Here is a 115343-nt window from a genome sequence, read left to right as displayed (position 1 = left end):
TGATCGCCGCCACGACCGAGAACCCCTACTTCTCGGTCATCTCGCCCCTGCTCTCCCGCTCCCTCCTCCTCACCCTCGAACCGCTCACCGACGACGACGTCAGGGACCTGCTGCGCCGGGCCCTGACCGACGAGCGCGGCCTCAAGGAGGCCGTCACCCTCCCCGAGGACACCGAGGAGCACCTGCTGCGCATCGCCAGCGGCGACGCCCGCCGCGCGCTGACCGCCCTGGAGGCCGCGGCGGGGGCCGCGCTCGACAAGGGCGAGAGCGAGATCGCGCTGACCACGCTGGAGGAGACGGTCGACCGGGCGGCCGTGAAGTACGACCGCGACGGCGACCAGCACTACGACGTCGCCAGCGCCCTGATCAAGTCCATCCGGGGCTCCGACGTGGACGCCGCCCTGCACTACCTGGCCCGGATGATCGAGGCCGGCGAGGACCCCCGCTTCATCGCCCGCCGCCTGATGATCTCCGCCAGTGAGGACATCGGCCTCGCCGATCCGAACGCGCTGCCCATCGCCGTCGCCGCCGCCCAGGCCGTGGCCATGATCGGCTTCCCGGAGGCCGCCCTCACCCTCAGCCACGCCACCATCGCCCTGGCCCTCGCGCCCAAGTCCAACGCCGCGACCACCGCGATCGGCGCTGCCCTGGAGGACGTCCGCAAGGGACTCGCCGGTCCGGTCCCGGCCCACCTGCGCGACAGCCACTACAAGGGCGCGGGCAAGCTCGGCCACGGCCAGGGCTACGTGTACCCGCACGACCTGCCCGAGGGCATCGCCGCCCAGCAGTACGCCCCGGACGCCCTCAAGGAGCGGACCTACTACACGCCGACCCGGCACGGCGCCGAGGCGCGCTACGCCGACGCGGTCGAGTGGACCCGCAGGCACCTCGGTCGCAAGGGGCAGTGAGCAGCCTGTAGAATCGCCCGAAGTGCTGAGTCCCGTGCAGTCAGAACGGGACGCCCAGCCGGAACCCCCAGCGGGTTCCAGGAGCGTCGCGCACCGTCGAAGGTGTCGCGGGCAGCCCACCACCACCCGTACTCCGGGGACGGTCGGTGGGCCACTCGCGTGCTGCACGTATGTGCCCAGACCAGGGGAGCGGCTGCCCGGCGGGTCCCGAGCGGACCCGGTGGGATTCCCCGGCTGCGGATGCGACCTCCCTCAACCCTGACAAGCCGGAAACTAGGAAAGAGACACAGTGGCGAACCAGTCCCGCCCCAAGGTCAAGAAGTCGCGTGCCCTCGGCATCGCGCTGACGCCGAAGGCCGTCAAGTACTTCGAGGCCCGCCCCTACCCGCCGGGTGAGCACGGCCGCGGCCGCAAGCAGAACTCGGACTACAAGGTCCGTCTGCTCGAGAAGCAGCGTCTGCGCGCGCAGTACGACCTCAGCGAGCGCCAGCTCGTCCGCGCCTACGAGCGTGCCTCCAAGACCAACATGAAGACCGGCGAGGCCCTGGTCATCGAGCTCGAGCGCCGTCTCGACGCGCTGGTCCTGCGTTCGGGCATCGCCCGCACGATCTACCAGGCCCGCCAGATGGTCGTCCACGGCCACATCCAGGTCAACGGCCAGAAGGTCGACAAGCCGTCCTTCCGTGTCCGTCCGGACGACGTCGTGCAGGTCCGCGACCGCTCCAAGGACAAGACGCTCTTCCAGATCGCCCGTGAGGGCGGCTTCGCCCCCGAGGGCGAGACCCCGCGCTACCTCCAGGTGAACCTCAAGGCCCTGGCGTTCCGCCTGGACCGCGAGCCGAACCGCAAGGAGATCCCGGTGATCTGCGACGAGCAGCTCGTCGTCGAGTACTACGCCCGCTGATCCAGCCGGACGCCAGTACCGCAGCGGTACCGCAGCCCGCCGTCTCCCCGCCCCTTCGGGCGGGCGGGGCGGCGGGCTGCGGCATGTCCGCTCCCGCCGGTGCCGCGCCCGCACGCCCCCGGCCGCCCGGCCGTGCCCGCTCCGCCCCCGGCGCGGGCGGTAATCCGGTACGGAGCCCCGCGCCCGGCGCGATAGGCTCGGTGCACGACTTTTTCGATGTTCTCGATGTTCAGGCACGTTTTCAGGGAGCGGGTGCGCAGTGTCCGGTGGTGAGGTGGCCGGGATCCTGGTGGCCGTCTTCTGGGCGATCCTGGTCTCCTTCCTCGCCGTCGCGCTGGCGAGGCTGGCCCAGACGCTCAGGGCGACCACCAAGCTGGTGGCGGACGTGACCGACCAGGCCGTCCCGCTGCTGGCCGACGCCTCCTCCGCGGTGCGTTCCGCGCAGACCCAGATCGACCGGGTCGACGCGATCGCCTCCGACGTCCAGGAGGTCACGTCGAACGCCTCCGCGCTGTCGACCACCGTGGCCTCCACCTTCGGCGGCCCCCTGGTCAAGGTCGCGGCGTTCGGCTACGGCGTGCGCCGGGCACTCGGCGGTCGCAAGGAGGACCTGCCGGCCAAGGAGCCGCGGCGCACCGTGATCGTCGGCCGCACGATCCCGGCCGCGCGGCGGACGAAGCGGAAGAAGGACTGATCCAGCGATGTTCCGCCGTACGTTCTGGTTCGGCACCGGCGTGGCCGCCGGTGTCTGGGCCACCACCAAGGTCAACCGGAAGCTCAAGCAGCTCACCCCGGACAGCCTCGCCGCGACCGCGGCCAACAAGGCGCTCGACGCGGGCACCCGGATCAAGGACCGCGCGGTGGGCTTCGCCCTCGACGTCCGCGAGAACATGGCCCGGCGGGAGGCCGAACTGGACGACGCACTCGGGCTGAACGCCCCCGTCGACCGGGAACTTCCCGCACCCAGGCGGTACACCGCCATCGAGAACCGTAACGATCCGAGGTACGTCGACAGGACGACGTACTCGTACAACCGGAATGAGGACCACTGATGGAGTCGGCCGAGATCCGCCGCCGCTGGTTGAGCTTCTTCGAGGAGCGCGGTCACACCGTCGTCCCTTCGGCGTCGCTCATCGCGGACGACCCGACTCTGCTGCTGGTCAACGCCGGCATGGTGCCCTTCAAGCCGTACTTCCTCGGTGAGGTCAAGCCGCCGTACGACCGGGCCACCAGCGTCCAGAAGTGCGTGCGCACGCCGGACATCGAAGAGGTCGGCAAGACCACCCGGCACGGCACGTTCTTCCAGATGTGCGGCAACTTCTCCTTCGGCGACTACTTCAAGGAAGGCGCCGTCAAGCTCGCCTGGGAGCTGCTCACCAGCGCCCAGGACAAGGGCGGTTACGGCCTCGACCCCGAGCGCCTGTGGATCACCGTCTACGAGGACGACGACGAGGCCGAGCAGATCTGGCGCGACGTCGTCGGCGTCCCCGCCGAGCGCATCCAGCGCCTGGGCAAGAAGGACAACTTCTGGTCCATGGGCGTGCCCGGCCCCTGCGGCCCCTGCTCCGAGATCAACTACGACCGCGGCCCCGAGTTCGGCGTCGAGGGCGGCCCCGCCGTCAACGACGAGCGGTACGTGGAGATCTGGAACCTCGTCTTCATGCAGTACGAGCGGGGCGAGGGCACCGGCAAGGAGGACTTCGAGATCCTCGGGGACCTGCCGAGCAAGAACATCGACACCGGCCTCGGCCTGGAGCGCCTCGCCATGATTCTGCAGGGCGTGCAGAACATGTACGAGATCGACACCTCCATGGCCGTCATCAAGAAGGCCACCGAACTGACCGGCGTGGCCTACGGCGACGCCCACGAGTCGGACGTCTCCCTGCGCGTGGTCACCGACCACATCCGCACCGCCGTGATGCTCATCGGCGACGGCGTCACCCCCGGCAACGAGGGCCGCGGCTACGTGCTGCGCCGCATCATGCGCCGCGCCATCCGCAACATGCGCCTGCTCGGCGCCACCGGTCCGGTCGTCAAGGACCTGATCGACGTCGTGATCGGGATGATGGGGCAGCAGTACCCCGAGCTGATCACCGACCGCGAGCGGATCGAGAAGGTCGCCCTCGCCGAGGAGAACGCCTTCCTCAAGACGCTGAAGGCCGGCACCAACATCCTCGACACCGCCGTGAGCGACACCAAGGCCGCCGGCGGCACCGTGCTCGCCGGCGACAAGGCGTTCCTGCTCCACGACACCTGGGGCTTCCCGATCGACCTCACCCTGGAGATGGCCGCCGAGCAGGGCCTGTCCGTGGACGAGGACGGCTTCCGGCGCCTGATGAAGGAGCAGCGGGAGCGCGCCAAGGCCGACGCCCAGGCCAAGAAGACCGGCCACGCCGACCTCGGCGCCTACCGCGAGATCGCCGACCGCGCCGGTGCCACCGACTTCATCGGCTACACCGACACCGAGGGCGAGTCCACGATCGTCGGCATCCTCGTCGACGGCGTCTCCTCCCCGGCCGCCACCGAGGGCGACGAGGTCGAGATCGTCCTCGACCGCACCCCGTTCTACGCCGAGGGCGGCGGCCAGATCGGCGACACCGGCCGGATCAAGGCCGACTCCGGTGCCGTCATCGAGGTCCGCGACTGCCAGAAGCCGGTCCCGGGCGTCTACGTCCACAAGGGCGTCGTCCAGGTCGGCGAGATCACCGTCGGCGCGAAGGCCCACGCCGCCATCGACGACCGGCGCCGCCACGCGATCGCCCGTGCCCACTCGGCCACCCACCTCACCCACCAGGCGCTGCGCGACGCCCTCGGCCCGACGGCCGCCCAGGCCGGTTCCGAGAACCAGCCCGGCCGCTTCCGCTTCGACTTCGGTTCGCCCTCCGCCGTCCCGACGGCCGTGATGACCGACGTCGAGCAGAAGATCAACGAGGTGCTCGCCCGCGACCTCGACGTCCGCGCCGACGTCATGGGCATCGACGAGGCCAAGAAGCAGGGCGCCATCGCCGAGTTCGGCGAGAAGTACGGCGAGCGCGTGCGCGTCGTGACCATCGGCGACTTCTCCAAGGAGCTGTGCGGCGGCACCCACGTGCACAACACCGCCCAGCTCGGCCTGGTCAAGCTGCTCGGCGAGTCGTCCATCGGCTCCGGCGTGCGCCGTATCGAGGCCCTCGTCGGCATGGACGCCTACAACTTCCTCGCCCGGGAGCACACGGTCGTCGCCCAGCTCCAGGAGCTGATCAAGGGCCGCCCGGAGGAGCTCCCGGAGAAGGTCTCCGCCATGCTCGGCAAGCTCAAGGACGCCGAGAAGGAGATCGAGAAGTTCCGCGCCGAGAAGGTCCTCCAGGCCGCCGGCTCGCTCGCCGACTCCGCCCGGGACGTGCGGGGCGTCGCCCTGGTGACCGGTCAGGTCCCGGACGGCACCACGGCGGACGACCTGCGCAAGCTGGTCCTCGACGTGCGCGGCCGCATCCAGGGCGGACGGGCCGCGGTCGTGGCCCTGTTCACGACGGTCGGCGGCAAGCCGCTGACGGTCATCGCCACCAACGAGGCCGCCCGCGAGCGCGGTCTCAAGGCCGGTGACCTGGTGCGCACCGCCGCCAAGACCCTCGGCGGCGGCGGCGGCGGCAAGCCGGACGTCGCCCAGGGCGGCGGCCAGAACGCGGCCGCCGTCGGTGACGCCGTGGCCGCCGTCGAGCGCCTCGTCGCCGAGACGGCGAAGTAGGCCCGCGATGCGCAGAGGCCGACGGCTCGCCGTCGACGTCGGGGACGCCCGTATCGGGGTCGCCTCGTGCGACCCCGACGGGATCCTCGCCACCCCGGTGGAGACCGTCCCCGGACGCGACGTCCCGGCGGCGCACCGCCGCCTGCGGCAGCTCGCCGAGGAGTACGAGCCCATCGAGGTCGTCGTCGGCCTCCCTCGCTCCCTGAAGGGGGGCGAGGGCCCCGCCGCGGCCAAGGTCAGGGGCTTCGCCCAGGAGCTGGCCAAGGGCATCGCACCCGTGCCCGTACGGCTGGTCGACGAGCGGATGACGACCGTGACGGCGAGCCAGGGACTGCGCGCCTCGGGCGTGAAGTCCAAGAAGGGCAGGTCGGTCATCGACCAGGCCGCGGCCGTGATCATCCTTCAGCAGGCGCTGGAATCCGAACGAGTGTCAGGCGAGGCACCCGGCGAGGGCGTCGAAGTGGTCATCTGATCGCGATACGGTAACGTTCCGCGCGATGCGGCGGCGTTCGAACAGCCGCCGCACAGCAAAGAGGTGGAACGGAAGACGGCCCCCCACGATCGGCCGTGCGGTCCGCCGCCTCGCGGCTCTAGGGGATCGATGACTGAGTATGGCCGGGGCCAGGGCTCCGAACCGTGGCATCCGGAGGACCCGTTGTACGGGGACGGCGGATGGGGCGGACAGCAGGCCCAGGAGGGCCGCCCGTCCCCCTACGGAGGTCAGCCGCAGCAGTACCCGCAGCAGCCGCAGCAGCAGTACGGCGACTGGGGCGACGGCGGCCAGTCCGCCTACGGCCCGCAGCAGTACGACCAGTACGGCGGGCAGCAGCACCCCGAGCCCCAGTACGACCAGTACGGTCAGCCCTCCGGGCAGCAGCAGTACGGGCAGCAGCAGTACGACCAGCAGTACGCGGCCCAGGCTCAGCACCAGCACCACCAGCCGGGACAGGACTACGGCAACGGTGACTGGGGGAGCGGTGCGCACCCTCAGGCCCAGTACCCGCCCGACCCGTCGGACCCCTACGCCGGCCAGAACGCCGCCTACGGCGCGGAGCAGCCCGACTTCTACCCCACCCCCGAGGCGTACCCGCCCCCCGAGCCGCCCGCCCGCCGGCGCACCGAACCGGAACCGCGGGACACCGACTGGGACCCCGGTCCGGACGAGGGCGAGCACGCGTTCTTCGCGGGCGGGGACGGCGACGGCCCGGACGGCACCGACGGCGGTGACCGGGGGCGCGGCGACCGCAGGGGCAGGGGCGGCAAGCCCAAGAAGCGCCGCAACGGCGTCGCCTGCCTGGTGGTCTGCCTGGTGCTCGGCGGCGGCGTGGCCGGAGTCGGATATTTCGGCTACCAGTTCTACCAAAACCGCTTCGGCGCGGCGCCGGACTTCGCGGGCGACGGCAACGGCGAGGCGGTGACCGTCACCATCCCCAGGGGCGCCGGCGGCTCGGCCATCGGCCAGGAACTCAAGCGGAAGGGCGTCGTGAAGAGCGTCGACGCCTTCATCGCCGCGCAGGCGAGCAATCCCGACGGCAAGAGCATCCAGGACGGCGTGTACACGCTGCAGAAGGAGATGTCGGCCGCGAGCGCGGTCCAGCTCCTGCTCGACCCCAAGAGCCGCAGCAACCTGATCATCGCCGAGGGCAAGCGCAACGCCGACATCTACAAGCTGATCGACAAGCAGCTCGGCGTGTCCGAGGGCACCACCGCCAAGGTCGCCAAGGAGGAGTGGAAGAACCTCGGTCTGCCCGAGTGGGCGATGAACCACAAGGACGTCAAGGACCCGCTGGAGGGCTTCCTCTACCCGTCCAGCTACGGGGCCGCCAAGGGGCAGAAGCCCGAGGACGTGCTGAAGCAGATGGTGGCGCGGGCGACCGAGAAGTACGAGGAGTTCGGTCTCGAGCAGAAGGCCGACAGCCTCGGTCTCGAAGGCCCCTGGCAACTGCTGACCGTCGCGAGCCTGGCCCAGGCCGAGGGCACGAGCCACGACGACTTCCGCAGGATGGCCGAGGTCATCTACAACCGCCTCAAGCCGGGCAACGTGCAGACCAACGGAATGCTGGAGTTCGACTCCACGTACAACTACGTCAAGAACCAGAGCAAGCTCGACCTGTCGCTCAGCGAGCTGCGCAGCTACGACAACCCCTACAACACCTACTACCACAAGGGGCTGCCGCCCGGTCCGATCGGCAACCCGGGCGAGGAGGCGCTCAAGGGCGCGCTCGACCCGACCTCCGACGGCTGGTACTACTTCATCTCGCTCGACGGGAAGACGAGCGAGTTCACGAAGACCAACCAGGAACACCAGAAACTGGTCGACAAGTGGAACGCCTCGAGGAACAACTGATGCCCGTGCCCCGCCGAGCCGCCGTTCTCGGCTCCCCGATCGCCCACTCCCTCTCCCCGGTGCTGCACCGCGCCGCGTACGCGGAACTGGGCCTGGAGGGCTGGACGTACGACCGCTTCGAGGTGGACGAGGCGGCGCTGCCGGGCTTCTTCGAGAAGCTGGGCCCCGAGTGGGCGGGGCTGTCGCTGACCATGCCGCTCAAGCGGGCGGTCATCCCGCTGCTGGACGAGATCAGCGACACTGCGGCCTCCGTGGACGCCGTGAACACCGTCGTCCTCACCGGGGACGGCCGCAGAACCGGCGACAACACCGACATCCCCGGCATGGTCGCCGCCCTGCGCGAGCACGGCGTCGAGAAGGTCGACACCGCCGCCGTCCTCGGCGCCGGGGCCACCGCCTCCTCCGCCCTGGCCGCGCTGGCCCGCGTCTGCACCGGCGAGGTCACCGTGTACGTACGCAGCGAGGCCCGCGCCGCAGAGATGCGGGGCTGGGCGGAGCGCCTGGACGTCGAGGTGCGCATCGCCGACTGGGCGGACGCCGAGCAGGCGCTGCGCGCCCCGCTGGTCGTGGCCACCACCCCGGCGGGCGCCACGGACGCGCTGGCCTCCGCCGTGCCCGGGGCGCCCGCGACCCTCTTCGACGTGCTGTACGACCCGTGGCCGACCGCGCTCGCCGCCCGCTGGTCGGCGCTCGGCGGGGCCGTCGTCGGCGGCCTCGACCTGCTGCTGCACCAGGCGGTGCTCCAGGTCGAGCGGATGACGGGCCGCGCGCCCGCCCCCCTCGCCGCCATGCGAAAAGCGGGAGAGCGCGCCCTCGCCGACCGCTAGGATCCCTCCCGTTCCGCAGGGGGCGGAACGGGGAGGGAAGACGATCCATGTCCACAGGCGTGCCGCTGGCGTCCGTCAAGACCCAGATCTTCGATGCCGTGCTGGGCTTCCTGCCCGACTGGGTGCAGATCACGGTGCTCGCCCTGATCGTGCTAGCCCTCGTCGCGTCCTGGGTGATCAAGGCCAAGCGCGGCATCGCCCGCCGCCGCGCGGCCCGGTCGGGCACGCCCGTCCAGGCGCCGGTGCCGTCCGGGCAGAGCCGCGGCGCCGACTTCCTGGGCCCCTACGCGCCGCCGCGGGCCGACGGGGGCAGTGGAGCGGACCACCCGGGTGTCCACGCGCCCCGGCAGCAGAGCGGTCAGGGCAGCGGTGCCGATCACCTCGGGCCCTACGCGCCGCCCCGGCAGACGCAGCCGAGCGGTGCCGACTTCCTCGGGGCCTACGCTCCCCAGCGGGGTCCGGGCACCGGCTCCGCCTGATCCCGCCCGTCCGTCAGATGGACCGGCGGCCTGGCCGGGCGGCCGGGCGTGGGAGGATCGGAAGTGGCGGACCGGGGCCGCGCACCCGGAACCGCCGTCGCCGTACGCGGAGAAGACTCGTACACAAGGCATATCGGGGCGCGAGCACTGAGGAGCACCGTTGAGCAGGTTGCGCTGGCTGACCGCAGGGGAGTCCCACGGTCCCGCACTCGTCGCGACGCTGGAGGGTCTGCCCGCCGGCGTGCCGATCACCACCGACATGGTGGCGGACCACCTGGCGAGGCGGCGGCTCGGCTACGGGCGCGGTGCGCGGATGAAGTTCGAGCGCGACGAGGTCACCTTCCTCGGCGGCGTCCGCCACGGACTGACCCTCGGCTCCCCGGTCGCGATCATGGTGGGCAACACCGAGTGGCCCAAGTGGGAGCAGGTCATGGCGGCCGACCCGGTCGACCCCGAGGTCCTGGCCGGCCTCGCCCGCAACGCCCCGCTGACCCGGCCGCGCCCCGGTCACGCCGACCTCGCCGGCATGCAGAAGTACGGCTTCGACGAAGCCCGGCCGATCCTCGAGCGCGCCTCCGCCCGTGAGACGGCGGCCCGTGTCGCGCTGGGCGCGGTGGCCCGCTCGTACCTGAAGGAGACGACCGGCGTCGAGATCGTCAGCCATGTCGTCGAGCTGGCCTCGGCGAAGGCGCCGCACGGGGTGTACCCGACGCCGGCCGACGTCGAGAGGCTGGACGCCGACCCCGTGCGCTGCCTGGACGCGGACGCGTCGAAGGCGATGGTCGCCGAGATCGACCAGGCCCACAAGGACGGCGACACCCTCGGCGGCGTGGTCGAGATCCTCGCCTACGGCGTGCCGGTGGGCCTCGGCTCGCACGTCCACTGGGACCGCAAGCTCGACGCACGGCTCGCCGGCGCCCTCATGGGCATCCAGGCGATCAAGGGCGTCGAGATCGGCGACGGCTTCGAGCTGGCCCGGGTGCCCGGTTCCCAGGCCCACGACGAGATCGTGGGCACGCCCGACGGCATCCGGCGGGTCTCCGGCCGTTCCGGCGGCACCGAGGGCGGCCTCAGCACCGGTGAGCTGCTGAGGGTGCGCGCCGCCATGAAGCCGATCGCGACCGTGCCGCGCGCCCTGAAGACCGTGGACGTCGTCACCGGCGAGGCCGCGCAGGCGCACCACCAGCGCTCCGACGTGTCCGCCGTGCCGGCCGCCGGCATCGTCGCCGAGGCGATGGTCGCCCTGGTCCTCGCCGACGCGGTGGCGGAGAAGTTCGGCGGTGACAGCGTCGCCGAGACCCGCCGCAACGTCACCTCGTACCTCGACAACCTGGCCGTCCGATGACCACGGGCCCGCTGATCGTCCTCGTCGGCCCGATGGGCGTCGGCAAGTCCACCGTCGGCCGGCTCCTCGCCGAGCGGCTCGGTGTGGGCCACCGCGACACGGACGAGGACATCGTCACCGAGCAGGGCCGCGCCATCGCCGACATCTTCGTCGACGAGGGCGAAGCGGCCTTCCGGGCCCTGGAGAAGCAGGCCGTGCGCCGGGCGCTCACCGAGCACGCCGGTGTCCTCGCCCTCGGCGGCGGCGCCGTCCTGGACGACGGCACCCGCGGCCTGCTCGCCGGACGGCGCGTCGTCTACCTCTCGATGGACGTCGAGGAGGCGGTCAGGCGCACCGGCCTGAACGTCGCGCGCCCGCTGCTCGCGGTCAACCCGCGCAAGCAGTGGCGCGAGCTGATGGAGGCCCGCCGCCACCTGTACGAAGAGGTCGCCACGGTCGTCGTGGCCACCGACGGACGGACGCCGGAAGAAGTCACCCGGGCCGTCCTGGACGCACTGGAGTTGAAGGAAGCATGAGCGAGGCAGTCACCCGGATCCAGGTCGGCGGCACCGCGGGGACCGAGCCCTACGAGGTCCTGGTGGGCCGTCAGCTCCTGGGTGAACTCGCCGGTCTGATCGGCTCCCGGGCCAAGCGGGTCGCCGTGATCCACCCCGAGGCGCTCGCCGAGACCGGCGACGCGCTGCGCGCCGACCTGGCAGAGCAGGGCTACGAGGCGATCGCCGTCCAGGTGCCCAACGCCGAGGAGGCCAAGACCGCCGAGGTCGCCGCCTACTGCTGGAAGGCGCTCGGCCAGTCCGGGTTCACCCGCACCGACGTCATCGTCGGCGTCGGCGGCGGCGCCACCACCGACCTGGCGGGCTTCGTGGCCGCGACCTGGCTGCGCGGGGTGCGCTGGGTCGCCGTCCCGACCACCGTGCTCGCCATGGTCGACGCGGCCGTCGGCGGCAAGACCGGCATCAATACCGCCGAGGGCAAGAACCTCGTCGGCGCCTTCCACCCGCCGGCCGGTGTCCTGTGCGACCTCGCCGCGCTGGACTCCCTCCCCGTCCACGACTACGTCTCGGGCCTCGCCGAGATCATCAAGGCCGGCTTCATCGCCGACCCGGTGATCCTCGACCTGATCGAGTCCGACCCGCAGGCCGCGCGCACCCCGGCCGGCCCGCACACCGCCGAACTGATCGTGCGCTCGATCGAGGTCAAGGCGGAGGTCGTCTCCTCCGACCTGAAGGAGGCGGGCCGCAGGGAGATCCTCAACTACGGCCACACGCTCGGCCACGCCATCGAGAAGAACGAGCGCTACAAGTGGCGTCACGGCGCCGCCGTCGCCGTCGGCATGCACTTCGCCGCCGAGCTGGGCCGCCTCGCGGGCCGGCTGGACGACGCCACCGCCGACCGCCACCGCAGCATCCTCGAAGCGGTCGGCCTGCCGCTGCACTACCGCTACGACCAGTGGCCCAAGCTGGTCGAGAACATGAAGGTCGACAAGAAGTCCCGCGGCGACCTGCTGCGCTTCATCGTCCTGGACGGCCTGGCCAAGCCCACCGTCCTGGAGGGACCCGACCCGGCCGTCCTCCTCGCCGCCTACGGCGAAGTGGGCGAGTAGTCCCCGGGCACACCCTTCCGCCCGATTCGCCTCGGGGGACGGGCACTTCGTGCCGCCCCCGGCCGTTCCCCGAAGGACGGCCGGGGGCGGTACCGTTCCGTGGGGGTCCCTCCCACGCCCTTTAGTCTGTGGGGGAGAGCGGGTACCCCTCCCGCTGTCAGCGCCCATCGCCTGTACGAGACGGAGTGGCACCGGATGCAGCACGCAGTGGGTTCTCCGCTGCCGCCGCCCCCTCAGCCGGGGCACGGACCGGCCGTCGGCTGGTCCCCGGCCGCACACCACCCGGGTCCGCACCAGGGCCCCGCCCCCGTGCCGCCGCCCGCGGCGCCCGGCTACCCCGTGCAGTCCCCGCACGTCGGGGCCCCGCAGCACGCGCCCGTGCCGCCGCCCGTGCCGGACACCACGGGGCACGTCCAGCTGCCGCCCGGCGCTCCCGTCGCCGCGCCCAGCGCACCGCCCGCCGCGGCCGCCGCACCCGACCCGGGCACCACCACGCTCGCGGTCCTGCTGATCGGCCCCGCGGGCGCGGGCAAGACCAGCGTCGCCAAGTACTGGGCGGACCACCGCCGGGTGCCCACGGCCCACATCAGCCTCGACGACGTGCGCGAATGGGTCCGCTCGGGCTTCGCCGACCCCCAGTCCGGGTGGAACGAGAACTCCGAGGCCCAGTACCGCCTCGCCCGCCGCACCTGCGGCTTCTCCGCGCGCAACTTCCTCGCCAACGGCATCTCGTGCATCCTCGACGACGCCGTCTTCCCGGACCGCCCGGTCGTCGGACTCGGCGGCTGGAAGCGGCACGTCGGCCCCGGACTGCTCCCGGTCGTCCTGCTGCCCGGACTGGACATCGTCCTGGAGCGCAACGCCGAACGCAGCGGCAACCGGCGGCTCACCGACGAGGAGGTCGCCCGCATCCACGGCCGCATGGCCGGCTGGTACGGCTCGGGCCTGCCCATCATCGACAACTCCCAGCTCGACATACCGGAAACGGCTCGCGTCCTGGACGAGGTCCTGTCCCGCTCCATAGCCAGCCCCCCGAGCTGGTAACTCAGGGACCACTGGGGCGCCCGGTGAGGGGCGCGGGGAACCGCGCGACAAGCCCCCAGCGCCCCGCGGACACCGGACGACGCCCGGCCCCACCCGGGACCACGCACCCGGCGCACCCCACGGACCTCCCCACTCGGCCCTCTCGAGCGGCGCCCCCGGGGCGGAGCTCTTACGCTCGGCTCATGTCAGAGGTGTACGCGGCCCGCCGGACGCGCCTACGGGAACGCTGCAACGCGGGCGGCAGCGCGGCGGCGCTCGTCTCCCGGCCCGCCAACGTGCGCTATCTCGCGGGCGCCGCCCCGCACGGCGCCGTGCTGCTGCTGGGCAAGAGCGAGGATCTCCTGGTCTGCTCCGGCCCGCCGGACGACCGGCCCACCGAGGGAAGGCCCGACGAGGCACTGCCGCTGCGGGCCATGCCCGCCCCCGGCGGTGACCCGGCCGTCGCCGCCGCCCGCCTCGCCGAGGCCCAGGGCGCCGACACCCTCGCCACCGAGGACCACCACCTCACCGTCGCCCGGCACCGCGCCATGGGTGCGGTCGCGCCGCGGCTGCGCCTGAGCGACCTCGGACAAGCCGTCGAGCAGCTCCGGGTCGTCAAGGACGAGGAGGAGATCTCCTGCCTGCGCATCGGCGCCGAGATCGCCGACCAGGCCCTCGGCGAACTCCTGGAGTCCATCCTCGTCGGCCGCACCGAGCGGCACCTCGCCCTGGAGCTGGAGCGCCGCCTGGTCGACCACGGCGCGGACGGCCCCGCCTTCCCCACCTCGGTCGGCACCGGCCCCAACTCCGGCCGCCGCGGCCACCGGCCCACCGACCGGCGTGTGGAGGAGGGCGACTTCCTCTCCGTGTGCCTGGGCGCGACGTACCGCGGCTACCGCTGCGAGATCGGGCGCACGTTCGTCATCGGCACCTCTCCCGCGGACTGGCAGATCGAGCTGTACGACCTCGTCTTCGCCGCTCAGCGGGCCGGCCGGGAGGCCCTCGTACCCGGGGCGGCCTGCCGCGACGTGGACCGCGCGGCCCGTCAGACACTGGACTCCGCGGGGTACGCGGAGAACCTCCAGACGCTCACCGGTCACGGTGTCGGACTGGAAATCGACGAGGACCCGCAGTTGGCCCCCGCGGCCATGGGTAAACTGGACGCTTGTGTGCCGGTCACCGTCGAACCGGGAGTCCACCTCCCGGGCAGGGGCGGGGTCCGGATCGATGACACGCTCGTCGTGCGCCCCGAGGCGGACGGCGGACCCGAGCTACTCACCATCACGACCAAGGAGCTGCTCGCGCTCTAGCCTCGCGCTGTGCGCCCGCCCCGGGGTCGTCCACGTCAGTCCAGTCCAGGAGATTCCGCAACCGTGGCTTCCACGAACGACCTCAAGAACGGCATGGTGCTCAAGCTCGAAGGCGGCCAGCTCTGGTCCGTCGTCGAGTTCCAGCACGTCAAGCCCGGCAAGGGCCCGGCCTTCGTGCGCACCAAGCTCAAGAACGTGCTTTCCGGCAAGGTCGTCGACAAGACCTTCAACGCCGGCGTCAAGGTCGAGACGGCCACCGTCGACAAGCGTGACATGCAGTTCTCCTACATGGACGGCGACTACTTCGTCTTCATGGACATGGAGACCTACGACCAGCTCCACATCGACCGCAAGGTCGTCGGCGACGCCGCCAACTTCCTCATCGAGGGCTTCGAGGCCACCGTCGCGCAGCACGAGGGCGAGGTGCTCTTCGTCGAGCTGCCCGCCGCCGTGGAGCTGACCATCCAGGAGACCGAGCCCGGCGTCCAGGGCGACCGCTCCACCGGCGGCACCAAGCCCGCCACGCTGGAGACCGGCCACCAGATCCAGGTCCCGCTCTTCATCACCACCGGTGAGAAGATCAAGGTCGACACCCGTACGAGCGACTACCTCGGCCGGGTGAACAGCTAACCGTGGCTGCTCGCAACACGGCCCGCAAGCGCGCCTTCCAGATCCTCTTCGAGGGCGATCAGCGCGGCGCCGACGTCCTGACGGTCCTCGCGGACTGGGTCCGGCACTCCCGGTCCGACACCCGGCAGCCGCCGGTGAGCGAGTACACGATGGAGCTGGTCGAGGGCTACGCCGAGCGCGCCGAGCGCATCGACGAGCTGATCGCCCAGTACTCGGTCGGATGGACGCTCGACCGCATGCCGGTCGTCGACCGCAACATCCTGCGTCTGGGCGCCTACGAGCTGATCTGGGTCGACGCGACCCCGGACGCCGTCGTCCTCGACGAGATGGTGCAACTGGCGAAGGAGTTCTCCACGGACGAGTCGCCCGCGTTCATCAACGGTCTCCTCGGCCGGCTGAAGGAACTGAAGCCTTCGCTGCGCCGGGACCAGGCCTGACAGACACAGACGCCGAAGGGCCGGTGGTGACCACGTCACCACCGGCCCTTCGGCGTCCGCCCGCGGCCCCGAGCCGCCGGACGCGGCCGGGGTGGCCGGAAACCACAGGCTTCCGGCCACCCCGGCGGCACGTTTCTGCTGTTGTCCGGCGCGGAGCGCGCCGTCCGCTCAGGCGTCCTCGTGCGTGGCCACCGCACGGCGCGCGTCGGCGTCCAGAACGCCCCAGCTGATGAGCTGCTCGGTGAGGACCGACGGCGACTGGTCGTAGATGACGGCGAGTGTGCGCAGGTCGTCCTGGCGGATCGAGAGCACCTTGCCGTTGTAGTCGCCGCGCTGCGACTGGATCGTGGCCGCGTAGCGCTGCAGCGGACCCGCCTTCTCGGCCGGCACCGTGGCCAGCCGCTCCAGGTCCAGGACCAGCTTCGGCGGCGGCTCGGCGGCGCCGCCCGGGGTGGTGCCCGGCAGCAGCTCCTGCACGGGAACGCCGTAGAAGTCCGCCAGCTCGGCGAGGCGCTGCACGGTCACGGCACGGTCGCCACGCTCGTACGACCCGACCACGACCGCCTTCCAGCGGCCCTGGGACTTCTCCTCGACACCGTGGAGGGAAAGGCCCTGCTGGGTGCGGATGGCCCGGAGCTTGGCCCCGAGCTGTTTGGCGTATTCGCTGGACATATGGCTCCCGGGACAAGGTGTCGACGCGGCCGGCTGTGTTGTCTGCCGCGCGGCTGGTAACTCACTGTGAGGTTACGCAGCGTTACTCTTCTGCGTCAAGCCGAGTGGTCCGCATCGACGCTTCCGTGGTATCCGCACTCCGTTGCTGCGATCGGGTGACATCGGAGGGGCGCAGGAGTGACGGGGGAGTGTCGGGGGTCGATCGTGAGCCGTTCCGGGGGCCTGTTATCGTAGGTGGCGCAATTCAGACGTCCTTTAAGGTCCGTCCCGTGAGGCGGAGAAGGAGGTCCGTTTCATATGGACAAGCAGCAGGACGACGGGCGGCAGGACAAGCACTCCGACGCGCGGCCCGTTCTCGAAGGCCCCGACATCGCACGGGTCCTCACCCGCATCGCCCACGAGATCGTCGAACGCGCCAAGGGCGCCGACGACGTGGTGCTCCTCGGCATCCCCACCCGCGGCGTCTTCCTCGCCAGGCGGCTGGCCGACAAGCTGGAGCAGATCACCGAGCGCAAGATGCCGGTCGGCTCGCTCGACATCACCATGTACCGCGACGACCTGCGGCTCCAGCCCCCGCGCGCCCTCGCCCGCACCGAGATCCCCGGTGACGGCATCGACGGCCGCCTGGTCGTCCTCGTCGACGACGTGCTCTTCTCCGGCCGCACCATCCGCGCCGCCCTCGACGCGCTGAACGACATCGGCCGCCCGCGCGCGGTGCAGCTCGCGGTCCTCGTCGACCGGGGCCACCGCGAACTGCCGATCCGCGCCGACTACGTCGGCAAGAACCTCCCCACGTCGCTGCGGGAGACGGTCAAGGTCCAGCTCGCCGAGGAGGACGGTCGGGACACCGTACTGCTCGGTGCCAAGCCGGACACCCCGGGCGCCCACCCCTAGCTCCGCGTCCGCGCACACCGGTGCCGTACGCCGCCCCGGCGTGCCTCCGCGCGCACCCGGCCGCCCGAATTATCCCGCTCTTTCGCATGAATCGCCTTACGGAGCCTGACAGATGCAGCGTCATCTCATCTCGGCCGCCGACCTCACCCGCGACGACGCCGTCCTGATCCTCGACACCGCCGAGGAGATGGCCCGGGTCGCGGACCGGCCGATCAAGAAACTGCCGACCCTGCGCGGCCGGACCGTCGTCAACCTCTTCTTCGAGGACTCCACCCGGACCCGGATCTCCTTCGAGGCCGCCGAGAAGCGCCTGTCCGCGGACGTCATCAACTTCACCGCCAAGGGCTCCAGCGTCTCCAAGGGCGAGTCCCTCAAGGACACCGCGCAGACCCTGGAGGCCATGGGCGTCGACGCCGTCGTCATCCGGCACGGCGCCTCCGGCGCCCCCTACCGCCTGGCCACCTCCGGCTGGATCGACGCCCACGTCATCAACGCCGGCGACGGCACCCACCAGCACCCCACCCAGGCCCTGCTGGACGCCTTCACCATGCGCCGCCGGCTGATCGGCCGCGACGCCGGCCTCGGCAAGGACCTCGACGGCCGCCGCATCACGCTGGTCGGCGACGTCCTGCACAGCAGGGTCGCCCGCTCCAACGTCGACCTGCTGCACACCCTCGGCGCCGAGGTCACCCTCGTCGCCCCGCCCACCCTGCTGCCGGTCGGCGTCGAGACCTGGCCCTGCGAGGTCTCCTACGACCTCGACTCCACCCTGCCGAAGTCCGACGCGGTGATGATGCTGCGCGTGCAGCGCGAGCGCATGAACGCCGCGTTCTTCCCGACCGAGCGCGAGTACTCCCGCCGCTACGGCCTCGACGGCGACCGCATGGCGAAGATGCCCGAGCACGCCATCGTGATGCACCCCGGCCCGATGGTCCGCGGCATGGAGATCACCGCCGAGGTCGCCGACTCCGGCCGCTGCACCGCCGTCGAGCAGGTCACCAACGGCGTCTCCATCCGGATGGCCGTCCTCTACCTGCTGCTCGGCGGCAACGAGCCCGCCGTCACCCACGCCCGCACCACCGAGGAGAAGTAAGACAGATGAGCAAGACCCTGATCCGTGGTGCGAAGGTCCTCGGCGGCGAGCCGCAGGACGTGCTGATCGACGGCTCCGTGATCGAGGCGGTCGGCCAGGGCCTGTCCGCCGAGGGCGCCGAGGTCGTCGAGGCCGGCGGCAAGGTGCTGCTGCCCGGCCTGGTCGACCTGCACACCCACCTGCGCGAGCCCGGCCGCGAGGACTCCGAGACCGTCCTCACCGGCACCCGCGCCGCGGCGAGCGGCGGCTACACCAGCGTCTTCGCCATGGCCAACACCTTCCCGGTCGCCGACACCGCCGGCGTCGTCGAGCAGGTCTGGCGGCTCGGCCAGGAGTCCGGCTACTGCGACGTGCAGCCCATCGGCGCCGTCACCGTCGGCCTGGAGGGCGCCAAGCTCGCCGAACTGGGCGCGATGCACGAGTCCGCGGCCGGCGTCACCGTCTTCTCCGACGACGGCAAGTGCGTCCACGACGCCGTGATCATGCGCCGCGCCCTGGAGTACGTGAAGGCCTTCGGCGGTGTCGTCGCCCAGCACGCCCAGGAGCCCCGGCTGACCGAGGGCGCCCAGATGAACGAGGGCGTCGTCTCCGCCGAGCTGGGCCTCGGCGGCTGGCCCGCCGTCGCCGAGGAGTCGATCATCGCCCGGGACGTGCTGCTCGCCGAGCACGTCGGCTCCCGCGTCCACATCTGCCACCTGTCGACCGCCGGGTCCGTCGAGATCGTCCGCTGGGCCAAGTCCCGCGGCATCGACGTCACCGCCGAGGTCACGCCGCACCACCTCCTCCTCACCGACGAGCTGGTGCGGTCCTACAACCCGGTCTACAAGGTCAACCCGCCGCTGCGCACCGAGCGCGACGTGCTGGCCCTGCGCGAGGCGCTCGCCGACGGCACGATCGACATCGTCGCCACCGACCACGCCCCGCACCCGCACGAGGACAAGGACTGCGAGTGGGCCGCCGCCGCCATGGGCATGGTGGGCCTGGAGACCGCGCTGTCGGTCGTCCAGGAGACCATGGTGGACACGGGCCTGCTGGACTGGGCCGGCGTCGCCGACCGGATGTCTTTCACGCCCGCCAGGATCGGACGGGCCGCCGGACACGGACGTCCCGTCTCGGCTGGTGAGCCCGCCAACCTCACCCTCGTCGACACGGCATACCGTGGCCGGGTGGACCCCGCGGGCTTCGCCTCGCGCAGCCGCAACACCCCGTACGAGGGCCGCGAGCTGCCGGGCCGTGTGACGCACACGTGGCTGCGGGGCAAGGCGACGCTCGTCGACGGGAAGCTCACGTGACACCTGTAATCCTGCTGGCCGCCGAGAAGGAATCGGCGGAAGTGACCGACTGGGCCGCCCGCCTGGGGTGGGTGGTCGGACTCGTCCTGTTCGTCGCGCTCGTCTACTGGCTGATGCGCGAGGGCTGGAAGTGGCGCGGCACCCTCCAGGGCGACCTGCCCGAGCTGCCCGCCGCGCAGAACGAGCCCGGCCCGGCGAGACTGACGATGAGCGGCCGTTACCACGGCTCCACCACCGCCGGCCAGTGGCTCGACCGCATCGTGGCGCACGGCCTGGGCACCCGCAGCCGGGCCGAGCTCACGCTGACGGACGCGGGACTGGACGTCGTACGCCCCGGCGCGAACGACTTCTTCGTCCCCCTGACCGCACTGCGCGAGGCCCGGCTGGACAAGGGCATCGCCGGCAAGGTGCTCACCGAGGGCGGTCTGCTGATCGTCACCTGGGAGCACGGCGGCAAACTGATCGACTCCGGTTTCCGCTCCGACCACGCGGCCGAGCACAACGAGTGGGTCGAGACCCTGAACGACATGATCAACAAGACGGAAACGGAAGGCGCACGATGACGACCTCCACCAGGGGAGCCCACAGGACTCCCGCCGTACTCGTCCTGGAGGACGGCCGGATCTTCCGCGGCCGCGCCTACGGGGCCGTGGGGGCCACCTTCGGCGAAGCCGTGTTCTCCACCGGCATGACCGGCTACCAGGAGACCCTCACCGACCCGTCGTACCACCGCCAGGTCGTGGTGATGACGGCCCCGCACGTCGGGAACACGGGCGTCAACGACGAGGACATGGAGTCCAAGAAGATCTGGGTGTCCGGGTACGTCGTCCGCGACCCCGCCCGCGTGCCCTCCAACTGGCGCTCGACGCGCTCGCTGGACGAGGAGCTCGCCGCCCAGGGCGTCGTCGGCATCTCCGGCATCGACACCCGCGCCCTCACCCGCCACCTGCGCGAGCGCGGCGCCATGCGCGTCGGCATCTTCTCCGGCAACGCGCTGCCCGACGAGGGCACCATGCTCGCCGAGGTGCGCCAGGCCCCCGAGATGAGCGGCGCCGACCTCTCCGCCGAGGTCGCCACCACCGAGGCCTACGTCGTCCCGGCGATCGGCGAGAAGAAGTTCACCGTCGCCGCCGTCGACCTCGGCATCAAGGGCATGACCCCGCACCGCATGGCCGAGCGCGGCATCGAGGTGCACGTCCTGCCCGCCACCGCCACCGTCGAGGACGTCTACGCCGTCGACCCCGACGGCGTGTTCTTCTCCAACGGCCCCGGCGACCCGTCCACCGCCGACCACCCGGTCGCGGTCATGCGGGGCGTCCTGGAGCGCGGCACCCCCCTGTTCGGCATCTGCTTCGGCAACCAGATCCTGGGCCGCGCCCTCGGCTTCGGCACCTTCAAGCTGAAGTACGGCCACCGCGGCATCAACCAGCCGGTGCAGGACCGTACGACCGGCAAGGTCGAGGTGACCGCGCACAACCACGGCTTCGCCGTCGACGCCCCGCTCGACAAGGTCTCCGAGACCCCCTACGGCCGCGCCGAGGTCTCCCACGTCTGCCTCAACGACAACGTGGTGGAGGGCCTCCGTCTCCTCGACAAGCCGGCCTTCAGCGTCCAGTACCACCCCGAAGCGGCAGCCGGCCCGCACGACGCCGCCTACCTGTTCGACCGCTTCGTTTCCCTGATGGAGGGCCAGCGTGCCTAAGCGCACCGATATCCAGTCCGTCCTGGTCATCGGCTCCGGCCCGATCGTCATCGGCCAGGCCGCCGAGTTCGACTACTCCGGTACCCAGGCGTGCCGCGTCCTCAAGGCCGAGGGCCTGCGCGTCGTCCTGGTGAACTCCAACCCGGCGACGATCATGACCGACCCGGAGATCGCCGACGCCACCTACGTCGAGCCGATCACCCCCGAGTTCGTCGAGAAGATCATCGCCAAGGAGCGCCCTGACGCCCTGCTGCCCACCCTGGGCGGGCAGACGGCCCTCAACACGGCCATCTCGCTGCACGACAACGGCGTCCTCGACAAGTACGGCGTCGAGCTGATCGGCGCCAACGTCGAGGCCATCAACAAGGGCGAGGACCGCGACCTGTTCAAGGAGGTCGTGGAGGAGGTCCGCAAGAAGATCGGGCACGGCGAGTCCGCCCGGTCCGTGATCTGCCACTCCATGGACGAGGTGCTCGCCGGCGTCGACGAGCTCGGCGGCTACCCGGTCGTCGTCCGCCCCTCCTTCACCATGGGCGGCGCCGGCTCCGGCTTCGCGCACGACGAGGAGGAGCTGCGCCGCATCGCCGGCCAGGGTCTGACCCTCTCGCCGACCACCGAGGTGCTGCTGGAGGAGTCCATCCTCGGCTGGAAGGAGTACGAGCTGGAGCTGATGCGCGACAAGCACGACAACGTCGTGGTCGTCTGCTCCATCGAGAACTTCGACCCCATGGGCGTGCACACCGGCGACTCGATCACCGTCGCGCCGGCGATGACGCTGACCGACCGCGAGTACCAGATCCTGCGGGACATCGGCATCGCCGTGATCCGCGAGGTCGGCGTCGACACCGGCGGCTGCAACATCCAGTTCGCGGTGAACCCGGCCGACGGCCGCGTCATCGTGATCGAGATGAACCCGCGCGTCTCGCGCTCCTCCGCCCTCGCCTCCAAGGCGACCGGCTTCCCGATCGCCAAGATCGCCGCCAAGCTCGCCGTCGGCTACACCCTCGACGAGATCCCCAACGACATCACGCAGGAGACCCCGGCCTCCTTCGAGCCGACGCTCGACTACGTGGTCGTCAAGGCCCCGCGCTTCGCCTTCGAGAAGTTCCCCTCGGCGGACTCCACGCTGACGACCACCATGAAGTCCGTCGGCGAGGCCATGGCCATCGGCCGCAACTTCACCGAGGCCTTCCAGAAGGCCCTGCGCTCGCTGGAGAAGAAGGGCAGCCAGTTCGCCTTCACCGGCGAGCCCGGCGACAAGGCGGAGCTGCTGAGCGAGGCCGTGCGGCCGACCGACGGCCGCATCAACTCCGTCATGCAGGCCATCCGCGCGGGCGCCACGCCCGAGGAGGTCTTCGAGTACACGAAGATCGACCCCTGGTTCGTCGACCAGCTCTTCCTGATCAAGGAGATCGCCGACGAGATCGCCGCGGCACCCGAGCTGACCGCCGACGTGCTCGGCGAGGCCAAGCGGCACGGCTTCTCCGACCAGCAGATCGCCGAGATCCGCGGCCTGCGCGAGGACGTCGTCCGCGAGGTCAGGCACGCGCTCGGCCTGCGCCCGGTCTACAAGACGGTCGACACCTGCGCCGCCGAGTTCGCCGCGCGGACGCCGTACTTCTACTCCTCCTACGACGAGGAGACCGAGGTCGCGCCGCGCGAGAAGCCGGCCGTCATCATCCTGGGCTCCGGCCCGAACCGCATCGGCCAGGGCATCGAGTTCGACTACTCCTGCGTCCACGCCTCCTTCGCGCTCAGCGACGCCGGGTACGAGACCGTGATGGTCAACTGCAACCCGGAGACCGTCTCCACCGACTACGACACCTCCGACCGGCTCTACTTCGAGCCGCTCACCCTGGAGGACGTCCTGGAGATCGTCCACGCCGAGCAGCAGGCCGGTCCCGTCGCCGGCGTCATCGTCCAGCTCGGCGGCCAGACCCCGCTCGGCCTGTCGCAGGCGCTCAAGGACAACGGCGTGCCGATCGTCGGCACCTCCCCGGAGGCCATCCACGCCGCCGAGGACCGCGGCGCCTTCGGCCGGGTGCTCAAGGAGGCCGGCCTGCCCGCCCCCAAGCACGGCACCGCCACCACCTTCGCCGAGGCCAAGGCCATCGCCGACGAGATCGGCTACCCGGTCCTGGTGCGCCCCTCCTACGTCCTCGGCGGACGCGGCATGGAGATCGTCTACGACGAGGCCCGCCTGGAGACGTACATCGCCGAGTCGACCGAGATCAGCCCGTCCCGCCCGGTCCTGGTCGACCGGTTCCTGGACGACGCGATCGAGATCGACGTCGACGCCCTGTACGACGGCGAGGAGCTGTACCTCGGCGGCGTCATGGAACACATCGAGGAGGCCGGCATCCACTCCGGCGACTCGGCGTGCGCCCTGCCCCCGATCACGCTCGGCGGCTTCGACATCAAGCGGCTGCGCGCCTCCACCGAGGGCATCGCCAAGGGCGTCGGCGTGCGCGGCCTGATCAACATCCAGTTCGCGCTGGCCGGCGACATCCTCTACGTCCTGGAGGCCAACCCGCGCGCCTCGCGCACCGTCCCCTTCACCTCGAAGGCGACCGCGGTGCCGCTGGCCAAGGCCGCCGCCCGCATCTCGCTGGGCGCGACCATCGCCGAGCTGCGCGCCGAGGGCCTGCTCCCGGCGCAGGGCGACGGCGGCGAACTGCCGCTGGACGCGCCGATCTCCGTCAAGGAGGCCGTGATGCCCTGGTCCCGCTTCCGGGACATCCACGGCCGCGGCGTCGACACGGTCCTCGGCCCGGAGATGCGCTCCACCGGCGAGGTCATGGGCATCGACTCGGTCTTCGGCACGGCGTACGCCAAGTCGCAGGCCGGCGCCTACGGACCGCTGCCGACCAAGGGACGGGCGTTCATCTCCGTCGCCAACCGCGACAAGCGCTCGATGATCTTCCCGGCGCGCGAGCTGGTCGCCCACGGCTTCGAGCTGCTGGCCACCTCCGGCACCGCCGAGGTCCTCAAGCGCAACGGCATCAACGCCACGGTCGTGCGCAAGCAGTCCGAGGGCACCGGCCCGAACGGCGAGAAGACCATCGTCCAGCTCATCCACGACGGCGAGGTGGACCTCATCGTCAACACCCCGTACGGCACCGGCGGCCGCCTCGACGGCTACGACATCCGTACGGCCGCCGTGGCCCGCTCCGTGCCGTGCCTGACGACGGTCCAGGCGCTCGCCGCGGCCGTCCAGGGCATCGACGCCCTCAACCGCGGGGACGTGGGAGTGCGCTCACTGCAGGAACACGCCGAGTTCCTGACCGCCGCCCGCGACTAGCGGCCCCGAGGGGGACACCGGGAACGGTGTCCCCCTCTTCATGAGCCCCGCGACGGGCTCTGCCCGAGGCTTCACGAGGACACATGTACACGATCTTCTTCAAGCTCTTCTTCTCCCGCATGGACCCGGAGCGGGCGCACCACCTCGCCTTCCGGTGGATCCGTCTCGCCGCCCGCGTCCCCGTGCTGCGCACCTTCGCCGCCGCCGTGCTCGCGCCGCGCCACAAGGAACTGCGCACCGAGGCCCTCGGACTGCGCATGCACGGCCCCTTCGGGCTCGCCGCCGGCTTCGACAAGAACGCGGTCGCCATCGACGGCATGGCCATGCTCGGCTTCGACCACGTCGAGATCGGCACGGTGACGGGGGAGCCGCAGCCCGGCAACCCCAAGAAGCGGCTGTTCCGCCTGGTCGAGGACCGGGCGCTGATCAACCGCATGGGCTTCAACAACGACGGCTCCCGGACCGTCGCCGCCCGCCTGGCCTCCCGCAACCCCGTCTTCAGGACGGTCGTCGGCGTCAACATCGGCAAGACGAAGATCGTCCCCGAGGCGGAGGCCGTCGGCGACTACGTGAAGTCGGCCGAGCGGCTGGCGCCGTACGCCGACTACCTGGTGGTCAACGTCTCCTCGCCGAACACGCCCGGCCTGCGCAACCTCCAGGCGACCGAGGCGCTGCGCCCCCTGCTGAGCGCGGTGCGCGAGGCCGCCGACCGCGCGGTCCCCGCCCGGCGCGTCCCCCTGCTGGTCAAGATCGCCCCGGATCTCGCGGACGAGGACGTCGACGCGGTCGCCGACCTGGCCGTCGAACTCGGCCTGGACGGCATCATCGCCACCAACACCACCATCGCGCGCGAAGGACTCGGCCTGCGGTCGGCGCCCTCCCTGGTCGGTGAGACCGGCGGTCTCTCCGGCGCCCCCCTCAAGGCGCGCTCCCTGGAGGTGCTGCGCCGCCTCTACGCGCGCGTGGGCGACCGGATCACCCTGGTCGGCGTCGGCGGCATCGAGACCGCCGAGGACGCCTGGCAGCGCATCCTGGCCGGCGCGACCCTGGTCCAGGGCTACAGCGCCTTCATCTACGAGGGGCCCTTCTGGTGCCGCTCCCTCCACAAGGGACTCGCCGCCCGCCTGCGGCAGAGCCCGTACGCCACCCTCGCCGACGCGGTCGGCGCCGACGTGAGGAAACCCCGATGACCGGCATGACGGTTCCCGAGCCCTTCGGCGCGCGGCTGCGCCGCGCGATGGACGAGCGCGGCCCGCTGTGCGTCGGCATCGACCCGCACGCCTCGCTGCTCGCCGAGTGGGGCCTGAACGACGACGTGGCGGGCCTGGAGCGGTTCAGCCGCACCGTCGTCGAGGCCGTGGCCGGCCGGGTCGCCGTCCTCAAGCCGCAGAGCGCGTTCTACGAGCGCTTCGGCTCGCGCGGTGTCGCCGTCCTGGAGAAGTCGGTCGAGGAGGCGCGGGCGGCCGGTGCGCTGGTCGTCATGGACGCCAAGCGCGGCGACATCGGCTCCACCATGGCCGCGTACGCCGAGTCCTTCCTGCACAGGGACGCACCGCTGTTCTCGGACGCGCTGACCGTCTCCCCGTACCTCGGCTACGGCTCCCTGAAGCCGGCCGTCGACACGGCGCGCGAGAACGGCGCCGGCCTGTTCGTGCTGGCGCTGACCTCCAACCCGGAGGGCGGCGAGGTCCAGCACGCCACCCGGGCCGACGGACGCGACGTCGGCGCGACGATGCTGGCGCACCTGGCCGCCGAGAACGCGGGGGAGACGCCCCTCGGCTCCTTCGGCGCGGTGGTCGGGGCGACCCTGGGCGACCTCTCGTCGTACGACCTGAAGATCGGCGGACCGCTCCTGGCGCCGGGCATCGGCGCGCAGGGGGCCACCCCCGCGGACCTTCCGCGCGTCTTCGGGGACGCGGTGCGCGACGTGGTGCCGAACGTCAGCCGGGGTGTCCTTCGTCACGGACCGGACGTCGCGGCCCTGCGGTCGGCGGCGGACCGTTTCGCCGAGGAGATCAGGGCCGCGGTCGCGGCTGCCTAGAGTCTGGATACACCCACAAAACCGAGGCAATTTGTCTCAAATGTCCGGCCTGACGGAGGCTGACCAGGACTTTTCCGCTGTTCTCGCTGACTCTGGCGGACTTGACCGCTAGTCTCCGTCGGGTGAGGGCACCTCCCACGCCCTCATGACAGTGGGGGAGAACCGGGCAACCGTGTTGCCCGTGACTCCCCAGGTGTGGGGCGACTAGGTTCCTCACCGGTCCGTATCCGACAGTTCGACATCCGAGGTGACGTAGGCGTGGCTCTTCCGCCCCTTACCCCTGAACAGCGCGCAGCCGCGCTCGAAAAGGCCGCCGCGGCTCGCCGGGAGCGGGCCGAGGTCAAGAATCGACTCAAGCACTCCGGCGCCTCCCTCCACGAGGTCATCAAGCAGGGCCAGGAGAACGACGTCATCGGCAAGATGAAGGTCTCCGCCCTCCTCGAGTCCCTGCCCGGCGTGGGCAAAGTCCGCGCCAAGCAGATCATGGAGCGGCTCGGCATCTCCGAGAGCCGCCGCGTGCGGGGGCTCGGTTCCAACCAGATCGCCTCGCTGGAGCGGGAGTTCGGCAGCACCGGCTCCTGAGTCCCGGGCACTGCGCGATTGCTGGAATAATCGGCGCATGGCTGCAACACCCCGGGGGACGTCCCCCGTACCCCCGGACGCTCGTCCGCGGCTGACCGTGCTCTCCGGCCCCTCAGGGGTCGGCAAGAGCACGGTCGTCGCCCATATGCGCAAGGAACACCCCGAGGTCTGGCTCTCGGTGTCGGCGACGACCCGCAAGCCCCGGCCCGGCGAGCAGCACGGCGTCCACTACTTCTTCGTCACCGACGAGGAGATGGACAAGCTGATCGCCAACGGCGAGCTGCTGGAGTGGGCCGAGTTCGCGGGCAACCGCTACGGCACGCCCCGCACCGCCGTGCTGGAGCGCCTGGAGGCCGGTGAGCCGGTGCTGCTGGAGATCGACCTCCAGGGCGCGCGGCAGGTCCGCGAGTCCATGCCGGACGCCCGGCTGGTCTTCCTCGCCCCGCCCTCCTGGGAGGAGCTGGTGCGCAGGCTCACCGGCCGGGGCACCGAACCGCCGGAGGTGATCGAGCGCCGCCTCGCCGCGGCCAAGGTCGAGCTGGCGGCCGAGCGGGAGTTCGACGAGACCCTGGTCAACACCTCCGTCGAGGACGTGGCGCGCGAGCTGCTAGCCTTGACGAACGTCGTGTGATCGAGACTGGTCCGCTGATCTCGAACGGTCACCCCGACCGATCACCGCGACTGAATCTTTCCCATCCATCGGAAGGTAGAGCGTGTCCTCTTCCATCTCCGCGCCCGAGGGCATCATCAACCCGCCGATCGACGAGCTCCTCGAGGCCACCGACTCGAAGTACAGCCTCGTGATCTACGCGGCCAAGCGGGCCCGCCAGATCAACGCGTACTACTCGCAGCTCGGCGAGGGCCTCCTCGAGTACGTCGGTCCCCTCGTCGACACCCACGTCCACGAGAAGCCGCTCTCGATCGCGCTCCGCGAGATCAACGCGGGTCTGCTGACGTCCGAGGCCATCGAGGGCCCGGCGCAGTGACACCGCGGTAGTGTCGTCGGCCCGAAGCCGACTTCTCCACAGGCCCGGCAGCCCGACTGCCGGGCCTGTGGTGTGTGATGGGGGCATACGCATTCCGAGGTCCGGGAGAGATGGTGGACAAGCCCAAGGTCGTTCTGGGGGTCAGCGGCGGCATCGCCGCCTACAAGGCCTGTGAGCTGCTGCGCAGATTCACGGAGTCCGGGCACGACGTACGCGTCGTCCCGACCGCCTCCGCCCTGCACTTCGTCGGCGCCGCCACCTGGTCCGCCCTGTCCGGGAACCCCGTCTCCACCGAGGTGTGGGACGACGTCCACGAGGTTCCGCACGTGCGCATCGGCCAGCAGGCCGACCTGGTCGTCGTCGCCCCGGCCACCGCCGACATGCTCGCCAAGGCCGCCCACGGCCTCGCCGACGACCTGCTCACCAACACCCTGCTCACGGCCCGCTGCCCGGTCGTCTTCGCCCCCGCCATGCACACCGAGATGTGGGAGCACCCGGCCACCCGGGAGAACGTGGCGACGCTGCGCCGCCGCGGCGCCCTCGTCGTCGAACCGGCCGTCGGCCGCCTCACCGGCGTCGACACCGGCAAGGGCCGGCTGCCCGACCCGGGGGAGATCTTCGAGGTCTGCCGCCGGGTGCTCGCCCGCGGCGTGAGCGAGCCCGACCTCGCCGGACGGCACGTCGTGGTCAGCGCCGGCGGCACCCGCGAGCCCCTCGACCCCGTGCGCTTCCTCGGCAACCGCTCCTCGGGCAAGCAGGGCTACGCCCTCGCCCGCACCGCCGCCGCCCGAGGCGCCCGCGTCACGCTGGTCGCGGCGAACGCGGCACTGCCGGACCCGGCCGGCGTGGACGTGGTCCCCGTGGGCACCGCGACGGAGCTGCGCGAGGCCGTGCTGCGCGCGGCGGCGGACGCCGACGCCGTGGTGATGGCCGCGGCGGTAGCGGACTTCCGCCCGGCGGCCTACGCGCCGGGGAAGATCAAGAAGAAGGACGACCGGGAACCGGACGCGATCACGCTCGTCCGGAACCCCGACATCCTCGCGGAGATCTCCGCCGACCGGGCGCGCCCCGGGCAGGTGGTCGTCGGCTTCGCCGCCGAGACCGACGACGTCCTCGCCAACGGCCGGACCAAGCTGAAGCGCAAGGGCTGCGACCTGCTCGTGGTCAACGAGGTCGGGGAGCGCAAGACGTTCGGCTCCGAGGAGAACGAGGCCGTGGTCCTCGGCGCGGACGGCAGCGAGACCCCGGTGCCCCACGGCCCGAAGGAGGCCCTGGCCGATATCGTGTGGGACCTCGTGGCCGAACGGCTCGGCTGAATGGCGCATTCATCGCACAACGGGAGCGAACCTCGTACATTCGAGCGTGGCGCCCCTGGTCAAGGGCGCTCCGCATTGGGCAGAATGCCCGTGTCGCAGGTCACAGACCTTCCGAGAGCTGAGATGGGTGAGTCGGTGGCCGACCGCGACCGATAAACTGTTCTCGGACGTCGCCGGGTGCAGCTCCCCGTGCCGTCCACCAATGATCAGCCAGCAGCCGCTGCAACCCCAGGGAGCATTGTGTCCCGTCGCCTGTTCACTTCGGAGTCCGTGACCGAAGGTCACCCCGACAAGATCGCTGACCAGATCAGCGACACCATCCTCGACGCGCTCCTGCGCGAGGACCCGGCCTCCCGGGTCGCCGTCGAGACCCTGATCACCACCGGCCTGGTCCACGTGGCCGGCGAGGTCACGACGAAGGCCTACGCGGACATCGCCACGCTGGTGCGCGGCAAGATCCTGGAGATCGGCTACGACTCCTCCAAGAAGGGCTTCGACGGCGCTTCCTGCGGCGTGTCCGTCTCGATCGGCGCGCAGTCCCCGGACATCGCGCAGGGCGTCGACACGGCCTACGAGTCCCGCGTCGAGGGCGACGAGGACGAGCTGGACCGGCAGGGCGCCGGCGACCAGGGCCTCATGTTCGGCTACGCCTCGGACGAGACGCCGACGCTGATGCCGCTGCCGATCTTCCTGGCGCACCGCCTGTCCAAGCGCCTCTCCGAGGTCCGCAAGAACGGCACGATCCCCTACCTGCGCCCCGACGGCAAGACCCAGGTCACCATCGAGTACGACGGCGACAAGGCCGTCCGCCTCGACACGGTCGTGGTCTCCTCCCAGCACGCCAGCGACATCGACCTCGAGTCGCTGCTGGCTCCCGACATCAAGGAGTTCGTCGTCGAGCCGGAGCTGAAGGCGCTCCTCGACGACGGCATCAAGCTCGACACGGAGAACTACCGCCTCCTGGTCAACCCGACCGGCCGCTTCGAGATCGGCGGCCCGATGGGCGACGCCGGCCTGACCGGCCGCAAGATCATCATCGACACCTACGGCGGCATGGCCCGCCACGGCGGCGGTGCCTTCTCCGGCAAGGACCCGTCCAAGGTCGACCGCAGCGCCGCGTACGCCATGCGCTGGGTGGCCAAGAACGTGGTGGCCGCCGGTCTGGCCTCCCGCTGCGAGGTCCAGGTCGCGTACGCCATCGGCAAGGCCGAGCCGGTCGGTCTGTTCGTCGAGACCTTCGGCACCGCCAAGGTCGACCACGAGAAGATCGAGAAGGCGATCGACCAGGTCTTCGACCTGCGTCCGGCCGCCATCATCCGCGACCTCGACCTGCTGCGCCCGATCTACTCCCAGACCGCCGCCTACGGCCACTTCGGCCGTGAGCTGCCGGACTTCACCTGGGAGCGCACCGACCGCGTGGACGCGCTGCGCGAGGCGGCCGGCCTGTAAGGCACCCTCGCCCGACGGCACGTACGAGGCCCGGTTCCCCCGCTGGGGGCGCCGGGCCTCGGCGCGTGTGGCCCGCCCGGCCGGAAATCCCTCGCGGCACCGGTACGCGCCCGCCTACGCTGTGGGCTCCTTCCGGTGCGAAGGCCGCGGGTACTTCCGATGGAGCACGCCTCGTCGCGTGCGGTGAAGTGGGGAACCAGGTGACCGCTGCCGCTGTGACCTCGGGAGGACCGGCACCGGGCGCCCCGTGCGAGGGCGACGGGCAGCGCGCCGTCGGTTGTCGGTGGGCTTTGGTAAGAATGCAGGTGTGAGCAGCGAGAACGGACGGGGGGAGGGCGGCGCGCAGGAGGCACCGCCCGAACAGCTCGCGCTCATCCGGGAGAGCGTGCGCAAGGCGAAGGCGCCGCGCGCCAAGCCGCGGACCTGGCGCGGAGCCGCGCTCGCCAAGGAGCTGCCCGTCGCACGGGTGCTCGTCGACAAGGGCGTGCTCCACCTCGACCGGTACTTCGACTACGCCGTGCCCGAGGAACTCGACGCCGAGGCCCGGCCCGGCGTGCGGGTGCGGGTGCGGTTCGGAGCCGGACGGCACCGGGTGCGCGACGGGCGCCGCGAGGGCGGCGGTCTCGTCGACGGTTTCCTGGTGGAGCGGCTCGAGGAGTCCGACTACGCCGGTCCGCTGGCGGCGCTGGCCCAGGTCGTCTCGCCGGAACCGGTGCTCGACCCGGAGCTGCTCGGACTCGCCCGTGCCGTCGCCGACCGCTACGCGGGCAGCCTCGCCGACGTGCTCCAGCTCGCCGTGCCGCCGCGCAGCGCGCGTGCCGAGAAGCGGCCCTCGCCCGAGCCGCTGCCCCCGCCGCCGGCGCCCGCCGCGGGCCCCTGGGAGCGGTACGAGCAGGGGCCCGGGTTCCTCGCCTCCCTGGCCTCGGGCGGTGCGCCGCGTGCCGTCTGGAACGCGCTGCCCGGCCCCCGGTGGAGCGAGGAGCTGGCGCGGGCCGTGGCGGCGACGCTGGCCTCGGGGCGGGGCGCGCTCGTCGTCGTGCCGGACGGGCGGGCCGTCGCCCGCGTCGACGCCGCGCTGACCGCCCTGCTCGGCGACGGCCGGCACGCGGTGCTCACCGCCGACGCCGGACCCGAGAAGCGGTACGCGCAGTGGCTCGCCGTGCGCAGAGGCGCCGTACGGGCCGTCGTCGGGACCCGCGCCGCCATGTTCGCCCCGGTGCGCGACCTCGGACTGGTCGCCCTGTGGGACGACGGCGACGACAGCCACAGCGAGCAGCACGCCCCGCAGCCGCACGCCCGCGAGGTACTGCTGCTGCGCGCGGCCCAGGACCGGTGCGCCTTCCTGCTGGGAAGCCGGACGTGCACCGTGGAGGCCGCGCAACTGGTGGAGACCGGCTGGGCCCGGCCGCTGGTCGCCGGCCGGGAGCAGGTACGGGCCGCCGCCCCGCTCGTCCGCACCGTCGGCGACGGTGACCTGGCCAGGGACGAGGCGGCGCGGGCCGCCCGGCTGCCGACCCTCGCCTGGCAGGCCGTGCGGGACGGGCTGCGGCGCGGCCCGGTCCTCGTGCAGGTGCCCCGGCGCGGATACGTACCGCGGATGGCGTGCGCCGCCTGCCGGACGCCCGCGCGGTGCCGGCACTGCTCGGGGCCGCTGGAGGGCCAGGAGTCCGGGGCCGCGCTGCGCTGCGGCTGGTGCGGACGCGAGGAGAACGACTGGCACTGCCCGGAGTGCGGGGCGTTCCGGCTGCGCGCCCAGGTTGTGGGCGCGCGCCGTACCGCCGAGGAGCTGGGCCGGGCCTTTCCCGCGGTGCCGGTGCGCACGTCGGGGCGGGAGCAGGTCCTGGACACCGTGCCGGACACGCCGGCCCTGGTCGTCAGCACCCCGGGCGCCGAGCCCGTGGCCGAGGGCGGGTACGCGGCGGCGCTGCTGCTCGACGGCTGGGCCATGCTGGGGCGGCCCGACCTGCGCGCCGGGGAGGACGCCCTGCGGCGCTGGCTCGCCGCGGCCGCGCTGGTGCGTCCGCAGAGCGAGGGGGGCACCGTCGTCGTGGTGGCCGAGCCGACCCTGCGGCCGGTGCAGGCGCTGGTGCGGTGGGACCCCGTCGGCCATGCGGTACGGGAGCTGTCCGAGCGGGCCGAGCTGGGCTTCCCGCCGGTGTCGCGGATGGCGTCCGTGACGGGGCCCCCGGAGGCGGTGGCCGGCTTCCTCCGCGCGGTGGAGCTGCCGCGCGAGGCCGAGGTGCTGGGCCCGGTGCCGCTGTCGGTCACACCACCGGGGCGCCCGCGCAGGGCGGGCGGACCGCCGCCGGGGGAGCACTGGGACCGGGCGCTGGTACGGGTGCCACCGGGGAGCGGGGCCGCACTGGCCGGCGCGCTGAAGGCCGCACAGGCGGCGCGGATGGCCCGGGGGAACGACGCGGCGGTCTGGGTGCGGATCGATCCGCCGGACATCGGCTGAGAGGCGGCTGGGTCCGCTGTGACCGGTGGGGCTGGTGGTGCGGGGCGGGTTGGTGCCGGTGCGGGGTGCGGGGTGGTTCGTGTCGGCGTCGGTCCGGCGTGGGGATTGGCTCTCGCCGACGGCGTGGTACGGGGGGCCGGGTGCCGCGGGGGGCGGCCAGGTAGCCGCCGGGAGAGCTCGTCGGCGCGCGGAGGGCCGCGTGGACGGCGGTGCGGGTGCGGATCATGCACCCGGCACCGGTCGAGGGCGGCGGCGAACGTCCCGGTCGTACGGAGCGGGCGAGTGGAGCCGGTGTCGGTGCGCGGGGTGGCTGTGATGGCCGTCGTGCCGGTGCAGGGGCTGGGCTGTCGTCGGCCTCGTCGGTCTCGTCGGCCGAGACGCCGTGTTGCGCCGGTGCCCGCGTGCGCGGGGGCTGTGATGGCGCTGGTTGTCGGCGTAGGGGGCTTCGCCGACCGGGGGCCGAGATGCCCGTGCCGCGTTGCTGGTGTCGGGCGGTGTGGAGTGGAGAGGTGGGCCCTCCCGGTGTCGGCCGGGAGGGCTGGGGCTCGGGTCAGCCGTTGCGGGGGCTCGGGAAGGCGGTCGGCCTGATGTCCTCGCGCAGGGCCGGGCTGCCGGCCGTCGGCTGGGTCGGCATGGAGCGGGCCGCGGGGACCGTGGGCACGGCCGCGACGCCGGTGCCCGCCGGGCCCGTGCGGGTGCCCGACGGTTCCTGCGCGCGCTCGGTGGTCTCGGCCGCCGCCGCCTGGGCCGCGGCGCGACGGGAACCGTAACGCCGGTGCACGGCCTGCTTGGTGACGCCGAGAGCGGAGCCCACCGCGTCCCACGAGAAGCCGAGCGAGCGGTCGAAGTCCACGGCGGCCGTGACCAGGGTCTCGACACTGTCCCGCAGCTCCTGGGCGAGACGGACCGTCGGGGCGGGGGCGCGTCCGTAGACGACGAAGCCCGTGGAGGGGCCGGAACGGCGCGGACGGTAGACGTTGCCCAACTGGGCGGTGAGGGTGCGCAGTGCGTCCACCTGCCGGCGGACCCGCTCGATGTCCCGCACCAGCAAGTGCAGGCTGGCCCGAGCCTGGGCGTCGTGGGTTGCGTGGTCGGCCATGAACAAGCCTCTCGAACCGGCGTTGGAAGGGGATCGGGTCGCGCGGGCGGCCCTGTGTGGTCAACTCTTCCTTGACCAACGCGTGGACGCTCCGCCGGTCACGGGGTGGGGGCGTGCTGGCATATGCACACGCCGTCCCGGCACGGTGCGCGCCGCGGCCTCCGGAACCGCCTCCCGGGGGCGCCGTACCTTGGGCGGCCGCTCGTCGCGTAGGGGCTCGTAGACTGGTGCGTCGCCCCCATCCGCCCCCGCCCGAGAGGCCCGTCCCACCCATGAAGCTGGTCTTCGCCGGTACCCCCGAGGTCGCCGTTCCCGCCCTGGACGCCCTGATCGCCTCCGAGCGCCACGAGGTGGCCGCCGTCGTCACCCGGCCCGACGCTCCGGCCGGGCGCGGGCGTCGGCTGGTGGCCTCGCCCGTGGCCGAGCGGGCCGAGGAGGCCGGGATCGAGGTGCTCAAGCCCGCGAAGCCCCGGGACCCGGAGTTCCTGGAGCGGCTGCGCGAGATCGCGCCCGACTGCTGCCCGGTCGTCGCCTACGGGGCCCTGCTGCCGCGCGTGGCCCTCGACGTGCCCGCGCAGGGCTGGGTCAACCTGCACTTCTCGCTGCTGCCCGCCTGGCGCGGAGCCGCGCCCGTGCAGCACGCGCTGATGGCCGGGGACGAGATCACCGGGGCGTCCACCTTCCTCATCGAGGAGGGCCTGGACTCCGGGCCCGTCTACGGGACGGTCACCGAGACCATCCGGCCCACCGACACCAGCGGCGACCTGCTGACCCGGCTCGCCTTCGCCGGCGCGGGACTGCTGGCCGCGACCATGGACGGCATCGAGGACGGCACGCTGAAGGCCGTGCCGCAGCCCGCCGACGGCGTCTCCCTGGCCCCGAAGATCACCGTCGAGGACGCCCGGATCGACTGGGCGGCCCCGGCGCTGCGCGTCGACCGCGTGGTGCGCGGCTGCACGCCGGCGCCCGGCGCCTGGACCACGTTCCGCGGCGAGCGGCTCAAGCTCGTGCAGGCCACGCCCGTGCCCGGCCGCACCGACCTCGCCCCCGGCAGGCTCGCGGCCGGCAAGAACAACGTGTACGTCGGCACCGGCTCGTACGCCGTCGAGCTGCTGTGGGTGCAGGCGCAGGGCAAGAAGCCGATGCGGGCCGCGGACTGGGCGCGCGGCGCGCGGATCGCCGAGGGCGAGTCGCTGGGCGCCTGACCTGCGCGTCACCGTCCGCCGGCCCGACGTACGCTGGTGGACGCACTGCACCCCACAACCGGAGCACCTTTTTCGTGAGCGAGCAGCCTCGTCGTCCCCGCAAACCCGGCAAGCCGTACCGCAGGCCCCAGAAGGACCCCGTCCGCATCCTCGCCTTCGAGGCGCTCAGGGCCGTGGACGAGCGGGACGCGTACGCCAACCTCGTCCTGCCGCCGCTGCTGCGCAAGGCGCGGGAGAAGGACGAGACGTTCGACGCCCGGGACGCAGCCCTCGCGACCGAGCTGGTCTACGGGACGCTGCGCCGGCAGGGGACGTACGACGCGGTCATCGCCGTCTGCGTGGACCGGCCGCTGCGCGAGGTCGATCCGCCGGTGCTGGACGTGCTCAGCCTCGGTGTGCACCAGCTCCTCGGGACGCGGATCCCGACCCACGCGGCCGTGTCCGCCTCCGTCGAGCTGGCGCGGGTGGTGCTGGGCGACGGGCGGGCCAAGTTCGTCAACGCCGTGCTGCGCAAGGTCGCGCAGGACGACCTCGACGGCTGGCTGGAGCGGGTCGCGCCGCCCTACGACGAGGACCCCGAGGACCACCTCGCGGTCGTCCACTCGCATCCGCGCTGGGTCGTCTCCGCGCTGTGGGACTCCCTCGGCGGCGGCCGGGCCGGCATCGAGGAGCTGCTGGCGGCCGACAACGAGCGGCCCGAGGTGACGCTGGTCGCCCGGCCCGGCCGGGCCACGACCGGGGAACTGCTGGCCGAGGACGCCGCCGTCGCCGGGCGCTGGTCGCCGTACGCGGTGCGGCTGAGCGAGGGCGGCGAGCCCGGGGCCGTCCAGGCCGTACGGGAGGGCCGGGCCGGGGTCCAGGACGAGGGCAGCCAGCTCGTCGCGCTCGCCCTGGCCAACGCGCCCCTGGACGGGCCCGACCGGCGCTGGCTGGACGGCTGCGCGGGGCCCGGCGGCAAGGCGGCGCTGCTGGGCGCCCTGGCCGCCGAGCGGGGGGCCTTCCTGCTGGCCTCCGAGAAGCAGCCGCACCGGGCGGGGCTCGTGGCCAAGGCACTGGACGGCAACCCGGGGCCGTACCAGGTGATCGCCGCCGACGGGACCCGCCCGCCGTGGCGGCCCGGCTGCTTCGACCGCGTCCTGGTCGACGTGCCGTGCACCGGTCTCGGTGCCCTGCGCCGCCGCCCCGAGGCGCGCTGGCGGCGCCGTCCCGAGGACCTGGACGGCTTCGCCCCGCTCCAGCGAGGCCTGCTGGACAGCGCCCTGCGGGCCGTACGGGTCGGCGGCGTCGTCGGCTACGCGACCTGCTCGCCCCACCTCGCGGAGACCCGCGCCGTCGTCGCGGACGTCCTCAAGCAGCACCCCGAGGCCGAACTCCTCGACGCCCGCCCCCTCCTCCCCGGCGTCCCGGACCTGGGCGACGGCCCCGACATCCAGCTCTGGCCCCACCTCCACGGCACGGACGCGATGTACCTCGCCCTGATCCGCCGCACCGCGTAGACCCCGCTCCACCAAGGCGCCCCGAAGGGACGCGGGGAACCGCGCGAGCAACCACGCACGGTCCGCGGCCGACGCACAACCGCGCCCCGGGGCAACGGCGGTCACCGCACACCGACGTCCGGGCCGGCCCACGCGAAGGGGCGCGGGGAACCGCGCGAGCACCACGCACGGCCCGCGGCCGAAGAACGACCGCATCCCCCGGTACCGATGCTCCCCACCCCCGGAGGGCATGGCAGGCTTGGGGGCATGGCCGCGCAGATCAACCCCAGCATCCTGTCCGCCGACTTCGCCCGCCTCGCGGACGAGGCCAAGGCGGTCGAGGGAGCCGACTGGCTCCACGTAGACGTCATGGACAACCATTTCGTCCCCAACCTCACGCTCGGCGTGCCGGTCGTGGAGTCCCTGGCCCGCGCGACGGACACCCCGCTGGACTGCCACCTCATGATCGAGGCCCCCGACCGCTGGGCTCCTCAGTACGTCGAGGCCGGCGCCGGTTCCGTCACCTTCCACGTCGAGGCGGCCACCGCCCCGGTCCGGCTCGCGCGGGAGATCCGGGCCAAGGGCGCCCGCGCCTCCATGGCGCTGCGGCCCGCGACGCCGATCGAGCCGTACGAGGACTTGCTTCCCGAACTCGACATGCTGCTGATCATGACGGTTGAACCCGGCTTCGGCGGGCAGGCGTTCCTCGACATCATGCTGCCGAAGATCCGCCGCACCCGTGAGCTGATCAAGAAGCACGGTCTGGAACTGTGGCTCCAGGTCGACGGCGGTGTCTCGGCCTCGACGATCGAACAGTGCGCCGACGCCGGCGCCGACGTCTTCGTCGCCGGTTCCGCCGTGTACGGGGCGTCCGACCCCGCCGAGGCCGTGCGCGCCCTGCGCGAGCAGGCCGAGGCGGCGACCGCCAAGGCGTCGTGGGCGTGCGACCACTGAGGAACAGAACATGAACGGCACCTGTCAGGGCTGATCAAGTGCGCCGAATCTGCAAGGATGAACGGCGAGTCCAGAGTGTGAAGAGCAGTGAGGAGATCGCCGTGTCGGGTATGTCGGCGGGCCGTTCAGCCATGCGGATGGGACCCGCTGAGCTGGTCCAGGCGGCGGCCATGGCCCGCCGCTTCTACCTCGAGGGCAAGTCCAAGATCCAGATCGCGGAGGAGTTCGGCGTCAGCCGCTTCAAGGTGGCCCGGGTCCTCGAGACCGCCCTCGAGCGGGACCTTGTACGAATCGAGATCCGGGTGCCTGCCGAGCTGGACGCCGAGCGCTCGGACGCCCTGCGGGCCCGCTACGGCCTCAGGCACGCCGTCGTGGTGGAGTCCCCGGCCGAGGCCGAGGAGACCCCCGACCCGGAGAACCTGGGCGAGGTGGCCGCCGACCTGCTCGGCGAGCTGGTCAACGAGGGCGACGTCCTCGGCCTGGCCTGGGGCCGCTCCACCATCCACATGGCGGCGGCGCTCGACCGGCTGCCGCCGTGCACGGTGGTGCAGCTCACGGGCGTGTACGACGCCGGGACCGCCGAGCGCGGCTCCGTCGAGGCCGTCCGCCGCGCCGCCCAGGTGTCCGGCGGCGACGCCCACCCCATCTACGCCCCGATGCTGCTGCCCGACGCCGCGACCGCGGCGGCGCTGCGCCACCAGACCGGGATCGCCCGGGCCTTCGAGTACTTCGACAAGGTCACGGTCGCCTGCGTCTCCATCGGCTCCTGGGAGCCCGGCATCTCGACGGTCCACGACATGCTCAGCGACGAGGAGCGCGCGCACTACGCCTCGCTCGGTGTCGCCGCCGAGATGTCCGCGCACCTCTTCGACGCCGAGGGACGCCGGGTCGGGCGGGACCTGGGGGAGCGGTGCATCACGGTCACGGCGGACCAGCTCCGCCGCATCCCCGAGGTCGTCGCGATCGCGGGCGGGCAGCGCAAGGCCGCGGCCATCGACGCGGTGCTGCGCTCCGGGCTCGTCACCAGCCTCGTGACGGACACGTCCGCCGCGGACTACCTGATGACGGCCGGGACCACCCCGAAGCCGACCCTCAACCGCTCGGACCCGGACGGTGTCTGACGCACGGCCGGAGAAAGGGCAGGACATGACCGAGGACCCCGCGGGACGGCTCGTGGTCACCCTCGACCTCGGCGGGGTCACGGACAAGGCGGGCCTGATGGACCGCTGCGCCCGTGACCTGGACCTGCCCGACTGGTTCGGCCGCAACTGGGACGCGCTGGCCGACTCCCTGGCCGACCCGTCCGTCTGGCCCGAGGGGGCGGCGGAGCGGGGGCTGCTGGTCGTCGTACGGGGCTGGCGGGCGTACGCCGAGGCGCGGCCGGACGAGTGGGCCGTGGCCGAGGAGGTGTTCGGCGAGGCGACGGACCGCGGTCCCGGACTCTTCGTGACCCTGGGCCCTGGAGGATCCTCCGAAGGGGCCTCTGACCAGCCTGGATGATCCGACCGGGGCGATTTCGTCACCGGTCGTGGGAGAATGAAGTACGTGCTCTTTCCCCCTGGCTGACCTGTCCGGGGGCCGCCTCTGATCAACTGGGATGTGCAGCACGTGCGTTTCCTCAATGACATCCAGCCCTCGTACGACCTGACGTACGACGACGTCTTCATGGTGCCGAGCCGGTCCGCCGTAGGCTCCCGGCAGGGCGTGGACCTCACCTCCCCGGACGGCACGGGCACCACGATCCCGCTGGTCGTCGCCAACATGACCGCCATCGCCGGGCGCCGCATGGCCGAGACGGTGGCCCGCCGCGGCGGCCTGGTGGTCATCCCGCAGGACATCCCGATCGAGGTCGTCACCGAGGTCGTCTCCTGGGTGAAGAGCCGCCACCACGTGCTGGACACCCCCATCGTGCTCGCCCCGCACCAGACCGTCGCCGACGCGCTGGCCCTGCTGCCCAAGCGCGCGCACAACGCCGGTGTGGTCGTCGACGCGGACCACAAGCCGATCGGTGTGGTCACCGACACCGACCTGACCGGCGTGGACCGCTTCACCCAGCTCGAAGAGGTCATGTCCAAGGACCTCCTCCTGATCGACGCGGACCTGGACCCGCGCGAGGCCTTCAACACCCTGGACGCGGCCAACCGCCGCTACGCGCCCGCCGTCGACAAGGACGGCCGCCTCGCCGGCATCCTCACCCGCAAGGGCGCCCTGCGCGCCACGCTCTACACCCCGGCCACCGACGCGCAGGGCCGTCTCCGCATCGCCGCCGCCGTCGGCATCAACGGCGACGTGGCGGGCAAGGCCGAGCAGCTCCTGGACGCCGGCGTGGACACCCTGGTGATCGACACCGCGCACGGCCACCAGGAGTCCATGGTCAGCGCCGTCAAGCTGGTGCGCGACCTCGACCCGCAGGTGCCGATCGTGGCGGGCAACATCGTCTCCGCCGAGGGCGTGCGCGACCTGATCGAGGCGGGCGCGGACATCGTCAAGGTCGGCGTCGGCCCCGGCGCCATGTGCACCACCCGCATGATGACCGGCGTCGGCCGGCCGCAGTTCTCCGCCGTCCTGGAGTGCGCCGCCGAGGCGAAGAAGTACGGCAAGCACGTGTGGGCCGACGGCGGTGTCCGCCACCCGCGCGACGTGGCGATGGCCCTCGCGGCCGGTGCCTCCAACGTGATGGTCGGCTCCTGGTTCGCGGGCACCTACGAGTCCCCGGGCGACCTCCAGCACGACGCGGACGGCCGCCCGTACAAGGAGTCGTTCGGCATGGCCTCCGCCCGCGCGGTGCGCAACCGCACCTCGGAGGAGTCGGCGTACGACCGGGCCCGCAAGGCGCTGTTCGAGGAGGGCATCTCCACCTCCCGCATGTTCCTCGACCCGACCCGTCCGGGGGTCGAGGACCTGATCGACTCGATCATCGCGGGCGTCCGCTCCTCCTGCACCTACGCCGGCGCCGCCTCCCTGGAGGAGTTCGCCGAGAAGGCCATCGTCGGCATCCAGAGCGCCGCCGGCTACGCCGAGGGCAAGCCGCTGCACGCGAGCTGGAGCTGACCGCAGGACCCTTCCGCACGGCCCCTGATTCCTTCCCGCGCCGGGGAGGACGGGGGCCGTGCGCCGTTCCGGGCGCCGGCGCGCGTCCCCGGCCGGGGACGCCTCGCTGACCAGCGCCGATCCGGTCGTCGAGGCCGTCCGCGCAATGCTCGAAAGCCCCCGCGCAACGAACCTGCGTACCGCCCCGACGAACGCAACGATCGTTCGGGCACGCGCAAGGTTGCTGCATTACCCCGGGGAACGCCCCGCTCATAGGGTTCTGCGCTGTACGTGGCGTGGCGGGGACCCCGCTCGGTGGGTCCCCGTCTTCCGTGAGGGACGCCACCCGGTCTCCGCCGCTCCAGAAGCCCGCCGCGAACCGCCCGCTCGAACCGGCGGCGCGACCGGCAGCGACAAAGGAGTCAACGCGTGCTCGACCAAGGCGCACCCCCGCACCACGACACATCGGCCGCCTCCACGTCCCCGGGGCCGGCCGCGCGCCTGATGCGCCGCAAGCCCGTGGAACGCCTGGTCGCGGAGGGCGGCCAGGGCGAGGGCGGCAGCCTGCGCCGCACCCTCGGCCTGTGGCAGCTCACCATGATCAGCATCGGCGCCACCCTCGGCACCGGCATCTTCGTCGTCCTCGGCGAGGCCGTCCCCAAGGCCGGACCGGCGGTCACCCTCTCCTTCGTCATCGCCGGCCTGACGGCGCTGTTCTCCGCCCTCTCCTACGCCGAGCTGGCCGGCACCATCCCCGTCGCCGGTTCCTCGTACTCGTACGCCTACGCCACCATGGGCGAGCTGGTCGCCTGGATCTGCGGCTGGTGTCTGGTCCTGGAGTACGGCGTCTCCGTCGCGGCCGTCGCCGTCGGCTGGGGCGAGTACCTCAACGAACTCCTCGACGGGACCATCGGCGTCACCATCCCGTCGGCCCTGTCGGCCCCGCCCGGCGACGGCGGCGTCTTCAACCTGCCCGCGCTGATCGTGGTGCTCCTCGCCATGACGTTCCTGCTGGGCGGCGCCCGCGAGTCCGCCCGCGCCAACACGATCATGGTCGTCGTCAAGATCGCCGCGCTGGTGCTCTTCTGCGCCGTCGGCGTCCAGGGCTTCCGCTCCGGCAACTACGAGAACTTCATGCCGCTCGGCATGGCCGGCGTCAGCGCGGCCGGTGCGACGCTGTTCTTCTCCTACATCGGCTTCGACGCCGCCTCCACCGCCGGTGAGGAGGCGAAGAACGCCCAGCGCGACCTCCCCCGCGCGATCATGCTCTCCCTCGTCATCGTCACCGTGCTGTACGTGCTGGTCGCCGCCGTCGCCGTCGGCGCCAAGCCGTGGAAGGGCTTCACCGACTCCGAGGCCGCCCTCGCGCAGATCATGACCGACGTCACCGGGCAGAGCTTCTGGGGCACCCTGCTGGCGTTCTGCGCCGTCGTCGCCATCGCCAGCGTCGTCCTGACCGTCCTGTACGGCCAGACCCGCGTCCTGTTCGCGATGTCCCGTGACGGGCTGGTGCCCAAGGTGTTCTCCCGGGTCCACCCGAAGACCGGCGCCCCCCGCGCCAACACGCTGATCGTCTCGCTGTTCTGCGGCGTCCTCGCCGCCGCCGTCCCGCTCGGACAGCTCGCCGACGCCACCAGCATCGGCACGCTCTTCGCGTTCGCTCTCGTCAACGTGGCCGTCGTGGTGCTGCGCCGGACCCGCCCGGACATGCCGCGCACCTTCCGGGTGCCGCTGTCGCCGGTCCTGCCCGCCCTGGGCTTCGGATTCTGCGTGTGGATGATGGGCAGCCTGTCCGCCGTCACCTGGGTGGTCTTCGGTGTCTGGATGGCGGCCGGGCTCGTGTTCTACTTCGTGTACGGCCAACGCCATTCCCGACTCGCCACCCCAGGCCCGGACACCTCGCAGGTCCGGGCGCAGCAGAAGTGAAGTGAACGACCCGCAGTGCTGAACGATCTCGACGAACGCATCGTGCACGCCCTCGCCGAGGACGCCCGCCGCTCCTACGCGGACATCGGGCAGTCGGTCGGCCTGTCCGCGCCCGCCGTGAAACGGCGCGTGGACCGGCTGCGCGCCACCGGCGCCATCACCGGTTTCACCGTGCGGGTGGACCCCGCCGCGCTCGGCTGGGAGACCGAGGGGTTCGTCGAGATCCACTGCCGCCGCAACACCTCGCCGGAGACCATCCAGCGGGGACTGGAGCGCTACCAGGAGGTCGTGGCCGCGTCCACCGTCACCGGGGACGCGGACGCGATCGCCCAGGTCTTCGCCTCCGACATGCGGCACTTCGAACGGGTCCTGGAGCGGATCGCCGGGGAGCCCTTCGTGGAGCGCACCAAGTCGGTGCTGGTGCTCTCGCCGCTGCTGCGGCGCTTCTCCTCGGGGTCGCCGACGTAAAGCCCTGTGCCCGGGCCGTCGCCGCGCCTACCATCGGTGCCATGACCTGGCGACATTGATCGACCCGCCGTGCCTCCTCCCGGGGGCCGCCCCGGACGCCGTACCTCCGGTGTCCGCTCCGCTCTCCCGGGAAGGCCTCATGACCTCCACACCCACGCGTGTGCCGCCCGCCGCTCGCCGGCGGGTGACGGCCACGCTGTACGGTTACGCGTTCCTCGACGACTTCGTCCTGCTCTACCCGGTGTACGCGCTGCTCTTCAGCGACGCCGGGCTGTCGGTCGGGCAGATCTCCTCCCTCTTCGCCGTGTGGTCGCTCACCGGCGTCCTGCTGGAGATCCCCACGGGCGCCCTGGCCGACGCCGTCTCCCGTCGGCTGCTGCTGTGGTCGGCACCGCTGCTCACCGCCGCCGGCTTCGCCCTGTGGGTGTTCGCGCCGTCCTACGGCGCCTTCGCACTGGGCTTCGTGCTGTGGGGCGCCGGGGGCGCGCTCGCGTCCGGAGCGCTGGAGGCACTCGTCCACGACGAACTCGACCGGCTCGGCGCCGCCGGCCGCTACGCCCGCGTGATGGGCCGGGCCCGCGCGGCCGGGCTGCTGGGCGTGATGGCGGCGACGGGCCTGGCCGGGCCGCTGCTCGCCCGGGGCGGCTACCGGGCGGTGGGCGTGGCGAGCATCGTGGTCTGCCTGCTGGCGGCGGCCGTCGCGACCCGGTTCCCCGAGCACCGTACGGCTGCCGGGGGAGGGGAACGGTGGGCCGCGACCCTGCGGACAGGGCTCGCCGAGGCCCGCGCCGACCGGTCCGTACGCGGTGCGCTGCTGCTCGTCCCGGCGGTGGGAGCCGTGTGGGGCGCCCTCGACGAGTACACGCCGCTGCTGGTGCGCGACACCGGCGTGGCAGAGGCGACCGTGCCGTGGCTGCTCCTGATGATCTGGGCCGGCGCCACGGCCGGAGGGCTGCTGTCCGGGGCCGCCGAACGGCTGGGCGACGCCCCTCTCGCCGGTCTGCTGGCGGGCGCCGCCCTCGCCCTGGCGGCGGGCGCCGCCACGGGCAGCCCCGCCGGGCTCGCGCTGGTCGCCGTCGCGTTCGGCGGTTTCCAGCTCGCGAGCGTGCTCGCCGACGCCCGCCTCCAGCGCCGTATCGGCTCCGCCGGGCGGGCGACCCTGACCTCGGTGGCGGGCCTCGGCACCGAGGTGGGCACCATCGCGGTGTACGGGGCGTACGCGGTGGCCGGCACGGCGACGGGCCACGGCACCGCGTTCGCGCTGTCCGCGCTCCCATACCTGGTGACGGCCCTGGTCCTGGTGGCGGCGCGGGGCGCCGCGCCCGGCACCCGGCGCCGGGCCCGACGCGCCCCGGGGCCCGGGTGACCGCACCGGTCCTGCCGGAGCGGGCGCCGGGCCCACGGGGTCGGTACCGATGAGTTCGGGGCCGTCCGCCGGCGCCGGCGGACGGCGGGGGCGACACCGGCGGTGGGGTCCCGCCCGGCCGGCCCTGCCGCTGGGAGCGGCGCCGGGCTCCCCCCGCCCCGGCGCTCCCGGTGCCTCACGGGCGGCCCGGGCGGACGCGCAACGAATCGCCGGGGAGCGGCCGGGGGACGCAACGATCCGCTCACCGGCGCGCAACGGCTCCTCCTTGTCCGGCCGAGCGCGCCGACCGTACCGTCTATCTGGCCCCCGAACCCCCCTTCCGACCGGTGAGGAACACGCATGCGCACAGCCCTGCTCCAGAGCTCCGGCCGCCCCGGCTCCACCGCCGAGAACCTCAAGGTCCTCGACGAGGCCGCGGGCCGCGCCGCCGCCGCGGGGGCCGGGCTGCTCGTCACCTCCGAGCTGTTCCTGACCGGGTACGCGATCGGCGACGGCGTCGGCCGCCTCGCCGAGGCCGCCGACGGCGACGCGGCCGACGCGGTCGCGGAGACCGCCACGCGCCACGGCATCGCCGTCGCCTACGGCTACCCCGAGCGGGCCGGCGAGAGCGTCTTCAACTCCGTCCAGTTGATCTCCGCCGACGGCACCCGCCTCGCCAACTACCGCAAGACCCACCTCTTCGGCTGCTTCGAGCAGGAGCACTTCGTCCCCGGCGAGCAGCCGGTCGTGCAGGCGGAGCTGAACGGTCTCACCGTCGGCCTGATGATCTGCTACGACGTCGAGTTCCCGGAGAACGTGCGCGCCCACGCCCTGGCCGGCACCGACCTGCTGCTCGTCCCGACGGCGCAGATGCACCCCTTCCAGTTCGTCGCCGAGTCCGTCGTGCCGGTGCGGGCCTTCGAGAACCAGATGTACGTCGCGTACGTCAACCGGGTCGGCCCGGAAGGCGAGTTCGAGTTCGTCGGGCTGTCCGTGCTCGCCGGGCCCGACGGGATCGCCCGTGCCCGTGCCGGGCGCTCGGAGGAACTGGTCGTCGCCGACGCCGACCCGGCCTTCCTCGCCGCCTCCCGCGAGAACAACCCGTATCTGAAGGACCGCCGCCCGGGCCTCTACGGGTCCCTCGCCTGAACCTCCCTCCCCGTAACACCTGTGCAAGGAGTCCGTACCCCATGACGTCCACGGTGCCCAACGCGATCGAGCACGCAGACGAGCAGCAGCCGCCGATCACCATGTTCGGTCCGGACTTCCCGTACGCCTACGACGACTTCCTCGCCCACCCGGCGGGCCTCGGGCAGATACCCGCGACCGAGCACGGCAGCGAGGTCGCCGTCATCGGCGGCGGTCTGTCGGGCATCGTGGCCGCCTACGAGCTGATGAAGATGGGCCTCAAGCCCGTGGTCTACGAGGCCGACCGGATCGGCGGCCGGCTGCGCACCGTCGGCTTCGACGGCTGCGACCCCTCGCTGACCGCCGAGATGGGCGCGATGCGCTTCCCGCCGTCCTCCACCGCCCTCCAGCACTACATCGACCTGGTGGGCCTCGAGACCCGGCCGTTCCCCAACCCGCTCGCCGAGGCGACGCCCTCGACCGTCGTCGACCTCAAGGGCGAGTCGCACTACGCCGAGACCCTCGCCGACCTGCCGCAGGTCTACCGGGACGTGGCGGACGCCTGGGCGCGCTGCCTGGAGGAGGGTGCCGACTTCTCCGACATGAACCGCGCCCTGCGCGAGCGCGACGTCCCGCGCATCCGCGAGATCTGGGCGAAGCTGGTCGAGAAGCTCGACAACCAGACCTTCTACGGCTTCCTCTGCGAGTCCGAGGCCTTCCGGTCCTTCCGGCACCGCGAGATCTTCGGCCAGGTCGGCTTCGGCACCGGCGGCTGGGACACCGACTTCCCCAACTCCATCCTGGAGATCCTCCGCGTCGTCTACACCGAGGCCGACGACCACCACCGCGGCATCGTCGGCGGCTCCCAGCAACTGCCGCTGCGCCTGTGGGAGCGGGAGCCGGAGAAGATCGTCCACTGGCCCTACGGCACCTCGCTGAAGTCCCTCCACGTGGACGGCGAGCCCCGCCCGGCCGTGACCCGGCTGACCCGCACTGCGGGTAACCGGATCACCGTCACCGACGCTCACGGCGACATCCGCACCTACCGGGCGGCGATCTTCACCGCGCAGTCCTGGATGCTGCTGTCCAAGATCGCCTGTGACGACTCGCTCTTCCCGATCGACCACTGGACCGCGATCGAGCGCACCCACTACATGGAGTCCAGCAAGCTCTTCGTGCCCGTCGACCGGCCCTTCTGGCTGGACAAGGACGAGGAGACCGGCCGGGACGTCATGTCGATGACGCTCACCGACCGCATGACCCGCGGCACCTACCTGCTGGACGACGGCCCGGACAAGCCCGCCGTGATCTGCCTGTCCTACACCTGGTGCGACGACAGCCTGAAGTGGCTGCCGCTGTCCGCGAACGAGCGGATGGAGGTCATGCTGAAGTCGCTCGGCGAGATCTACCCGAAGGTCGACATCAGGAAGCACATCATCGGCAACCCCGTGACGGTCTCCTGGGAGAACGAGCCCTACTTCATGGGCGCCTTCAAGGCCAACCTGCCGGGCCACTACCGCTACCAGCGCCGCCTGTTCACCCACTTCATGCAGGAGGAGCTGCCCGAGGACAAGCGGGGCATCTTCCTCGCCGGCGACGACATCTCGTGGACGGCCGGCTGGGCCGAGGGCGCCGTCCAGACCGCGCTGAACGCGGTCTGGGGCGTCATGCACCACTTCGGCGGGGAGACCGACCCGACCAACCCCGGCCCGGGCGACGTCTACGACGAGATCGCGCCGGTCGAGCTCCCCGAGGACTGACCGGCTACACGCCGGCCGCCCGCGCCTTCTCGTACACCTCGGCGGCGACGTCCTTGAGCTCCTCGGCGTCCCGCGGGGAGCCCTGGAGGTCGATGAGGATCTCGTCGAGCCCGATCTCGGCGTGGGCGGCCAGGTCCTCCACGATCTGGTCCACGCTGCCGTCGAAGGGGCGGCGGCCGGCGTCCGTCCGGCCGTCCGCCCGGTAGTGGGCGTTGGCCCGCAGCACCGTCCGGATCGGCTCGGTACGGCCGCGTTCCTCGGCCAGTTCGCGCAGCAGGCGCCACTGTTCGGCGACGGTCTCGACACCCATGCCGGTCGGCAGCCAGCCGTCGGCGTGGTCGACCAGCCGGCGCCGGGCCCGGCCGCTGCCCGCCGCCAGCAGGACGGGGATCGGCCGGGCGGGCTTCGGGCCGACGACCGCGGAGGCGATCTTCGTGATGTGCCCGTCGTACACCACCGGGTCCGGGCCCCACACCGCGCGGCACACCTCGATCAGCTCGTCCAGCGCCTGCCCGCGCTCCTCGAAGGGACGTACGGACGCCGCCGCGTACTCGTCGTGGGACCAGCCGGTGCCGAAGCCCGCCACCACCCGTCCTCCGCTCGCCGCGTCCAGCGAGGCCAGCGCCTTGGCGAGCTGGAACGGCACGTGCAGCGGGGCGACCAGCACACTGGTGCCCAGCAGGGCCCGCTCGGTGGCCGCCGCCGCGAGGGTCAGGGTGACCAGCGGTTCGGCCACGTTCCGGTAGCTGTCCGGCCAGGGCAGGCCCTCGATGCCGTACAGGCCCTGCGTGGCCGGCTCGGGGAACAGAGCCCTCTCGAAGACCCACAGGCTCTCGTAGCCCATCCGTTCCGCCGCGCGGGCCACGTCGGGGACGTCCTTGCCGATGTCGTACTGACGCATCTGGGGGAGACCGAGTCCGAGCCGGGTCGTCATGCCTGGTGCTCCTTCGCCGTCGGGGTGCGATGTTGCCCGAGGGGCCAACGTACAGCGCCGGTACGCGCGTTCGGGGGAGCCGGCGGGCGAAGCGGCCGGGAAGCGCCGGGCGACGCGGGGCCCGGTCAGTCCGGCAGTGGGGTGAGCAGCATGCGGCCCGCGAAGCCCACCGCCGCGTCCAGCCGCTCGGTGAACTCCTCGGCCACGTCCGGCATCCGGCGCAGCGCCCACAGCGCGCGGGCCGCGGCCCACGTGGCGTCGCGGGCGCGCTCCAGGCTCCAGGAGCCGAGCAGGTGGGTCAGCGGGTCGGCGATCCGCAGGAGGTCGGGGCCCGGCACCAGCTCGTCGCGGACGCGCTCCTCCAGCGACACGAGCAGATCGCCCACCCGGTCGAACTCGTCCTCCAGGTCGGCGGGTTCGCAGCCGAGCGTACGGCAGGCGTCCACCACGGCCAGCGCGAGGTCGTGCCCGATGTGCGCGTTGATGCCCGCCAGCGCGAACTGCAGCGGCCGTACGCCGGGATGGCGGCGGAACTGGAACAGGGGGCGCCAGCAGGCGGGTGGCCGGCGCCCGTCCTCCAGGGCGTCGACGGCGGCCAGATAGCGCTCCGCGAACCGCACGTCCAGCGCGGTCGCGGCCCGGGCGTCCGGGAACAGACCGCCGTCGATGTGCCGGTCGACGGCCTCCGTGACGGTGAGGTAGACGCGGTTGAAGACGGCCACCCCGTCCCGCGCGGGCAGGGCGGCGTCGAGGACGCGCATCCGGCTCAGGACCGAGTCCACGGTCCGGACGGCCGTCGGGAGTTGCTCGCAGTGCGCCATGGCGGCAGGGTCGCAGCTTTGGGGTGACGGGGGTGCCGGCGGGCCCGTCGCTTCCCCGGAACGGGGGAACGCGCCCGCCGTGCGGGAGGGGGAACCGCAGTGTCCGGACTGCGTGCCCGGCGTCCGGCCGCTCGCAGGTCCGAGCGCGGGCGCGCCGCCCGCCGCGCACCGACCCCGGACACCGGCATGGGGCCCGTCGACGCCTGCCTGCGGGTGCGGCCGCCCGGGGAGCCGGACGGCCGCAAGGGCCCGCCGGGCACGTTCACCCCGTCCTACGCCTACGACGTGGCGCGCTGAGAACCGCCGCCCCCGGTCGTCTCGTCGTACGACGACGTCCCCTCGTCCAGCAGCGGCTCCTGCGTCTTGAGGTGGGGCGGGGCGAAGAGGCGGAGCGCGTGGTAGCCGGTGATGACGACCAGGGTGCCGAGCGCGATGCCGCTGAGGGAGAAGGTGTCGGTGAACTTCATGCTGACGTTGCCGACGCCGATGATGATGCCCGCGGCGGCCGGCACCAGGTTCAGCGGATTGCGGAGGTCCACCTTGGCGTTGACCCAGATCTGCGCGCCGAGCAGGCCGATCATGCCGTAGAGGATGACCGTGATGCCGCCGAGGACGCCGCCGGGGATCGCGGCGACGACCGCGCCGAACTTCGGGCAGAGGCCAAACAGCAGCGCGAAACCGGCGGCGGCCCAGTAGGCGGCCGTCGAGTAGACCCGCGTCGCGGCCATCACGCCGATGTTCTCGGAGTAGGTGGTGTTGGGCGGCCCGCCCACCGCGGTGGACAGGATCGAGCCGACGCCGTCCGCCGAGATCGCCGTGCCCAGCTTGTCGTCGAGCGGGTCGCCGGTCATCTCGCCGACGGCCTTGACGTGTCCGGCGTTCTCCGCGACCAGCGCGATCACGACCGGCAGGGCGACCAGGATCGCCGACCACTCGAAGCTCGGCCCGTGGAAGGACGGCAGCCCGATCCAGTCGGCGTGGCCCACGGCGGACAGGTCCAGCCGCCAGTGGTCGGTGACCTTGCCGCTGCCGTCCACCGAGTGGATCTTGCCGAAGACCTGGTCCAGGGCCCAGGAGAGGGCGTAGCCGAAGACGAGGCCCAGGAAGATCGCGATGCGGGACCAGAAGCCGCGCAGGCAGACCACGGCCAGGCCGGTGAACAGCATCACCAGCAGTGCCGTCCACTGGTCCTGCGGCCAGTAGGTGGAGGCGGTGACCGGGGCCAGGTTGAAGCCGATCAGCATCACCACCGCGCCGGTGACGACCGGTGGCATCGCGGCGTGGATGATCCGGGCGCCGAAGCGCTGCACCGCCACTCCCACCAGGAACAGCGCGACACCGACGACGAGGACGGCGCCGGTCACCGTGGCGCTGGTGCCGCCCTGCGCCCGGATCACGGCGGCGACGCCGACGAAGGACAGGGAGCAGCCGAGGTAGCTGGGCACCCGGCCGCGGGTGGCGAGCAGGAAGATGACGGTCGCAACGCCCGACATCATGATCGCGAGGTTGGGGTCCAGGCCCATCAGGACCGGAGCCACGAAGGACGCCCCGAACATGGCCACCACGTGCTGGGCGCCGAGCCCGGCCGTGCGGGGCCACGAGAGCCGTTCGTCGGGGCGGACCACCGCTCCGGGTGCGGGCGTGCGCCCGTCACCGTGCAGCTTCCAGCGCACGCCGAGGTCCATGGTGAGGTTTCGCTTTCTCTGTACGTGAGGACTGTCCGCACCATTGTCGGGGGTAACCGGCGGTCCTTCGTTCCGCGCCCCCCGCTGACCAGCGCCTTCCCGTGACCCAGGTCTCTGAGCGTCCGCTTAGGATGGAGGGGATCCGCCGTACGTGAGCACCAGCCGAGCACGATCAGGAGCCCCGCCCGTGACCGCCGAAGCCACCGACGCGCCCGCCCTGTCCTTCGGCAGGCTCGTCCCCGTCACCGTCCACTTCGACGACCTGGACGCCCTCGGCCTGCTGCACAACGCCCGCTACCCGGTGATGGTCGAGCGGGCCTGGGCCGAGCTGTGGGCCGGACACGGCTTCCGGTTCGAGGGCGACTGGGCCGCGGCCGGCGACGCCTGCAACGCCGTCAAGGAACTCACGGTCACCTACGAGACGCCCGTCACCCGGCCGGGCCCGTACGCCGTCCACCTCTGGCTGGAGCGGCTCGGCAGGACCGGGCTGACCTACGGCTTCCGGTTCTGCTCGGCGGACGGCGCCACCACGTACGCCCGCGGCACCCGTGTGCTGGTCCGGCTGGACTCCGCGACGCTGCGCCCGGCGCCGTGGAGCGACACCTTCAGGGCTGCCGGTCGGGCACTGCTGCGCTCGGCGGAGTGATCTTCGGCCGGTCGCGGTCGCCGGCCCGCAGCACCTTGGCGAACAGCACCAGGCAGCAGGCCAGGACGGTCACCAGGCCGAACGACGCCACCAGGCTGGTCGCCTGCGCCAGACCGCCGATGGCGCTCGGCGCCACCAGGCCCGAGGTGTACGTGATGGTGGCGACGCCCGCGATGGCGAGGCTCGGGTTGGAGCCGGCCCGGCCCGCCGCCGCGAAGCACAGCGGCACGACGACCGCGATGCCGAGGCCCATCAGCGCGAAGCCGGTCATCGCCACCGCCGGGTGCCCGCCGGCGACCACCAGCAGGCCGCCGAGCGTGGCCAGCACACCGCTCACCCGGACCGTGCGCACGGCCCCGAAGCGGTCCACCACCCTGTCCCCGGCGAGCCGGGCCACGGCCATGGTGAGCGTGAAGCCCGTGGTGCAGGCCGCCGCCAGACCGGCCGAGGTCCCGAGCTGGTCCCGCAGGTAGACCGCGGACCAGTCCAGGCTCGCCCCCTCCGCGAACACCGCGCAGAAGCCGACCGCGCCGATCAGCAGCGCCGACCGGGGCGGCAGCGCGAACCGCGGCGGCGGGTCCTCGTCCTCGGCGGGCTGGATGTCCAGCACCCACGTGCAGGCCACCAGGCCCGCCCCGGTCAGTACCGCCGCGGCCAGGACGTGGTGCAGCCGCGCGTCCGCGCCCAGATGGGCGGCGAGCGTGCCGGCCGCCGAGCCGATCAGGGCGCCCGCGCTCCACATGCCGTGCAGGCCGGACATGATCGACTTGTCGAGCCGGTTCTCCACCTCCACGCCGAGCGCGTTCATCGCCACGTCCGACATGCCCGCCGTGGCGCCGTAGACGAACAGGGCGAGGCACAGGGTGAGCAGGTTCGGGGCGAGCGAGGGCAGGACCAGCGCCAGCGTCCACAGCGCCAGCAGACCGCGCAGGGCGGTGCGGGCGCCGAAGCGGTGGGTGACGCTGCCGGCCAGCGGCATCGCCACGGAGGCGCCGATCGCGGGGAAGGCGAGGGCGAGGCCGAGCTGGCCCGCGCTCACCCCGGCGTGGTCCTGGATCCAGGGCACACGGGTGGCGAACGAGCCGGTGACCGCGCCGTGCACGGCGAACACGGCCGCCACGGCGTACCGGGCGCGCCTCACCTGGCTCTGCGCATAGACCACCGCGCTCATTCTCGGGTCCTCCGTCGGGTCGGCTCCACTTGATCCGTCGCGCGGCGTAAACTATCAGGAACCCTGCCTGATAGATAGGGAGTATGCGGGCGGACCCGACGCCCGCCGATCTGGAAGGATCCCGGCATGCCCGCATCACCGAGCACCGCCCGGGCCATCAACGACCGGCTCGCCCTGCGCCTGCTCCAGCAGGAGGGCCCGCTGACGGCGGGGCGGCTCAAGCAGCTCACCGGCCTGTCACGGCCCACCGTGGCCGACCTCGTCGAGCGCCTCACCGCCTCCGGGCTGGTCGAGGTGACCGGTGAGTCCGAGGAGCGGCGTCGAGGACCCAACGCCAAGCTGTACGGCATCGTCGCCGACCGGGCCCACCTGGCCGCCCTCGACGTGCGCACCGAGGGCGTCTCCGTCCTCGTGTCCGACCTGCTCGGCCGCGTCCTCGCCGAGGCGTCCGTGCCCATCGGCGACGACACGGGGACGGGCCACGCGGTGGAGCAGGCGGTCACCCTGGTCGAGCGCGCGGCCAAGGAGGCGGGGGCCGACAGGCTGCACACCGTCGGCATCGGTGCCCCGGGCCTGATCGACCCGGGCAGCGGTGAACTGCGCGACTCCGCCGCCCTGCCCGAATGGCACCGGAGGCTGGTGGCCGCGCTGCAGGAGCGGTTCCCCGAGGCGCGGGTCGGCGTCGAGAACGAGACCAACCTCGCCGCCCTGGCCGAGCAGCGCGACGGGGCGGCCCGCGACAGGGACACGTTCGTCCTGCTCTGGCTCGGCCTGGGCGTCGGCGGCGCGGTCGTCCTCGACGGCGTCCTGCGCCGCGGCGTCTCCGGGGGCGCGGGCGAGCTGGGCTTCCTGCCGGTACCGGGCACTTCGGGCCTCCCCTCGGCCACCGACTGCGACGGCGGCTTCCACTCCATGACCGGCGCGGCCGCGGTGGCCGCGCTGGCGGCGGAGTACGGGGTCACGGCGGCGTCCGCGGAGGCGGTGGGCCGGGCGTCGGCCGGGCACGCGATGGCGGTGGGCGGGGCGTCGGCGGGTGCCGCCGTCGTGGGACCCGGCGTGACCGCTGAGCCCACCGGGGCCGGGCGTGAGGTCACGGCGGAGCCGCACGCGGCCCTGCTGGTGCGGGCGGCGGTGTGCGACGCGGCCGCCGCGCCGGCCGCCGGACGGTTCCTCGACGCCCTCGCCGACCGGATCGCGGTCGGCGCCGCCGCGGTCGTCTCCGTCCTGGACCCCGGCTGTGTCGTGCTGGCGGGTGAGATCGGCCGGGCCGGCGGCGACGCCCTCGCGGCCCGCGTCCAAAGCCGCCTCGCCCGGATGTCACCGCTCGCCACGGAGGTGCGCGCCAGCACCCTGGGCGGCGGCGCCGTACTGCGCGGGGCCCTGCTGACCGCTCGGGACCGGGCGCAGGACGAGCTGTTCGGAACGCCGGAGGGATAGCCGCCCCGGCGCGGGGGACGACCGCTCGCCCCACCTGCGGACCGGGCCGGGCCACGGTGCCGCGTCCGGCACGGGCCCCGCGGTGCCTCGCGGCGGGTTCGCCCACGTCACGTCAGGGCCGGAGCCTGTCGACCACGCCTTCCGGCGTCGCCGGCGGTCACCGCGCCGACCACGCCTCCCGGACTCCGCTACCCGCCGGCGCGTCCGCCACGCCTTCGCGTGCCTCCGCCCCGTTCGGCGAAGCCACCCAGCGCCCCCGCCACCGCGTCGACCCACGGCTCCCGGCGTCGCCAGCGGTCACCGCGCCGACCACGCCTCCCGGACTCCGCCCCCCGCCGGCGCGTCCGCCACGCCTTCGCGTGCCCCCGCCCCCCCGCCACATCGGCGAAACCCTCCAGCGGCCCCCGCCACCGCGTCGACCCACGCCTTCCGGCGTCGCCAGCCGTCACCGCGTCGACCACCCCTCCCGGACTCCGCCACCCGACCGGCGCGTCCGCGACGCCCTCGCGCACCCCGCCCCCGCCACATCGGCGAAGCCCCCAGCGGCCCCCCGCCACCGCCTCGCCCGACGCCGCGCGGCGCACCGCCCGTCAGCCCCGCCGGGCACCCCCGGGCCCGTTCCCGAGCCGGGCTGCCAGGTACCCCTCGAACGTCCCCTCGCCCGAGGCGTGTTCCGGGGCCAGGTGACCGCCCGAGCGCAGCGCGCGGTAGGCCGTGCCGGCGAGGGGCACGTTCACGACCCGGCGGCGGCGCCCCGTCGCCGCCAGGTAGGCGCGGGCCAGTGACGGGAACGTGCGCACCTCGGGGCCGCCCAGGTCCGGCACGCGCCCGGCGGGCTCGCCCGCGGCCAGTTCCGCGAGCCGGGCCGCGACCTCCCGTACCTCGACCGGCTGGTCGGACACCCCGGCCGGCAGCAGCATCACCGGTGGCTTGGCCAGGGCCTGGAGCACCCGCGCCACCAGGTCGTGGAACTGCGTGGTCCGCAGCACCGTCCAGCCGAGCCCCGACCCCTCGACCAGCCGCTCGACGGCGAGCTTGGTCCGGTAGTAGCCGAGCGGCACCCGGTCCACCCCGACGATCGAGATGTCGACCAGGTGCCGCACCCCTGCCCGCCGGGCCCCCGCGATCAGGTTCCGCGCCGCCCGCTCGTCCCCGCCGCGCGGCGTGCTCGCGCAGTGCACGACCGTGTCGACGGAGTCGAGCGCCGCGTCCAGACCGCTGCCGCCCCGGCGCAGATCGACCGCGTACGGCTGGGCGTGCCGGCTGAGCACCCGCACCTCGTGTCCGTCCGCGCGCAGCCGCTCGGTGACGTACCGGCCGAGGGTGCCGGTGCCGCCGGTCACCAGGATCGTGGTCATGCTGTTCAGCCCCTTCGCACGGGCGGCGCTCCCCGGACGGAGCACCTTTCCCCCAGCTTGGACGGAACGGTGCCGGCGAACGTGACACCGTGCCGCGCGCGTCTGGGTGGCCCGGCGGCGGGCAAGGGCCTTCGTCACCGCCGCCGGGCCGGTTCGCGGGGAGGTCAGCAGGAGCCGAGGTCCTGCCAGACCCCCCAGTCGCCGGTGGTGCCGGGCTTCTCGCCCTGCGTCCACCACCTGGCCTTCCAGGAGTGCCCCTCGTGGGAGACCGTGGTGCCGCCGCCGTACGACGCGGTGGCGCTCCAGGCCGGTGCCGCGCACTGCCCCGTACCGTCCGTGGGGCCGGGACCCGGGCTCGGCGACCCTCCGTCCGTCGGGGTGGGAGTCGGCGTGGGCGTCGGGGTGCCGGGGTTCACCACGGTGGTGCCCCGGGCCAGGTCGCCCGCCAGGGCGTACGACTTCCCGCCGAACGTCACCGTCCAGTTCGACGGCGTGGACACCGGCAGGTAGTACACGAAGTCCACCGCCGTGGAGGCTCCGGGCGCCAGCGACTGCCAGGCCGGCAGCTTCAGCGAGACCCGGTGGAAGTCGCCCTTCAGCCCGCCGACGTTGGCGCCGGTGTGGTCGCTGCGGATCACCGAAGTGCCCCAGCCGGACTGGTCCTTGGCGTTGCCGGGCGCCGAGGTGGCGTAGTCGAACCGGAACTCCGTGCCGCCGGGCAGCGTCGTGCCCGTGTTGTTGGTGATCTTCAGCTTGGGGCCGATGGGGTAGTTGGAGTCGCCGAGCGCGAACTGCCCGAACTCCACGTCGATGTCCAGCGCCTCGGCCGGCAGGTCGACCGACGACCGCTTCGCCCCGTACGGGGACGCCGACTTGAACGCGTCGTACATCGTGCCGGTCAGCGTCGAGCCCGGCTCGTACTGCCCCTTGCCCGCGTTCCAGGCGTAGTCGCCCGCGAGCTCCCACACCATCGTGCCGCCGATGCCGCGGTCGACCACGTAGTCCGCCTTGGCCTCGACCGACTGCTCGTCCTCGGTGGACAGGAAGACCTTCTTCTGCGCGTTCCACAGCCAGGGCGCGACCAGCGTGGCGTCGTACCTGCGGGCGTACGTCCCGGTCAGCTTCGTGTCGGCCGGGAAGCCGTAGTCGGTGACGTAGTCGCCGACGACGCCCTTCTCCAGGTTCTTGGCGTGCCACATCGGGTTGGACCCCGCGGGCGACTCCTTGCCGTTGCCGTCCAGGTCGTGCCAGAGGTTGTCGATGCCGACCGCGCCGTCGCCGCACTTGGTCAGCCCGGAGCCCGCCGGGCAGCTCGTGGCGGGTGCCCTGCCCCACAGGCCGTCGGTGCCGCCGGTGACGTTCTTGAAGCCCCGCGTGTAGTAGGGGAGCCCGATGTTGATGCGTCCGGCGGGCATCGAGCCGCGGAAGTAGTGGTAGGCCCAGTCGGTGTTGAGGTAACCGATGCCGCCGTACTGGGAGGTGGAGTAGACGCCCGCCGCGGCGAGTTCGGCGTCCTTGCCGTCGTCGAAGAGCGAGGCGTTCGGCCCGACGTACTCGTTCCAGGCGCCGTGCAGGTCGTACGACATGATGTTGACGTAGTCCAGGTACTTCTGGACCTGGAAGGTCTCCATGCCGCGCAGCAGGTATCCGGAGGACGGCGCGGCGACGGAGAGGAGGTAGTGCCTGCCGTCCGCGGCGCCCGCGCGGTCGAGCTTCTCGCGCAGCGTCTTCATCAGGGCCGCGTACCCCTTGACCAGCCCGGCGCGGCGGCCGTTGGCGAAGGACCAGTCGAGCGGGTTGCCCGCGTCCTTCATCGTCGTCGGGTACTCGTAGTCGATGTCGACGCCGTTGAAGCCGTACTCGCGCACGAAGTCGACCGCCGAGTCGGCGAAGGTGTCGATGCCGGCCTGGTTGACGGAGCCGTCGGCGTTGGTGGCCATCGAGTAGAAGCCGCCCGAGTCCACGCGTGAGCCGTCGTCCGCGAAGTAGCCGCCCGTCTCGGCCCAGCCGCCCACCGAGATCATCGTCTTGACGTCCGGGTGCTGCTTCTTGAACTTGTTCAGCAGGTTGAAGTGGCCCTTGTAGGGCAGGCCCGGGTCCATCTCGGCGCCGCCGACGCCCGGCCACGTCATCCCGGTGGCCGGGTTGTCCGGGCGGTCCGAGCCGACCGAGAGCCTGTTGGCGCCGTCGACGTGCGCGAAGGCGTAGTTGATGTGGGTGATCTTGTCCCACGGGATGTCGGAGGCCAGATAGGCGGGCTTGCCGTCCTTGCCGGTGCGCCAGCCCGTGAAGTAGCCGATCACCCGGCGCGGGTGGTCGGCGCCCATCTTCTCCCGGCCCTCGGAGTCGTAGACCGAGCAGTAGGGCACGTCGACGCCCGGGGTGCGGTGGAGCCCGTCGGGGCGGCAGGACTCCTGGTCGGCGGCGTGCGAGACGGTCGCCGGGAGACCGGCGAACACCAGGCCCGCGGCGGCGGCCACCCCGGCGAGCAGGGCCGGTCTCGCCCGGCGGGGGGTTCTGGTGCGTGAGGGGGAAGGCACAGTCGGTTCCTCTCCACGGAAGTTGCGCAGACCCTAGAGAGGACTAGACCAGTGAGTCAATAGGTATGGACCAATCTCAAGAACCAGTGGTCACGGGCGAGTTGGGTGCCGCTTCCCGTGACGGCGGCGGACGCCGGAACAGCCTGTGAGCCACTCCACACACTCCGTCTGTATCGGCCCCCGGCGGGCGTGGCACACTGGGCGTGTACCAGAAGCAGCGCACTCCGGGGTCGGTGAAAGTCCGAACCGGCGGTTACAGTCCGCGACCCGGTCGCTTCCAGCGGCCGGTTGACCAGGTGAAATTCCTGGACCGACGGTTAAAGTCCGGATGGGAGGCAGTGCGCGGCGGGCGGGCATACGTGCGCGCCGCCGACCTCTGGGCTCGTCCTTCGCGGACGGGCCCCGTCCGGCGTCGCTCCCGGTGTCCTCACCCGTCCTTTCTGTCGTTCGTCGACAGCCCCGGAGTCCGCGCCCGAAGAGGCAGGAGGACCCGGGAAGTGTTCACCGGAATCGTCGAAGAGCTGGGCGAGATCACCGCCGTCGAGACCCTCGACGACGCCTGTCGCTTCCGTCTGCGCGGCCCCGTGGTCACCGAGGGAGCACGCCACGGCGACTCCATCGCCGTCAACGGCGTCTGCCTCACCGTCGTCGACCACGAGGGCGACGAGTTCACCGCCGACGTGATGGCGGAGACCCTGAACCGCTCCAGCCTCGGCGCCCTCGCCGTCGGCTCCCGCGTCAACCTGGAGCGCCCCACCGCCGTGGGCGCCCGGCTCGGCGGCCACATCGTGCAGGGCCACGTCGACGGCACCGGCGAGATCCTCGAACGCAAGCCCTCCGAGCACTGGGAGCTCGTCAGGATCTCCCTGCCCGCCGACCTCGCCCGCTACGTCGTCGAGAAGGGCTCCATCACCGTCGACGGCATCAGCCTCACCGTCGTCGACGCCGGGCCCGACTTCTTCACCGTCAGCCTCATCCCCACCACCCTCGCCCTGACCACGCTCGGCATCAAGCAGCCCGGCGACCCGGTCAACCTCGAGGTGGACGTCATCGCCAAGTACGTCGAGCGGCTGCTCGGCACCCAGGGGGGCACCAAGTGAACTGGCTCAACTCCGAGGCGTTCACCCTCTTCGACCAGCACATCAAATGGTCGGACATGATCGGCAACGTGATCGGTCTGCTCGGCCTCGCCCTCGGCTGGCGTCGCTCGATCTGGACCTGGCCGGTGCAGTTCGTCTCCGGGCTGGTCCTCTTCGCCGCCTTCGCCACCGCCCACCTCTCCGGCAGCGCCGGGAAGCAGATCGTCGTCATGGTCGTCGCCGCCTGGGGCTTCTGGCAGTGGAACCGCGGCCGGCAGCAGAGCCAGGACGGGTCCATCGCCGTCCGCTTCGCCACCTGGCGCGAACGCGGCGCGCTGCTCGCCGCCGCCGCTCTCGGCACCCTCGCCGTCGGCGGCCTGTTCACCGCCTTCCCGACGCTGTCCTGGGACCCGTGGCCGGACGCGTACATCTTCGTCGGCACCGTCGTCGCCATGTACGCCCAGGCCCGCGGCATGGTCGAGTTCTGGTTCGCCTGGCTCCTGGTCGACCTGGTCGGCGTCCCGCTGAACTTCGCCAACGGCTTCGCCTTCTCCGGCTTCGTCTACGTCCTGTACGGCGCGCTCGTCCTGTGGGGCATGCGCGACTGGTGGCTGCGCTCCCGCGACGCGGCGCGGCCCGTCCCGGAAGGAGCGCCCGCATGACCGCCCGCCCGTCTCCCACCACCGCCCCGAACGAGGCGCAGCGCGCCACCCCTCTCGTCCCGCCCGTCCTCTACAGCCCCGACGGCCCCGAGGACCTCTCCCTCGACCCCGTCGAACAGGCCATCGCCGACATCGCCGCCGGCCGCCCGGTCGTCGTTGTGGACGACGAGGACCGCGAGAACGAGGGCGACCTCGTCGTCGCCGCCGAGAAGGCGACCGAGGAGATCGTCGCCTTCATGATGACCGAGTGCCGCGGGCTGATCTGCGCCCCCATGGAGGGCGAGGAACTGGACCGGCTCCGGCTCCCGCAGATGGTCGACGACAACACCGAGTCGATGAAGACCGCGTTCACGGTCTCCGTGGACGCCACCGCCGCCCACGGCGTGACCACCGGCATCTCCGCCTCCGACCGCGCCACCACGCTCCAGCTCCTGGCGAGCGGCACCGCCGAGCCCGCCGACCTGGTCCGCCCCGGCCACGTCTTCCCGCTGCGCGCCCGCTCCGGCGGCGTCCTGGTCCGCGACGGCCACACCGAGGCCGCCGTCGACCTCGCCCGCCTCGCGGGGCTGCGCCCCGCCGGCGCCATCGTCGAGATCGCCGGCGAGGACGGGCGCATGCTGCGCCTGCCCGAGCTGATCCCGTTCGCCCGCAAGCACGGCCTGACGATCATCTCCATCGAGGACCTGATCGCCTACCGCCGCAGCGCGGAACCCACCGTCCGCCGCGAGGCCGAGGTCCACCTGCCCACCCGGCACGGGGAGTTCACGGCCTACGGCTACCGCTCCACGGTCGACGGCGTCGAGCACGTCGCCCTCGTCCACGGCGAGATCGGCGACGGCGCGGACGTCCTCGTCCGCGTCCACTCCGAGTGCCTCACCGGCGACGTCTTCGGCTCCCAGCGCTGCGACTGCGGCCCCCAGCTCGACGCCTCCCTCGACCGCATCCAGGCGGAGGGCAGGGGAGTGGTCGTCTACCTGCGCGGCCACGAGGGACGCGGCATCGGCCTGATGTCCAAGCTGCGCGCCTACGAACTCCAGGAACGCGGCCGCGACACCCTGGACGCCAACCTGGAACTCGGCCTGCCCGCCGACGCCCGGGACTACGGCGCCGGTGCCCAGATCCTCGCCGACCTCGGCGTGCGCACCGTACGCCTCATGACCAACAACCCCGACAAGAGCGACGCGCTCGAACGGCACGGCATCCGGGTCACCGGGCGCGAGCCGATGCCCGTCCAGGCCGGCGAGCACAACCTCCGCTACCTGCGCACCAAGCGGGACCGGATGGGGCACGACCTCCCCTGGCTGGACACGGCGCCCGTGTCCACCTGCGGCAACCAGTAGACCGAACGGGCCCGGCGGGCCCGGCGAGCAAGGCATACGAGGAGAAACGTGAGCGGCAAGGGTGCACCGGAGCTGTCCGTACGCAACGTGGGCGACCTGCGGGTCGCCGTCATCGCGGCACTGTGGCACGACAAGGTGATGGACGGACTCGTGGACGGCGCCCTGCGCGCCCTGCGGGAGCTGGGGATCGACGAGCCGACCCTGCTGAGGGTCCCCGGCAGCTTCGAGCTCCCCGTGGTCGCCAAGGTCCTCGCCGGCCGCGGCTACGACGCGATCGTCGCCCTCGGCGTGGTCATCCGGGGCGGCACCCCGCACTTCGACTACGTGTGCCAGGGCGTCACCCAGGGCCTCGTCCAGGTCTCCGTCGACACCGGCGTCCCCGTCGGCTTCGGCGTCCTCACCTGCGACACCGAGGAGCAGGCCCTGGACCGCGCCGGCATCGAGGGCTCCAGCGAGGACAAGGGCCACGAGGCGGTGACCGCGGCCGTCGCCACCGCTGCCACGCTCCGCTCAGTATCCGAACCGTGGCGCCAGGCCGGTCACCACTACGCGTAAAGTGGGCGCCACCATGTCCAAGAAGACTTTCGAGGAGCTCTTCACCGAGCTCCAGCACAAGGCCGCCAACGGCGACCCCGCCACCTCCCGCACCGCCGAACTGGTGGACAAGGGGGTCCACGCCATCGGCAAGAAGGTCGTCGAGGAGGCCGCCGAGGTCTGGATGGCCGCCGAGTACGAGGGCAAGGACGCGGCGGCCGAGGAGATCTCCCAGCTCCTCTACCACGTCCAGGTGATGATGGTCGCCCGCGGCATCTCGCTGGACGACGTCTACGCCCACCTGTAAGCCCTGATTCCCCCCGCACCCCTTCACGCAAAGGAAGCCGACCTCATGCTGCGCATCGCCGTCCCCAACAAGGGTTCCCTCTCCGGCCCTGCGGCGGACATGCTGCATGAGGCCGGCTACCAGCAGCGCCGCGAGTCCAAGGAACTGCGGATCGTCGACCCGGTCAACGAGGTGGAGTTCTTCTACCTCCGCCCCCGCGACATCGCGATCTACGTCTCCTCCGGCCGCCTCGACATCGGCATCACCGGCCGCGACCTGCTGGTCGACTCCGGCGCCAAGGCGGAGGAGATCCTCCCGCTCGGCTTCGCCCGCTCCACCTTCCGCTACGCCGGCAGGCCCGGCGCCGCCGGCAGCGTCCAGGACCTCGCGGGCAAGACGGTCGCCACCTCCTACGAGGGCATCGTCGCCGGACACCTCGCCGAGCACGGCGTCGACGCGTCCGTCGTCCACCTCGACGGCGCCGTCGAGACCGCCATCGAACTGGGCGTCGCCGAGGTCATCGCCGACGTCGTCGAGACCGGCACCTCGCTGCGCAACGCCGGCCTGGAGGTCTTCGGCGAGCCCATCATGAAGTCCGAGGCGGTCGTGATCCGCCGCACGGGCGGCTCCGACGACGAGAGTGCCGAGCCCAAGGTGCAGCAGTTCCTGCGCCGCCTCCAGGGCGTCCTGGTGGCCCGGACGTACGTGATGATGGACTACGACTGCCGCGTCGAGCAGCTCGAGAAGGCCGTCGCCCTCACCCCCGGACTGGAGTCGCCGACCGTCTCCCCGCTGCACAACGAGGGCTGGGTCGCCGTCCGGGCGATGGTCCCCTCCAAGGACGCCCAGCGGATCATGGACGACCTGTACGACATCGGCGCCCGGGCCATCCTGACCACGGCCATCCACGCCTGCCGTCTCTGACCCGCCCTCACTCCCGCGTGACCCGGAGCACACACACCATGTCGGACGTCCCGTCGGACAGCGGAGCGGACCTGCCCGCCCTGCCCGTCACCTTCCGGCCCGGCCGCACCCGTGCCGTCCTCGTCGTCCTGGCCGTCGCCGCCCTCGTGACCGTATCGGCGGTCGGCCTGCTGCTGAACGGGCTCGGCCCGGGCGAGCGGCTCAGCTTCGTGCTGACCGCCCTCGTCCTGGCCGGCGTCCTGATGCTGCTGGCCCGGCCCAAGGTCGTCGCCGACCAGTCGGGTGTCACCGTCGTCAACCTGACGACCAAGCGGCACCTGGAGTGGCCGGAGATCCTCCGGGTCAACCTCCGCAGCGGCGACCCGTGGGTGTTCCTCGACCTCAGCGACGGCACCAGTCTGCCCGCGCTCGGCATCCAGCCGGGCATCGCCAAGCAGCGCGCCATCGCCGACGCCCGGGCCCTGCGCGCCCTGGTCGAGGCCCGCTCCGCCGCCGGCCCCGAGGCACCGCGCGGCTGACCGCCACCCCCGCCCGCGGGACCCTCCGACCCGGCCGGCCCGCCGGGTCGCAAGCGTCCACCCTGCCGCAGGCACCCTTTTCGTGATTAATCTGGGAACGGAGCCGCGGTCGTCGCGGCCCCGCCCCTGTCGCTCCGCCCGGTGCGCGGGGGTTCCTGCTACCCGAGGAGTGACTCCCTCCGGCGATGGACGGATCGTCCTGCAGTACCTGCGCCGCCCCCTGCCGACATAGCGCGCACCGCACCCGTGAGGTGCGCCGTTCCGCACTGGCGGCGGCATCATGACCACCCCCGTGCTGCTCCTGGCAGCCGCGTTCCTGCTGATCCTGGCCAACGGCTTCTTCGTCGCGGCCGAGTTCGGCCTCGTGACGGTCGAACGGCCCGACGCCGAGAAGGCGGCCGCCGACGGTGACCGCCGCGCCGGCCGTGTCGTCGAGTCCCTCAGGGAACTGTCCTTCCAGCTCTCCGGCACGCAGCTCGGCATCACCATCACCTCGCTCGTCGTCGGCATGCTCGCCGAACCGGCCCTCGCCCGGCTCCTGGACGGCCCGTTCACCGCGGTCGGCGTCCCGGACGGCGCCGTGTCCGGTGTCTCGGTCGTCGTCGGCATGCTGCTGGCCTCGGCCGTGCAGATGGTGATCGGCGAACTGGTGCCCAAGAACTGGGCGGTGTCCAAGCCCCTTCAGGTCGCACGTTTCGTCGCCGGCCCGCAGCACGTCTTCGCCCGGCTGTTCCGCCCGGTGATCTCCGCGCTGAACACGGTCGCCAACCGGCTCGTGCGCATGCTCGGCATCGAGCCGGCCGAGGAGCTGGCCTCCGCCCGCACCCCCGGCGAACTGGTCTCCCTGGCCCGGCACTCCGCCCGGGCCGGCGCCCTGGAGCAGGACACCGCGGAGCTGTTCGTCCGCACCCTGTCCCTGGGCGAACTGACCGCGCAGCACGTCATGACCCCGCGCGTGAAGGTCAGCGCCCTCCAGTCCTCGGCGACCGCCGAGGACGTCGTCAACCTGACCCGTGCCACGGGGCTGTCCCGCTTCCCCGTCTACCGGGAGAAGATCGACGAGATCGTCGGCATGGTCCATCTCAAGGACGCCCTCGCGGTCCCCGCGCACGAACGGCTGCGCACCGGAGCCGGCCGCATCGCCCGCCCGGCGCTGCTCGTCCCCGAGACCCTGCCCGTGCGGCCGCTGCTCACCCGCCTGCGCAGCGAGCAGCCCATCGCGGTCGTCGTCGACGAGTACGGCGGTACCGCGGGCGTCGTCACGCTGGAGGACATCGTCGAGGAGATCGTCGGCGAGGTCCGGGACGAGCACGACGGACTGGACGTCCCCGAACTCGCCCCCGCCCCGCCCGAGGACGGGCGCCCCGCCTGGGATGTCGACGGGAGCTGCCGGGTGGACGCCCTGCGCCGCATCGGCCTCCAGGTGCCCGAGGGGCCCTACGAGACCGTGGCGGGCCTCGTCGCCGACCTGCTCGGCCGCATCCCGGCCGTCGGCGACCGCGCCGAACTGCCCGGCTGGCGCCTGTCGGTCCGGCAGGTCGGCCACTACCGGGCCGAACGGATACGGCTGGTGCGCACCGCACCGGCCTCCGTGCCGGAGGCCGCCCGATGAGCGTCCTGCAACTCCTGTTCGCCGCGCTGCTCGTGCTCGCCAACGGCTTCTTCGTCGGCGCCGAGTTCGCGCTGGTCTCCGTACGCCGCAGCCAGATCGAACCCCTCGGCACCGCCCGCGCCCGCCAGGTGCTGTACGGGCTGGAGCGGCTGCCGCAGATGATGGCCGCCGCCCAGTTCGGCATCACCGTCTGCTCGCTGACCCTCGGCGCCGTCGCCGAACCCACGGTCGCCCACCTGCTGGAGCCGGTCTTCACGTGGATCCACCTGCCGCACGGCATGATCCACCCGCTCGGCTACGTCATCGCGCTGGCCGCCGTCGTCTTCTGCCACCTCGTCATCGGCGAGATGGTCCCGAAGAACCTGGCGATGGCCGCACCCGAGAAGACCGCCCTGTGGCTGAGTCCCGGCCTGGTCGCCTTCGCCCGCCTGTGCAGGCCGATCACCCTCGCCCTCGGAGCCTGCGCCGAGGGCGTCCTGCGGCTGTTCCGGGTCGAGCCGAAGGACGAGGTCGAGGCCGTCTTCACCAGCGAGCAGCTCAACCGGCTGGTCGAGGACGCGGGCCAGGCCGGACTCCTCGACCCTGAGGAGCAGGAGCGCCTGGAGGACGCCCTGGAACTGGGCTCCCGCCCGGTGACGGACGTACTCCTCGCGCGCGACAGCCTGGTGACGGTCAGCCCGTCGGTCACACCGGGAGAGGTCGTCGCCCTCACCGCCCGCACCGGGTACTCGCGCTTCCCGGTCGCGGCGGACACGGGCGCCTTCATGGGCTACCTGCACGTCAAGGACGTCCTGGACCTGGAGGAGTCCGAGCGGGCGGTGCCCCAGCGGCTGTGGCGCCCGATGACCACCCTCCGCCCGGAACTGCCCCTCGACGACGCCCTCACGGTGATGCGCAGAGCGGCGACCCACCTGGCCCAGGTGGCCGACGCGTCCGGCAGGGTCCTGGGCCTGGTCGCCCTCGAGGACGTCCTGGAACTCCTCGTGGGCGAGGTGACGGACCCGGCCCACCGGGAGATCAGGGTGACGGAACAGCGGACCAGCGGCGCCCCGGAACAGGCGTTGGCATAGCCGCGTGCCCCTCGGCGCGGCGAGCGGACACCCACCCGGTGCCGCCCCGCCGAGGGGTCCTCACCAACCCGCGGGATCCTGCGGCCCCCGCCCCGACAGCACCTCGCCGTACGCCTGCATGAGATCCGGCAGCCGCAACGTCGCCAGGTCCTGACGGCTCAGCTCCCCGGAGTACCCCGACAACCGCAGATCCCGGTACGCGCAGCTCTTCTCGTAGAGCGTCCGCAGGAACCGCCCGTTGCCCAGCTCGTCGATCCAGTCCTGGTCCACCACGTGCCCGGCGATCGACCGCAGTTCGTCCAGCGCCTCGTCGTCCCACACGTCCCCGTTCTCCGCCGCGAGCACCTCGCCGATGGCGGTCAGCTCCGGCGGCCGGTAGGAGGGGAAGTCCACCCGGGTGGTGAACCGGGACGACAGACCGGGGTTGGCGGCCAGCAGCCGGTCCATCCCCTCCGGGTAGCCGGCGAGGATCACCACCAGGTGGTCGCGGTTGTCCTCGGCCCGCTTCAGCAGCACCTGCAACGCCTCGTCCCCGTACGCGTCCCCCTTGCCGTAGCCCGAGTTGGAAAGCGAGTACGCCTCGTCGACGAACAGCACACCGCCGAGGGCCGAGTCGATCAGCTCGTTGGCCTTGACCGCCGTCTGGCCCAGGTACTCACCGACCAGGTCGGCCCGCTGGGCCTCCACGAGATGGTCGCCGCCGAGCAGGCCGAGGGCGTAGAAGACCCGGCCCAGGATCCGCGCCACGGTGGTCTTGCCGGTGCCGGACGGGCCGGAGAAGACGAAGTGACGTTTGGGCGGCTGGACCGGCAGCCCCTGCCCGGCCCGCAGCCGCGCCATGTTGAGCTGCGCCGACAACGCCTTGACCTGACGCTTCACCGGTTCGAGGCCCACCATGCGCTCGAGTTCGGCGAGAGCCTCCTCCAGTAACGCGGGGTCCGTGGGCCCCGTGGGCAGGGAGGGATCCGGCGCGCCGGCCCGCACGCGTACCGTCGGCCCGGTCAGCGACGGCAGGGTGGTGGACGGCGGCGGCTCCGGGGCGGAGAGCTTCAGGTTCCGCTCCTCGGCGCCGAAGAACGGATCGAGCCCGTCGACCCCCTCCGTGCCGTCCGGCCCCGCACCGGCCGGGGCGAGTCCCGCGAGGTCGCCCGCCTCGTCGTACCCGTCGCTCTCGGCGATCGCCGCCAGCCGTGCCGAGGTGTCCATGAAGCCGGGGTCGACGCGGTGCACGGCCCGGTACAGCGGCAGGGCCGCGGCGCTGCGGCCGGTGCCCTCGTGGGCCCGCGCCAGCCAGTACCGCAGCTCCTTGCGCTGCGGCTGCTCGCTGCGGCACCGCATCAGGGCCGCCGACAGCAGCGGCTCGGCCTGCCCGTACATCTCCAGCCGCACCCGGGCCATGCCGCTGAACAGGCCCGCCTCGATGCCCAGCAGGGGGTCGTCGAGCAGCGGGTCGGTGTGCCGGACGAGCTGCTCCCAGTCCTTGACGAGATAGGCGCGGCAGGCGTGCAGAAAGCGGACCTGGGGGTCGGTGTCGACCGGCGGCAGGCCGGCCAACGCCCGGTCCAGCTCCGGGACATGGCGCCCGTCGAGCCAGTGGGAGGCGTGCGCGAGCAGCAGATCGCGGGGGCTCTCCAGCACCGGCTGGACCCACCAGCCCAGCCAGTACCAGGAGTTGAGCGTGCGGCGGTGCCGCTCGCGCTGTTCGCCGAAGCGGCCGCGGTGCCGGAACATCCTCAGCAGCGCGTTGGTGGTGTCGACGCGCAGCGCGTGCAGTCCGAGCCATGCGTCGGCCATCGTGGGGTCGATGCGCACCGCGGCCCGGAACTCCTCCTCGGCCTGCGGATAGGCCCCCATGGTGTAGGCGTCCACGCCGCGCAGCCAGGCGAGGTCGGCCGGGGCCTGCGGGCCCTGCGTGCCGAAGTCCATCACGTCCCCCACGTACCGTGCCCCCGTCGGTATGCCACCGAACCGCTGCCCACCCGGCGTCCGCTTCAACCGCCTTACGGGCGACCGGACTTACGAGGTGTGCGCAGCGGCCGTCCGTACGTCGGACCGAGGGCATCGTACCCGCGGCGGTGGTCCCTCCGAAGGGTGCCGCGACCGGCCGTTCGCCGAGGTGGGGCGGACGGGGCGCGCCGGACGGTGACCGAGGGTGAGCGGGCGGTGCCGCGGGGCGCCCGGAAAATCGGTTTTGGGCAGAACGAAGCCCCCGGTCACGGGGGAACAACCGGGGGCTTCGCGTCTGCGGGCGGCTTCGAACTGCCGCACATTGAGAACGTAAGACCTGTACGGCCCCTGGGTCAAGCAGAGTTGAGGCACTTCGGCGCGTTGCGAGACCGCGATCTTCACAGGTTCAGCACATTGCGGATGGTCCGTCACCCTGCGTGAGAAAGAGCGGGGCGTCCGCCACTCCCGCCGGCCCCGGAAGCACCTCGTACCCCGTCTTGCTCTGCCGCACCAGAAGGTGCGCGAAGGGGTGCGAGGGGTCGTCGGAGAAGTGCCGGCGCTCCGCCGGGATCCACCCGTCCCAGAACGTCCGCTGCTCCGCCCCGTCGCGCGCCCGTCCGCGGCTCCACGCCTCCTCGCGCGGCAGCTCCATCCACAGCAGCAGTGCCAGGTGCGGGCGCAGGGCCCGGCGGCCGGCGCCGACCCCCTCGACGAGCACGACGGGCGCGGGCGGCAGGGAGCGGGGCTCGGTGAAGCGGCGGGCCCGCCAGTCGTAGGGCGCGTAGAGCGCGGTCTCGCCGTGCCGCAGGGGCTCGATCACCTGCTCCGCCAGCCGCCCGGTCCAGCCGAACAGTTCGTCGTGACTGGCGATGTCGTCGAGGTGCAGCACCGGCGCGCCGTCCAGGGCGTCGGCCAGCCGCCCGGCGAAGGTGGACTTCCCCGACCCGGCGTGCCCGTCCACACCGACGAGGCGCACGGGCCCGCAGGAGGGCGGCAGCCGGCGGAGCAGGGCGGCGAGCTGGTGAATGGCGGATCCCGGGCGCGGCGGAGGGACGGACGGCGTACGCCCAGCACTCTAATCGCCGCCCCGCCCCGGACGCCCCCCGCCCGACCCCGGCGGCCCCGCACGCCCCACCCGACCTCGGCGTCCCCGCCCCGCCACTGGTCGACACCAATGTTCATGGCGTGGCGTGCGCGCAAGTGCTGGCAGGAGGAGCGGCCTGCGGCCATAGTTGGCGCACGTCCGAGCAATGGAACCGCCACGACTCGCACACCTGGGGGTCTCTCACCCATGAGCAGAGCCGAACAGCCGTCCCGCAGAACGGTCCTGGCCGCCGCCGTCGCCGCCGCGGTGGCCGCCGGTGCGATGCCGGCCGCCGCCCACGCCGCGCCGTGGGCCGGTCCCGCCGCCGCGGGTTCCGACCCCGCCTCCCGCCCGGTCGACTACCGGGCCTGGACCACGTTCAGCGACTGGCGCGGCGGAACCGCGCGGGGCACCAGGGCCGTCGCCGGCGCCCGTCCCGGCGTCGTCATCGCCGCCCCGGCCGGCACCACCGAGTACACCGACCCGCACACCGGCACCACCGCCGGCTGGGAGTACGCGACGTGGACCTCGCCCGTCCACCGGCTCGCCGTGCCCTCGACGGAGGTCATCGCCTCCTGGAACGCGCACACCCCCGGCGGCACCTGGCTCCAGGTCGAGCTGCGGGGCACCTACTCCGACGGCACGGACACCCCCTGGTACGTGATGGGCCGCTGGGCCGCGGGCGACCAGGACATCAAGCGGACCTCCGTGGACGACCAGGGCGACGGCAGGAGCAGCGTCTGGACGGACACCTTCTCCGTCGACGACGCCTCCTCCGGCCTGCGGCTGGTCTCCTACCGGCTACGGCTCACCCTGTACCGGCGTCCCGGCACGGGGCTCACGCCCACCGTCTGGCGGCTCGGCGCGATGGGCTCCGACATCCCGGACCGCTTCACCGTGCCCGCGTCCACGCCCGGTCTCGCCCGGGAACTGAGCGTCCCGCGCTACTCGCAGGAGATCCACAAGGGCCAGTACCCCGAGTACGACAACGGCGGCGAGGCCTGGTGCAGCCCCACCTCCTCGCAGATGATCATCGAGTACTGGGGCGGCCGCCTCACCGAGGAGCAGCTCGCCTGGGTCGACCCGTCCTACGCCGACCCGCAGGTCTGCCACGCCGCCCGGCACACCTACGACCACCAGTACGCCGGCTGCGGCAACTGGCCCTTCAACGCGGCCTACGCGGCCACCTTCAAGGGCCTCCAGGGCGTGGTCACCCGCCTCGGCTCCCTCACCGACCTGGAGACACTGATCGCGGCCGGCATCCCGGCCATCACGTCCCAGTCCTTCCTGGAGAAGGAGCTGACCGGGGCGGGCTACGGCACCTCCGGCCACCTGATGACGGTGATCGGCTTCACCGCCGACGGCGACGTGATCGCCAACGACCCCGCCTCGGACGACAACGAGGCCGTGCGCCGCGTCTACAAGCGGCGCGAGTGGGAGAACATCTGGCTCAGGACCAAGCGGTACAACGCCAGTGGCAAGGTCGTCTCCGGCACCGGCGGCGTCTGCTACCTGTACTTCCCGGCACGTTTGAGCCCGCGCCAGCGCAAGGCGCTCGCGGCGGTGGGCGTGCGCTGACCGCGCGCCGGCGTCATGACGGCCCCCGGCACGCACCAGTGCCGGGGGCCGTCGGCTGTGAGCAACGTCTCCGCCGCGAAAGCCGCCCACGGTGGCAAGGTGGACAGCGTCAGCGGGGGAGTCCGGCAGTCGTCCGAGAGCAGCGAGAAGTCATGACCGCACACACCGCCACCGCCGCCCGCGCCCGCACCGGAGGTCCCGAGGACCACGGCCCGAAGCTCGTCGAGCACCTCGCGGGCTGGGGCCTCGTCGTGGTGATCGCGATGCTCGTGGTCCAGCTCGGCCTGCTCTGACCTCGCTCGGGTGTGACCTGCCCCACGACCCGGCCTGCCATACTGCGGAAGTCCCGCCCCCCGCAGAGACCAGGGCCGAAAGTGAACATCAGTCGACAGGGTTCCGACGCCGGTCCCGGGTCGCGCCGCACCGACCGCTTACCGGGCCGCCGCGGCGAACTCATCGCCATCGGCCGCAGGTTGTTCGCCGACACGTCGTACGACGCGCTCTCGATGGACGACATCGCCCGCCAGGCGCAGGTCACCAAGGGGCTGATCTACTACTACTTCCGGTCCAAGCGGGGCTACTACCTGGCGATCATCCAGGACGCCGTCGACGGCCTGGTCACCACCGCGGCCGACGGCACCGGACTGCCGAGGGCGGACCGCGTTCACCGCACCGTCGACGGCTATCTGCGCTACGCCGAGCACCACCAGGCCGCCTACCGCACCATCGTCAGCGGCGGCGTCGGCTTCGACGCCGAGGTGCAGGCCATCCGCGACGGGGTCCGCGAGGCGATGGTCGCGACCATCGCCGAGGGCGCCTACGGCCGCCGCGACATCGGGCCGGTGGCCCGCATGGGCCTGCTCTCCTGGGTGTGCGGCGTCGAGGGCGCCACCCTGAGCTGGATCGACCGCCCCGAACTGCCCCGCGAGGCCGTGCGCGACCTGCTGGTGCAGACGCTCGGCGGCGCCCTGCGCGCCGTCGAGGAGCTGGACCCCTCCTGCCCGGCCCCGGCACCCGCCCGCCGGGACAGCTGACGAAGGGGGCGGAGACCCGAGCCGGCCTCCGCCCCCCAGGACGCCCACCGGTCCGGTCAGTTGATCGCCCTGATCAGCTCACCGTTCGCGGTGTCCCCGCTCAGCTCCCAGAAGAACGTGCCGCCCAGCCCCTGTTGGTTCTTGTACGTCATCTTGGTGGCGATGGTCGCCGGGGTGTCGTAACTCCACCAGTTGCTCCCGCACTTGGCGTACGCGGTGCCGGCCACCGTTCCCGTCGCCGGGCAGGTCGACCTGAGCACCTTGTAGTCCTCGATGCCGTTCTCGTACGTGCCCTTCGCCGGGCCGGTCGCGGTGCCGCCGGGCGCCGACTGGGTGACGCCGGTCCAGCCGCGGCCGTAGAAACCGATGCCGAGCAGCAGCTTCGAGGACGGGATGCCGAGGCCCTTGAGCTTCGCGATCGTCGCCGACGTGTGGTAGTCCGCCTTGGGAATGCCGGAGTACGAGGTCAGCGGGGAGTGCGGGGCGGTCGGCCCGGACGCGTCCCAGGCGCCGAAGAAGTCGTACGTCATCGGGTTGTACCAGTCGACGTACGCGGCCGCGCCCGCGTAGTCGGCCGCGTCGAGCTTCCCGCCGGCCGACGCGTCGGCCGGGATGGCCGCGGTGACCAGGTTCCCGGAGCCGAACTTGGCGCGCACGGCGCCCATCAGCTTCCGGTAGGCGTCCCGGCCGCTGGTGTCGCAGGTCAGCCCGCAGGCGTTCGGGTACTCCCAGTCGATGTCGATGCCGTCGAAGACCCCGGCCCACTTGGAGTTCTCGACCAGGTCGTAGCAGGACTGGGCGAAGGCGGCCGGGTTCTTCGCGGCCTCCGCGAAGCCGCCGGACCAGGTCCAGCCGCCGAACGACCACAGGATCTTGAGGTTCGGGTGCTTCTTCTTCAGCTTGAGCAACTGGTTGAAGTTGCCCCGCAGCGGCTGGTCCCAGGCGTCGGCGACCCCGTCGACGGACTCGGCGGCGGTGTACGCCCGGTCGGTCGCCGCGTAGGCGTCGCCCATCGCGCACTTTCCGCCGGTGACGTTGCCGAAGGAGTAGTTGATGTGGGTGAGCTTGGCCGCGGAGCCGGACGTCTCGATGTTCTTGACGTAGTACTTGCGGTCGTACGTGCCCCATTCGGTGAAGTAGCCGACCACCTTGGACCCGGCCGCCGCCCGGGCGGCGGAGGCGGCGGGAGAGGCCGCGGGGGTGTCCGCGGCCGTCGCGGCGCCCGCGCCCGCGAGCAGTCCCGCGCCGAGGGCGGCGGAGCACAGGGCCGAGAGCAGCGCCCGGAAGCGGGCGCGGGGGACGTGGGGGAGATGCATCGGGTGTCTCCTCGTGGGGGGAAGAGGGAACGCTCGCCGATTGGCATGAACGCGGTAAGGCGTTCGGCACGTCACCGTAGGAGGACTAGACCACAGCGGTCAATGGTTCGGACCAAACCGCCGCCGGTTCCCGGCGTTTCCGGGCCTCTCGGCGTGCCCGTGAGATTTCTTGAAGTGAGCGGTCGTTAACTGGTGACTCCATACGTCCGATCGGGCATACTCACAGCGCACAGCCGCTGGTCAGGCGCTTCCGCGACCCGGGAGTGCGAGCATCGGCCAGGCCCGAACGACCCGGCGGAACCGCCTCCACCCAAGGCGCACGGTCCGCCGATGTGCCCGACAGGGAGGAGAGCGTCGCCATGCCCGACCGCGCCCCGCAGCCGGTGGAACGGCAACTGCCCACGGACGAGGCACGGGATCTGATCTCGCTCGTCCGCGACATCGCCGAGCGCGAGATCGCCCCGCGCGCGGCCGAGGAGGAGGACGCCGGACGCTTCCCGCGCGAGGTCTTCACGCTGCTCTCCGAGGCCGGGCTGCTGGGCCTGCCCTACGACGCCGAGTACGGCGGCGGTGAGCAGCCCTACGAGGTCTACCTCCAGGTCCTGGAGGAACTCGCCGCGGTCCGGCTCACCGTCGGCCTCGGCGTCAGCGTGCACACCCTCGCCTCCTACGCCCTCGCCGCCCACGGCACCAAGGAGCAGCAGGTCGAGCACCTGCCCGCGATGCTCGGCGGCGGCCTGCTCGGCGCCTACTGCCTCTCCGAGCCTGCCTCCGGCTCCGACGCCGCCTCCTTGCGCACCAAGGCGGTGCGCGACGGCGACGACTGGGTGCTCACCGGCACCAAGGCGTGGATCACGCACGGAGGCATCGCCGACTTCTACACCGTCATGGCGCGCACGGGAGCGGAGGGGCCGAAGGGCATCACCGCGTTCCTGGTCCCCGGCGACGCCGAGGGGCTCAGCGCCGCGGTCCCGGAGAAGAAGATGGGCCTCAAGGGCTCACCCACCGCGCAGATCCACCTCGACGGCGTGCGGGTCCCCGACTCCCGGCGGCTCGGCGACGAGGGCCAGGGCTTCTCGATCGCCCTGTCCGCCCTCGACTCCGGGCGGCTCGGCATCGCCGCCTGCGCCATCGGTGTGGCCCAGGCGGCGCTCGACGAGGCGATGTCCTACGCGGCCGAGCGCCGGCAGTTCGGCAAGCCGATCTCCGACTTCCAGGGTCTGCGCTTCATGCTCGCCGACATGGCGACCCAGATCGAGGCGGGCCGCGCGCTGTACCTGGCGGCGGCGCGGCTGCGGGACGCGGGGCGGCCGTTCTCCCGGCAGGCGGCGATGGCCAAGCTCCACTGCACCGACGCGGCGATGCGGGTCACCACCGACGCCGTGCAGATCCTCGGCGGTTACGGCTACACGGCGGACTTCCCCGCCGAGCGCTACATGCGCGAGGCCAAGGTCCTGCAGATCGTCGAGGGCACCAACCAGATCCAGCGCATGGTCATCGCCCGTCACCTCGTGGGGCCCGAGGAACGCTGAAGGTGCCGGTGACGCTGATGTCGCCGGCGGCGACGGCGTCGCCGAGCCGGTGCGGGGGCGCCGCGAGCCTGACCCACTCCGGGTCGTGGCGCCCCGGCAGGGTGCGGCCGCGGTCGGCCCAGGTCCGCATCAGTTCGCGGTAGATCGGCGGGTCCGGGAGTCGCGGCGCCGGCGGAACCGATCCCGTCGGCACCGGCACGAACACGCGGCGCCGGCTCCCGGTGGCCGAGTGCGTGGCAGTCATACCCGGGCAACGCGGCGGAGCGCGGACAGGTCACCCGCCCGCGGAATCGGGCGTGCGTTCACGGGTGCGCCTGCGTACCCGGCCGCGGCACACCCGACCGCGCCACGGCGTCGAGCGGGCCGTGGCGCGGAAGAGGTCCGTACAGGGAGCGGCGCCCCGCGAGGGGCGCGGTCGCTCAGGCGGCTTCGCGCCGCATCGTCGGCACACGCATCGGGCGCGAACCCGGGCCGCCGACGTGGGAGAAGGGCTGCGTCCGCCAGTCGAGGCCCCTGGGGAGCGTCAGCAGCAGGGCGGTGTCCTGCTCGTGCGGCCGGAACGACTCGTCCGCGGGCCGGGCGTCGGCGGCCTTGCGGCCGGTGCCGGCGCAGACGGTCAGACCGAACGGGTTCCACGGCGAGGCGCACAGCGCGTGCTCCGGCAGCACCTCCTCGTCCGCCAGCAGGGCGATGGGCTGCGCGCAGTCCGGGCAGATCACCCGGTACATCTCGAAGGTGTCGTAGGCGTCGAACTCCTCGTCGTCGAAGGCGTCGGGATCGACACCCTCCGGCACGGATTCGACGACGGGCTGCTGCCGCTTGGGCGCGGTACGACCAGGGCGCTTAAGACTCTGCATGGGATTCTCCCCCTCGGGCTGGGCCGTGAAGGCACTGCGGCCTCGACCACAGCAAGCACTTCCCGTCCCCCCTCACGGGTAATCACGAGAACATCACGGAGACGACCCAAGGCGTGTGGCGTTCGTCACATGCATGTCGCGGTTGCCCGGTGCGGTGTTTTTGTCCCCACCGGGACCCCTCGCCGGACCCGTCCCCGGCCCGGACCGGGGGCGGTCCGCGCCGCTCGGGTATCCGAGAAGATCAAGCGCACTGTAGGTTCTTGCGCCATGGAGGAGCTGGACCGACAGATCGTGCAGCTGCTCGTCAAGGACGGGCGGATGAGCTACACAGACCTGGGCAAGGCCACGGGCCTGTCCACGTCGGCCGTGCACCAGCGGGTGCGGCGGCTGGAGCAGCGTGGCGTCATCCGCGGGTACGCCGCGGTCGTCGACCCGGAGGCCGTCGGGCTGCCGATGACCGCCTTCATCTCCGTGAAACCGTTCGACCCCAGCGCCCCCGACGACATCGCGGACCGCCTGGCCGGGGTGCCCGAGATCGAGGCCTGCCACAGCGTGGCGGGCGACGAGAACTACATCCTCAAGGTCCGCGTGGCCACCCCCCACGAGCTGGAGGAGCTGCTCGCCCGGCTGCGCTCCCTCGCCGGCGTCTCGACCCGGACCACCGTCGTGCTCTCCACGCCCTACGAGGCCCGCCCGCCCCGCATCTGACCCACCGTGGGTGCCCCGCCCGCACGCAGCGCCGACCTGCGTGCGGACCGGCCGGGGCGAGGGGCGAGACTGGTGTCCATGAGTGAGTCCACCACCCCGCCCGCCACCGTCCTGCTGCGCCGCGGCGAGGTCCACAGTCCCGCCGACCCCTTCGCCACGGCGATGGTCGTCGAACGCGGCCAGGTCGCCTGGGTCGGCTCCGAGGGGGCCGCGGACGCCTTCGCGGACGGCGTGGACGAGGTGATCGACCTGGACGGCGCCCTGGTCACCCCGGCGTTCACCGACGCACACGTGCACACCACCTCCACGGGCCTCGCGCTCACCGGCCTCGACCTGTCGGGCGCGCCCTCCCGCGAGGCGGCCCTCGCCCTCGTCCGCGAGTTCGCCGCGGCCCGCCCGGCCGACCGCGTCCTGCTCGGCCACGGCTGGGACGCCTCCCGCTGGCCCGACGGCCGGCCCCCGGCCCGCGCCGAACTGGACGAGGCCACCGGCGGCCGGCCCCTCTACCTCAGCCGCGTCGACGTCCACTCGGCGGTCGTCACGACGGCCCTGCTCGACCTCGTCCCGGGGAACGTGAGCCGTGCCGACGGCCCCCTCACCGCCGACGACCACCACGCCGTGCGCGCCACCGCGCTGGGCGCCCTCACCCCCGCCCAGCGCACCGAGGCCCAGCGCGCCGCCCTCGCGCACGCCGCCTCCCTCGGCATCGGAACCGTTCACGAGTGCGCAGGCCCCGAGATCTCCTCCGAGGACGACTTCACGGGTCTGCTGCGTCTGGCCGCCCAGGAGGACGGGCCGAGGGTGATCGGCTACTGGGCCGAGCAAGACGTCGACAAGGCGCGGGAGTTGGGTGCGGCCGGCGCCGCCGGGGACCTCTTCGTCGACGGCGCCCTCGGCTCGCACACCGCCCGCCTGCACGAGCCCTACGCCGACGCCGGGCACACCGGGACCGCCTACCTGGACGCCGAGGCGGTCGCCGCGCACGTCGTGGCCTGCACCGAGGCGGGCCTCCAGGCGGGCTTCCACGCCATCGGCGACGCCGCCGTGAGCGCCGTCGTGGAGGGCGTGCGCGCCGCCGCAGAGAAGGTCGGCCTCGCCCGCGTCCGAGCCGCCCGGCACCGCGTCGAACACGCCGAGATGCTCACCCCGGAGACGATCGCGGCCTTCGCCGAACTGGGCCTGACCGCCTCCGTCCAGCCCGCCTTCGACGCGCTGTGGGGCGGCGGGGACGGCATGTACGCCCAGCGCCTGGGCGCCGAGCGGGCCCGCACCCTCAACCCCTTCGCGGCCCTGCTGCGCGCGGGCGTCCCGCTGGCCTTCGGCTCCGACAGCCCGGTCACGCCCCTCGACCCGTGGGGCACCGTCAGGGCGGCCGCCTTCCATCGCACCCCGGAGCACCGCGTCTCCGTGCGCGCGGCGTTCACCGCGCACACGCGGGGCGGCTGGCGGGCGATCGGCCGGGACGACGCGGGTGTCCTGGTCCCCGGCGCGCCCGCCGACTACGCCGTGTGGCGCACCGGCGACCTGGTCGTGCAGGCCCCCGACGACCGGGTGGCGCGCTGGTCGACGGACCCCCGCTCCGGCACCCCCGGCCTGCCCGACCTGACCCCGGGCCGCGACCTGCCCGTCTGTCTGCGCACCGTCATCGGCGGCCGGACGGTCTTCGTACGGCCGGGCGAGTGATCTCCACGGCCGACGGGGCGATGATCTTCGGACCCGCGAACCCCGCCCGTACGCCGCGCTGGCCTGGGGGTTGACGAGAACGCCGCAGGTGGCACCGGTGTTGACAGGCGACGGCGGGGGGCCGGTAGGTTCGGCCGGGTCCACCACCGGACGCCCGACCGGGTAAACCTCCGCGCACTCGTGGCGGCGCCGCTGCGTCAGGGACGGTGTGCCGCACCGGCGCACCGCCACTGGGAGCCAGGCTCAGCGCCCGCGCCGCGACGAGGGAACGTCATGGCCGGTCGGGAGGTGTGACCCGGGTGGGGCCCGGCAGCTCAGTAGACAACGGCTTTCGGTCGACCCGCAGCCAGCGGGTCCCAGGTCGGCCCGAAGGGCGCCGGGCCCCCATCCGCAGCGGAAACGGCCCGAAACGCGCATCCCTACCCGGCGTCGGCCGCCGCGACACCACCATTCCGGCGTCCTGTCACGTCATCGCAGGCCGTGGCCACTATGGTGGTGCTCTGCGTACGGACATGAAGGGGCAGCAGTGAACGACGGCGACGGGACGCTCGCGGCAGCGGACCAAGGGAGGCGGTTCGGCCCCCTGGGCACGGCCTTGGTGATCATCCCGACCTACAACGAGGCGGAGAACATCAAGGCCATCGTCGAGCGCGTGCGCGAGGCGGTCCCCGAGGCCCACGTGCTCGTGGCCGACGACAACAGCCCCGACGGCACCGGCCGGCTCGCCGACGAACTGGCCGCGGCGGACGACCAGGTCCACGTCCTGCACCGCAAGGGCAAGGAGGGCCTCGGCGCCGCATATCTGGCGGGCTTCCGCTGGGGCCTGGAGCGCGGCTACGGCGTGCTGGTCGAGATGGACGCCGACGGCTCCCACCAGCCCGAGGAACTGCCCCGCCTGCTGACCGCGCTCAAGGGCGCCGACCTGGTGCTCGGCTCCCGCTGGGTGCCCGGCGGCCGGGTGGTGAACTGGCCCAAGTCCCGCGAGTTCATCTCCCGGGGCGGCAGCATGTACTCGCGCCTGGCGCTGGACCTGCCGCTGCGGGACATCACCGGCGGCTACCGCGCCTTCCGCCGGGAGACCCTGGAGGGGCTCGGCCTGGACGACGTCGCCTCACAGGGCTACTGCTTCCAGGTCGACCTGGCCCGCCGCGCGGTCAAGGCCGGCTACCACGTCGTCGAGGTGCCCATCACGTTCGTCGAGCGCGAACTCGGCGACTCGAAGATGAGCCGCGACATCCTCGTCGAGGCGCTCTGGCGCGTCACCACCTGGGGCGTGGGGGAGCGGGTCGGCAAGGTCCTCGGCCGGGACAAGGCCCCCGCCGGGCCGGGCGGCGACCGCGGCCCCGACGAGGACCTCCCGCGGGGGACGGCGCAGGCCGGCACCGGGGACCGGAAGGCCTGATCACCCCCTTATCCCGCGCTGAGCCGGGCCCAGGCACACTGGAAGCATGACGACAGGCGCTCAGCCCCCCAGGACCCCCGCCCGGCCCCGGCGCTCCCGGCTGCGCACGTACCTGCCGCTGGGCCTCGCCGCCTGGCTCGTGCTGGAGATCTGGCTGCTCACCGTGGTCGCGGGCGCGTCGAGCGGGTGGGTGGTCTTCCTGATCCTGGTCGCGGGCATGCTGCTCGGCTCCGTGGTCATCAAGCGGGCCGGCCGCCGGGCCTTCCGCGACCTCACCGAGACGCTGCAACAGCAGCAGCCCGGCGTGATGCCCGCGCCCCGCACGAACAGCGAGGGCAACGGCCTGACGATGCTGGGCGGACTGCTCCTGATGATCCCCGGCCTGATCTCGGACGCGCTCGGCCTGCTGCTCCTGCTGCCCCCGGTGCAGAAGGCCGTGAGCCGGTCCACGCAGCGCACCTTCGAGCGCAAGCTCCGCGAGGCGGGCCCCGGCACCCTGGGCGACGCGTTCCGCCAGGCCCGTATGCACCGCCCGGACGGCAAGGTCGTCCAGGGAGAGGTCATCCGCGACGAGCCGGACGACGCCCCGCAGGACCCCCGCCCTCCGCTGACGCGCTGACGCCGGGCAGGCGGGCGCACACGACACGACGCGGGCGCCGTACGTGGATCACGTACGGCGCCCGCGTCGTGTGTTCGCCGAAGAGCCGGCTCAGCCCCAGGCGGGACTACGCACTCTTGCGGCTGTCCCGCGGATGCACCGCGATGTTCATCGCGCCGGAGCGCAGAACGGCCAGTCGCTCCTCGAGGACCTCTTCGAGTTCCTCGCGGGTGCGCCGCTCCATCAGCATGTCCCAGTGCGTACGCGCGGGCTTGGCCTTCTTCTCCTCGGGGCCGTCGCCGTCCACCAGGAGTGACTGGGCCCCGCAGACCTTGCACTCCCACTCCGGCGGGATCTCCGCCTCGACCGAGAAGGGCATCTCGAACCGATGCCCCTTCTCGCATGCGTACTCCACGGCCTGGCGCGGGGCCAGGTCGATGCCGCGGTCCGTCTCGTAGCTGGTCACCACGAGGCGCGTGCCGCGAAGAGCTCGCTCACTCATGAATCGTGCCTCCCGGGCTTGTCGCCCACAGGACAGGTGTCGCTGTCGTCGTCATCCGGTCAACGTCCGGGCGGCGGTAAAGATTCCCGTCCGGAGTCCCCGTTCCGGGCCCTGCGTCGCCGTCGCAGCCGCAGCCTTGCAACCAGTGCAGTACCCGCCGACGTCCGGTTTGTCACCTCTGTTGCCAGATGTGACATAGCGTTTCGGCACCTTTGACGCGCAGTAACGGTACGCCTGGCAGGCCAAACGCGTACACTACCGCCCTTTCGCGCCGATTGCTAAATCCTTTCGGGGACCGGGTTGCCCGCGTCGCCGATCGCACGCCGCACCGGCACCCGCGCGAGCAGCACGAAACCGACGACGAAGAACGCCACCAGCGAGATGATCGCGTCCCGGTAGCTCCCGGTGAGCTGGTAGGTGAGGCCGAACAGCAGCGGACCGAGCCAGCTCATGCCGCGGTCGCTCAGCTCGTAGGCCGAGAAGTACTCGGCCTCCTTGCCGGGCGGGACCAGATGCGAGAACAGCGACCGGGACAGCGCCTGGCTGCCGCCGAGGACGAGGCCGATCCCGGCGGCCAGCACGAAGAACCACACCGGCGCGCCGGCCGGCAGGAAGTAGCCGGCCGCGAGGGTCACCGTCCAGGCGACCAGCGACCCGAGGATCGTGCGCTTGGCCCCGTATCTCCGGGCCAGCCGGCCCAGGGCCAGCGCGCCCGCCACCGCGAGGACCTGGACCAGCAGGACGGCCACGATGAGCGTGGACTGCCCGAGCCCCAGCTCCTCGGATCCGTAGACCGAGGCCTGGGAGATCACCGTCTGGATGCCGTCGTTGTAGACGAGGTAGGCCAGCAGGAAGGCCAGCGTCAGCGGACGGCGGCGCATGTCGCGGACGGTCGCCGCGAGCTGCCGGAAACCGGGCAGCGCCGCCTCCCGCGTGGGGGCGCGCCGGTCGCGCAGCCGCCGCAGCGGGATGAGCGCGAAGGCACCCCACCACAGTCCCGCCGACGCCAGGCAGATGCGGACCGCCGCGCTCTCGCTCAGCCCGAAGGAGTCGTGGGCCGTGTAGAGGACCAGGTTGGCGACCAGCACCAGCGCGCCGGCCGCGTAACCGAAGGCCCAGCCGCGCGAGGAGACCGCGTCGCGCTCGGCGGGTGGCGCGATCTGCGGCAGGTAGGAGTTGTAGAGCATCATCGCCACCGACTGCGCGGCGTTGGCGACGACCAGCAGCAGCCCGCCCAGCAGATAGCGGTCCCCGTCGAGGAGGAACATCGCGGTCGTCGCCGCGGCCCCCGTGTACGCGGCCGCCGCCAGAAGCGGCTTCTTGCGGCCCGAACGGTCGGCCGCGGCTCCCACCAGGGGCATCACCAGCACCGCCACGATCACCGACAGGGACACCGAGTACGCGAAGAAGGAACCGGCCCGCACCGGGACGCCCAGGGGGTGGACGTATCCGTCCGCGTCCGCCGCCGACTCGGCGACCGACGTCAGATACGGCCCCAGGAACACGGTGAGCACGCTCGTCGAGTAGACCGAGCACGCCCAGTCGTAGAAGTACCAGCCGCGCTGCTCGCGCCGCCGGTCGGCGGCCCCGTCGGCCGCGTCCGTCCGCACGGTGTCGATGCCCACCCGTGCCCTCTCTTCCCCGTGAACGCGCCACGCCCTGGGGCCCGGCACGGGGCTCGGAGGGGCGCGGACGGCCTCAGACCCAGACGCCTCGGTCCTCCATGACCTTGCGCAGTGTGTCGATGTGATCGGTCATGATGCCATCCACTCCCAGGTCCAGGAGCCGGTGCATCCGCTCCGGATCGTTCACCGTCCAGACGTGGACCTGGAGCCCGCGCGCGTGGGCGGCGCGCACGAAGCGGTGATCGGCCACCGGTATGCCGGACTGGGTCTCGGGCACCTGCGCGGCCACCGCCGAGCGGCGCAGCGCGGCCGGCACGCCCCAGGAGCGCAGCCGCAGACCGAGGACGCCCCGCGTGCCGTACGAGGTGGCCAGGCGGGGCCCCGCCAGCCGCTGGGCGCGGACGACCCGGGCCTCGGAGAAGGAGCCGACGCAGACCCGGTCCCAGGCGTTCGTCCGCTCGATCAGCGCCAGCAGGGGCCGCAGCGCCGGCTCCGCCTTCACGTCGATGTTCCAGCGCACCCCGGGGAACGCCTCCAGCAGCTCCTCGAACAGCGGCACCGGCTCCTCGCCCGCCACGCGCGCGCGGCGCACCTCCTCCCACCGCAGGTCGGCGATCCGGCCCGCCCCGTCCGTCACCCGGTCCAGCGTCGCGTCGTGGAAGGCGACGAGCCGGCCGTCCCGCGTGGCGTGGACGTCCGTCTCGATGTACCGGTAGCCCGCCTCGACCGCGCGCCGGAACTGGCGCAGCGTGTTCTCCAGGCCGTCCGCGGCACCGCCCCGGTGGGCGAAGGCGATCGGGCCGGGATGGTCGAGATAGGGGTGGCGTATCGGGGTGGTCACGGCCGCAGTATCGCGCGCCGGGGCCGCCCCGCGGCAACCACCGTGCTGCCCTGCGACGGCTCGGGGACGGCGAACACCCGCAGGAAGACCTGGGCGAGCGGGCCGATCGACAGGGCGTACAGCAGCGTGCCGACGCCGACCGTGCCGCCGAGGGCGAAGCCCGTGGCCACGACGGTGATCTCCAGGACGGTGCGCACCAGGCGCACCGACAGGCCCGTGCGCCGGTTCAGGCCGGTCATCAGGCCGTCGCGCGGACCGGGACCGAACCGCGCCGCGATGTACAGCCCGGTCGCCGCGCCGTTCAGGACGATCCCCGACGCCATCATCGCGATCCGCAGCGTCCAGCCGTGGGCGTCGGGCACGACGGCCAGCGTGGCGTCCATCGCCGCGCCGATCACCAGCACGTTGGAGACCGTGCCGAGCCCCGGCCGCTGCCGCAGCGGGATCCACAGCAGCAGGACGCCCGCGCCCACGATCGTCAGCACCACGCCCATGGACAGGCCGGTGCGCTCGGACAGGCCCTGGTGCAGCACGTTCCACGGTTCGAGGCCGAGCCCCGACCCGACCAGCAGGGCGGAGCTCGCGCCGTACAGCGCCAGACCGCCGTAGAGCTGGAACAGCCGCCGTGCCACATGCCCGTGCACTGGTCGTGTGGACAAGATGTGCCCCCTGTGTGGTGGTAGTGGACTGCTCCATGACACCCTGAGGCGTGAGAAGCAGGGTCAACCATGGCCAATTCGGGGAAGGTGGACTGATTTCCATGGCTCAGTGGACCTCGGCCGTGGGGGCCGCCCAGCTCGCACGACTGCTCGGCTCCCAGCAGGACCGGCCGGCCGGCCCCGGCACCCGCCGCCCGCCCGCCTACCGCGCGCTCGCCGACGGCATCCGGCTGCTGGTGCTCGAAGGGCGGGTGCCGGTCGCCGCGCGGCTGCCCGCCGAACGCGAACTGGCCCTCGCCCTGACCGTCAGCCGCACCACCGTCGCCGCCGCCTACGAGGCCCTGCGCGCCGAGGGCTTCCTGGAGTCCCGGCGCGGCGCCGGGAGCTGGACCGCCGTACCGGCGGGCAATCCGCTTCCCGCGAGGGGCCTGGAGCCGCTGCCCCCCGAGGCGCTCGGCTCGATGATCGACCTCGGCTGCGCGGCGCTCCCCGCGCCCGAGCCGTGGCTGACCAGGGCCGTCCAGGGCGCCCTGGAGGAACTGCCGCCCTACGCGCACACCCACGGCGACTACCCGGCGGGGCTGCCCGCGCTGCGGTCGATGATCGCCGAGCGCTACACGGCGCGCGGGATCCCGACCATGCCCGAGCAGATCATGGTGACCACGGGCGCCATGGGCGCGATCGACGCGATCTGTCACCTCTTCGGGGGCCGCGGCGAGCGCATCGCCGTCGAGTCGCCGTCGTACGCCAACATCCTCCAGCTCATGCGCGAGGCGGGCGCGCGGCTGGTGCCCGTCGCCATGGCCGAGGGCCTCACCGGCTGGGACGTGGACCGCTGGCGGCAGGTGCTGCGCGAGGCCGCTCCCCGGATCGCCTACGTCGTCGCCGACTTCCACAATCCCACCGGCGCCCTCGCCGACGACGACCAGCGGCGCCGGCTGGTGGACGCGGCCCGCTCGGCCGGGACCGTCCTCGTCGCCGACGAGACCATGAGCGAACTGTGGCTCGAGGACGACGTCGAGATGCCGCGCCGCGTGTGCGCCTTCGACCCGGCCGGCTCCACGGTGGTCACCGTCGGCTCGGCCAGCAAGGCCTTCTGGGCCGGGATGCGCATCGGGTGGGTCCGCGCCGCTCCCGACGTGATCCGCAGCCTGGTCGCCGCGCGCGCCTACGCCGACCTGGGCACGCCCGTCCTGGAGCAGCTCGCCGTGAACTGGCTGTTCAGCACGGGCGGCTGGGAGGAGGCGGTGCGGATGCGCCGCGAGCAGGCCCGGCAGAACCGGGACGATCTGGTGGCGGCCGTACGGCGGGAGCTGCCGGACTGGGAGTTCGAGGTGCCGCGCGGCGGACTGACCCTGTGGGTGCGCTCCGGGGGGCTCTCGGGCTCGCGGCTGGCCGAGGCCGGGGAGCGCGTCGGGGTGCGGGTCCCGTCCGGCCCCCGGTTCGGCGTCGACGGGGCCTTCGAGGGGTACGTCCGCCTGCCGTTCACCGTGGTCGGCGCGGTCGCGGACGAGGCGGCGGTACGGCTGGCCGCGGCGGCCCGGCTGGTCGAGAACGGGGGCGGCGCGGGGAACGAGGCGCCGCGGACGTTCGTGGCGTAGGGGGCCGCGGCGCCGGGCTCGCGGGACCCGGGGTTCCGACAGGCCGTGCGGCGGCGTTTCCGCGGTCGCTCGAACGGGGCGGCCGGCCGGTGGGGTGTCGCGCCGGGCGCGGTCTCGGTGCCGTACGACCCGGCGGGGACGCGCGCGGGAGCGGTCGTGGAACGGACGACGGGCCCGGGGCGGATCCGCCCCGGGCCCGTCGTCGGGTCTCCCCGGTCAGCTCGTCTCCACCGCGACGGCCTTGGCCGGCACCGCTTCGGCGTCCGCGGTGGCCGCCGCGGCCGGTACCGCGTCGGCGAGCGGTGCCTCGGCGGTGACCGTCTCCGCCGCGGGAGCGGTCACCGCCGTGGTCTTCCGGTCCGTCTCCCCGAGAGAGGACTCCCCAGCACCCGCCGGGACCGCCTGCCTCTCCACGGACGGCTCCGGGATCGCCTCCGTCTCGACTGCGTGCGCCCGGCCCTCCGCGGGGGCCGGCAGGGCTCCGGAGGGGTCCTCGGGCTGCACCGGGATCGCCTCCGCCTCGGTCGCCTCCTCGGCTTCCGCCACGACAGGGGAGGCCCCGGCGCCCCCGTCGGTCTTCACCGGACGCGCCCCGGCCCCGGCGGAGACGGCACCGGCCTCGACCACCACGGGGACCGCCTTCGTCCTCACCGCGACCGCTCCGGCCTCCAGCGGCACCGCCTCCGGCTCGGCCGAGACGGTCTTCGTCTCCATCTGGAGCCCTTTCGTCTCGATGAGGATCGCCTTCGGCCTGGCCTTCGCGGGCACGGCCGCCTGTTCGCCGTCGGCCGGTGTTGTCCGCGGCGGCAGCAGGTCCAGCACCGCCTGCCGGTGCGCGTCGCTGGTGGCGTCGTCGTAGGGGTCCGGTGTGGCCGGCACCTGGAGCCGGTGTACCGGGCCGGTGCCGAGGCGGGCGTAGCCGCGGCCCGGCGGCACCTGGTCGACGGGTGTGGTGTGCGGGGCGGCGCCGAGCGCGGCCGCCAGTTCCTCCGCGCCGGCCGGCCCGAGCACGACCCGCGCACGCGTGTGCTGCCGTACGGCGTCGCCGAGGCCGTCCAGGGCGTCGAGCTGGTCGGCCACGACGACGGTCACGTTGGCCGCCCTTCCGTGCCGCAACGGGACCTGGAGCAGGGACTGGGGGTCCCGGCGGCCGTCCGCGGCGGCCAGGTGCGCGAACGCGCTCGGCCGGTCCACGAGCACCCACAGGGGCCGCCGCGTGTCGTCGGGCGGCGCCTGGCCCTCCTGCCGCGCCCGGTTGGCGGCGATCAGCCGGCGCTCCGTCTCGTGCGCGGCCCACTCGAGGCTGGTCAGCGCCCCGGCGAGCCCGCACTCCACGGCCAGGACGCCGTCGCGCCCGGTGAGGCAGGCGTATTCGCCGGTGCCCCCGCCGTCCACGACGACCAGGTCGCCGTGGTGCAGGGCCTGCAGGGCGATCGAGCGCAGCAGGGTGGAGGTGCCGCTCCCGGGCTGGCCGAGGACCAGCAGGTGCGGCTCGGTGGAGCGGACTCCCGTGCGCCAGACGACCGGCGGTACGTCCCGCTGCTCCTCGCCGTGGGTGAGCGGCAGCGTCCGCTGGACCCGGGTCGGGTCGGTGAAGCCCAGGACCGTCTCGCCGGGTGCCGTGACGAAGCGCTGGACGGCGATGTCGGTGGGCAGCGGGGCGAGGACGGCGACCGTGAGGTGGTTGGCCTCCTCGTCCCACGTGTACTGGTACTCGCGGCCCCGGCCGGCCTTGGCGGTGAGCAGGTGCTCGATGCGCGCCCGGGACCGGGCCTCCCCGTCGGTGAAGTAGGCGGGGTAGCGGATCACCAGCTCGGTGACGCGGCCGGTGTCGTCGAACTCGTAGGCGGGGAACGCCTTCTGCCAGTCGCCGCCGTGGGCGTACAGCGGATCGGGGTCCTCGGCGACCGAGAAGTAGGGGACCAGCGCCTCGTAGAGCGACTTGAGGCGCTCGGTCTGGGCGTCGTCGGGCCCGGCGGGTGCCGCGGGGGTGCGGTCCCTGCCCTGCCACGCCGCCGCCGCCATCAGCACGATGACGGCGAGCAGCGGGCCGTACGGCATCAGTGCCACGACCAGGACGACGGAGGCCACCAGGAAGAGCAGCGCGCCGCGCCGGTCCCTGGGGGTCTCGGTCCATCTGCGCCGCGCGGCCGAGGCCAGCCGGCCGAGACCGCGCGCGATCGTGATGAGCGGCTGGAGGACGTCGGTCGCGCTGTCGGCCGCCGTCCGGGCCAGCTCCCGGCTCCGCGCGAGCTGTGCGCCGCGTTTGCTCAGAATGCGGGGGAGGGGCCGCCGGGTCACTGCTGCCTCCTGGAGGTCCGTACGTGCGGGTTTCGGGCGGGGTCGGCCGTCAGAACTTGATTCCGCCGAGAAGGCCCGCCAGGCTCTCGCCGCCCGCCTTGATGCTCGGGGCGATGGCCGTGCTCGCGAGGTAGAAGCCGAACAGGACCGCGACCAGCAGGTGCGAGGCCTTGAGGCCGTCCTTGCGGAAGAAGATGAAGACGACGACGCCGAGCAGGACCACGCCTGAGATCGAGAGGATCATGTGAGTTCTCCTGGTTCGTGGGGACAGTCACCATGAGTACTTCCAGGCTCACAGGATGTATCCATACGATAAAAGGTGCAAATGGGGGAATTTCTATGAATTTGCCCCATGTGGCGGAGCGGTCCTCCGGCCGGCCGGGCGGCGGGGTCGCGTCCGGCCGGGTCCGTGACGATCTTTGCCTCGGCCGCGTCCGGTTCCGGGCGGCGCGAGCCAGTACCCTGGCGATTCACTCGTACGGCCGCACCGCTCGCGGCCGTGCGCACATGCAGTCCCCGACGTCCGTACGTCCCTGTGCGTACGTCCATGAGTGAGAGGTGGTCCGGCCGATGAACGAAGCCCCCGACCCCGAGGTCGTGGAGCTGGCGACCAAGATCTTCGATCTGGCCCGGCAGGGGCGGACCGAGGAACTCGCGGCCTACGTGGACGCCGGCGTTCCGGCCAACCTCACCAACGACCGCGGCGACTCCCTCGTCATGCTCGCCGCCTACCACGGTCACGCCGGGACGGTGCGCGCCCTGCTGGCCCGCGGCGCCGAGGCCGACCGGGTCAACGACCGGGGGCAGACCCCCCTCGCGGGTGCCGCCTTCAAGGGGGAGACCGACGTCATCAAGGCCCTCCTCGAAGCCGGAGCGGATCCTTCCGCGGGCACTCCGTCGGCGGTCGACACGGCGCGGATGTTCGCCCGGACCGAGCTCCTGGAGCTGTTCGGCGTGGCGTGAGCCGACGCCGACGTACGCCTGGTCGGCCACGCTGACCAGGGAAGACACGACCAACGGGGGAGGCGGTACCGGGCCGCCGAAATTTCGGTCGCGGCAGATGTGACCGCCGGGTCATCATGACGACGTGGTTCACGGACGTGATGGCTGGGCAGGTGTTGCCGCACCGCGCGGGCCGTGATGCGGCCCGCATGGGCCACCGACGAGAGGCAGAGGAACATGGTCTACAGCAAGCAAGAAACGGCGGGCGCTCCGACGTGTTGTCGCGCGGCCAGGTAACGCGTGTTTCCCGGTTGCGTCGACGCTTGATGTGAGGCTGTTTCCCATGTTCGATCCGGTCATAGCGCCCAGCGGTACCCTGCTCGGCCTGCTGCAGCGGGGTCGCGGCGACGGCACGCTGCACGCGCTCACCGCCCCCCGCGCCGAGGCGCTCGCGGCGCTGAACCACTGTGTGCTGCGCGACCCCCGCCACGACTGGCAGGTGGAGAACCGCTCCCTCTACTACGCCCGCCTCTACCTCGACCTGGGCGGCGAGCTGGACGCCATCGAGGCCCACCTCTTCGACCCCGAGGACGTCCTCGACTCCGACGAGTCGCGTACCGGCCTGGCCCTCGCGGTCCTCGGCCACCTCGCCTCCTACGGCAGGCTCGACGCTCTCCAGCTCCTGCGCCGCTACGCCGCGCACGGCGTCAACTGGGCCTGGGCCCTGGACGAACTGGCGCTGCGCGACGACGACGCGGGACTGCGCGCCCTCGCCGCGCCCGTCCTGGCCCGCTTCCCGCGGGATCCGGAGGGCGACGCCGAGCTGGCCGTCGCCGTGCGCGACGCCTTCGAGCCCAGGCCCTGGCGCCTGTGGGCCGAGGATCCGCGCGAATCGATCGCCACGCGCGTGCGTGCCGCCCAGGAGACGGGCTGCTTCGACCGCTGGCAGCGGCAGATGAGCCCCAGCGGACCGCGTCCGGGCTGGAGCGTGCGGGCCGTCTTCGAGTGGGCCCAGCAGGGCGTCGAACGCGGCGCCGCGCTCCATGTCCCCGCCGCCCGCTGCCTCGCGGCCGTCGCCGGGCCCGAGGACCGGGCCGAGATCGTCGAGGCCGCGCGGTCCGGCACCGAGGGCGCCCGCTGCACGGCCCTGCGCTACCTCGCCGACTGCGGCGACCCCGATGTCCTCGATCTGGTCGAGGCCGCCGCCGTGACCGGCACGGCACCCGTCGTGGAGGCCGCCGTCGCCGCCTTCGAGCGCATGCGCGGCCTCGCCGCCGTCGACCGGGCCCGCGCCTGGGCCCACCGGCCCGACGCCCTGGGCGCCGCCGCCGGGCGCGTCCTCGCCTGCCGGGGCGGCGCGCGGGACCGCGACCTGGTCCTCGCCGCGCTGCGGGAGGCGGTGCGGGGCGAAGGCCCCGACGCGCCCACCCTGTGGACCCTCGTCGACGGCGCCGGACGGCTCGGCATCGCCTGCGCCGCTCCCGTACTGCGCCACATCTACCGTGAGACCGCCTCCTCCCACCTCCGCGGCAGGGCCGCCCGCGCCCTCGCCGCCACCGACCCGTCCTTCGCCGCCGGCTTCGCCGTCGAGTGCCTGTGGGACTGCGAGGAGACGACCCGAGAACTGGCCGCCCGGTACGCCGAGACCGGCGACAACCGCGTCGTCGAGAGACTTCGCCGGCTCGCCGCCGACCCGGCCGAGGAGGACGAGGTCCAGACGGCCGTACGCAGCCGCTTCGGACCCGACGCGCCCGCCCTGTGAACGAGGGCTGACCCGCCGGGCGGGCCGGTGCACCGGATGCCCGGCCCGCCCGGCGCGGCGCCCGCACCTCGTCGTACGGGCTCGCTCGGCGCCGCTCCGCCGGGCTGCCGTCCTCAGTCGCGGGACGGGGGCGTAGCCGGGGCTGCCCCGTCAGGTCACGCGGTACTGCTCGTCGCGTGCGTCCGTCAGGAACATCTGCCCCGGAGCGTGGGTGATGGCGAAGGGCGGGCGCGAGGCCATGACCGCCGCCTGCGGGGTCACTCCGCAGGCCCAGAACACCGGGATGTCGTCCGGTGCGAAGTCCACCGGGTCCCCGAAGTCGGGCCGGCCCAGATCGCCGATGCCGAGAGCCGAGGGCGCGCCGCAGTGCACCGGACCCCCGTGCACCGCCGGGAGCAGGCTGGTCTCGTGGATCGCCGCCGACAGGTGCTCGGGCGGCACCGGACGCATGGACACCACCATCGGGCCGTGCAGCCGCCCCGCCGGACGGCACGGGCGGCCGGTGACGTACATCGGGACGTTGCGGCCCTGCTCGACGTGCCGGATCGGCACACCCGCCGAGGTGAGCGCCCACTCGAAGGTGAAGCTGCAGCCGATCAGGAACGACACCAGGTCGTCCCGCCAGTGCGCGCGCACGTCCGTCGGCTCGTCCACCAACGCGCCGTCCCGCCACACCCGGTAGCGCGGCAGGTCGGTGCGCAGGTCCGCGCCCTCGGCGAGCGCCGTCGACCAGGAACCGGCGTCCGTGACGTCCAGTACCGGGCAGGGCTTGGGGTTGCGCGTGCAGAACAGCAGCATGTCGTAGGCCCAGTCGGCGGGCACCGAGATCAGGTTGGCCTGGGTGTGCCCCGCCGCGACGCCGGCCGTGGGTCCGGCCAGCCCCTCCCGGAAGCGGGCCCGGGCCGATTCCGGGCTCCACGCGTGCGCGTGCTCGTCGACGAGGACCAGCGGCCGGTCCCCGGTCCCCGGTTGTGTGTGCTTCATGCCGGTTCCTTCCCACGTGTCCGCGGCGGCCCCGGCAGGGCCGGCGCCGCGATGTCATGGCCGGGCACGCCGCCGAGGGCGCGCCGGTCCCGCGGTCCCGGGGCGCGCGGTGGGCCGGACGCGCCGCCGTCGGCATGGAGGTCGTCCGCCCCGCAGGGGCGGGGGGACGGGTACCGCGGGGGTGGAGCCGTGCTCATGGGCACCTCGCAGGAGAGGACGGAGGGTGCTTGTCGGGTGAGCGGACGGTGTGCGGCGCGGGTGGGCGAGCGTACGCCGCGTGGGGTACGTGCCTGGCACCGTAGGGGATCGTTCAACGATTCCTCAATACCCACGTTGTTTCGTCCTGGCATCTGCGGTTGAATTCCGGGCATGGCAGAGCAGTTGACGGGACTGGCCGACGACCGGGCCCTCCTCGGGCGGACCAGCACCGCGGAGCGGGTCTCGGACATCCTCAGGAGCCGCATAGCCGACGGCTACTTCCCGCCCGGGACCCGCCTGTCGGAGGACAGCATCGGCGGCGCCCTCGGGGTCTCCCGCAACACCCTGCGCGAGGCGTTCCGGCTGCTCACGCACGAACGCCTCCTCGTCCACGAGCTGAACCGGGGCGTGTTCGTGCGGGTCCTGAGCATCGAGGACGTAGAGGACATCTACCGCACCCGCGCCCTCGTCGAGTGCGCCGTCGTCCGGGGCCTCGAAGAACCCCCGTACGCCCTCGAAGGCCTCGCCGCGGCCGTCGAGGACGGGCGCGCCTCGGCCCTCGAAGGTGACTGGAAAGGTGTGGGTACGGCCAACATCCACTTCCACCAGGAACTGGTCGCCCTCGCCGGTAGCGAGCGCACCGACGAGCTGATGCGCAGCGTCTTCGCCGAACTGCGCCTGGCCTTCCACGTCGTGGACGAACCGCGGGTCCTGCACGAGCCGTACATCGCGCGCAACGCCGAGGTGCTGGAGGCGCTGCGGGCGGGGGAGCGGGAGACGGCCGAACGGCTGCTCGCCGTCTACCTGGAGAACTCGCTCGACGAGGTCGTCGACGTCTACCGCAGGCGGGTCGGCGGCGACGGCGGCGCCACCGCCTGACGCTCCGCGGAACGCGGTGCGTCAGGCGGTGTTCTGCGCCGTTTGGGTCGTTGTCAGATCGAGGACCTAGTCTGTGCACCGTGACTTCGCCTGCATCGACGGACAGCGTTCCGCCCCAGCTCAGCGCGGGGCCGCGCCCCGCCCCGGGCCCGGCCGCCGACGAGGGACTGGCGCGGCGGCTGCGCGCGCTCGCCTGCACGGCCCCGCTGCACGACCTCGACGCGCGCAAGGCCAACCTCGCCGGCGAGTACTCGGTGTACGGCATGGCGGAGGTCGCGCTCGCCGCGATCGACCTCGTCACCCTGAACATGGACTTCGACACGGGCGCCGACCACGACCAGATCGTCGCCCGGCTCGTCCCGCGTGTCGCCGCCCAGGCCCCGGCGCGTCCCGCCGCCGAGCACGAGCGCGTGGCCCGCTGGGTCCTGGAGAACCTGATCAACGTCGGCAGCGTCGACCGCGGATTCCGCGCCGTGTACGGCACCTTCGAGCCGGACGGCACCTATGTGCGGCGCGACTACGACTTCAAGCTGCTGGAGGAGGTCCCCGGCCCCGGCGGCACCGTCTACCTGCGCACCACCGACGAGGCGGTCAACGTCCTGGTCGGCGCCCTGGACACCGATGTCACCAGCGCCCAGATCGCCGCCGAGGTCAAGCTGGAGGTGCTGATCAGCCGCGGCCGCCTGGCCGACGCGCAGCTCGCCGCCGAACAGGCCCGCTACCGGACCGTCCAGTACTCGGAGACCTTGCGCAAGGCCCTCGACGCCACCCGCCGCAACGTCCGCGCGGTGGACTGGCTGAGCGCCGTCCCCGACATGATCGCCGAGGCCCTGGACCACGTGGCCGACCGGTACCGGCACGAGAACGCGATCCTCACCAACATCCGCAAGGCCCGGGACGAGTCCGAGGACCCCGAGCACAAGCGCCGCGCCGCCGAACTGGTCGACATCGTCAAGGACTGCATCCGCCGCCACACCCAGCTCCAGTCCCGGCTGCTGGAGGCCGGCCCGCTCTTCCGCGCCGAACAGGACCGGCAGGCCTTCGCCGCCCCCCTGACGACCTCGGGCCTCGACCTGTACGGGCACCTCGTCGCCCCCGTCCTGCCCCTGCCCCTGGAGCAGGCGCTGCGTGTCACCGACGCCTTCTTCGCCCGCGGCACCGGCCTGCGCACCCCCGTCTCCGTCCGGGTGGGCGACCTCGTCGACATCCTCCTGACACCGCCCGTGGAGAGGGAGCACCTGGGCGCCGAGATGCCCGAGCCCGACCTGATCGCCACCCCGGACGACAGCCGCTTCAGCGAGGAGCAGATGGCGGCCGCCACGGAACTGCTCGACCTGCCGCACGACGCCCCGCGCCGGCTGTCCGGGCTGCTGGCCGAGGCCCGCGCCCAGGACCCCGACCTGCCCTACCTCGTCGCGCTGCTGGCCGTGCACGCGGCCAGCCCGCCGGTCGGCACCGCCTACCGGCAGGGCGAGCCCAAGCTGCTGTTCGCCGTGGACGACGGCACCGAGCTGGACGATCCCGAGTTCGGCGGAGCCGACCTCATCGTCGGCACGGCCCTGCTCGACGCGGCCGGGATGGCGGCGGACCGGACGGAGGCCGCGTGAACGACGCCGCGCACCCCGGGCCGCCCGGCCGGCTGCACCGGCAGCGCACCACCCACCAGCACAGCGAGACCCCCCAGCACAGCGAGGAGCACCGACCGTGACCGAGCACGTCGACCGGAGCGAACCGGAGGCGGGTGCCGCACCGGCCACCGCGGCCGTCACGCCCGCCGACGCCGCCGACGCGGCGCGGCTCGTGGCCTTCGGCCTTCAGCCCAAGCTGCTGCCGGCGCGCGACCAGGAGTACGCCGACCTGCTGCGCCGCTACCGGGAGGACCCGCCCTTCGCCCGGCTCGCCGACGCCGTCGCCGCGGGCCTCGGACTCGTCGTCCTGGAGGTCTCCCCCCGCGCGGGCATGGCCGTGACCGCCGCCGAGGACTCCGTGTTCGCCGTCCGCATGGGCGACTACGCGCGCCGCGCCGCCACCGACTCCGGCGACCGCTTCCTGCACGGCCTCGCCCACCTCGCCGTCGCCGCCATGGCCTACCCGCGCCCCGAGGATCTCGCCGACGACGGCTACATCGGCCGCGTCACCGTCAACGGAGTGGACGCCTTCGTCCGCCAGGCATGCCGGCGCCTGGAGGAGCGCGCCGAGCAGCGGGGGGAGAACACCGACCCGGCCAGCGACGCCCCCGGCCTGGAGGCGGCCTGGCGGATCTGGGCCAGACGCAGCGCCACCGGCGCCACCAAGGACGCCCGCAGACTTCCCGGCTCCACCACCGGCATCGTCGGCAAGGCCGCCGCCTTCCTCACCGAGTCCGGCTTCCTCCAGCGCACCGGCGACGAGAACGGCGGCACCTACCGCACGACCGCCCGCTACCAGCTCCAGGTGCGGGACATGGCGGGCAGCGCCGCGATGGCCGAGTTGCTGGAGCTGGGCGTCGTCCCGGTCACCGACGGCACGGCCACCCTGCTGCCCGCCGAGGACACGGACGACCTGGACCTGGTGGCCGACGCAGGACTGCCGTTCCACTCCTCCTGACCCCGCATCACCCGACCGAACGTCACCGAACGTCCCCGACTTCACGAAGACTTACGAGAGTCCGCCATGTACGAGCTGTCCCGGGTCCGCCTCTACTCCATCGGACCCGCCGGCGCCCGCTACGCCGACACCGTGCTTGACCTGCGCGGCGTCGGCGAGCCCGTGCCCGATCCCGCGCCCGCTCAGGCGGAGTTCTTCGAGGAGGAGCCCGTCGGCCCGCCCCGCCGGCCCGCACCCGCCGGCGTGCTCTTCCTGGAGAACGGCGGCGGCAAGTCCGTCCTCCTCAAGCTGATCTTCTCCGTGATGCTGCCGGGCCACCGCAACACCCTGGGCGGCGCCAGCTCCGGTGTGCTGCGCAAGTTCCTGCTCGCCGACGACTGCGGACACGTGGCGCTGGAGTGGCAGCACGTGCAGACCGGCGAATGCGTCGTCGTCGGCAAGGTCAGCGAGTGGCGGGGGCGGCAGGTCTCCAGCGACCCGCGCAAGTTCGCCGAGGCCTGGTACTCCTTCCGGCCCGGCCCCGGACTCACCCTGGACAACCTGCCCGTCGCCGAGGCCACCGCCGTCCGTCCGCCCGTCGAGGGCGTCTCCGGCGCCCAGGGCCGACGGCGCACCATGAAGGGCTTCCGGGACGCGCTCACCGAGGCCGGAAAGGCCTACCCGCACCTGGAGGTGCACTGGGAGGAGATCCACGACCGCTGGATCGAGCACCTCGGCGACCTCGGGCTCGACCCCGAACTCTTCCGCTACCAGCGCGAGATGAACGCCGACGAGGGCGAGGCGGCCGGCCTGTTCGCGGTCAAGAAGGACTCCGACTTCACCGACCTGCTGCTGCGCGCCGTCACCGACACCCGCGACACCGACGGACTCGCCGACCTGGTCGGCGGATTCGGCAACAAGCTGGGCCGGCGCGCCGAGCTGATCGCCGAACGCGACTTCACCGCCGGCTCCGTCGACCTGCTCGGCCGGATCGTCGAGGCCGCCGACGCCCGCACCCGCGCCCGGGAGATCCACACCGCCGCCGAACGCCGCACCAGGACCCTGGCCCGGCGGCTGTCCGCGCGCGGCGCCCAGGAACGGGCCCGGGCCGGCGACCTCGCCCAGCGGGTCACCGCCGCCGCGTACGCCGTCACCCACGCCGAGGCGGCCCGTGACCGCAGCGGCCGCATCGCCGCCGAACTCGCCTACCGGCACGCCTCGCTGGCCCTGACCGCCGCCGAGAAGTCCGCCGCCGCGCAGAAGCGCGAACTCGCCGACGCGCGCACCCTGCACGCCGCCTGGCAGGCAGCCGAGGCCGTACTGCGTCACCGCGCCGCCGCCGACCGCGTCGCCAGGGTCTCCGCCGCCATCCAGGAGGCCGAGCGGGACGCGGCCCCCGCGCTCGCCGCCCGCGCCGAGGCCGCCGTCGACCTCGTCCGCGCCCTGCACGCGGCCGCCACCCGGGCCGAGCAGCACGCCAACGAGGAGGAGGAGCGCTCCGCCGCCCTCCAGGACGTCGGCGACGCCGCCCACCGTGACTCCACCGCCGCCGCCACCGAGGCCCAGCGGGCCCGCAGCGAGGCCGGGCACCTGCGCCAGCGCCTGAGCGAGGTCGAGCAGGAGACCGCCGAAGCGGTCCGCGCCGGCTGGCTCGACGACAGCGCGCCCGACGCCGACCCCGCCCGCGCCGCCCTCGCGGCCAGCGACGCCGAGAAGACCACCGTCGCCGCCTGGGACACCGCCCGCGAGGCCGCCCGCCGCGCCACCGAGCACGCCCGTGAGGCCGCCGCCGCGGAGACCCGCGCCGAACTGACCGCCGCCCGCGCGGCCGACGCCGCCACCGCCGCCGAACGCGCCCACGCGGCCGAACGCCGCACCGCCGAGGCGCTCGCGGCCGAGGAGCGGCTCGCCGAACTGCTCGGCCTGGCCGCCGCGCCCCGACCCGGCATCCCCCAGCCCAGGCAGGACACCGACGGCGGCCCCGCCGACGCGCCGAGGCCGTCCGACGCGGCCCTCACCCCCGAGGAACTCGACCGCTTCGCCGACGAGCTGCGCGAGCTGCTCGACGACACCGTCTCCTCCGCCGAACGCCAGCTCTTCGACCTGCGCACCGCCGCCGCCGACGACTCCCGCATCCTCGGCGCCCTCGGCGACGGCGGACTGCTGCCGCCCGGCCCGGACGTCCTCGCCACCGTGGAGTTCCTCGGCGAGCACGGAATCCCCGCCCTGCCCGGCTGGCGCTACCTCGCCCAGGCCGTCGACCCCGCCGACCACGCCCGCGTGCTGGCCGCCCGCCCCGAGCTGGTCGACGGCGTCATCATCACCGACCCCGACTCCCACACCCGCGCCCGCGAGGCCCTCGGCGAAGCCGCCCTGCTGCCGCGCTCCGCCGTCGCCGTCGGCACCGCCGCCGCCCTCCTCGCCCCCACCCCGCCCCCCGGCTCCGGCGACGAGGACGTCTTCCTCGTCCCGCCGAACCCCGCGATGCACGACGAGCACGCCGCCGACGAGGAACGCCAGGCCCTGCGCGCCCGGGCGACGGAACGCGACGAGGAGATCCGCACGCTCGCCGCCCGGCTCGGCAAGGACCGGGAACTGGCGGCCCGGCTGGCCTCCTGGCGCGCCGGCTGCCCCGCCGGACGCCTCGCCGAACTGGCCCGCACCGCCGAGGAGGCCCGCGCCTTCGCCGAGGAGGCGGAGGCCGAGCTGACCGAGGCACGCGCGGTACGGGCCGAGGCGGAGGAGAGCGCCGCCGAGGCCGTACGGGTGCGGGACGAGCGGCAGGAGGCGGCGCAGAAGGCCCGCCGCGCCGCCGACGCCCTGGCCGGACTCGCCTTCCGGCTGCGCGAACGCGCCGGCTGGCAGGCCAGGCTGCGCGAGCTGGCCGACGAGGCCACCGAGGCCGAGGCCCGCGCCCAGGTCTGCCTGGAACGGGCCCGCGCCGCCGACGAGGACCGCCGCGCCGCCCAGCGTGCCGCCGACGACGCCCGCCGCACCGCCCGCGCGCTGCGCGCCGAGCGCTCCGAGATCGCCGGCGCCCCCGACGACGTGCCCGAGGAGGCGCCCGGGAACGCCGCGGACCGGCCCAAGGCGTCCCTGCCGGACCTGCGCGAGGCCTACCGGGCCGCGTCCCAGGTCTACGAGAAGGTCGGCGTCGGCGCCGATCTGCGCGCCGAGCAGGCCCGCGCGGAGAGCGACGAGAGCGCGGCGCGCGCGGAGCTGGACCGGCTCAGCAACAAGGTCCGCACCCGCGCCGCCCAGCTCCTGGAGTCGCCCGACGGCTCCGACGGGCCGTCCCGGCAGGCCGCCGCCGCCCGCGCCGAGGAACTGGTGCAGCTCCTGGAGACCCGCATGTCGAGCGCGAGCGAGCAGCTCGGCCGGCTGCGCGGCGAGGCCGAACGGCACGCCCCCGAGGACGGCGACGCCCACACCGAGCTCCCCGAGGACCTCGTCCCGGCCGACGCCGAGCACGCCCAGAGCCTGCTGCGCACGGCGACGGCCGAACTCGCCTCCCGCACCGAGGCGCTCGCCCAGGCCCGCGAGGCCCACGCCGAACTGCTCGACGCGCACCGCGCCGCCCAGGACGCGGCCGGCGGCTTCGACGAGATCGCCGCCATGCTCCGCGACCTGCTGCGCGAACACGCCCCGGACGACGAGCAGGAGGAGCCCGAGCCCTATCCGGACGCCCTGGAGGAGGCCCGCCGGTCCGCCGCCGAGGCCCGCCGCTCGCTGCGTGGCTGCGCCGCCGACCTGTCCGCCGCCGAGGCCGCCGTGCGCGAGGCGAGCGACATCCTCGTCCGGCACGCCAACTCCACGCGCTACGAGCAGGTCCGCACCCCCGCGCGGCAGCAGATCCGCGAACTGCCCGCCTCCTCTCTGCCCGAGCACGCGGCCAAGTGGGCGGAGGCCTTCGCGCCCCGGCTCCGCGTCCTCACCGACGAGCTGGCGCAGTTGGAGCGCAACCGCGACTCGATCGTGGACCGGCTGCGCGGACTGGTCGAGTCGTCCCTCGCCACGCTCCGCTCCGCCCAGCGGCTGTCCCGGCTGCCGGAGGGCCTCGGCGAGTGGTCCGGGCAGGAGTTCCTGCGCATCCGCTTCGAGGAACCCGACCAGGCCACCCTCACCGAGCGGCTCGGCGAGGTCGTCGACGAGGCGACCCGCGCGGCCGTGAAGAAGAACTCCGACCTGCGCCGCGACGGCATGTCCCTGCTGCTGCGCGGTGTCGCCGCCGCCCTGCAGCCCAAGGGCGTCGCCGTCGAGATCCTCAAGCCCGACGCCGTGCTGCGCGCCGAGCGCGTCCCCGTCGGGCAGATGGGCGACGTGTTCTCCGGCGGCCAGTTGCTCACCGCCGCCATCGCCCTGTACTGCACGATGGCCGCGCTGCGCAGCAACGACCGGGGCCGCGACCGGCACCGCCACGCCGGCACCCTGTTCCTCGACAACCCCATCGGCCGCGCCAACGCCACCTACCTGCTGGAGCTCCAGCGGGCCGTCTCCGACGCGCTCGGTGTGCAGCTCCTCTACACCACCGGCCTGTTCGACACCACGGCGCTCGCCGAGTTCCCGCTGGTGATCCGGCTGCGCAACGACGCCGACCTCAGGGCGGGCCTGAAGTACATCAGCGTCGAGGAGCACCTGCGGCCGGGACTGCCCCAGCCGACCCCCGCGGGAGACGGCGAGGGCGGGACGGTCCACAGCGAGATCACGGCGACCCGGATGTTCAAACGCCCCGCCCCGTCGCCCGCCCAGTAGTCGCTACGGGGAGGGGCGGCGTGACCCGCGGACCACGCCGCCCGCAGAACCCGGCGCCGGGCGCGGCCGGTCAGGGATGCGAGAGCTGTCCCGTCCGGCCGCGCCCCGATATCCGCTCCTGGGAGCGCTGCGCGGCCCGGGCCTGGCGGCGTGCCCGGCGCCGCTCGCGCCGCACGGACCGCGCCGTGCTGCTCGGCATCGACACCACACCGTGGCGCTGGTTCCAGACCTGGCGCGTCACCCACACGTCGAGCACGCCCCACGTGGCCACCACCGTGCCCGCCACACTGCCGATCACCATCGGGAAGGCCAGCCAGGATCCGGCCATCGTGCACAGGAAGGCCACCATCGCCAGGATCAGCGTCACGGCCACCACGAGCACGGCACGCACGGCGGCCGTACGCACCGGGTCCGGCAGCCGGCGCCGCCGCGCGGGCTCTTCCCTCCACAACGGCCGGTAGCCGGGCCGCGGTTCCCGCCCGTCCCGCTCCTCCGGCCGCTCGGACGCCCGGCCGGGCTCCGCAACGCCGCGATCCGCCGCCCCGGTGCCCGATCCCGGCGCCGGCTCGGCCGACCCGGCGTCCCCCGGCGCCCCGCGCCGCTCCGCCGTGCCCATCACCATGTCACTCCCCACCGCCTGCAGACCGCTTCCCCGCGTCCGAAGACCCGGCTCCCCTCTGGCTGCCCGGCTTGCGCTGTTTTACGCCGCCCGGAGGCGTGATGCGGCTCCTGTGGCCGCTTCCGCCACCATTTCCCGTAGACAAGGACGAACCACGTGGCGTCAAGATTCCCGAAGCGTCCGCCGGTGTCGACAATTTTCGGCCAATCCGCCCGCCAACCCGCGAGGAGGCGGCCCCGCGCCCCGCACGGGATCCCCGAGGCAAGTCCCGCAATGACCGGACAACTGCCCATCAGCAGCCGCCCGCGCGGACGTTCGGCCCGCCCGACGGGTCTTCGGGTTACCTGTGCGTCGGTAGTAGGCTCGCGCCGTTTGTTGACGCACATGTGCACCCCCTGCCGGTGGGGGTTGGCTGGGGGAGACCATGCGCTTTCGCGGGAAGTCGATCCGCCGGAAGATCGTGGCGCTGCTTCTCGTGCCGCTGGTGTCCCTGACAGCGATCTGGGCCTTCGCCACGGTGCTGACGGGACGTGAGGCGGGCCGGCTGTTCAGCGTGTCGACCCTCGTCGAGAAGGTCGGCTACCCCGTCGAGGACACCGTCCGCGTCCTCCAGCAGGAACGCCGCCAGACCCTCGTCCACCTCGCCGACCCCCGTGCCTCCGACAGCCTGGCCGCTCTCGAGCGCAGCCGCGCCGCCACCGACGAGGTCGTCGCCGAGGTCCGCCGCAACGCCCGCGACGCCGACGTGCGCGACGCCCTCAGTCCGGGGGAGGGAGAGCGGCTGACCGCGGTCCTGGACGCCTTCGACGGCATCGACTCCCTGCGCCGCAGCGTCGAGGACGGCACCGTCGACCGCGCCCAGGCGCTCGGCCTCTACAACCGCCTGGTCGATCCCTGCCACGCACTGCTCGCCAACCTCCGCGTCGTCGAGGACGTGGGCCTGGACAAGCAGTACCGCGCCCTCGTCAACGTCTCCCGCGCGCGCGAGCTGCTCTCCCGCGAGGACGCCCTGCTCGGCTCCGCCCTGGTCACCGGCAGGATCACCCGGGCGGAGACACGGGACGTCTCGGACCTCGTGGCCCAGCGCACGATGATGTACGAGACCAACCTCCCGCTGCTGCCCGCCCCCGAACGCGGCCGGTACGAGCGCTTCTGGAAGAACGCCTCCTCCGCCCCTCTGCGCGTCGCCGAGGAGGCGGCCGTCTCCACCGAGGACGGCACGCCCCGCGGCGTCACCGCCAAGAGCTGGGACACCGCCGCCGGGAACGTCCTCGAGGAACTCGGCGACCTCGACGACCAGGCCGCCGAGCAGTACCAGGACCGGGCCCGGCCGGTCGCGATGAACGTCATCACCAAGGCGGTCGTCGCCGGTGCCCTCGGACTGGTCGCCGTGCTGTTCTCCCTCTTCCTGTCCGCCCGCATCGGCCGCGCCCTCATCCGCGACCTCAGGCAGCTCCGCCTGGAGGCCCACGAGGCGTCCGGCGTCCGCCTGCCCGGCGTCATGCGCCGCCTCTCGGCCGGCGAACAGGTCGACGTCGAAACGGAGGTGCCGCGCCTCCAGTACGACAAGAACGAGATCGGCGAGGTCGGCCAGGCCCTCAACACCCTGCAGCGCGCCGCCGTCGAGGCCGCCGTCAAGCAGGCCGAGCTGCGCGCCGGGGTCTCGGAGGTGTTCGTCAACCTCGCCCGGCGCAGCCAGGTGCTGCTGCACAAGCAGCTCACCCTGCTCGACACCATGGAACGCCGCACCGAGGACACCGACGAACTCGCCGACCTGTTCCGCCTGGACCACCTGACCACCCGTATGCGCCGGCACGCCGAGGGCCTGGTCATCCTCTCCGGCGCCGCCCCCTCCCGGCAGTGGCGCAAGCCCGTCCAGCTCATGGACGTGGTGCGGGCCGCCGTCGCCGAGGTCGAGGACTACGAGCGCGTCGAGGTCCGCAGGCTGCCGCGCATCGCCGTCACCGGCCCCGCGGTCGCCGACCTCACCCACCTCGTCGCCGAACTCCTCGAGAACGCCACGGTGTTCTCCCCGCCGCACACCGCCGTGCAGGTCCTCGGTGAGCGGGTCGCCAACGGCTTCACCCTGGAGATCCACGACCGCGGACTCGGCATGACGGCCGAGGCCCTCCTCGACGCCAACCTCCGGCTCGCCGAGACACCGGAGTTCGAGCTGTCCGACACCGACCGGCTCGGCCTGTTCGTCGTCAGCCGCCTCGCCCAGCGGCAGAACGTCCGGGTCTCCCTCCAGCCCTCCCCGTACGGCGGCACCACGGCCGTCGTCTTCGTCCCCGACGCGCTGCTCACCGACGACGCCCCCGACACCAACGGGGTCGGCTTCCGCCTCGACCGGCCGCGGCGCCCCAAGGAGCACGAGCGGGCGGAGAGCCGCCGGTCCGCCGTCGACCACGTCCCCGTACGACTGCCGGGCCGCCCCGGCGGGCCGCTGGACGGCCCGGTCGAGCTGGAGGCGCCCGTCGACCTGGACGCCCTCGACGACCTTCCCGGCGCGCTCGACGACCAGGACGGCGAGAACGGCGGGCTGTTCCGTCCGCGCCGCTCCCTCGCGGCCCAGGAGGATCCGGTGGCCCTCCGTGCCGAACGACGGCGCCAGGAAGCCGACCCACCCGGCCGCCCGGCGGGCCCGGACCGGCTCGAGGGAGCCCCGGGCGGCCCGGAGCGGCCCGGGGCCGCGCGGAGCCCCGAGGCCGACGACGACCCGAACGCCCCGGTTCCGCTGCCCCGGCGCCGGACCCCCAAGCTGGTCAGCTCGCACGGACGCCCCGTCGCCGGGCGGGGCCCCCGCGACCGTACGGACGACACGTCCGGACCCGACGCCGACGCGCTGCCCTCCCTCCCGGCCCGCCGCCGAGGCAGGCCGGCCCCGGGCGGCTCCCCGGCCGAGCGCGGCCTCGGGCGGGACGGTGGTACCGGTCGTGACGACACCCCGGGGCGCGACGGAGGCCCCGGCGGGACGCCCGGGCCCCCGGCCCTCCCTACCCGGACCCGATCCGCCGACCGCGCGCCGGGCACCCCGGGCGGCAGCGGGCCGGACGCCACGGGAAGGGGCGGCACGGAGCCCGCCGACACCGGCGCCCTGCCCCGGCGGGTCCGACAGGCGAACCTGGCCCCCCAGTTGAAGCGGAGCACCCGCAGCCCCGCCGAGAGCAGGCCCGGCCCGGCCGACCGGGACGCCGAGGAGGTGCGCAGCCGGATGGCCTCGCTCCAGCGCGGCTGGCAGCGAGGCCGCGAGGAGAACGCCGAGGGCGACGACAGCTCCGGCGGCACGTCACCACGAGCACCACAGGCACCACAAGGAACGACTAAGGGGGACGGTCGATGACCGCACCGAAGACGACCGGTCACACCGCGACCAAGTCCGGGGAGCTCAACTGGCTCCTCGACGAACTGGTGGACCGCGTCGCGAGTATCCGCAAGGCCGTCATCCTGTCCGGCGACGGCCTGGCGACCGGGGCTTCCAAGGACTTGACCAGGGAGGACAGCGAGCACCTGGCAGCGGTGGCGTCCGGTTTCCACAGCCTCGCCAAGGGCGTGGGCCGCCACTTCGAGGCCGGCAGCGTCCGGCAGACGGTCGTCGAACTCGACGACGCGTTCCTGTTCGTGACGGCCGCCGGCGACGGCAGTTGCCTCGCCGTGCTCTCGGACGCCGACTCCGACGTCGGCCAGGTCGCCTACGAGATGACCCTCCTCGTCAAGCGGGTCGGCGCGCATCTGGGCACCGCCCCGCGCACCGATCTGCCTGCCGGCGGGTAAGTGGGATGACATGAGCGCAGACGGTCAGGGAAGAAACCACTGGTTCGACGACGAGGCCGGCCCCGTCGTCCGTCCGTACGCCATGACGCGCGGCCGCACCACCAGCGCGGCCCAGCACCGCCTCGACCTCATCGCGGTGGTGGTCACGGAACCCCACGCGGACGACCCGGAGGCGGACGTCACCCTCGCCCCCGAGCACGTGGACATCGTCGGACTGTGCCGGGACACCCCGCAGTCCGTCGCCGAACTCGCCGCCGAACTCGACCTGCCCGTCGGCGTCGTACGGGTCCTGGTGGGAGACCTCGTCGACGCCGAACTCGTGCACGTCAACCGGCCCGTGCCCCCGGCCGAACTGCCCGACGAGAACATCCTGCGCGACGTGATCAACGGCCTGCGGGCCCTGTGAGACGGAAACCGCCCACGGGCCGCCGGAGCGGCCCGTGGGCACGGTAAGGAGAAGAGAACGATGATCTTAGGGCGTTCCCAGCGCGGCAAGCCGCCGGTCGAGCCCGTCACGCTCAAGATCCTGGTGGCCGGCGGCTTCGGCGTGGGGAAGACCACCCTCGTCGGCGCGGTCAGCGAGATCAGGCCGCTGCGCACCGAGGAACTGCTCACCGAGGCCGGCCGGCCCGTGGACGACGTCAGCGGGGTGGAGGGCAAGCACACCACCACCGTCGCCATGGACTTCGGGCGGATCACGCTCCGCGAGGACCTGGTGCTGTACCTCTTCGGCACGCCCGGCCAGGAGCGGTTCTGGTTCATGTGGGACGAGCTGTCGGAGGGCGCGCTGGGCGCGGTCGTCCTCGCCGACACGCGCCGCCTGGAGGACTGCTTCGCCGCCATCGACTACTTCGAACGGCGGTCCATCCCCTTCCTCGTCGGCGTCAACTGCTTCGAGGGCTCGGCCCGCTACCCCGCCGAGACCGTCCGTCAGGCCCTCGACCTCGACACGGACGTGCCCCTGGTGATGTGCGACGCCCGTGACCGGGCGTCCGTGAAGGACGTCCTCGTCGGTGTCGTCCAGCACGCGATGGACCACTCGGCCAACGTGCGCAGCCCCGTCACCACCTGAAACAGCCGCTCACGCGCGCGTGCCCGACGCACCCCCACGCGCGCGCGTCCCCTGATGCCCTACGGCGACCAGCTCGACGCATGAACATCATGTGATCGTCCGCCCCCTTCCGTCGCGCAGCCCCCGACTGATAGACGCAGGGCCATGACACGACTCTCCACCGCTCTGCGCGGACTGGTCACCACCGTCGCCGCCCTGCTCGCCGTGACCACCGTCCCCGCCGCCGCCCAGGCCGCCCCCGATCCCAAGGCGCCCGAGGACTTCGTGGCCCTGCGCAGCGTCGACCCCACGATCATCGAGGAGATGCGCTACGTCACCCCGCACAACTTCGTCGGCGAGCGCATCGACGGCTACCGACAGCCCCTGTGCATCCTCACCCGCCCCGCGGCCGAAGCCCTCCACCGGGCCCAGACGCGGCTGCTGAGGCAGGGCTACTCCCTCAAGGTGTACGACTGCTACCGGCTGCAGCGCGCCGTCGACCACTTCGTCCGCTGGGCCGAGGACCTCGGCGACCAGGCGATGAAGGCGGAGTTCTACCCGAACGTCGACAAGACCCGTCTGTTCGAGGACGGCTACATCGCGGCGAAGTCCGGCCACAGCCGCGGCTCCACCGTGGACCTGACCCTCGTGCGGCTCCCCGCGCAGCCCACCCGGCCGTACCACCCCGGGCAGCCGCTGGTGCCCTGCTTCGCACCCCAGGACGAGCGCTTCCCCGACAACTCCGTGGACATGGGCACCGGCTTCGACTGCTTCGACACCCTCTCGCACACCCTCGACCCCCGCGTCCAGGGCGCCCAGCGCGCCAACCGGCTGCTGCTGAAGAACACCCTGGAGGACGTCGGCCTCGTCAACCTCCCCGAGGAGTGGTGGCACTTCACCTACAAGCCCGAGGCGTACCCCGACACCTACTTCGACTTCCCGGTCTCCGCGAGGTCACTGACCGGCCGCCACTGAGCGCCCACCGGAGCCGCCCCCTCCGTGATCGGATACAGTCCGCCGCGTGTCCGAAACTCAAACCTCCGTTCCCAACTCCGCAGCGGGCTCCCACTGTTCGAGCTGCGGCACGCCCTACGGAGAGGGCGTCTCCGGCTGGCCCCGCACCTGCCCGGCGTGCGGCAGCACCGCCTACCGCAACCCCCTGCCGGTAGCGGTCGCCCTCCAGCCCGTGTACGACACCAAGGGCACCGCCCTGGTAGTCGTCACCCGTACCGTGGCCCCCGAGCGCGGGGGCGTCGCACTGCCGGGCGGCTACATCGACGACCGCGAGGACTGGCGGCAGGCCGTCGTCCGCGAACTCAAGGAGGAGACGGGCATCGACGCGGCGAGCCGCGACGTACGGCTCGCCGACGCCATGAGCTCACCCGACGGCCACCTGCTGCTCTTCGGGCTCCTCCCGGAACGGCCGGCCGAGGGCCTCCCGCCCTCCGCCGCCACCGACGAGACCGAGGGCCGGCACCTGCTGCGCGGGCCCGAGGAGCTCGCCTTCCCGCTCCACACCCGGGCCGTACGGGCCTTCTTCGAGGGCCGCTACATCTGAACCGGGCGCTCCCCGAGCCCCCGCACGCGCACGGGGCAGGACGGCTCGGCCGGGCCGTCCTCGCCCTCCCGCTCCACGATCACCCGCCGCCCCTCCCGACGGGTGACGTACCGCTCGGTCACCGGCTCCGCCCAGCCGTCGCCCGCGTCCGTCACGACGAGCCCACCCCCGGCCCGTCCCCGCGCGGGCGCCCACACCTCCAGCTCCGGCCCGCCGTCCTCCCCACGCACCGGAACGACCGCACCCGCGCGCGCGAACACCGGGATCCGGCCCGGCGGAGCCTCGACGAGCACCTGCGCCGGCCCCTCGTACGCCCGCTCCGTCACCGTGTCGTACCAGCGCCCCCGGGGCAGCCGCACCGCACGCCCGCCGGCACCCGGGTCCAGCACCGGCGCCACCAGCAGACAGTCGCCCAGCAGGAAGGCGTCCTCGCAGTCCCGCAGCCGGCGCTCCTCCGGCGCCGACCACCACAGCGGCCGTACGCAGGGCGCGCCCGTACGCCGGGCCAGATGCGCCAGCGTCACGAAGTACGGCGTCAGCCGCCGCCGCTCGACCAGCGCCACGCGCGCGTGCTCCAGCACCTCGGCACCGAACTCCCACGGCTCCCGGCGCCCCTCCCGCTCACCCCCGTACGTGCGGAACAGCGGCAGATACGCGGCCAGTTGAAGCCACCGCAGATACAGCTCCGGCGACGGGGCACCGCCGCACCCGCCCGCATCGGCCCCCGAGTACGGCACCCCGCACAGCCCGAGCCCCAGCACCCGCGCCAGCGACGCCCGCAGCCCCGGCCAGCCCGTGGGCACCTCCGCCGACCACGCGCCGCCGTACCGCTGCATCCCGGCCCACCCCGAGCGCGACAGGACGAACGGACGCTCCTCGGGCGCCAGTGCCCGCAGCCCCTCGTACGCGGCCCGGGCCATGCACAGCGCGTACACGTTGTGCGCCTCCCGATGATCGCCCTCGCGCCCCTCCAGCCGGTGCCGGGCGGACCGGGGGAGGGTCGGCTCCCCGAAAGCGGTGAACGAGGCCGGCTCGTTCCGGTCGTGCCAGAGCCCGGCGAACCCCCGCTCCAGCCGTTCCTCGTGGAGCCCGGCCCACCACTCGCGCACGCGCGGGTGCGTGAAGTCCGGGAACACCACCTCCCCGGACCGCCCCACCCCGCGCACCACCGGCCCGGCGGCACCGCGCACGAACACGTCCTCGTCCACACCGCCGTCGTACACGGCACTCCCGGGCACCACCGGAACTCCAGGTTCCACGACCGACACCAGCCGGATCCCCTCCCGCCGCAGCTCCTCGGCGAGCACCGCCAGCTTCGGGAACCGCTCGTCATCGACGGTGAACGCCCGACGCGCCTCGAGATGGCCGGCGCCCAGATGCACCGCGTCGAGCGGCAGCTCCCGCTCCTGGAAGCCCGCGACGACCCGCCGCAGCTCCTGCTCACCGGCGAAGTCCCGCCCGTGGTGGTGACCCAGCGCCCAGGCGGGCGGCAACGCGGGAGCGCCCGTCAGCGACGCCCAGGCGAGCAGCACGCGCGCGGGGGTCCCCACCGTCACCCAGCAGCGCAGCGGACCCCCCTCCATCCGCAGCGCGCTCGTGCCCGGCCGGTCGTGCCCCGACCCGGCACCCTCCTCGCCCTCCCGCAGCGTCACCGAGCCCTCCCACGGGTTGTCGTGGAACACCAGGTGCGTCCCCGCGTCGGCCACCACCATCTGCACCGGCATCGTCACGTGCGGCGGGACCTCACCCCCGGGCGACGCCGGACCGGTCCCCGTGTTCCACAGCCGGTACGAACCGTCCCGCAGCCGGGGCCCCGAGGCCGGGCCGCCCAGCCCGAAGAACCGGGCGTCCGCCGCCACCTCCGACCGCTGCGTCCAGCGCGCCGGACCGCCGCCCACCGGCTCCCACCAGCGGGGCGGCAGCTCACGGCGCAGGACCACACCTCCCGGCGTACGCACCTCCACGGCCCCCAGCCGCGACACGGCCACCGTCACCCGCTCGGCCACCACCCGCCGGCCACCGTCCTTGTCCGGCTCCAGAACGGCCCGTGGATCCGGCTCGGGGCAGCCGTCGGCCAGCGCGTACGACGGCTCCGGCTCCGCCCCGTCCCACCCCCAGAAGACAGCCCCGTTCACCGCGACGAGGATGCGCAGCTGCGAGCGGCTGAACCGGATCAGCCCGCCGCCCGGCCCGGGCTCCACCTCCAGCATCCGCCCCGGCACCCGGGCCCGCTCCGGCCCCCGCGGCGGCAGCGCCACGGCGTCCGCACGCCGCCCACGCCATGCCGCCCGTACGGTACGCAACCCCTGCGCCGCCCCCGCGGAACCGAACGCTTTCACCGAACGCACCAGGTCACGACCGTCCATGCCGCTCACCCTGCCATCGTCCGACCCCCGCGAGGGCGTCGTTCAACTGCCGTTCACCCATGTCGGGACGACATCTTCACGACAGCGTCCATGTGCGGCGCACTCTGGTGCGGAAGTCGATCACATGGCATCGTCCGTGTCAGCCGCGTCACGCGCACACCCCAGCCCGTGCGCGGAGGACGCACACGACGCGCACAGTCCGGGAGCCGCACCATGTCGACCGTGAACCCCCAGCCGCTCTGGCAGCCAGATCCGCAGCGCATCGCCAAGGCACGGATCACCAGGTTCCAGACCTGGGCAGCCGAACACCACGGCGCCCCCTCCGACGGCGGCTACGCGGCCCTGCACCGCTGGTCCGTCGACGAGCTGGACACCTTCTGGAAAGCCGTCACCGAGTGGTTCGACGTCCGCTTCTCGACCCCCTGCACGCGCGTGCTCGGCGACCGCTCGATGCCCGGCGCGCAGTGGTTCCCCGGCGCCACCCTGAACTACGCCGAGCACGCCCTGCGCGCCGCCGCCGTCCGCGCCGACGAACCGGCCCTCCTGTACGTCGACGAGACCCACACCTCCACCCCCGTCACCTGGGCCGAGCTGCGCCGCCAGGTCGGCTCCCTCGCCGCCGGACTGCGCGCTCTCGGGGTCCGACCGGGCGACCGCGTCAGCGGCTACCTCCCGAACATCCCGCAGGCCGTGGTCGCGCTCCTCGCCACCGCCGCCGTGGGCGGCGTCTGGACCTCCTGCGCCCCCGACTTCGGCGCCCGCAGCGTCCTGGACCGCTTCCAGCAGGTCGAACCGGTCGTCCTGTTCACCGTCGACGGATACCGCTACGGAGGCAAGGAGCACGACCGCCGCGACACCGTCGCCGAACTGCGCCGAGACCTGCCCACCCTGCGCGCCGTGGTACACATCCCGCTCCTCGGCACCGAGGCGCCCGAGGGCGCCCTGGAATGGGACGCCCTCACGGCAGCGGACACGGAGCCCGTCTTCGAGCAGGTGCCCTTCGACCACCCCCTGTGGGTGCTCTACTCCTCCGGCACCACCGGCCTGCCCAAAGCGATCGTCCAGTCCCAGGGCGGCATCCTGGTCGAGCACCTCAAGCAACTCGGCCTGCACTGCGACCTCGGCCCCGAGGACCGCTTCTTCTGGTACACGTCCACCGGCTGGATGATGTGGAACTTCCTCGTCTCCGGCCTGCTCTCCGGCACGACGATCGTCCTCTACGACGGCAGCCCCGGCTTCCCGGCCACGGACGCCCAGTGGCGCATCGCCGAACGCACCGGCGCCACCCTCTTCGGCACCTCCGCCGCCTACGTCATGGCCTGCCGCAAGGCGGACGTGCACCCCGGCCGGGACCTGGACCTCTCCAGGATCCAGTGCGTCGCCACCACCGGCTCCCCGCTCCCGCCCGACGGCTTCCGCTGGCTGCACGACCAGGTGCGCGAGGATCTGTGGATCGCCTCCGTCAGCGGCGGCACCGACGTGTGCTCCTGCTTCGCGGGCGCCGTCCCCACCCTCCCCGTGTACATCGGCGAACTCCAGGCCCCCGGCCTCGGCACCGACCTCCAGTCCTGGGACCCGAGCGGCGAACCCCTCACCGACGAGGTCGGCGAGCTGGTCGTCACCAACCCCATGCCCTCGATGCCGGTCCGCTTCTGGAACGACCCCGACGGCAGCCGCTACCACGACAGCTACTTCGACACCTACCCCGGCGTATGGCGGCACGGCGACTGGATCACGCTCACCTCCCGCGGCTCCGTCGTCATCCACGGCCGCTCCGACTCCACCCTGAACCGCCAGGGCGTCCGCATGGGCTCGGCCGACATCTACGAGGCCGTCGAACGCCTCCCCGAGATCAGGGAGTCCCTCGTCATCGGCGTCGAACAGCCCGACGGCGGCTACTGGATGCCCCTCTTCGTGCACCTGGTCCCCGGCGCCGCCCTGGACGAGGCCCTGCGGACCCGGATCAAGCAGACCATCCGCGAACAGCTCTCCCCGCGCCACGTCCCCGACGAGATCATCGAGGTGCCGGGCGTCCCGCACACCCTCACCGGCAAGCGCATCGAGGTCCCCGTCAAGCGTCTCCTGCAGGGCACTCCGCTGGAGAAGGCCGTCAACCCGGGTTCCATCGACAACCTGGACCTGCTCCACTTCTACGAGGACCTCGCCCGCAAACGCGCCTGACCACGGGTTTTCCCCCAGCGGGCCGGCCTCGTCGGAGGCCGGCCCGCCGCCTTCCGACGCCGTTGTCAGTGCCCCCGGTTACGGTGAGTGAGCATTGATCGACTGCGCACAGGGGGAAACATGGCGCACACCGACCAGACCGCGCACACCGCCCGGACCATGCGACGCGTCCTGCGCCGCGAGATCGCCGGCACCATCGGACTGCTCACCGACGAGCACGACTTCCGCGCCATGCGGCGCTACCGCACCTTCACCTTCGACGACCACGCCGTCTACCTCGGGCAGGTGGAAGCCCTCCTGAGGAGCCGGGCCTCCCAGGGCACCCACACCACTCTCGCCCTCTTCGACCCCGAGGACTACGCCGAGTACTGCTCGAAGGCCGGTCTCGACCCCGACCTCCCCGCCAACCGCACCCGGTTCACCGCCGAACTCGCGGCCCACGGCCCCACCGTCCCCTATGACGGCCGCTCCCTGGCCGACCTCGTCCCGGAACTCGTCGACGAAGCCGTCCGCCGGGCCACCTGGGAGTACGCGTCCATCCTCCTGGCCCGCCTCGGCACCTGCGCCACCTGCGGCGAGGACCTCGGACGCGCCGCCTTCTCGCGCGCCTCCCGCCTCCTCCAGCGCATCCTGGACACGGCCCCACCGGGCCACCGCCACCTGGTCTGCAGCGTCTCGACGACACCGGAGGCCCTCACCACCGTCCTCCACGCCGACGACGACACCGAGGGCACCCCGCGGATCGACGAAGCCGACGCCCTGGAGTTCACCGCCGTCCTGGCCCTCGGCCTCGCCACCCACACCCCCGGCGGCCTCGTCATGCGCACCAGCGCCCCGGGCAGTCCCGACCGGATCTACGGCTGGCGCCTGCGCGGCAACGGATTCGTCCCGCTCACCGCCGGCGAGGTCTTCGACGCCTACTGCACCGACGTCGAAACCGGCGACCTCATCTCCCCGGAGTCCAACGTCGACTACTGCGCACCGCCCGACCTAGGGGACGACACACCCGCACCCGGACACCACCACTGAAACCCCGAGGGGCGCCCCACCCGAAGACGGAGCGCCCCTCACGACAGCGGGAGCCAGGCACCGGGCCTACTCGCCGGACAGCACCGCCTGAGCCGCGTCGCGCGCCTCCTGGGCACTGTCCGCGGCCCGGGCGGCCGCCGCGGCCCGCTCGCACTGCGCCAGCGTGAACTTCGCCAGCGTCGCCCGGACGTAGGGGAGCGACGCAGCGCCCATGGAGAGAGAGGTGACACCCAGCCCGGTCAGCACACACGCGAGCAGCGGGTCCGACGCGGCCTCACCGCAGACGCCGCAGCTCTTGCCCTCGGCCCTCGCCGCCTCCGCGGCCAGCGCGACCAGGTCGAGCAGTGCGGGCTGCCACGGGTCCTGCAGCCGGGACACCGCACCCACCTGACGGTCCGCGGCGAAGGTGTACTGCGCGAGGTCGTTCGTCCCCAGCGACAGGAACTCGACCTCCTGAAGGATCGAGCGGGCCCGCAGCGCGGCCGACGGGATCTCCACCATCGCGCCGAACTTGGCCCGCAGCCCCGCCTCGCGGCACGCGTCCGCGAACGCCTTGGCATCCGCGCGGTCCGCGACCATCGGGGCCATGACCTCGAGGTGGACGGGCAGCCCCTCGGCGGCCTTCGCCAGCGCCGTGAGCTGCGTACGCAGCACCTCGGGGTGGTCGAGCAGCGTCCGCAGACCGCGCACACCAAGCGCCGGGTTCGGCTCGTCGGCCGGGGTGAGGAAGTCCAGCGGCTTGTCCGCGCCCGCGTCCAGCACCCGCACGACGACGCGGCCCTCCGGGAAGGCTTCCAGCACCTGCCGATAGGCGGCGACCTGCTTCTCCTCGGACGGCGCCTTCTTGCTGTCGTCGAGGAAGAGGAACTCGGTGCGGAACAGGCCGACGCCCTCCGCACCCGCCTCCACGGCGGCCGGCACGTCGGCGGGACCACCCACGTTGGCCAGCAGGGGCACCTTGTGACCGTCGGACGTCGCGCCCGGACCGGTCGAGGCGGCCAGCGCGGCCTTGCGCTCCGCCGCCTCCGCCTCCATCCGCGCCTTCTTCTCCGCGCTGGGGTTCACGAAAATCTCGCCGGTGCTGCCGTCCACCGCGATCACCGTGCCCTCGGGAAGCTCACCGGCACCCGGCAGCGCGACCACGGCCGGCACACCCAGGGCACGCGCGAGGATGGCGCTGTGACTGGTCGGCCCGCCCTCCTCGGTGACGAAACCGAGCACCAGCGTGGGGTCGAGCAGCGCCGTGTCGGCGGGCGCCAGGTCACGGGCGATGAGCACGTACGGCTCGTCGCTGTCCGGCACGCCGGGCATCGGCACCCCGAGCAGACGGGCGACGATACGGTTCCGCACGTCGTCGAGGTCCGCGACGCGGCCGGCCAGGTACTCCCCGGCCCCCGCGAGCAGGGCGCGGTACGCGGCGAAGGCGTCGTACACCGCGCGCTCGGCGGTGCTGCCGACGGCGATCCGCCGTTCCACGTCGGCCATCAGCTCGGGGTCCTGCGCCATCAGAGCCTGAGCCTCGAGCACCGCCTGGGCCTCGCCGCCGGCCAGGTTGCCACGTGCCGTCAGGTCGGCGGCCACAGCTTCCACGGCCTGACGAGCGCGACCCTGCTCGCGTTCCGCGTCCTGTGCCGGGATCTGCTTGGCGGGCGGTTCGAGCACCGCCGTCCCCATGTGCCGAACCTCGCCGATCGCCACACCGTGGCTCACCCCGACGCCTCGCAGCGTTGTCTCCATCTCACCCGTCCCGATCATGCGGCGGGTCCCGCCGCCGCGGTGGTTGTCCTGCCCGCCGTCGAGCGACGGCGTCGTCGTCACTTCCAGAGGAAGAGGCTCTCCCCGGCCTTCACGTCGCCGTCCTCGCGGAGATCGACGAGCGCGTCGGCCGTGGCCTCGAGGGCGACGACCGGACAGACCGGCGACTTGCCCGCGGCTTCGACGGCCGCCGGGTCCCACCGCACCACGGCCTGACCGCGCGCGACGGTGTCCCCCTTGTTCACCAGCAGCTCGAAGCCCTCGCCGTTGAGCTGCACCGTGTCGATGCCGAGGTGGGTCAGCACCCCGTGACCGCTGTCGTCGACCACGACGAACGCGTGCGGGTGCAGGGAGACGATGACCCCGTCCACGGGGGAGACGGCCTCGGAGGGCTCACGAACGGGGTCGATGGCGGTGCCCGGGCCGACCATGGCCCCGGAGAAGACCGGATCCGGCACTGCGGCCAGTCCGATGGCGCGTCCGGCCAGAGGGGACGAGACGGTGGTCATGGGAAGCCTCCCGATGATGGAGATCTGTACGGGCCGTCACTACCTGTCCCGGACGGCGCTGTTCAGCAGCGTATGTCATAGGAAGTACCGGTTCCGTATGGGTCTTCCGAATAGAGGTCTAGACCACAGTCCTCACGGATTTGCACCCGTTCCGCGGACCCGTGTACAGTCTCAACTCCTGCCCGAGGTTGAGCGATGCGAAGCACGCGTCCTCGCCTGGCGGGAACCCAACTCATCAGATCCTATCTCTGGATCACCTTCTGCCTGCCCGCAGGACGGTGGTCAGAGGGACCGGAAAAGCCTGATAGTGTTGGAAACACCGAAGGGAAGCGCCCGGAGGAAAGCCCGAGAGGGTGAGTACAAAGGAAGCGTCCGTTCCTTGAGAACTCAACAGCGTGCCAAAAGTCAACGCCAGATATGTTGATACCCCGTCTCCGGCCGTCAGGCTGGGACGAGGTTCCTTTGAAAAACACAGCGAGGACGCTGTGAACGGTCGGATCATTCCTCCGACTGTTCCGCTCTCGTGGTGTCGACCGGATCACCGGTAAACATTCACGGAGAGTTTGATCCTGGCTCAGGACGAACGCTGGCGGCGTGCTTAACACATGCAAGTCGAACGATGAACCACCTTCGGGTGGGGATTAGTGGCGAACGGGTGAGTAACACGTGGGCAATCTGCCCTGCACTCTGGGACAAGCCCTGGAAACGGGGTCTAATACCGGATACTGACCTTCAGGGGCATCCTTTGAAGGTCGAAAGCTCCGGCGGTGCAGGATGAGCCCGCGGCCTATCAGCTTGTTGGTGAGGTAACGGCTCACCAA

The 115343-nt window shown here is 72.9% G+C and carries 99 protein-coding genes, 1 rRNA gene, 1 pseudogene and 1 riboswitch (1 of these 102 running past the window's edge); of the genes and pseudogenes, 77 read left to right on the top strand and 24 right to left on the bottom strand.

Annotation, left to right across the window (positions count from 1 at the left end; translation table 11 throughout):
- The 16 genes from ACH499_RS25310 to nusB form a co-directional block, all read left to right on the top strand.
- Positions 1–908 carry the 3' portion of a replication-associated recombination protein A gene (locus ACH499_RS25310; protein WP_399018512.1) on the top strand. It extends 448 nt beyond the left edge of the window, so only the last 908 of its 1356 coding nucleotides appear in the window; its start codon lies off the left edge, out of view; the stop codon is at positions 906–908.
- A 289-nt stretch (positions 909–1197) separates the two neighbouring features.
- Positions 1198–1812, top strand: a complete 615-nt coding sequence (rpsD, locus tag ACH499_RS25305) for a 30S ribosomal protein S4 (protein WP_356199356.1) — start codon at positions 1198–1200, stop codon at positions 1810–1812.
- A 259-nt stretch (positions 1813–2071) separates the two neighbouring features.
- Complete coding sequence (locus ACH499_RS25300) at positions 2072–2506, top strand: DUF948 domain-containing protein (RefSeq protein ID WP_356199354.1); 435 nt, start codon at positions 2072–2074, stop codon at positions 2504–2506.
- Between the two features lie 7 nt (positions 2507–2513).
- Positions 2514–2864 (top strand): hypothetical protein, encoded by a 351-nt coding sequence (locus ACH499_RS25295; RefSeq protein WP_356199352.1) that lies wholly within the window; start codon positions 2514–2516, stop codon positions 2862–2864.
- Positions 2864–5536, top strand: a complete 2673-nt coding sequence (gene alaS / locus ACH499_RS25290) for an alanine--tRNA ligase (RefSeq protein ID WP_356199350.1) — start codon at positions 2864–2866, stop codon at positions 5534–5536. The genes ACH499_RS25295 and alaS overlap by 1 nt, the downstream gene beginning before the upstream one ends.
- A gap of 7 nt (positions 5537–5543) precedes the next feature.
- On the top strand, positions 5544–6008 hold the full coding sequence (gene ruvX, locus ACH499_RS25285; protein ID WP_356199348.1) for a Holliday junction resolvase RuvX: 465 nt from the start codon (positions 5544–5546) through the stop codon (positions 6006–6008).
- Positions 6009–6137: 129 nt separating this feature from the next.
- On the top strand, positions 6138–7883 hold the full coding sequence (gene mltG, locus ACH499_RS25280) for an endolytic transglycosylase MltG (protein WP_399018508.1): 1746 nt from the start codon (positions 6138–6140) through the stop codon (positions 7881–7883).
- Positions 7883–8710, top strand: a complete 828-nt coding sequence (locus tag ACH499_RS25275) for a shikimate dehydrogenase (protein WP_399018506.1) — start codon at positions 7883–7885, stop codon at positions 8708–8710. The genes mltG and ACH499_RS25275 overlap by 1 nt, the downstream gene beginning before the upstream one ends.
- A 47-nt stretch (positions 8711–8757) precedes the next feature.
- Entirely contained in the window at positions 8758–9189 is a 432-nt protein-coding gene (locus tag ACH499_RS25270; protein ID WP_399018504.1) for a hypothetical protein, read from the top strand.
- Positions 9190–9349: 160 nt separating this feature from the next.
- The gene (aroC, locus tag ACH499_RS25265; protein WP_356199340.1) at positions 9350–10534 is read left to right on the top strand and encodes a chorismate synthase; all 1185 of its coding nucleotides are present in this window, start codon (positions 9350–9352) and stop codon (positions 10532–10534) included.
- Positions 10531–11049: a shikimate kinase gene (locus tag ACH499_RS25260; RefSeq protein WP_399018501.1), complete on the top strand. Its 519-nt coding sequence runs from the start codon at positions 10531–10533 to the stop codon at positions 11047–11049. Before aroC ends, ACH499_RS25260 begins: the two co-directional genes overlap by 4 nt.
- On the top strand, positions 11046–12137 hold the full coding sequence (gene aroB, locus ACH499_RS25255; protein ID WP_399018499.1) for a 3-dehydroquinate synthase: 1092 nt from the start codon (positions 11046–11048) through the stop codon (positions 12135–12137). Before ACH499_RS25260 ends, aroB begins: the two co-directional genes overlap by 4 nt.
- Before the next feature lie 195 nt (positions 12138–12332).
- The gene (locus tag ACH499_RS25250) at positions 12333–13181 is read left to right on the top strand and encodes a Pro-rich N-terminal domain-containing protein (RefSeq protein WP_399018497.1); all 849 of its coding nucleotides are present in this window, start codon (positions 12333–12335) and stop codon (positions 13179–13181) included.
- Between the two features lie 182 nt (positions 13182–13363).
- A complete protein-coding gene (locus ACH499_RS25245; protein WP_399018495.1) occupies positions 13364–14470 on the top strand; it encodes an aminopeptidase P family protein in 1107 nt (368 codons plus the stop codon).
- A gap of 63 nt (positions 14471–14533) precedes the next feature.
- Positions 14534–15100: an elongation factor P gene (efp, locus tag ACH499_RS25240; RefSeq protein ID WP_188180555.1), complete on the top strand. Its 567-nt coding sequence runs from the start codon at positions 14534–14536 to the stop codon at positions 15098–15100.
- Positions 15101–15102: 2 nt separating this feature from the next.
- Positions 15103–15537 carry a transcription antitermination factor NusB gene (nusB, locus tag ACH499_RS25235; RefSeq protein WP_356199329.1) on the top strand — a complete coding sequence of 145 codons (435 nt, stop codon included), beginning with the start codon at positions 15103–15105 and terminating at the stop codon, positions 15535–15537.
- A gap of 168 nt (positions 15538–15705) precedes the next feature.
- On the opposite strand, the gene bldD is transcribed toward nusB, so the two are convergent.
- Positions 15706–16209, bottom strand: coding sequence for a transcriptional regulator BldD (gene bldD, locus ACH499_RS25230; RefSeq protein ID WP_020938842.1), 504 nt, complete (start codon positions 16207–16209; stop codon positions 15706–15708).
- A 297-nt stretch (positions 16210–16506) separates the two neighbouring features.
- Here bldD and pyrR point away from each other — a divergent pair, with 297 nt between their 5' ends.
- The 14 genes from pyrR (at position 16507) to ACH499_RS25160 (ending at position 33323) form a co-directional block, all read left to right on the top strand.
- Complete coding sequence (gene pyrR, locus ACH499_RS25225) at positions 16507–17103, top strand: bifunctional pyr operon transcriptional regulator/uracil phosphoribosyltransferase PyrR (RefSeq protein ID WP_399018492.1); 597 nt, start codon at positions 16507–16509, stop codon at positions 17101–17103.
- Between the two features lie 112 nt (positions 17104–17215).
- Positions 17216–18196, top strand: a complete 981-nt coding sequence (locus ACH499_RS25220) for an aspartate carbamoyltransferase catalytic subunit (RefSeq protein WP_356199325.1) — start codon at positions 17216–17218, stop codon at positions 18194–18196.
- 5 nt (positions 18197–18201) lie between these two features.
- Complete coding sequence (locus tag ACH499_RS25215) at positions 18202–19488, top strand: dihydroorotase (protein WP_356199323.1); 1287 nt, start codon at positions 18202–18204, stop codon at positions 19486–19488.
- On the top strand, positions 19485–20051 hold the full coding sequence (locus ACH499_RS25210; RefSeq protein ID WP_356199321.1) for a hypothetical protein: 567 nt from the start codon (positions 19485–19487) through the stop codon (positions 20049–20051). The genes ACH499_RS25215 and ACH499_RS25210 overlap by 4 nt, the downstream gene beginning before the upstream one ends.
- Complete coding sequence (gene carA, locus ACH499_RS25205; protein ID WP_356199319.1) at positions 20048–21190, top strand: glutamine-hydrolyzing carbamoyl-phosphate synthase small subunit; 1143 nt, start codon at positions 20048–20050, stop codon at positions 21188–21190. Before ACH499_RS25210 ends, carA begins: the two co-directional genes overlap by 4 nt.
- Positions 21183–24491 (top strand): carbamoyl-phosphate synthase large subunit, encoded by a 3309-nt coding sequence (gene carB, locus ACH499_RS25200; RefSeq protein ID WP_399018489.1) that lies wholly within the window; start codon positions 21183–21185, stop codon positions 24489–24491. The genes carA and carB overlap by 8 nt, the downstream gene beginning before the upstream one ends.
- Before the next feature lie 83 nt (positions 24492–24574).
- Complete coding sequence (locus ACH499_RS25195) at positions 24575–25681, top strand: quinone-dependent dihydroorotate dehydrogenase (protein WP_356199315.1); 1107 nt, start codon at positions 24575–24577, stop codon at positions 25679–25681.
- Positions 25682–25686: 5 nt separating this feature from the next.
- A complete protein-coding gene (gene pyrF, locus ACH499_RS25190; protein ID WP_356199562.1) occupies positions 25687–26532 on the top strand; it encodes an orotidine-5'-phosphate decarboxylase in 846 nt (281 codons plus the stop codon).
- A 258-nt stretch (positions 26533–26790) separates the two neighbouring features.
- The gene (locus tag ACH499_RS25185) at positions 26791–27114 is read left to right on the top strand and encodes an integration host factor (RefSeq protein ID WP_003977346.1); all 324 of its coding nucleotides are present in this window, start codon (positions 26791–26793) and stop codon (positions 27112–27114) included.
- Between the two features lie 37 nt (positions 27115–27151).
- Positions 27152–27745 (top strand): guanylate kinase, encoded by a 594-nt coding sequence (gene gmk, locus ACH499_RS25180; RefSeq protein WP_356199313.1) that lies wholly within the window; start codon positions 27152–27154, stop codon positions 27743–27745.
- 82 nt (positions 27746–27827) lie between these two features.
- Positions 27828–28100 carry a DNA-directed RNA polymerase subunit omega gene (rpoZ, locus tag ACH499_RS25175; RefSeq protein ID WP_003977348.1) on the top strand — a complete coding sequence of 91 codons (273 nt, stop codon included), beginning with the start codon at positions 27828–27830 and terminating at the stop codon, positions 28098–28100.
- Between the two features lie 113 nt (positions 28101–28213).
- Positions 28214–29416: a bifunctional phosphopantothenoylcysteine decarboxylase/phosphopantothenate--cysteine ligase CoaBC gene (coaBC, locus tag ACH499_RS25170; RefSeq protein WP_399018637.1), complete on the top strand. Its 1203-nt coding sequence runs from the start codon at positions 28214–28216 to the stop codon at positions 29414–29416.
- Between the two features lie 240 nt (positions 29417–29656).
- Positions 29657–30865 carry a methionine adenosyltransferase gene (metK, locus tag ACH499_RS25165; protein ID WP_356199311.1) on the top strand — a complete coding sequence of 403 codons (1209 nt, stop codon included), beginning with the start codon at positions 29657–29659 and terminating at the stop codon, positions 30863–30865.
- 307 nt (positions 30866–31172) lie between these two features.
- Complete coding sequence (locus tag ACH499_RS25160) at positions 31173–33323, top strand: primosomal protein N' (RefSeq protein ID WP_399018485.1); 2151 nt, start codon at positions 31173–31175, stop codon at positions 33321–33323.
- 550 nt (positions 33324–33873) lie between these two features.
- On the opposite strand, the gene ACH499_RS25155 is transcribed toward ACH499_RS25160, so the two are convergent.
- Entirely contained in the window at positions 33874–34422 is a 549-nt protein-coding gene (locus tag ACH499_RS25155) for a hypothetical protein (RefSeq protein ID WP_399018483.1), read from the bottom strand.
- Positions 34423–34694: 272 nt separating this feature from the next.
- Here ACH499_RS25155 and fmt point away from each other — a divergent pair, with 272 nt between their 5' ends.
- The 11 genes from fmt (at position 34695) to ACH499_RS25100 (ending at position 47713) form a co-directional block, all read left to right on the top strand.
- Positions 34695–35627 carry a methionyl-tRNA formyltransferase gene (fmt, locus tag ACH499_RS25150; RefSeq protein WP_356199305.1) on the top strand — a complete coding sequence of 311 codons (933 nt, stop codon included), beginning with the start codon at positions 34695–34697 and terminating at the stop codon, positions 35625–35627.
- A 74-nt stretch (positions 35628–35701) separates the two neighbouring features.
- Complete coding sequence (locus ACH499_RS25145) at positions 35702–37123, top strand: RsmB/NOP family class I SAM-dependent RNA methyltransferase (RefSeq protein WP_399018481.1); 1422 nt, start codon at positions 35702–35704, stop codon at positions 37121–37123.
- Positions 37124–37369: 246 nt separating this feature from the next.
- A complete protein-coding gene (gene rpe, locus ACH499_RS25140) occupies positions 37370–38056 on the top strand; it encodes a ribulose-phosphate 3-epimerase (RefSeq protein WP_356199301.1) in 687 nt (228 codons plus the stop codon).
- Between the two features lie 77 nt (positions 38057–38133).
- Complete coding sequence (locus ACH499_RS25135) at positions 38134–39177, top strand: sugar-binding domain-containing protein (RefSeq protein WP_356199299.1); 1044 nt, start codon at positions 38134–38136, stop codon at positions 39175–39177.
- A 25-nt stretch (positions 39178–39202) separates the two neighbouring features.
- The gene (locus ACH499_RS25130) at positions 39203–39556 is read left to right on the top strand and encodes a barstar family protein (protein WP_356199297.1); all 354 of its coding nucleotides are present in this window, start codon (positions 39203–39205) and stop codon (positions 39554–39556) included.
- A gap of 108 nt (positions 39557–39664) precedes the next feature.
- Positions 39665–41107 (top strand): GuaB1 family IMP dehydrogenase-related protein, encoded by a 1443-nt coding sequence (locus ACH499_RS25125; protein ID WP_356199295.1) that lies wholly within the window; start codon positions 39665–39667, stop codon positions 41105–41107.
- Positions 41108–41515: 408 nt separating this feature from the next.
- Positions 41516–43012 carry an amino acid permease gene (locus tag ACH499_RS25120; RefSeq protein WP_356199293.1) on the top strand — a complete coding sequence of 499 codons (1497 nt, stop codon included), beginning with the start codon at positions 41516–41518 and terminating at the stop codon, positions 43010–43012.
- Between the two features lie 15 nt (positions 43013–43027).
- Positions 43028–43480 (top strand): Lrp/AsnC family transcriptional regulator, encoded by a 453-nt coding sequence (locus tag ACH499_RS25115; RefSeq protein WP_356199291.1) that lies wholly within the window; start codon positions 43028–43030, stop codon positions 43478–43480.
- 139 nt (positions 43481–43619) lie between these two features.
- On the top strand, positions 43620–44846 hold the full coding sequence (locus tag ACH499_RS25110; RefSeq protein WP_399018477.1) for an MFS transporter: 1227 nt from the start codon (positions 43620–43622) through the stop codon (positions 44844–44846).
- 339 nt (positions 44847–45185) lie between these two features.
- Entirely contained in the window at positions 45186–45974 is a 789-nt protein-coding gene (locus tag ACH499_RS25105; protein WP_399018475.1) for a carbon-nitrogen hydrolase family protein, read from the top strand.
- Between the two features lie 41 nt (positions 45975–46015).
- Positions 46016–47713: an NAD(P)/FAD-dependent oxidoreductase gene (locus tag ACH499_RS25100; protein WP_356199285.1), complete on the top strand. Its 1698-nt coding sequence runs from the start codon at positions 46016–46018 to the stop codon at positions 47711–47713.
- Between the two features lie 4 nt (positions 47714–47717).
- On the opposite strand, the gene ACH499_RS25095 is transcribed toward ACH499_RS25100, so the two are convergent.
- Complete coding sequence (locus tag ACH499_RS25095; protein ID WP_399018472.1) at positions 47718–48647, bottom strand: LLM class F420-dependent oxidoreductase; 930 nt, start codon at positions 48645–48647, stop codon at positions 47718–47720.
- A 125-nt stretch (positions 48648–48772) separates the two neighbouring features.
- Positions 48773–49468 (bottom strand): DUF5995 family protein, encoded by a 696-nt coding sequence (locus ACH499_RS25090; RefSeq protein ID WP_356199281.1) that lies wholly within the window; start codon positions 49466–49468, stop codon positions 48773–48775.
- Between the two features lie 99 nt (positions 49469–49567).
- On the opposite strand from ACH499_RS25090, the gene ACH499_RS25085 reads away from it, so the two are divergent.
- The gene (locus ACH499_RS25085) at positions 49568–49765 is read left to right on the top strand and encodes a hypothetical protein (RefSeq protein ID WP_399018470.1); all 198 of its coding nucleotides are present in this window, start codon (positions 49568–49570) and stop codon (positions 49763–49765) included.
- Here the strand turns inward: ACH499_RS25085 and ACH499_RS25080 are convergent.
- A complete protein-coding gene (locus ACH499_RS25080; RefSeq protein WP_356199280.1) occupies positions 49747–51153 on the bottom strand; it encodes a solute carrier family 23 protein in 1407 nt (468 codons plus the stop codon). The genes ACH499_RS25085 and ACH499_RS25080 overlap by 19 nt on opposite strands.
- A 187-nt stretch (positions 51154–51340) precedes the next feature.
- Between ACH499_RS25080 and ACH499_RS25075 the strand changes: the two genes are divergently transcribed.
- Positions 51341–51799, top strand: a complete 459-nt coding sequence (locus tag ACH499_RS25075) for an acyl-CoA thioesterase (protein WP_399018468.1) — start codon at positions 51341–51343, stop codon at positions 51797–51799.
- Here ACH499_RS25075 and ACH499_RS25070 read toward each other — a convergent pair.
- Positions 51759–52970, bottom strand: coding sequence for an MFS transporter (locus ACH499_RS25070; protein ID WP_399018465.1), 1212 nt, complete (start codon positions 52968–52970; stop codon positions 51759–51761). The two genes, ACH499_RS25075 and ACH499_RS25070, sit on opposite strands and share 41 nt — an antisense overlap.
- A gap of 126 nt (positions 52971–53096) precedes the next feature.
- Here ACH499_RS25070 and ACH499_RS25065 point away from each other — a divergent pair, with 126 nt between their 5' ends.
- Positions 53097–54407, top strand: a complete 1311-nt coding sequence (locus ACH499_RS25065) for an ROK family transcriptional regulator (protein ID WP_399018463.1) — start codon at positions 53097–53099, stop codon at positions 54405–54407.
- A gap of 590 nt (positions 54408–54997) precedes the next feature.
- On the opposite strand, the gene ACH499_RS25060 is transcribed toward ACH499_RS25065, so the two are convergent.
- Together ACH499_RS25060 and ACH499_RS25055 are read right to left on the bottom strand one after the other, a co-directional pair.
- Positions 54998–55765, bottom strand: coding sequence for an SDR family oxidoreductase (locus ACH499_RS25060; RefSeq protein WP_399018461.1), 768 nt, complete (start codon positions 55763–55765; stop codon positions 54998–55000).
- Between the two features lie 164 nt (positions 55766–55929).
- The gene (locus tag ACH499_RS25055) at positions 55930–58305 is read right to left on the bottom strand and encodes a chitinase C-terminal domain-containing protein (RefSeq protein WP_399018459.1); all 2376 of its coding nucleotides are present in this window, start codon (positions 58303–58305) and stop codon (positions 55930–55932) included.
- A 215-nt stretch (positions 58306–58520) separates the two neighbouring features.
- A riboswitch (FMN riboswitch) is annotated at positions 58521–58651 on the top strand.
- Positions 58652–58802: 151 nt separating this feature from the next.
- Between ACH499_RS25055 and ACH499_RS25050 the strand changes: the two genes are divergently transcribed.
- The 9 genes from ACH499_RS25050 to ACH499_RS25010 all read left to right on the top strand — a co-directional run bounded on the left by ACH499_RS25050 (position 58803) and on the right by ACH499_RS25010 (position 66330).
- On the top strand, positions 58803–59405 hold the full coding sequence (locus tag ACH499_RS25050) for a riboflavin synthase (protein WP_365598709.1): 603 nt from the start codon (positions 58803–58805) through the stop codon (positions 59403–59405).
- Entirely contained in the window at positions 59402–60046 is a 645-nt protein-coding gene (locus tag ACH499_RS25045; RefSeq protein WP_356199268.1) for a nicotinamide mononucleotide transporter family protein, read from the top strand. Before ACH499_RS25050 ends, ACH499_RS25045 begins: the two co-directional genes overlap by 4 nt.
- Positions 60043–61386 carry a bifunctional 3,4-dihydroxy-2-butanone-4-phosphate synthase/GTP cyclohydrolase II gene (locus tag ACH499_RS25040; RefSeq protein WP_356199267.1) on the top strand — a complete coding sequence of 448 codons (1344 nt, stop codon included), beginning with the start codon at positions 60043–60045 and terminating at the stop codon, positions 61384–61386. Before ACH499_RS25045 ends, ACH499_RS25040 begins: the two co-directional genes overlap by 4 nt.
- A gap of 48 nt (positions 61387–61434) precedes the next feature.
- A complete protein-coding gene (gene ribH / locus ACH499_RS25035; protein WP_356199266.1) occupies positions 61435–61941 on the top strand; it encodes a 6,7-dimethyl-8-ribityllumazine synthase in 507 nt (168 codons plus the stop codon).
- 13 nt (positions 61942–61954) lie between these two features.
- Complete coding sequence (locus ACH499_RS25030; RefSeq protein ID WP_011027788.1) at positions 61955–62227, top strand: phosphoribosyl-ATP diphosphatase; 273 nt, start codon at positions 61955–61957, stop codon at positions 62225–62227.
- 45 nt (positions 62228–62272) lie between these two features.
- Complete coding sequence (gene hisG / locus ACH499_RS25025) at positions 62273–63130, top strand: ATP phosphoribosyltransferase (protein WP_356199263.1); 858 nt, start codon at positions 62273–62275, stop codon at positions 63128–63130.
- A 38-nt stretch (positions 63131–63168) separates the two neighbouring features.
- Positions 63169–63648, top strand: a complete 480-nt coding sequence (locus ACH499_RS25020) for a PH domain-containing protein (protein ID WP_356199261.1) — start codon at positions 63169–63171, stop codon at positions 63646–63648.
- A 280-nt stretch (positions 63649–63928) separates the two neighbouring features.
- On the top strand, positions 63929–65260 hold the full coding sequence (locus tag ACH499_RS25015) for a hemolysin family protein (RefSeq protein ID WP_399018453.1): 1332 nt from the start codon (positions 63929–63931) through the stop codon (positions 65258–65260).
- Positions 65257–66330, top strand: coding sequence for a hemolysin family protein (locus ACH499_RS25010; RefSeq protein ID WP_399018451.1), 1074 nt, complete (start codon positions 65257–65259; stop codon positions 66328–66330). The genes ACH499_RS25015 and ACH499_RS25010 overlap by 4 nt, the downstream gene beginning before the upstream one ends.
- Positions 66331–66390: 60 nt before the next feature.
- On the opposite strand, the gene ACH499_RS25005 is transcribed toward ACH499_RS25010, so the two are convergent.
- Positions 66391–68256 carry an AAA family ATPase gene (locus ACH499_RS25005; protein ID WP_399018449.1) on the bottom strand — a complete coding sequence of 622 codons (1866 nt, stop codon included), beginning with the start codon at positions 68254–68256 and terminating at the stop codon, positions 66391–66393.
- Positions 68257–68683: 427 nt separating this feature from the next.
- A complete protein-coding gene (locus ACH499_RS25000; RefSeq protein WP_399018635.1) occupies positions 68684–69304 on the bottom strand; it encodes a uridine kinase in 621 nt (206 codons plus the stop codon).
- A gap of 264 nt (positions 69305–69568) precedes the next feature.
- Between ACH499_RS25000 and ACH499_RS24995 the strand changes: the two genes are divergently transcribed.
- The 3 genes from ACH499_RS24995 (at position 69569) to ACH499_RS24985 (ending at position 71973) form a co-directional block, all read left to right on the top strand.
- On the top strand, positions 69569–70939 hold the full coding sequence (locus tag ACH499_RS24995) for a peptidase C39 family protein (protein ID WP_399018447.1): 1371 nt from the start codon (positions 69569–69571) through the stop codon (positions 70937–70939).
- Between the two features lie 152 nt (positions 70940–71091).
- Positions 71092–71232, top strand: a complete 141-nt coding sequence (locus ACH499_RS24990) for an SCO1431 family membrane protein (RefSeq protein WP_356199254.1) — start codon at positions 71092–71094, stop codon at positions 71230–71232.
- An 81-nt stretch (positions 71233–71313) separates the two neighbouring features.
- Positions 71314–71973: a TetR/AcrR family transcriptional regulator gene (locus ACH499_RS24985; RefSeq protein ID WP_356199253.1), complete on the top strand. Its 660-nt coding sequence runs from the start codon at positions 71314–71316 to the stop codon at positions 71971–71973.
- 56 nt (positions 71974–72029) lie between these two features.
- Here the strand turns inward: ACH499_RS24985 and ACH499_RS24980 are convergent, their stop codons facing one another.
- A complete protein-coding gene (locus ACH499_RS24980; RefSeq protein WP_399018445.1) occupies positions 72030–73289 on the bottom strand; it encodes a glycoside hydrolase family 18 protein in 1260 nt (419 codons plus the stop codon).
- A 359-nt stretch (positions 73290–73648) separates the two neighbouring features.
- Between ACH499_RS24980 and ACH499_RS24975 the strand changes: the two genes are divergently transcribed.
- Positions 73649–74821, top strand: a complete 1173-nt coding sequence (locus ACH499_RS24975) for an acyl-CoA dehydrogenase (protein ID WP_356199556.1) — start codon at positions 73649–73651, stop codon at positions 74819–74821.
- Here ACH499_RS24975 and ACH499_RS24970 read toward each other — a convergent pair.
- Positions 74784–75065, bottom strand: a complete 282-nt coding sequence (locus tag ACH499_RS24970) for a hypothetical protein (protein WP_399018443.1) — start codon at positions 75063–75065, stop codon at positions 74784–74786. The two genes, ACH499_RS24975 and ACH499_RS24970, sit on opposite strands and share 38 nt — an antisense overlap.
- Positions 75066–75240: 175 nt before the next feature.
- Positions 75241–75678, bottom strand: coding sequence for a hypothetical protein (locus ACH499_RS24965; protein WP_399018441.1), 438 nt, complete (start codon positions 75676–75678; stop codon positions 75241–75243).
- A gap of 267 nt (positions 75679–75945) precedes the next feature.
- Here ACH499_RS24965 and ACH499_RS24960 point away from each other — a divergent pair, with 267 nt between their 5' ends.
- The 4 genes from ACH499_RS24960 (at position 75946) to fxsA (ending at position 80090) form a co-directional block, all read left to right on the top strand.
- Positions 75946–76386, top strand: coding sequence for an Lrp/AsnC family transcriptional regulator (locus ACH499_RS24960; RefSeq protein WP_004002750.1), 441 nt, complete (start codon positions 75946–75948; stop codon positions 76384–76386).
- Between the two features lie 78 nt (positions 76387–76464).
- Positions 76465–78069: an amidohydrolase gene (locus ACH499_RS24955; protein WP_399018439.1), complete on the top strand. Its 1605-nt coding sequence runs from the start codon at positions 76465–76467 to the stop codon at positions 78067–78069.
- Between the two features lie 526 nt (positions 78070–78595).
- Positions 78596–79471 carry a polyprenol monophosphomannose synthase gene (locus ACH499_RS24950; protein WP_356199244.1) on the top strand — a complete coding sequence of 292 codons (876 nt, stop codon included), beginning with the start codon at positions 78596–78598 and terminating at the stop codon, positions 79469–79471.
- Between the two features lie 46 nt (positions 79472–79517).
- Complete coding sequence (gene fxsA / locus ACH499_RS24945; RefSeq protein ID WP_399018437.1) at positions 79518–80090, top strand: FxsA family membrane protein; 573 nt, start codon at positions 79518–79520, stop codon at positions 80088–80090.
- A gap of 106 nt (positions 80091–80196) precedes the next feature.
- On the opposite strand, the gene ACH499_RS24940 is transcribed toward fxsA, so the two are convergent.
- The 4 genes from ACH499_RS24940 to ACH499_RS24925 all read right to left on the bottom strand — a co-directional run bounded on the left by ACH499_RS24940 (position 80197) and on the right by ACH499_RS24925 (position 83696).
- Positions 80197–80571, bottom strand: a complete 375-nt coding sequence (locus ACH499_RS24940; RefSeq protein WP_356199240.1) for an RNA polymerase-binding protein RbpA — start codon at positions 80569–80571, stop codon at positions 80197–80199.
- Between the two features lie 278 nt (positions 80572–80849).
- Positions 80850–82196, bottom strand: a complete 1347-nt coding sequence (locus tag ACH499_RS24935; protein WP_399018435.1) for an MFS transporter — start codon at positions 82194–82196, stop codon at positions 80850–80852.
- 73 nt (positions 82197–82269) lie between these two features.
- A complete protein-coding gene (locus ACH499_RS24930) occupies positions 82270–83037 on the bottom strand; it encodes a glycerophosphodiester phosphodiesterase (protein ID WP_399018433.1) in 768 nt (255 codons plus the stop codon).
- Positions 83034–83696 carry a YitT family protein gene (locus tag ACH499_RS24925; protein ID WP_399018431.1) on the bottom strand — a complete coding sequence of 221 codons (663 nt, stop codon included), beginning with the start codon at positions 83694–83696 and terminating at the stop codon, positions 83034–83036. Before ACH499_RS24925 ends, ACH499_RS24930 begins: the two co-directional genes overlap by 4 nt.
- 101 nt (positions 83697–83797) lie before the next feature.
- On the opposite strand from ACH499_RS24925, the gene ACH499_RS24920 reads away from it, so the two are divergent.
- On the top strand, positions 83798–85297 hold the full coding sequence (locus ACH499_RS24920) for a PLP-dependent aminotransferase family protein (protein WP_356199235.1): 1500 nt from the start codon (positions 83798–83800) through the stop codon (positions 85295–85297).
- 767 nt (positions 85298–86064) lie between these two features.
- Here the strand turns inward: ACH499_RS24920 and ACH499_RS24915 are convergent.
- A pseudogene (locus ACH499_RS24915) lies at positions 86065–87598 on the bottom strand (hypothetical protein); the annotation flags it as partial.
- Positions 87599–87647: 49 nt separating this feature from the next.
- Positions 87648–87842 carry a hypothetical protein gene (locus ACH499_RS24910; protein WP_007447353.1) on the bottom strand — a complete coding sequence of 65 codons (195 nt, stop codon included), beginning with the start codon at positions 87840–87842 and terminating at the stop codon, positions 87648–87650.
- A gap of 326 nt (positions 87843–88168) precedes the next feature.
- Between ACH499_RS24910 and ACH499_RS24905 the strand changes: the two genes are divergently transcribed.
- Both ACH499_RS24905 and ACH499_RS24900 read left to right on the top strand, forming a co-directional pair.
- Complete coding sequence (locus tag ACH499_RS24905; protein WP_356199233.1) at positions 88169–88561, top strand: ankyrin repeat domain-containing protein; 393 nt, start codon at positions 88169–88171, stop codon at positions 88559–88561.
- 322 nt (positions 88562–88883) lie between these two features.
- Positions 88884–90302 carry a HEAT repeat domain-containing protein gene (locus ACH499_RS24900; RefSeq protein ID WP_399018428.1) on the top strand — a complete coding sequence of 473 codons (1419 nt, stop codon included), beginning with the start codon at positions 88884–88886 and terminating at the stop codon, positions 90300–90302.
- 150 nt (positions 90303–90452) lie between these two features.
- Here the strand turns inward: ACH499_RS24900 and ACH499_RS24895 are convergent, their stop codons facing one another.
- Complete coding sequence (locus ACH499_RS24895) at positions 90453–91286, bottom strand: putative hydro-lyase (RefSeq protein WP_399018426.1); 834 nt, start codon at positions 91284–91286, stop codon at positions 90453–90455.
- A gap of 369 nt (positions 91287–91655) precedes the next feature.
- Between ACH499_RS24895 and ACH499_RS24890 the strand changes: the two genes are divergently transcribed.
- From ACH499_RS24890 to ACH499_RS24875, 4 genes are all read left to right on the top strand, one after another.
- Entirely contained in the window at positions 91656–92363 is a 708-nt protein-coding gene (locus ACH499_RS24890) for a GntR family transcriptional regulator (RefSeq protein ID WP_399018424.1), read from the top strand.
- A gap of 80 nt (positions 92364–92443) precedes the next feature.
- Positions 92444–93970, top strand: a complete 1527-nt coding sequence (locus ACH499_RS24885; RefSeq protein WP_356199226.1) for a hypothetical protein — start codon at positions 92444–92446, stop codon at positions 93968–93970.
- A 97-nt stretch (positions 93971–94067) separates the two neighbouring features.
- On the top strand, positions 94068–94949 hold the full coding sequence (locus ACH499_RS24880; RefSeq protein ID WP_356199224.1) for a hypothetical protein: 882 nt from the start codon (positions 94068–94070) through the stop codon (positions 94947–94949).
- Between the two features lie 66 nt (positions 94950–95015).
- Positions 95016–99680 (top strand): hypothetical protein, encoded by a 4665-nt coding sequence (locus ACH499_RS24875; protein WP_399018422.1) that lies wholly within the window; start codon positions 95016–95018, stop codon positions 99678–99680.
- 70 nt (positions 99681–99750) lie between these two features.
- Here ACH499_RS24875 and ACH499_RS24870 read toward each other — a convergent pair whose 3' ends face one another.
- Complete coding sequence (locus ACH499_RS24870; RefSeq protein ID WP_399018420.1) at positions 99751–100302, bottom strand: hypothetical protein; 552 nt, start codon at positions 100300–100302, stop codon at positions 99751–99753.
- Between the two features lie 421 nt (positions 100303–100723).
- Here ACH499_RS24870 and ACH499_RS24865 point away from each other — a divergent pair, with 421 nt between their 5' ends.
- The 6 genes from ACH499_RS24865 (at position 100724) to ACH499_RS24840 (ending at position 106682) form a co-directional block, all read left to right on the top strand.
- Entirely contained in the window at positions 100724–103642 is a 2919-nt protein-coding gene (locus tag ACH499_RS24865; protein WP_399018418.1) for a nitrate- and nitrite sensing domain-containing protein, read from the top strand.
- Complete coding sequence (locus tag ACH499_RS24860; RefSeq protein WP_356199219.1) at positions 103639–104073, top strand: roadblock/LC7 domain-containing protein; 435 nt, start codon at positions 103639–103641, stop codon at positions 104071–104073. Before ACH499_RS24865 ends, ACH499_RS24860 begins: the two co-directional genes overlap by 4 nt.
- A gap of 10 nt (positions 104074–104083) precedes the next feature.
- On the top strand, positions 104084–104479 hold the full coding sequence (locus tag ACH499_RS24855) for a DUF742 domain-containing protein (protein WP_356199217.1): 396 nt from the start codon (positions 104084–104086) through the stop codon (positions 104477–104479).
- 60 nt (positions 104480–104539) lie between these two features.
- Positions 104540–105145 (top strand): ATP/GTP-binding protein, encoded by a 606-nt coding sequence (locus ACH499_RS24850; protein ID WP_356199216.1) that lies wholly within the window; start codon positions 104540–104542, stop codon positions 105143–105145.
- A 144-nt stretch (positions 105146–105289) separates the two neighbouring features.
- Positions 105290–106099, top strand: a complete 810-nt coding sequence (locus tag ACH499_RS24845) for a M15 family metallopeptidase (protein ID WP_399018416.1) — start codon at positions 105290–105292, stop codon at positions 106097–106099.
- Between the two features lie 46 nt (positions 106100–106145).
- Positions 106146–106682: an NUDIX domain-containing protein gene (locus ACH499_RS24840; protein ID WP_399018414.1), complete on the top strand. Its 537-nt coding sequence runs from the start codon at positions 106146–106148 to the stop codon at positions 106680–106682.
- Here ACH499_RS24840 and ACH499_RS24835 read toward each other — a convergent pair.
- Complete coding sequence (locus tag ACH499_RS24835) at positions 106673–109048, bottom strand: glycoside hydrolase family 31 protein (RefSeq protein WP_399018412.1); 2376 nt, start codon at positions 109046–109048, stop codon at positions 106673–106675. The genes ACH499_RS24840 and ACH499_RS24835 overlap by 10 nt on opposite strands.
- 213 nt (positions 109049–109261) lie before the next feature.
- Here ACH499_RS24835 and ACH499_RS24830 point away from each other — a divergent pair, with 213 nt between their 5' ends.
- Together ACH499_RS24830 and ACH499_RS24825 are read left to right on the top strand one after the other, a co-directional pair.
- Positions 109262–111229, top strand: coding sequence for an acetoacetate--CoA ligase (locus ACH499_RS24830; protein WP_399018410.1), 1968 nt, complete (start codon positions 109262–109264; stop codon positions 111227–111229).
- Positions 111230–111349: 120 nt separating this feature from the next.
- Positions 111350–112258: a hypothetical protein gene (locus ACH499_RS24825; RefSeq protein WP_399018407.1), complete on the top strand. Its 909-nt coding sequence runs from the start codon at positions 111350–111352 to the stop codon at positions 112256–112258.
- A gap of 66 nt (positions 112259–112324) precedes the next feature.
- Here the strand turns inward: ACH499_RS24825 and ptsP are convergent, their stop codons facing one another.
- Both ptsP and ACH499_RS24815 read right to left on the bottom strand, forming a co-directional pair.
- The gene (gene ptsP / locus ACH499_RS24820) at positions 112325–113995 is read right to left on the bottom strand and encodes a phosphoenolpyruvate--protein phosphotransferase (protein WP_399018634.1); all 1671 of its coding nucleotides are present in this window, start codon (positions 113993–113995) and stop codon (positions 112325–112327) included.
- Between the two features lie 77 nt (positions 113996–114072).
- Positions 114073–114522: a PTS glucose transporter subunit IIA gene (locus tag ACH499_RS24815; protein WP_356199208.1), complete on the bottom strand. Its 450-nt coding sequence runs from the start codon at positions 114520–114522 to the stop codon at positions 114073–114075.
- A 551-nt stretch (positions 114523–115073) separates the two neighbouring features.
- Here ACH499_RS24815 and ACH499_RS24810 point away from each other — a divergent pair.
- A 16S ribosomal RNA gene (locus tag ACH499_RS24810) occupies positions 115074–115343 on the top strand; the annotation flags it as partial.

Source organism: Streptomyces sp. NPDC018947 (genome assembly GCF_044390505.1).
Taxonomy (GTDB): Bacteria; Actinomycetota; Actinomycetes; order Streptomycetales; family Streptomycetaceae; genus Streptomyces.
The sequence above is the reverse complement of the archived record's forward strand: the minus strand, read 5'-3'. Positions and strand labels throughout refer to the sequence as shown.

Coding starts and splice junctions, on each gene's coding strand:
- ACH499_RS25295 (WP_356199352.1), top strand. CDS start 2,514: ATGTTCCGCCGTACGTTCTGGTTCGGCACCGGCGTGGCCGCCGGTGTC.
- alaS (WP_356199350.1), top strand. CDS start 2,864: ATGGAGTCGGCCGAGATCCGCCGCCGCTGGTTGAGCTTCTTCGAGGAG.
- ruvX (WP_356199348.1), top strand. CDS start 5,544: ATGCGCAGAGGCCGACGGCTCGCCGTCGACGTCGGGGACGCCCGTATC.
- mltG (WP_399018508.1), top strand. CDS start 6,138: ATGACTGAGTATGGCCGGGGCCAGGGCTCCGAACCGTGGCATCCGGAG.
- ACH499_RS25275 (WP_399018506.1), top strand. CDS start 7,883: ATGCCCGTGCCCCGCCGAGCCGCCGTTCTCGGCTCCCCGATCGCCCAC.
- ACH499_RS25270 (WP_399018504.1), top strand. CDS start 8,758: ATGTCCACAGGCGTGCCGCTGGCGTCCGTCAAGACCCAGATCTTCGAT.
- ACH499_RS25260 (WP_399018501.1), top strand. CDS start 10,531: ATGACCACGGGCCCGCTGATCGTCCTCGTCGGCCCGATGGGCGTCGGC.
- aroB (WP_399018499.1), top strand. CDS start 11,046: ATGAGCGAGGCAGTCACCCGGATCCAGGTCGGCGGCACCGCGGGGACC.
- ACH499_RS25250 (WP_399018497.1), top strand. CDS start 12,333: ATGCAGCACGCAGTGGGTTCTCCGCTGCCGCCGCCCCCTCAGCCGGGG.
- ACH499_RS25245 (WP_399018495.1), top strand. CDS start 13,364: ATGTCAGAGGTGTACGCGGCCCGCCGGACGCGCCTACGGGAACGCTGC.
- bldD (WP_020938842.1), bottom strand. CDS start 16,209: ATGTCCAGCGAATACGCCAAACAGCTCGGGGCCAAGCTCCGGGCCATC.
- pyrR (WP_399018492.1), top strand. CDS start 16,507: ATGGACAAGCAGCAGGACGACGGGCGGCAGGACAAGCACTCCGACGCG.
- ACH499_RS25220 (WP_356199325.1), top strand. CDS start 17,216: ATGCAGCGTCATCTCATCTCGGCCGCCGACCTCACCCGCGACGACGCC.
- ACH499_RS25215 (WP_356199323.1), top strand. CDS start 18,202: ATGAGCAAGACCCTGATCCGTGGTGCGAAGGTCCTCGGCGGCGAGCCG.
- carA (WP_356199319.1), top strand. CDS start 20,048: ATGACGACCTCCACCAGGGGAGCCCACAGGACTCCCGCCGTACTCGTC.
- ACH499_RS25195 (WP_356199315.1), top strand. CDS start 24,575: ATGTACACGATCTTCTTCAAGCTCTTCTTCTCCCGCATGGACCCGGAG.
- pyrF (WP_356199562.1), top strand. CDS start 25,687: ATGACGGTTCCCGAGCCCTTCGGCGCGCGGCTGCGCCGCGCGATGGAC.
- gmk (WP_356199313.1), top strand. CDS start 27,152: ATGGCTGCAACACCCCGGGGGACGTCCCCCGTACCCCCGGACGCTCGT.
- ACH499_RS25155 (WP_399018483.1), bottom strand. CDS start 34,422: ATGGCCGACCACGCAACCCACGACGCCCAGGCTCGGGCCAGCCTGCAC.
- fmt (WP_356199305.1), top strand. CDS start 34,695: ATGAAGCTGGTCTTCGCCGGTACCCCCGAGGTCGCCGTTCCCGCCCTG.
- rpe (WP_356199301.1), top strand. CDS start 37,370: ATGGCCGCGCAGATCAACCCCAGCATCCTGTCCGCCGACTTCGCCCGC.
- ACH499_RS25130 (WP_356199297.1), top strand. CDS start 39,203: ATGACCGAGGACCCCGCGGGACGGCTCGTGGTCACCCTCGACCTCGGC.
- ACH499_RS25110 (WP_399018477.1), top strand. CDS start 43,620: ATGACCTCCACACCCACGCGTGTGCCGCCCGCCGCTCGCCGGCGGGTG.
- ACH499_RS25105 (WP_399018475.1), top strand. CDS start 45,186: ATGCGCACAGCCCTGCTCCAGAGCTCCGGCCGCCCCGGCTCCACCGCC.
- ACH499_RS25100 (WP_356199285.1), top strand. CDS start 46,016: ATGACGTCCACGGTGCCCAACGCGATCGAGCACGCAGACGAGCAGCAG.
- ACH499_RS25095 (WP_399018472.1), bottom strand. CDS start 48,647: ATGACGACCCGGCTCGGACTCGGTCTCCCCCAGATGCGTCAGTACGAC.
- ACH499_RS25090 (WP_356199281.1), bottom strand. CDS start 49,468: ATGGCGCACTGCGAGCAACTCCCGACGGCCGTCCGGACCGTGGACTCG.
- ACH499_RS25080 (WP_356199280.1), bottom strand. CDS start 51,153: ATGGACCTCGGCGTGCGCTGGAAGCTGCACGGTGACGGGCGCACGCCC.
- ACH499_RS25070 (WP_399018465.1), bottom strand. CDS start 52,970: ATGAGCGCGGTGGTCTATGCGCAGAGCCAGGTGAGGCGCGCCCGGTAC.
- ACH499_RS25065 (WP_399018463.1), top strand. CDS start 53,097: ATGCCCGCATCACCGAGCACCGCCCGGGCCATCAACGACCGGCTCGCC.
- ACH499_RS25060 (WP_399018461.1), bottom strand. CDS start 55,765: ATGACCACGATCCTGGTGACCGGCGGCACCGGCACCCTCGGCCGGTAC.
- ACH499_RS25040 (WP_356199267.1), top strand. CDS start 60,043: ATGACCGCCCGCCCGTCTCCCACCACCGCCCCGAACGAGGCGCAGCGC.
- ACH499_RS25030 (WP_011027788.1), top strand. CDS start 61,955: ATGTCCAAGAAGACTTTCGAGGAGCTCTTCACCGAGCTCCAGCACAAG.
- hisG (WP_356199263.1), top strand. CDS start 62,273: ATGCTGCGCATCGCCGTCCCCAACAAGGGTTCCCTCTCCGGCCCTGCG.
- ACH499_RS25020 (WP_356199261.1), top strand. CDS start 63,169: ATGTCGGACGTCCCGTCGGACAGCGGAGCGGACCTGCCCGCCCTGCCC.
- ACH499_RS25015 (WP_399018453.1), top strand. CDS start 63,929: ATGACCACCCCCGTGCTGCTCCTGGCAGCCGCGTTCCTGCTGATCCTG.
- ACH499_RS25010 (WP_399018451.1), top strand. CDS start 65,257: ATGAGCGTCCTGCAACTCCTGTTCGCCGCGCTGCTCGTGCTCGCCAAC.
- ACH499_RS25005 (WP_399018449.1), bottom strand. CDS start 68,256: ATGGACTTCGGCACGCAGGGCCCGCAGGCCCCGGCCGACCTCGCCTGG.
- ACH499_RS24995 (WP_399018447.1), top strand. CDS start 69,569: ATGAGCAGAGCCGAACAGCCGTCCCGCAGAACGGTCCTGGCCGCCGCC.
- ACH499_RS24990 (WP_356199254.1), top strand. CDS start 71,092: ATGACCGCACACACCGCCACCGCCGCCCGCGCCCGCACCGGAGGTCCC.
- ACH499_RS24980 (WP_399018445.1), bottom strand. CDS start 73,289: ATGCATCTCCCCCACGTCCCCCGCGCCCGCTTCCGGGCGCTGCTCTCG.
- ACH499_RS24975 (WP_356199556.1), top strand. CDS start 73,649: ATGCCCGACCGCGCCCCGCAGCCGGTGGAACGGCAACTGCCCACGGAC.
- ACH499_RS24970 (WP_399018443.1), bottom strand. CDS start 75,065: ATGACTGCCACGCACTCGGCCACCGGGAGCCGGCGCCGCGTGTTCGTG.
- ACH499_RS24965 (WP_399018441.1), bottom strand. CDS start 75,678: ATGCAGAGTCTTAAGCGCCCTGGTCGTACCGCGCCCAAGCGGCAGCAG.
- ACH499_RS24960 (WP_004002750.1), top strand. CDS start 75,946: ATGGAGGAGCTGGACCGACAGATCGTGCAGCTGCTCGTCAAGGACGGG.
- ACH499_RS24955 (WP_399018439.1), top strand. CDS start 76,465: ATGAGTGAGTCCACCACCCCGCCCGCCACCGTCCTGCTGCGCCGCGGC.
- fxsA (WP_399018437.1), top strand. CDS start 79,518: ATGACGACAGGCGCTCAGCCCCCCAGGACCCCCGCCCGGCCCCGGCGC.
- ACH499_RS24940 (WP_356199240.1), bottom strand. CDS start 80,571: ATGAGTGAGCGAGCTCTTCGCGGCACGCGCCTCGTGGTGACCAGCTAC.
- ACH499_RS24920 (WP_356199235.1), top strand. CDS start 83,798: ATGGCTCAGTGGACCTCGGCCGTGGGGGCCGCCCAGCTCGCACGACTG.
- ACH499_RS24910 (WP_007447353.1), bottom strand. CDS start 87,842: ATGATCCTCTCGATCTCAGGCGTGGTCCTGCTCGGCGTCGTCGTCTTC.
- ACH499_RS24905 (WP_356199233.1), top strand. CDS start 88,169: ATGAACGAAGCCCCCGACCCCGAGGTCGTGGAGCTGGCGACCAAGATC.
- ACH499_RS24900 (WP_399018428.1), top strand. CDS start 88,884: ATGTTCGATCCGGTCATAGCGCCCAGCGGTACCCTGCTCGGCCTGCTG.
- ACH499_RS24895 (WP_399018426.1), bottom strand. CDS start 91,286: ATGAAGCACACACAACCGGGGACCGGGGACCGGCCGCTGGTCCTCGTC.
- ACH499_RS24890 (WP_399018424.1), top strand. CDS start 91,656: ATGGCAGAGCAGTTGACGGGACTGGCCGACGACCGGGCCCTCCTCGGG.
- ACH499_RS24875 (WP_399018422.1), top strand. CDS start 95,016: ATGTACGAGCTGTCCCGGGTCCGCCTCTACTCCATCGGACCCGCCGGC.
- ACH499_RS24870 (WP_399018420.1), bottom strand. CDS start 100,302: ATGGTGATGGGCACGGCGGAGCGGCGCGGGGCGCCGGGGGACGCCGGG.
- ACH499_RS24865 (WP_399018418.1), top strand. CDS start 100,724: ATGCGCTTTCGCGGGAAGTCGATCCGCCGGAAGATCGTGGCGCTGCTT.
- ACH499_RS24860 (WP_356199219.1), top strand. CDS start 103,639: ATGACCGCACCGAAGACGACCGGTCACACCGCGACCAAGTCCGGGGAG.
- ACH499_RS24855 (WP_356199217.1), top strand. CDS start 104,084: ATGAGCGCAGACGGTCAGGGAAGAAACCACTGGTTCGACGACGAGGCC.
- ACH499_RS24850 (WP_356199216.1), top strand. CDS start 104,540: ATGATCTTAGGGCGTTCCCAGCGCGGCAAGCCGCCGGTCGAGCCCGTC.
- ACH499_RS24845 (WP_399018416.1), top strand. CDS start 105,290: ATGACACGACTCTCCACCGCTCTGCGCGGACTGGTCACCACCGTCGCC.
- ACH499_RS24835 (WP_399018412.1), bottom strand. CDS start 109,048: ATGGACGGTCGTGACCTGGTGCGTTCGGTGAAAGCGTTCGGTTCCGCG.
- ACH499_RS24830 (WP_399018410.1), top strand. CDS start 109,262: ATGTCGACCGTGAACCCCCAGCCGCTCTGGCAGCCAGATCCGCAGCGC.
- ACH499_RS24825 (WP_399018407.1), top strand. CDS start 111,350: ATGGCGCACACCGACCAGACCGCGCACACCGCCCGGACCATGCGACGC.
- ptsP (WP_399018634.1), bottom strand. CDS start 113,995: ATGGAGACAACGCTGCGAGGCGTCGGGGTGAGCCACGGTGTGGCGATC.
- ACH499_RS24815 (WP_356199208.1), bottom strand. CDS start 114,522: ATGACCACCGTCTCGTCCCCTCTGGCCGGACGCGCCATCGGACTGGCC.